General features: G+C 37.5%; 101 protein-coding genes and 5 tRNA genes (1 of these 106 running past the window's edge). 60 read left to right on the top strand and 46 right to left on the bottom strand.

Annotated elements, in window-relative coordinates:
- Together L1275_RS07770 and pdxH are read left to right on the top strand one after the other, a co-directional pair.
- Positions 1–490: the 3' portion of a ribonuclease Z gene (locus tag L1275_RS07770; RefSeq protein WP_253471495.1), read on the top strand. Its footprint begins 416 nt before the window's first position; 490 of the gene's 906 nt are visible here — the last part of the coding sequence; its start codon lies beyond the left edge, outside the window; it ends in the stop codon at positions 488–490.
- A 10-nt stretch (positions 491–500) separates the two neighbouring features.
- Positions 501–1,145, top strand: a complete 645-nt coding sequence (pdxH, locus tag L1275_RS07765) for a pyridoxamine 5'-phosphate oxidase (RefSeq protein ID WP_253471494.1) — start codon at positions 501–503, stop codon at positions 1,143–1,145.
- A gap of 49 nt (positions 1,146–1,194) precedes the next feature.
- Here the strand turns inward: pdxH and L1275_RS07760 are convergent, their stop codons facing one another.
- Together L1275_RS07760 and L1275_RS07755 are read right to left on the bottom strand one after the other, a co-directional pair.
- A complete protein-coding gene (locus tag L1275_RS07760) occupies positions 1,195–1,533 on the bottom strand; it encodes a CCC motif membrane protein (protein WP_253471493.1) in 339 nt (112 codons plus the stop codon).
- 10 nt (positions 1,534–1,543) lie between these two features.
- Positions 1,544–1,825, bottom strand: a complete 282-nt coding sequence (locus L1275_RS07755) for a DUF2752 domain-containing protein (RefSeq protein WP_253471492.1) — start codon at positions 1,823–1,825, stop codon at positions 1,544–1,546.
- A gap of 190 nt (positions 1,826–2,015) precedes the next feature.
- On the opposite strand from L1275_RS07755, the gene L1275_RS07750 reads away from it, so the two are divergent.
- Both L1275_RS07750 and L1275_RS07745 read left to right on the top strand, forming a co-directional pair.
- The gene (locus tag L1275_RS07750; protein ID WP_253471491.1) at positions 2,016–2,216 is read left to right on the top strand and encodes a hypothetical protein; all 201 of its coding nucleotides are present in this window, start codon (positions 2,016–2,018) and stop codon (positions 2,214–2,216) included.
- Positions 2,206–2,760, top strand: a complete 555-nt coding sequence (locus L1275_RS07745) for a Smr/MutS family protein (RefSeq protein ID WP_253471490.1) — start codon at positions 2,206–2,208, stop codon at positions 2,758–2,760. The genes L1275_RS07750 and L1275_RS07745 overlap by 11 nt, the downstream gene beginning before the upstream one ends.
- Before the next feature lie 16 nt (positions 2,761–2,776).
- Here the strand turns inward: L1275_RS07745 and L1275_RS07740 are convergent, their stop codons facing one another.
- A complete protein-coding gene (locus L1275_RS07740; protein WP_253471489.1) occupies positions 2,777–3,751 on the bottom strand; it encodes a hypothetical protein in 975 nt (324 codons plus the stop codon).
- A gap of 204 nt (positions 3,752–3,955) precedes the next feature.
- Here L1275_RS07740 and L1275_RS07735 point away from each other — a divergent pair, with 204 nt between their 5' ends.
- The 5 genes from L1275_RS07735 (at position 3,956) to L1275_RS07715 (ending at position 10,467) form a co-directional block, all read left to right on the top strand.
- On the top strand, positions 3,956–5,731 hold the full coding sequence (locus L1275_RS07735) for an MFS transporter (protein ID WP_253471488.1): 1,776 nt from the start codon (positions 3,956–3,958) through the stop codon (positions 5,729–5,731).
- A gap of 267 nt (positions 5,732–5,998) precedes the next feature.
- Positions 5,999–7,123, top strand: coding sequence for a cysteine desulfurase family protein (locus L1275_RS07730; protein WP_253471487.1), 1,125 nt, complete (start codon positions 5,999–6,001; stop codon positions 7,121–7,123).
- A 146-nt stretch (positions 7,124–7,269) separates the two neighbouring features.
- The gene (locus L1275_RS07725; protein ID WP_253471486.1) at positions 7,270–8,451 is read left to right on the top strand and encodes an AIR synthase related protein; all 1,182 of its coding nucleotides are present in this window, start codon (positions 7,270–7,272) and stop codon (positions 8,449–8,451) included.
- A 1-nt stretch (position 8,452) separates the two neighbouring features.
- Positions 8,453–8,863 (top strand): Holliday junction resolvase RuvX, encoded by a 411-nt coding sequence (gene ruvX / locus L1275_RS07720; protein WP_253471484.1) that lies wholly within the window; start codon positions 8,453–8,455, stop codon positions 8,861–8,863.
- 95 nt (positions 8,864–8,958) lie between these two features.
- Complete coding sequence (locus L1275_RS07715) at positions 8,959–10,467, top strand: malate:quinone oxidoreductase (protein ID WP_253471482.1); 1,509 nt, start codon at positions 8,959–8,961, stop codon at positions 10,465–10,467.
- Between the two features lie 21 nt (positions 10,468–10,488).
- Here the strand turns inward: L1275_RS07715 and L1275_RS07710 are convergent, their stop codons facing one another.
- Positions 10,489–11,343, bottom strand: a complete 855-nt coding sequence (locus L1275_RS07710; RefSeq protein ID WP_253471480.1) for a UDP-2,3-diacylglucosamine diphosphatase — start codon at positions 11,341–11,343, stop codon at positions 10,489–10,491.
- A gap of 137 nt (positions 11,344–11,480) precedes the next feature.
- On the opposite strand from L1275_RS07710, the gene aroC reads away from it, so the two are divergent.
- Both aroC and L1275_RS07700 read left to right on the top strand, forming a co-directional pair.
- Positions 11,481–12,524, top strand: coding sequence for a chorismate synthase (aroC, locus tag L1275_RS07705; RefSeq protein WP_253471478.1), 1,044 nt, complete (start codon positions 11,481–11,483; stop codon positions 12,522–12,524).
- 361 nt (positions 12,525–12,885) lie between these two features.
- Positions 12,886–13,794, top strand: coding sequence for a T9SS-dependent choice-of-anchor J family protein (locus tag L1275_RS07700; protein WP_253471476.1), 909 nt, complete (start codon positions 12,886–12,888; stop codon positions 13,792–13,794).
- A 114-nt stretch (positions 13,795–13,908) separates the two neighbouring features.
- Here L1275_RS07700 and L1275_RS07695 read toward each other — a convergent pair whose 3' ends face one another.
- Positions 13,909–14,571, bottom strand: a complete 663-nt coding sequence (locus L1275_RS07695) for a thiamine diphosphokinase (RefSeq protein ID WP_253471474.1) — start codon at positions 14,569–14,571, stop codon at positions 13,909–13,911.
- A 148-nt stretch (positions 14,572–14,719) separates the two neighbouring features.
- Here L1275_RS07695 and L1275_RS07690 point away from each other — a divergent pair, with 148 nt between their 5' ends.
- Complete coding sequence (locus L1275_RS07690; RefSeq protein ID WP_253471472.1) at positions 14,720–15,031, top strand: rhodanese-like domain-containing protein; 312 nt, start codon at positions 14,720–14,722, stop codon at positions 15,029–15,031.
- A 179-nt stretch (positions 15,032–15,210) separates the two neighbouring features.
- On the opposite strand, the gene L1275_RS07685 is transcribed toward L1275_RS07690, so the two are convergent.
- A complete protein-coding gene (locus L1275_RS07685) occupies positions 15,211–17,295 on the bottom strand; it encodes an LTA synthase family protein (RefSeq protein WP_253471470.1) in 2,085 nt (694 codons plus the stop codon).
- Between the two features lie 115 nt (positions 17,296–17,410).
- On the opposite strand from L1275_RS07685, the gene L1275_RS07680 reads away from it, so the two are divergent.
- Together L1275_RS07680 and L1275_RS07675 are read left to right on the top strand one after the other, a co-directional pair.
- On the top strand, positions 17,411–18,289 hold the full coding sequence (locus tag L1275_RS07680; protein WP_253471468.1) for a diacylglycerol kinase family protein: 879 nt from the start codon (positions 17,411–17,413) through the stop codon (positions 18,287–18,289).
- A 12-nt stretch (positions 18,290–18,301) separates the two neighbouring features.
- Positions 18,302–18,964 (top strand): response regulator transcription factor, encoded by a 663-nt coding sequence (locus tag L1275_RS07675; RefSeq protein WP_253471466.1) that lies wholly within the window; start codon positions 18,302–18,304, stop codon positions 18,962–18,964.
- Positions 18,965–19,032: 68 nt separating this feature from the next.
- Here L1275_RS07675 and L1275_RS07670 read toward each other — a convergent pair whose 3' ends face one another.
- Positions 19,033–19,548 carry a hypothetical protein gene (locus tag L1275_RS07670; RefSeq protein WP_253471464.1) on the bottom strand — a complete coding sequence of 172 codons (516 nt, stop codon included), beginning with the start codon at positions 19,546–19,548 and terminating at the stop codon, positions 19,033–19,035.
- A gap of 452 nt (positions 19,549–20,000) precedes the next feature.
- On the opposite strand from L1275_RS07670, the gene L1275_RS07665 reads away from it, so the two are divergent.
- Entirely contained in the window at positions 20,001–20,240 is a 240-nt protein-coding gene (locus L1275_RS07665; protein WP_253471462.1) for a hypothetical protein, read from the top strand.
- 2 nt (positions 20,241–20,242) lie between these two features.
- Here L1275_RS07665 and meaB read toward each other — a convergent pair whose 3' ends face one another.
- The gene (meaB, locus tag L1275_RS07660) at positions 20,243–21,331 is read right to left on the bottom strand and encodes a methylmalonyl Co-A mutase-associated GTPase MeaB (protein WP_253471460.1); all 1,089 of its coding nucleotides are present in this window, start codon (positions 21,329–21,331) and stop codon (positions 20,243–20,245) included.
- 230 nt (positions 21,332–21,561) lie between these two features.
- On the opposite strand from meaB, the gene L1275_RS07655 reads away from it, so the two are divergent.
- Both L1275_RS07655 and L1275_RS07650 read left to right on the top strand, forming a co-directional pair.
- On the top strand, positions 21,562–22,827 hold the full coding sequence (locus L1275_RS07655) for an MFS transporter (protein ID WP_253471458.1): 1,266 nt from the start codon (positions 21,562–21,564) through the stop codon (positions 22,825–22,827).
- A complete protein-coding gene (locus tag L1275_RS07650) occupies positions 22,808–24,226 on the top strand; it encodes an FAD-binding oxidoreductase (RefSeq protein ID WP_253471456.1) in 1,419 nt (472 codons plus the stop codon). Before L1275_RS07655 ends, L1275_RS07650 begins: the two co-directional genes overlap by 20 nt.
- 87 nt (positions 24,227–24,313) lie before the next feature.
- Here the strand turns inward: L1275_RS07650 and mgtE are convergent, their stop codons facing one another.
- Positions 24,314–25,630, bottom strand: coding sequence for a magnesium transporter (gene mgtE, locus L1275_RS07645; protein ID WP_253471455.1), 1,317 nt, complete (start codon positions 25,628–25,630; stop codon positions 24,314–24,316).
- Positions 25,631–25,777: 147 nt separating this feature from the next.
- Positions 25,778–27,145 (bottom strand): DNA recombination protein RmuC, encoded by a 1,368-nt coding sequence (gene rmuC / locus L1275_RS07640; protein WP_253471453.1) that lies wholly within the window; start codon positions 27,143–27,145, stop codon positions 25,778–25,780.
- Between the two features lie 135 nt (positions 27,146–27,280).
- On the opposite strand from rmuC, the gene L1275_RS07635 reads away from it, so the two are divergent.
- Both L1275_RS07635 and L1275_RS07630 read left to right on the top strand, forming a co-directional pair.
- Positions 27,281–27,883 (top strand): pseudouridine synthase, encoded by a 603-nt coding sequence (locus L1275_RS07635; protein ID WP_253471451.1) that lies wholly within the window; start codon positions 27,281–27,283, stop codon positions 27,881–27,883.
- Between the two features lie 5 nt (positions 27,884–27,888).
- Entirely contained in the window at positions 27,889–28,905 is a 1,017-nt protein-coding gene (locus tag L1275_RS07630) for a cation diffusion facilitator family transporter (protein ID WP_371923457.1), read from the top strand.
- On the opposite strand, the gene L1275_RS07625 is transcribed toward L1275_RS07630, so the two are convergent.
- Together L1275_RS07625 and L1275_RS07620 are read right to left on the bottom strand one after the other, a co-directional pair.
- On the bottom strand, positions 28,886–29,668 hold the full coding sequence (locus L1275_RS07625; RefSeq protein ID WP_253471447.1) for an ABC transporter ATP-binding protein: 783 nt from the start codon (positions 29,666–29,668) through the stop codon (positions 28,886–28,888). The two genes, L1275_RS07630 and L1275_RS07625, sit on opposite strands and share 20 nt — an antisense overlap.
- Positions 29,669–30,218: 550 nt before the next feature.
- A complete protein-coding gene (locus L1275_RS07620) occupies positions 30,219–31,421 on the bottom strand; it encodes an MFS transporter (protein ID WP_253471445.1) in 1,203 nt (400 codons plus the stop codon).
- 258 nt (positions 31,422–31,679) lie between these two features.
- On the opposite strand from L1275_RS07620, the gene L1275_RS07615 reads away from it, so the two are divergent.
- Positions 31,680–32,528, top strand: coding sequence for a transketolase (locus tag L1275_RS07615; protein WP_253471443.1), 849 nt, complete (start codon positions 31,680–31,682; stop codon positions 32,526–32,528).
- Positions 32,529–32,553: 25 nt separating this feature from the next.
- Positions 32,554–33,507, top strand: a complete 954-nt coding sequence (locus L1275_RS07610; RefSeq protein WP_253471441.1) for a transketolase family protein — start codon at positions 32,554–32,556, stop codon at positions 33,505–33,507.
- A 91-nt stretch (positions 33,508–33,598) separates the two neighbouring features.
- Here L1275_RS07610 and L1275_RS07605 read toward each other — a convergent pair whose 3' ends face one another.
- Both L1275_RS07605 and L1275_RS07600 read right to left on the bottom strand, forming a co-directional pair.
- The gene (locus L1275_RS07605; protein WP_253471440.1) at positions 33,599–40,165 is read right to left on the bottom strand and encodes a choice-of-anchor J domain-containing protein; all 6,567 of its coding nucleotides are present in this window, start codon (positions 40,163–40,165) and stop codon (positions 33,599–33,601) included.
- A gap of 388 nt (positions 40,166–40,553) precedes the next feature.
- A complete protein-coding gene (locus L1275_RS07600; protein WP_253471439.1) occupies positions 40,554–41,546 on the bottom strand; it encodes an FKBP-type peptidyl-prolyl cis-trans isomerase in 993 nt (330 codons plus the stop codon).
- Between the two features lie 76 nt (positions 41,547–41,622).
- Here L1275_RS07600 and L1275_RS07595 point away from each other — a divergent pair, with 76 nt between their 5' ends.
- The 3 genes from L1275_RS07595 to L1275_RS07585 are packed head-to-tail and all read left to right on the top strand — an operon-like array spanning position 41,623 to position 43,076.
- The gene (locus tag L1275_RS07595) at positions 41,623–42,015 is read left to right on the top strand and encodes an RNA-binding S4 domain-containing protein (RefSeq protein WP_253471438.1); all 393 of its coding nucleotides are present in this window, start codon (positions 41,623–41,625) and stop codon (positions 42,013–42,015) included.
- A complete protein-coding gene (locus L1275_RS07590) occupies positions 41,990–42,586 on the top strand; it encodes a methyltransferase domain-containing protein (RefSeq protein ID WP_371923455.1) in 597 nt (198 codons plus the stop codon). The genes L1275_RS07595 and L1275_RS07590 overlap by 26 nt, the downstream gene beginning before the upstream one ends.
- Positions 42,579–43,076: a phosphoribosyltransferase family protein gene (locus L1275_RS07585; RefSeq protein WP_253471437.1), complete on the top strand. Its 498-nt coding sequence runs from the start codon at positions 42,579–42,581 to the stop codon at positions 43,074–43,076. The genes L1275_RS07590 and L1275_RS07585 overlap by 8 nt, the downstream gene beginning before the upstream one ends.
- On the opposite strand, the gene L1275_RS07580 is transcribed toward L1275_RS07585, so the two are convergent.
- A complete protein-coding gene (locus L1275_RS07580; RefSeq protein WP_253471436.1) occupies positions 43,068–43,586 on the bottom strand; it encodes a shikimate kinase in 519 nt (172 codons plus the stop codon). The two genes, L1275_RS07585 and L1275_RS07580, sit on opposite strands and share 9 nt — an antisense overlap.
- A 130-nt stretch (positions 43,587–43,716) precedes the next feature.
- Between L1275_RS07580 and L1275_RS07575 the strand changes: the two genes are divergently transcribed.
- From L1275_RS07575 to L1275_RS07550, 6 genes are all read left to right on the top strand, one after another.
- Positions 43,717–43,789, top strand: a tRNA-Lys gene (locus L1275_RS07575).
- Between the two features lie 29 nt (positions 43,790–43,818).
- Positions 43,819–43,891, top strand: a tRNA-Lys gene (locus L1275_RS07570).
- 32 nt (positions 43,892–43,923) lie between these two features.
- Positions 43,924–44,005: transfer RNA gene (locus tag L1275_RS07565), tRNA-Leu, on the top strand.
- 92 nt (positions 44,006–44,097) lie between these two features.
- Positions 44,098–44,170, top strand: a tRNA-Lys gene (locus L1275_RS07560).
- 80 nt (positions 44,171–44,250) lie between these two features.
- Positions 44,251–44,323 (top strand) — tRNA-Lys (locus L1275_RS07555).
- A gap of 312 nt (positions 44,324–44,635) precedes the next feature.
- The gene (locus L1275_RS07550) at positions 44,636–45,268 is read left to right on the top strand and encodes a SatD family protein (protein ID WP_253471435.1); all 633 of its coding nucleotides are present in this window, start codon (positions 44,636–44,638) and stop codon (positions 45,266–45,268) included.
- Between the two features lie 715 nt (positions 45,269–45,983).
- Here the strand turns inward: L1275_RS07550 and L1275_RS07545 are convergent.
- Both L1275_RS07545 and L1275_RS07540 read right to left on the bottom strand, forming a co-directional pair.
- The gene (locus L1275_RS07545; RefSeq protein ID WP_108157071.1) at positions 45,984–46,208 is read right to left on the bottom strand and encodes a CDGSH iron-sulfur domain-containing protein; all 225 of its coding nucleotides are present in this window, start codon (positions 46,206–46,208) and stop codon (positions 45,984–45,986) included.
- 203 nt (positions 46,209–46,411) lie between these two features.
- Positions 46,412–47,113, bottom strand: a complete 702-nt coding sequence (locus L1275_RS07540) for a sterol desaturase family protein (protein ID WP_253471434.1) — start codon at positions 47,111–47,113, stop codon at positions 46,412–46,414.
- A 263-nt stretch (positions 47,114–47,376) separates the two neighbouring features.
- On the opposite strand from L1275_RS07540, the gene L1275_RS07535 reads away from it, so the two are divergent.
- A complete protein-coding gene (locus L1275_RS07535) occupies positions 47,377–48,426 on the top strand; it encodes a linear amide C-N hydrolase (protein WP_253471433.1) in 1,050 nt (349 codons plus the stop codon).
- A gap of 107 nt (positions 48,427–48,533) precedes the next feature.
- Here the strand turns inward: L1275_RS07535 and L1275_RS07530 are convergent, their stop codons facing one another.
- Entirely contained in the window at positions 48,534–48,950 is a 417-nt protein-coding gene (locus L1275_RS07530) for a DUF3995 domain-containing protein (protein ID WP_253471431.1), read from the bottom strand.
- Between the two features lie 136 nt (positions 48,951–49,086).
- Positions 49,087–49,617 (bottom strand): NAD(P)H-dependent oxidoreductase, encoded by a 531-nt coding sequence (locus tag L1275_RS07525; protein ID WP_253471429.1) that lies wholly within the window; start codon positions 49,615–49,617, stop codon positions 49,087–49,089.
- A 106-nt stretch (positions 49,618–49,723) separates the two neighbouring features.
- Here L1275_RS07525 and L1275_RS07520 point away from each other — a divergent pair, with 106 nt between their 5' ends.
- A complete protein-coding gene (locus L1275_RS07520; RefSeq protein WP_253471427.1) occupies positions 49,724–50,143 on the top strand; it encodes a helix-turn-helix domain-containing protein in 420 nt (139 codons plus the stop codon).
- Positions 50,144–50,339: 196 nt separating this feature from the next.
- On the top strand, positions 50,340–50,822 hold the full coding sequence (locus tag L1275_RS07515) for a lipocalin family protein (RefSeq protein ID WP_253471425.1): 483 nt from the start codon (positions 50,340–50,342) through the stop codon (positions 50,820–50,822).
- Positions 50,823–50,976: 154 nt separating this feature from the next.
- On the opposite strand, the gene L1275_RS07510 is transcribed toward L1275_RS07515, so the two are convergent.
- The 3 genes from L1275_RS07510 to L1275_RS07500 all read right to left on the bottom strand — a co-directional run bounded on the left by L1275_RS07510 (position 50,977) and on the right by L1275_RS07500 (position 52,907).
- Complete coding sequence (locus L1275_RS07510) at positions 50,977–51,510, bottom strand: DUF4252 domain-containing protein (protein ID WP_253471423.1); 534 nt, start codon at positions 51,508–51,510, stop codon at positions 50,977–50,979.
- Positions 51,500–51,754 (bottom strand): hypothetical protein, encoded by a 255-nt coding sequence (locus L1275_RS07505; RefSeq protein WP_253471421.1) that lies wholly within the window; start codon positions 51,752–51,754, stop codon positions 51,500–51,502. Before L1275_RS07505 ends, L1275_RS07510 begins: the two co-directional genes overlap by 11 nt.
- Positions 51,755–51,887: 133 nt before the next feature.
- Positions 51,888–52,907 carry a YncE family protein gene (locus tag L1275_RS07500; RefSeq protein ID WP_253471419.1) on the bottom strand — a complete coding sequence of 340 codons (1,020 nt, stop codon included), beginning with the start codon at positions 52,905–52,907 and terminating at the stop codon, positions 51,888–51,890.
- Positions 52,908–53,205: 298 nt separating this feature from the next.
- On the opposite strand from L1275_RS07500, the gene L1275_RS07495 reads away from it, so the two are divergent.
- The 7 genes from L1275_RS07495 to dnaB all read left to right on the top strand — a co-directional run bounded on the left by L1275_RS07495 (position 53,206) and on the right by dnaB (position 61,451).
- On the top strand, positions 53,206–54,339 hold the full coding sequence (locus L1275_RS07495; protein WP_253471417.1) for an ABC transporter substrate-binding protein: 1,134 nt from the start codon (positions 53,206–53,208) through the stop codon (positions 54,337–54,339).
- Between the two features lie 3 nt (positions 54,340–54,342).
- On the top strand, positions 54,343–55,368 hold the full coding sequence (locus L1275_RS07490; RefSeq protein ID WP_253471415.1) for an iron ABC transporter permease: 1,026 nt from the start codon (positions 54,343–54,345) through the stop codon (positions 55,366–55,368).
- Positions 55,369–55,555: 187 nt separating this feature from the next.
- Entirely contained in the window at positions 55,556–56,686 is a 1,131-nt protein-coding gene (gene tgt / locus L1275_RS07485; protein WP_253471413.1) for a tRNA guanosine(34) transglycosylase Tgt, read from the top strand.
- A 119-nt stretch (positions 56,687–56,805) separates the two neighbouring features.
- Positions 56,806–57,882, top strand: coding sequence for an LptF/LptG family permease (locus L1275_RS07480; RefSeq protein ID WP_253471411.1), 1,077 nt, complete (start codon positions 56,806–56,808; stop codon positions 57,880–57,882).
- Entirely contained in the window at positions 57,869–58,762 is an 894-nt protein-coding gene (locus L1275_RS07475) for a DMT family transporter (protein WP_253471409.1), read from the top strand. Before L1275_RS07480 ends, L1275_RS07475 begins: the two co-directional genes overlap by 14 nt.
- Positions 58,763–58,828: 66 nt before the next feature.
- Complete coding sequence (locus L1275_RS07470) at positions 58,829–59,782, top strand: acetyl-CoA carboxylase carboxyltransferase subunit alpha (protein WP_253471407.1); 954 nt, start codon at positions 58,829–58,831, stop codon at positions 59,780–59,782.
- A 136-nt stretch (positions 59,783–59,918) separates the two neighbouring features.
- The gene (gene dnaB / locus L1275_RS07465; RefSeq protein WP_253471405.1) at positions 59,919–61,451 is read left to right on the top strand and encodes a replicative DNA helicase; all 1,533 of its coding nucleotides are present in this window, start codon (positions 59,919–59,921) and stop codon (positions 61,449–61,451) included.
- 124 nt (positions 61,452–61,575) lie between these two features.
- Here the strand turns inward: dnaB and L1275_RS07460 are convergent, their stop codons facing one another.
- From L1275_RS07460 to rsfS, 9 genes are all read right to left on the bottom strand, one after another.
- Positions 61,576–62,382: a hypothetical protein gene (locus L1275_RS07460; RefSeq protein WP_253471403.1), complete on the bottom strand. Its 807-nt coding sequence runs from the start codon at positions 62,380–62,382 to the stop codon at positions 61,576–61,578.
- 123 nt (positions 62,383–62,505) lie between these two features.
- Positions 62,506–64,233 (bottom strand): patatin-like phospholipase family protein, encoded by a 1,728-nt coding sequence (locus L1275_RS07455; RefSeq protein ID WP_253471401.1) that lies wholly within the window; start codon positions 64,231–64,233, stop codon positions 62,506–62,508.
- 874 nt (positions 64,234–65,107) lie between these two features.
- Positions 65,108–65,989 carry a superoxide dismutase gene (locus L1275_RS07450; RefSeq protein ID WP_253471399.1) on the bottom strand — a complete coding sequence of 294 codons (882 nt, stop codon included), beginning with the start codon at positions 65,987–65,989 and terminating at the stop codon, positions 65,108–65,110.
- Complete coding sequence (locus tag L1275_RS07445; protein WP_253471397.1) at positions 65,986–66,249, bottom strand: acyl-CoA-binding protein; 264 nt, start codon at positions 66,247–66,249, stop codon at positions 65,986–65,988. The genes L1275_RS07450 and L1275_RS07445 overlap by 4 nt, the downstream gene beginning before the upstream one ends.
- A gap of 13 nt (positions 66,250–66,262) precedes the next feature.
- A complete protein-coding gene (locus L1275_RS07440) occupies positions 66,263–66,913 on the bottom strand; it encodes a phosphatidylserine decarboxylase family protein (protein WP_253471394.1) in 651 nt (216 codons plus the stop codon).
- 1 nt (position 66,914) lies between these two features.
- Entirely contained in the window at positions 66,915–67,709 is a 795-nt protein-coding gene (locus tag L1275_RS07435; RefSeq protein WP_253471392.1) for a phosphatidate cytidylyltransferase, read from the bottom strand.
- A 1-nt stretch (position 67,710) separates the two neighbouring features.
- A complete protein-coding gene (locus tag L1275_RS07430; protein ID WP_253471390.1) occupies positions 67,711–68,313 on the bottom strand; it encodes a lactate utilization protein B/C in 603 nt (200 codons plus the stop codon).
- Between the two features lie 108 nt (positions 68,314–68,421).
- Positions 68,422–70,356: an ATP-dependent zinc metalloprotease FtsH gene (gene ftsH, locus L1275_RS07425; protein ID WP_253471388.1), complete on the bottom strand. Its 1,935-nt coding sequence runs from the start codon at positions 70,354–70,356 to the stop codon at positions 68,422–68,424.
- A gap of 43 nt (positions 70,357–70,399) precedes the next feature.
- Positions 70,400–70,759 (bottom strand): ribosome silencing factor, encoded by a 360-nt coding sequence (rsfS, locus tag L1275_RS07420; RefSeq protein ID WP_253471386.1) that lies wholly within the window; start codon positions 70,757–70,759, stop codon positions 70,400–70,402.
- 96 nt (positions 70,760–70,855) lie between these two features.
- Here rsfS and L1275_RS07415 point away from each other — a divergent pair, with 96 nt between their 5' ends.
- Positions 70,856–71,587 carry a biotin--[acetyl-CoA-carboxylase] ligase gene (locus tag L1275_RS07415; RefSeq protein ID WP_253471384.1) on the top strand — a complete coding sequence of 244 codons (732 nt, stop codon included), beginning with the start codon at positions 70,856–70,858 and terminating at the stop codon, positions 71,585–71,587.
- Here L1275_RS07415 and msrB read toward each other — a convergent pair whose 3' ends face one another.
- Together msrB and L1275_RS07405 are read right to left on the bottom strand one after the other, a co-directional pair.
- Entirely contained in the window at positions 71,588–72,076 is a 489-nt protein-coding gene (gene msrB / locus L1275_RS07410) for a peptide-methionine (R)-S-oxide reductase MsrB (protein ID WP_253471382.1), read from the bottom strand.
- Positions 72,077–72,079: 3 nt separating this feature from the next.
- Positions 72,080–72,949, bottom strand: coding sequence for an alpha/beta fold hydrolase (locus tag L1275_RS07405; RefSeq protein ID WP_253471380.1), 870 nt, complete (start codon positions 72,947–72,949; stop codon positions 72,080–72,082).
- 130 nt (positions 72,950–73,079) lie between these two features.
- Here L1275_RS07405 and L1275_RS07400 point away from each other — a divergent pair, with 130 nt between their 5' ends.
- From L1275_RS07400 to L1275_RS07370, 7 genes are all read left to right on the top strand, one after another.
- Positions 73,080–73,886: a M48 family metallopeptidase gene (locus L1275_RS07400; RefSeq protein WP_253471378.1), complete on the top strand. Its 807-nt coding sequence runs from the start codon at positions 73,080–73,082 to the stop codon at positions 73,884–73,886.
- A gap of 50 nt (positions 73,887–73,936) precedes the next feature.
- Positions 73,937–75,241, top strand: a complete 1,305-nt coding sequence (locus L1275_RS07395) for an MFS transporter (RefSeq protein WP_253471376.1) — start codon at positions 73,937–73,939, stop codon at positions 75,239–75,241.
- Positions 75,242–75,380: 139 nt separating this feature from the next.
- Positions 75,381–76,280, top strand: coding sequence for a hypothetical protein (locus tag L1275_RS07390; protein ID WP_253471374.1), 900 nt, complete (start codon positions 75,381–75,383; stop codon positions 76,278–76,280).
- 204 nt (positions 76,281–76,484) lie between these two features.
- Entirely contained in the window at positions 76,485–78,947 is a 2,463-nt protein-coding gene (gene lon, locus L1275_RS07385) for an endopeptidase La (protein ID WP_253471372.1), read from the top strand.
- A 123-nt stretch (positions 78,948–79,070) separates the two neighbouring features.
- Entirely contained in the window at positions 79,071–80,087 is a 1,017-nt protein-coding gene (porQ, locus tag L1275_RS07380; RefSeq protein ID WP_253471370.1) for a type IX secretion system protein PorQ, read from the top strand.
- A 14-nt stretch (positions 80,088–80,101) separates the two neighbouring features.
- Entirely contained in the window at positions 80,102–80,794 is a 693-nt protein-coding gene (gene cmk, locus L1275_RS07375) for a (d)CMP kinase (RefSeq protein WP_253471368.1), read from the top strand.
- Between the two features lie 133 nt (positions 80,795–80,927).
- Positions 80,928–82,307: a nucleoside permease gene (locus L1275_RS07370; protein ID WP_253471733.1), complete on the top strand. Its 1,380-nt coding sequence runs from the start codon at positions 80,928–80,930 to the stop codon at positions 82,305–82,307.
- A gap of 68 nt (positions 82,308–82,375) precedes the next feature.
- On the opposite strand, the gene L1275_RS07365 is transcribed toward L1275_RS07370, so the two are convergent.
- The 5 genes from L1275_RS07365 to L1275_RS07345 all read right to left on the bottom strand — a co-directional run bounded on the left by L1275_RS07365 (position 82,376) and on the right by L1275_RS07345 (position 90,714).
- Positions 82,376–83,002 carry a hypothetical protein gene (locus tag L1275_RS07365; RefSeq protein WP_253471366.1) on the bottom strand — a complete coding sequence of 209 codons (627 nt, stop codon included), beginning with the start codon at positions 83,000–83,002 and terminating at the stop codon, positions 82,376–82,378.
- Between the two features lie 284 nt (positions 83,003–83,286).
- Positions 83,287–84,525 (bottom strand): DUF445 domain-containing protein, encoded by a 1,239-nt coding sequence (locus L1275_RS07360; protein ID WP_253471364.1) that lies wholly within the window; start codon positions 84,523–84,525, stop codon positions 83,287–83,289.
- Between the two features lie 160 nt (positions 84,526–84,685).
- Entirely contained in the window at positions 84,686–88,354 is a 3,669-nt protein-coding gene (gene purL, locus L1275_RS07355; protein ID WP_253471362.1) for a phosphoribosylformylglycinamidine synthase, read from the bottom strand.
- A 65-nt stretch (positions 88,355–88,419) separates the two neighbouring features.
- Positions 88,420–89,937 carry a hypothetical protein gene (locus tag L1275_RS07350; protein ID WP_253471360.1) on the bottom strand — a complete coding sequence of 506 codons (1,518 nt, stop codon included), beginning with the start codon at positions 89,935–89,937 and terminating at the stop codon, positions 88,420–88,422.
- Positions 89,938–89,985: 48 nt separating this feature from the next.
- Entirely contained in the window at positions 89,986–90,714 is a 729-nt protein-coding gene (locus L1275_RS07345; RefSeq protein WP_253471359.1) for a hypothetical protein, read from the bottom strand.
- Between the two features lie 79 nt (positions 90,715–90,793).
- On the opposite strand from L1275_RS07345, the gene L1275_RS07340 reads away from it, so the two are divergent.
- Entirely contained in the window at positions 90,794–91,498 is a 705-nt protein-coding gene (locus tag L1275_RS07340) for a polysaccharide deacetylase family protein (RefSeq protein ID WP_253471357.1), read from the top strand.
- Here the strand turns inward: L1275_RS07340 and L1275_RS07335 are convergent.
- Both L1275_RS07335 and L1275_RS07330 read right to left on the bottom strand, forming a co-directional pair.
- Entirely contained in the window at positions 91,490–92,230 is a 741-nt protein-coding gene (locus L1275_RS07335) for a glycosyltransferase family 2 protein (RefSeq protein WP_253471355.1), read from the bottom strand. The two genes, L1275_RS07340 and L1275_RS07335, sit on opposite strands and share 9 nt — an antisense overlap.
- Before the next feature lie 346 nt (positions 92,231–92,576).
- A complete protein-coding gene (locus L1275_RS07330; protein ID WP_253471353.1) occupies positions 92,577–93,314 on the bottom strand; it encodes a glycosyltransferase family 2 protein in 738 nt (245 codons plus the stop codon).
- Between the two features lie 57 nt (positions 93,315–93,371).
- On the opposite strand from L1275_RS07330, the gene L1275_RS07325 reads away from it, so the two are divergent.
- Positions 93,372–94,046 carry a hypothetical protein gene (locus tag L1275_RS07325; protein ID WP_253471351.1) on the top strand — a complete coding sequence of 225 codons (675 nt, stop codon included), beginning with the start codon at positions 93,372–93,374 and terminating at the stop codon, positions 94,044–94,046.
- A gap of 95 nt (positions 94,047–94,141) precedes the next feature.
- On the opposite strand, the gene L1275_RS07320 is transcribed toward L1275_RS07325, so the two are convergent.
- Both L1275_RS07320 and L1275_RS07315 read right to left on the bottom strand, forming a co-directional pair.
- Positions 94,142–96,007, bottom strand: coding sequence for an LTA synthase family protein (locus tag L1275_RS07320; RefSeq protein WP_253471349.1), 1,866 nt, complete (start codon positions 96,005–96,007; stop codon positions 94,142–94,144).
- A gap of 65 nt (positions 96,008–96,072) precedes the next feature.
- Positions 96,073–96,888 carry a 2,3,4,5-tetrahydropyridine-2,6-dicarboxylate N-succinyltransferase gene (locus tag L1275_RS07315; protein ID WP_253471347.1) on the bottom strand — a complete coding sequence of 272 codons (816 nt, stop codon included), beginning with the start codon at positions 96,886–96,888 and terminating at the stop codon, positions 96,073–96,075.
- Between the two features lie 173 nt (positions 96,889–97,061).
- On the opposite strand from L1275_RS07315, the gene L1275_RS07310 reads away from it, so the two are divergent.
- From L1275_RS07310 to L1275_RS07295, 4 genes are all read left to right on the top strand, one after another.
- Positions 97,062–97,655 carry a TetR/AcrR family transcriptional regulator gene (locus L1275_RS07310; protein ID WP_253471345.1) on the top strand — a complete coding sequence of 198 codons (594 nt, stop codon included), beginning with the start codon at positions 97,062–97,064 and terminating at the stop codon, positions 97,653–97,655.
- Positions 97,656–97,704: 49 nt separating this feature from the next.
- On the top strand, positions 97,705–98,883 hold the full coding sequence (locus L1275_RS07305; protein WP_253471343.1) for an acetyl-CoA C-acyltransferase: 1,179 nt from the start codon (positions 97,705–97,707) through the stop codon (positions 98,881–98,883).
- Positions 98,884–99,091: 208 nt separating this feature from the next.
- Positions 99,092–99,577 (top strand): hypothetical protein, encoded by a 486-nt coding sequence (locus L1275_RS07300; protein ID WP_253471341.1) that lies wholly within the window; start codon positions 99,092–99,094, stop codon positions 99,575–99,577.
- Between the two features lie 68 nt (positions 99,578–99,645).
- The gene (locus tag L1275_RS07295; RefSeq protein WP_253471340.1) at positions 99,646–100,113 is read left to right on the top strand and encodes a hypothetical protein; all 468 of its coding nucleotides are present in this window, start codon (positions 99,646–99,648) and stop codon (positions 100,111–100,113) included.
- Between the two features lie 126 nt (positions 100,114–100,239).
- On the opposite strand, the gene L1275_RS07290 is transcribed toward L1275_RS07295, so the two are convergent.
- A complete protein-coding gene (locus L1275_RS07290; RefSeq protein ID WP_371923453.1) occupies positions 100,240–101,046 on the bottom strand; it encodes a helix-turn-helix transcriptional regulator in 807 nt (268 codons plus the stop codon).
- A 65-nt stretch (positions 101,047–101,111) separates the two neighbouring features.
- On the opposite strand from L1275_RS07290, the gene L1275_RS07285 reads away from it, so the two are divergent.
- The 3 genes from L1275_RS07285 to L1275_RS07275 all read left to right on the top strand — a co-directional run bounded on the left by L1275_RS07285 (position 101,112) and on the right by L1275_RS07275 (position 104,264).
- Entirely contained in the window at positions 101,112–102,245 is a 1,134-nt protein-coding gene (locus L1275_RS07285) for a multidrug effflux MFS transporter (RefSeq protein WP_253471338.1), read from the top strand.
- A 429-nt stretch (positions 102,246–102,674) separates the two neighbouring features.
- On the top strand, positions 102,675–103,343 hold the full coding sequence (locus L1275_RS07280; RefSeq protein WP_253471336.1) for a DUF4328 domain-containing protein: 669 nt from the start codon (positions 102,675–102,677) through the stop codon (positions 103,341–103,343).
- A gap of 231 nt (positions 103,344–103,574) precedes the next feature.
- Positions 103,575–104,264 (top strand): phosphoribosylaminoimidazolesuccinocarboxamide synthase, encoded by a 690-nt coding sequence (locus L1275_RS07275; RefSeq protein ID WP_253471334.1) that lies wholly within the window; start codon positions 103,575–103,577, stop codon positions 104,262–104,264.
- A gap of 110 nt (positions 104,265–104,374) precedes the next feature.
- Here L1275_RS07275 and L1275_RS07270 read toward each other — a convergent pair whose 3' ends face one another.
- The 3 genes from L1275_RS07270 to L1275_RS07260 are packed head-to-tail and all read right to left on the bottom strand — an operon-like array spanning position 104,375 to position 110,100.
- Entirely contained in the window at positions 104,375–105,775 is a 1,401-nt protein-coding gene (locus tag L1275_RS07270; protein WP_253471332.1) for an efflux transporter outer membrane subunit, read from the bottom strand.
- Between the two features lie 41 nt (positions 105,776–105,816).
- Positions 105,817–108,963 (bottom strand): efflux RND transporter permease subunit, encoded by a 3,147-nt coding sequence (locus L1275_RS07265; protein WP_253471330.1) that lies wholly within the window; start codon positions 108,961–108,963, stop codon positions 105,817–105,819.
- A 12-nt stretch (positions 108,964–108,975) separates the two neighbouring features.
- Positions 108,976–110,100 (bottom strand): efflux RND transporter periplasmic adaptor subunit, encoded by a 1,125-nt coding sequence (locus L1275_RS07260; RefSeq protein ID WP_253471328.1) that lies wholly within the window; start codon positions 110,098–110,100, stop codon positions 108,976–108,978.
- Positions 110,101–110,557: 457 nt separating this feature from the next.
- On the opposite strand from L1275_RS07260, the gene L1275_RS07255 reads away from it, so the two are divergent.
- The 3 genes from L1275_RS07255 to L1275_RS07245 all read left to right on the top strand — a co-directional run.
- The gene (locus L1275_RS07255; protein ID WP_253471327.1) at positions 110,558–111,151 is read left to right on the top strand and encodes a metalloregulator ArsR/SmtB family transcription factor; all 594 of its coding nucleotides are present in this window, start codon (positions 110,558–110,560) and stop codon (positions 111,149–111,151) included.
- Positions 111,152–111,268: 117 nt separating this feature from the next.
- Positions 111,269–111,724, top strand: coding sequence for an SRPBCC family protein (locus L1275_RS07250; protein ID WP_253471326.1), 456 nt, complete (start codon positions 111,269–111,271; stop codon positions 111,722–111,724).
- 986 nt (positions 111,725–112,710) lie between these two features.
- Positions 112,711–115,343, top strand: a 2,633-nt coding sequence (locus L1275_RS07245; RefSeq protein ID WP_253471325.1) for a hypothetical protein, incomplete at its 3' end; no start/stop codon positions are given.

Raw genomic sequence — 115,343 nt, 5'->3', positions numbered from 1 at the left:
TCACCGAGTTTATACCAACGGTTATTTATTTCAAGAGAAATTAGGTGAGCGCAAATTAAAAATTGGCGCTATTGAGGATTTGGGTATTGAATCGTGTTATTATCAAAAGATAAAAAACGGTGGAGATATTACCTTAGACGATGGAACTTTGGTACATAATATTGATATTACCTATGAGCCGGTTGCTGCTAAGAGTTATGCTTTTTGTTCCGATACCGTCTATAACGAAGCGGTTATTCCCATTATAAAGGGGGTTGATGTACTGTATCACGAAAGTACTTTTTTGGAATCAGAATCACATTACACGGATAGAACCAAACACAGTACTGCGAAAGAAGCCGCTACCATAGCGTTAAAGGCGGAAGTCAAACAGTTAATCTTGGGACATTACTCAACGAGATATGCGGATATCAATTTGTTTAGAGAGGAAGCTTTGACTATTTTTCCAGAGGTCATTTGTGCCGATGATGGTAAAGAGTTTGAATTTTAATTAGAAGTATATGAGTGATCTAAGTAATTATAGAAAATCGTATGAAAAAAGTGCACTAATCGAGTCTGAAGTAGATTCAAATCCGTTGATGCAGTTTAGGAAATGGTTTTATGAAGTTGAAGAGTTTTCGGGTATAGAAGAAGTTAATGCGATGATGGTTTCTACTTTGGGATTAGATGGTTTTCCAAAATCACGTATTGTATTGTTAAAGAAATATGATGAAAATGGTTTTGTTTTTTATACGAATTACAATTCTGAAAAGGGCAGATCTATCTTGGCACATCCTCAGGTGGGATTGTCTTTTTTTTGGCCCTCGATGGAGCGTCAAGTGATTATTAAGGGCTTGGCAGAAAAGCTTAGTGCGGAAGCATCAGCTAATTATTTTGACAGTCGTCCAGAGGGAAGTAAGTTGGGGGCTATAGTATCTCCTCAGAGTGAAGTAATTCCTTCTTATGACTATTTGCAAGACCAATTAAAAGATTTAGAAAATCAAGCTCAGGTTACAGCGCTAGTAAAACCGATTCATTGGGGTGGTTTTTTAGTACGACCACAATCGATAGAGTTCTGGCAGGGAAGACCCAATCGATTACACGATCGAATTCGGTATTCATTACAAGCGGATATGGATTGGAAGATAGAGCGACTAGCTCCTTAAATATAAACAATAAAAAAAAAGCAGCCATCGGCTGCTTTTTTTGTAACTCTTAATTTTGTTGTTGTTGCATTTGAGTTTGAAACTCTTGTAGCATTTCTTGGAAGTTATCCATACCGTAAATCACCGAGATGTATAGATTCAATAAAAGATTGATGACACCTAAAACAAGACCAATAATACAAAGAATTTTACCGGTATTTAGATTTTGATATCCCGTATACCCGCTTGGGTTAGCTTGATATAATTTACTGTCTTTATTAGCTAAAACTAGCCCAATAATAGCGGGAATCAAACCAACTCCCCAGCAACAACACATCACTAGGGAAACGATTCCCAAGATAAGTACGGTATTGGAATTCGGTAATTTTTGTGCGAATTGAGTATCCATTTTTTATGTATTAAGTTAGAAAAAACATTTTTAGAATGTAGGAAGCCACCATGATAAACGCATTGGTGATGGCTAATCCGATCATAATCTTGTGATAATTTCGCGAGAGATCAATAAAATTTAAAATTACTGCTCCGAAAAATAAAAGTAAAGTGTAAATTGCGGGAAACATATAAAAGGCTTTTACAAATTCGCCCTGCCCAATTAAAACGATAGCTCTCTGAGTACCACAGCCTAAGCAATCGATACCGAAAATCGATTTGTTAAGACAGGGTAGCATAAGGTCTTCCATTGTTGATGAATAATTAGTACAGCAATTTTACAAAAAAAAAATGTAATTAAATAATTAGTACAATTTTTTAAACTTGTTTATTTTTGAGGTGCTACTTTTATATAAATTGTAGAGAAAAAGTCCTTTATATGCCAATATCTAAAATAGGTGATTGTCATTGCGGGAATATAAAAACAATACAGATTTACAGATGAAATATATATATATAATAGTAACCTTAGTGTTTATAGCTTGGGCTTTTGTCGAACAAACCAATGAACATCCGAATATTTGGATCCAAATCGTCGGAGTGGTCTTGTTTTTTTATGGCATGATGCGTTTAATGTCTAAAGTACCGAGTAATAAAACCGCAGATACACCCACTAACAGTCCCGATAAAGATGATAAATAAAGGAGATCAAGTTTCTGTTTTAGATGAAGATCAAAATGGAATCGTAGTCAACATAAACCAGAACGAAGTAACTATAGAAACCGAAGACGGTTTTTTGTTGAAATACCAGCTGAATGAACTGATTAAAATAGGTGATACGTCAGAGTTAAAACAAGCCGCTACTATTTCTTCTATATCCGCGGCTTTACTCGATAAACAAAGCTCGATCAAGCGATCCTTTGTCAAAGAGAAAAAGTCTAAGAAAGATGATTTTGTACTGGAGGTAGATTTACATATCGAAAAATTGGTTCCCAACTTTAGAGGTATGAGTAATCACGATATTTTAACCTTACAAGTAGATACCGCACGCGGGCAAGTAGAATTTGCGATCCGCAATAAAATTCCCAGAGTGGTGTTTATTCACGGCATCGGGGAGGGGGTATTAAAATTGGAATTGGATTATTTATTTGCGCGCTATCAGGAAGTTGTCTTTGAAGATGCGAACTATCAGAAATACGGACTGGGTGCTACTCAAGTTTATATAAAACAAAATCCCAACCGTTAGTTGGGATTTTTTATTTTTAAAGTTTACTGTTATAAATTCCAAATGGGACAATATCCTTGGTAAAGGTTCTGCCTTCTTTAGTGAACTTGACTTTTTCAAGTGAAATTTTATGCGAATATTCCGTTTTTGCTTCTGGATCATTTTCAGCTTGAATAACCTTATTGGTTACAATTTTAACGATTCCTTCCACAGCTTTCCAGTTTTCTAACTGTTTGGTGTTTCCGAAGATGGTTTCATTGCTACAAGCCATTTCACTAGTCACGACACCGCCTCTAATTTGATAGGACTTATATAATAGGAAATGTGTTTCATCGATATTGAAGGTTTGAGTACCTTCAGTAAGTTCAATTGAATTTTGTGGTAAGCTTAAAATCATAGCGTCGGTGTCACTATGTACTACCAATCTCAGATCGTCCCCTGTTGTACATGGAATAGGATTAAAATTCTCTTTAAACTTAAAGGTCAATTGGTTTTGAGTATACTGATATTCACCAAAAGCTATTTTCGAATTATTGATATCGTTGTCTCCGTCTTTAAAGCTTATGTTTCTAAATTCAAAATTATAAAAATAAACTATAGTGATTGGATCCGTTTCTGTCGATGGAGCAAGAGTTCGCAAATCTCTTGTGATGACAGCGGTACCACCAGGGCTGGCTTTCATTTCAGAGGTGACAACGGGTTTAGCTGGAGGTAGGCTTTCACAGATCGATGCAGAAATTGCTAGATCGTCATAAACCCTATAGATAAGTTCAACATTAGTGCCGATTTCAAAAGTTTTAGGTTGAGCTAATGGCAGGTTGTTCGCACTCAATTGTAAGGTGTCTATCTTGAAAATAAGCATATCCTTTCCGTTCTTTTTAAGGAACAGATTTTTTGTGCTGCATTTTTCAACTGGATTATTGTCGAAATTAAGTTCTTGATAAACAATATCTCCGTCATCGCAACTATTTAAAAAGAAGGCGAGAAGGCCTAAACTTAACAATCTTTTCATATCTGAATGGTCTTTTGTTATTCAATGGGTCGCTAATCGGTTTATTTTCAAGTTCCCTAGTAGGGGAATTAAAAACGACTCAAGCGATTTCCTTTTCTAAAATATTATTGCAACAAAAATAAGTTATTTATAAATAGAAATACTAACTATAAAGGCTTAGATTTTTTTAGAAAAGGCTATATTTGAAATCTAAAAATTATGTTAATGAAAGAGCGTACTGAATCAACAGCTGTTATTAAAACCAATTACCCTGCTTTATATACTTTAGTGACGGTGTTTTTTTTCTGGGGATTTTTTTCCGCTGGTAATAGTATTTTTATTCCCTTCTGTAAAAATTATTTTTCATTAGATCAATTTCAATCGCAGTTGATCGATTTTGCATTTTATACCGCATATTACTTTGGTTCGCTATTTTTGTTTGTATTTAGCGCTGTTAAAGGCAAAGATTTGGTGTCCAAATGGGGCTATAAACGCAGTATCGTGTACGGTTTATTATTTTCAACCGCCGGAGCTGCTGTGATGATCTGGGCCGTTCAAACTAATTTTTATGCAGGACTACTTATTGGATTATTTGTCGTTGCACTTGGATTTTCTCTACAGCAAATTGCGGCAAATCCGTTTGCTATTTTGTTGGGTAATCCCAAAACAGGTGCTAGCCGGGTTAATTTAGGTGGAGGCATCAATTCATTGGGAACGACTATAGGACCATTAATCGTTGCTTTTGCATTATTTGGAAGTACTTCTTCTATTACTGATGATCAGATAAAACATTTGACTTTAGATACTACCAGTCTTTTATATGCAGCAGTGGGCATCTTGTTCTTGATTGCTGCGGCGATGTTTTACTTTTCGAAAAAAGTACCTTCTGGTATATTGGGAGAACCGATGGAAAAAGCCAACAAAGCATTAAAGGTTTTGTTGATGATGACTTTATTGTTGATCTTGGTTTTTATTCCTGTTTTTCAGACTTACAAAAGCGACGCCAATGCAACAGTTTTAGAAATGGAAGCTGTTTTAGAATCCAAACAACAAGAATTGACCACTTTAGAACTGGTTCCAGAAGAATTAGTCAAGCGCCAGTCGGATATTAATCAATTACAAGTTGATATAAAAGAAATCAAGCAACCGATTGAACACCAGAGAATGATCTGGTTGTCTTTGGGTTTAGTTATTATATTAGGTTCTTTGTTTTATGCATATAAGGGCAGTCAGAAACGCAGTGAAGGTTGGGGAGCTATGCAGTATCCTCAATTGGTCTTAGGTATGATTGCGTTGTTTGCGTATGTTGGAGCGGAAGTGGGAATCGGTAGTAATCTCGGAGAATTACTGAAACTACAGGAATTTGGAGGATTGCATTCATCAGAGATTGCTCCATATATATCGATGTATTGGGGGAGTTTGATGATTGGGCGATGGGCAGGAGCTGTAAGTGTATTTGCTTTGACTGGATATAAAAAAACCATAGCATTAATAGTGGTTCCGCTATTGGCATTTTTCGTTATTTTGGGAGTCAATATTTTGGCTGGAAATGATGTTGAACCCTTGTATTATTATATTATTTGTGTGATCATACAGATTGTTTTTTCATTTCTGAGTAAAGATCGATCTGCCCGAACATTATTGTTGTTTAGTATATTGGGAATATCAGCGATAGGAGTAGGATTGATGACCGAGGGTATGATTGCTATTTATGCCTTTTTAGCAGGAGGCTTGGCATGTAGTATTATGTGGCCAGCTATTTTTAATCTCGCGATCATTGGATTGGGTAAATATACAGCTCAAGGTTCTTCTTTTTTAATCATGATGATATTGGGAGGTGGAATTATACCTCCGATTCAAGGTAAATTAGCGGACATTATTGGGATTCATAACTCGTATCTAGTACCTTTTTTCTGTTTTATCTATTTGTTGATCTTTGCGATAGTGGTTAAAAAAGTATTGCTAAAACAACGTATCGATATTGATGCTATTGATAATTAAATATAGAATCCCGTTTTTAATAGCTTAAGCTAGGATACGATTAAAGTTTAAGTAATTGCATTATTTTTGCACAAACTGAGAAAAGAACAAAAAAGCGGTTTTTTGATGATAAACAAATGCGGAATATCTTTTAAAATCTTCCGAAGTTTATTAATTTTGTAGTCTTTCCTACTAATCAGCAGAAGGACATTAAAGAGTAACTAAAAAGGTTCGGTAAACAAAGGCATTTTTTTGCTAGAAACAGGATGAGCCATTATATAAAAAACAATGAAACAAGTATATCTTGACAATGCAGCAACAACATCTCTTAGACCAGAGGTGATTGCTGAAATGATCAAAGTGCTTTCGGAAGAATACGGCAATCCATCTTCTACTTACGCAGTTGGAAGAAGTGCTAGATCACTGATCGAGGCTTCAAGAAAGAGTATTGCTAAACAGCTTAATGCTTCTTCCTCAGAAATAATCTTTATTTCTTGTGGTACGGAAGCCAACAACTGGATTATTCGCTCTGCGGTTAGAGATCTTCAAATTAAGCGAATTATTACCTCAAAGATGGAGCATCATGCCGTGTTGTATGCTGCAAAACAGATGCAAAAGGAATATGATGTGGAATTGGAGTTTGTAAATATACTACCCAACAGCGAAATAGACTATGGACATCTTGAGCAATTGCTAGGTGACGAGGTACCGACTTTGGTGAGTTTGATGCATGTAAACAATGAAGTGGGAACGGAATTGGATTTAAAAAGAGTTGCGGATTTATGCCAAAAACATCAGGCTTTATTTCACTGTGATACCGTACAATCAGTTGGTAAAACAGAAATTGATTTAAAGGAAATACCCGTTGATTTTATCGTGGCAAGTGCTCATAAATTTCATGGACCTAAAGGCATTGGATTTGCGTTTATTCGTAAGAACAATGTGTTGAAACCAATGATTTTTGGTGGTGAACAAGAAAAGGGGATGCGCGCCGGAACGGAAGCGGTTCATCAAGTTGTTGGGATGGCTAAGGCATTTGAGATTTCCTATGATAAATTAGATGAGGAACGCGAACACATTCAGGAAATAAAAAAATACTGTCAAAGCAAACTTCAAGAGGTTTATCCAGACGTGAAATTTAATGGAAACCAAACGGGTTTCTATAATATAGTAAACGTATTATTACCGATGTCTGAAGAGAAGGCATCGATGATGTTATTCCAATTAGATATGAAAGGGATAGCGGTATCTCGTGGTAGTGCTTGCCAATCAGGCAGTCAAAAACCATCTCATGTATTGTCGGAATTTTTAAACGAAACCGATTTGAAGAAACCGAGTTTAAGAGTGTCTTTTAGTCATGAAACGACTCGTGAAGATATCGATATCTTAATAGACGTTTTACAAAGCGTATAGCAAAAAGAATCTACTGTTGAGACAGTAGATTTTTTGTTTTTTATCAGCGTAAAAAAGTTCAAAATAACTGGGGCTAAAATCTTCTATTCAAATTGATTGTTTTACTTCTACATTAGCATTAAATTTGCACAAACAACACACTTTTTATGAGTTCAAATACAAACAATAGATATGCGCTTCGCGGAGTTTCTGCTGACAAGGAAGACGTTCATAATGCGATTAAAAATATTGACAAAGGGCTTTTTCCAAAAGCGTTTTGCAAAATTGTTCCCGATCACTTAACTGGTGATGCTGATTATTGTTTAATTATGCATGCAGATGGTGCTGGAACCAAATCGTCATTAGCTTATACTTATTGGAAGGAAACCGGAGATTTATCTGTTTGGAAGGGAATTGCTCAAGACGCATTAATCATGAATATCGATGATTTATTGTGTGTTGGTGCTACCGATCATATCTTGTTATCTTCGACTATTGGGCGCAATAAAAACTTAGTACCAGGCGAGGTGATTTCGGCTATTATAAATGGAACAGAGGTTTTGATTGAAGACCTAAAGCGTTTCGGAGTAACCATACACTCTACTGGGGGGGAAACTGCCGACGTGGGTGATTTGGTTCGAACAATAATTGTTGATTCCACCGTAACGGCTCGTATGAAACGCAGCGATGTTATTGACAACGCCAATATCAAACCCGGTGATGTTATAGTGGGCTTGGAGTCTTTTGGACAAGCGAGTTATGAAAGTGAATATAATGGTGGTATGGGAAGTAACGGACTAACTTCGGCCCGTCACGACGTATTTGACAACTATCTAGCTAAGAAATACCCAGAGAGTTTTGATCCATCTGTACCGGAAAATCTCGTGTATTCCGGAAAGATGAAACTTCAAGATGCGGTTGAAAATTCGCCGATCGACGCCGGTAAACTGGTTTTGTCACCAACCCGTACTTATGCGCCAATTATCAAACGTATTCTTTCTCAATTTAATGCAGAGCAGATACACGGAATGGTACACTGTAGTGGAGGTGCTCAAACTAAAATCTTACATTTTATTGATGCCTTACACATTGTTAAAGACAATTTATTCCCAGTGCCGCCTTTGTTTAAATTGATACAAGAACAATCCCAAACCGATTGGCAAGAAATGTATCGCGTTTTCAATTGTGGTCACCGTATGGAACTGTATGTAACTCCAGAAGTAGCTGAAGAAATCATTGAAATTTCCAAGTCATTTAATGTCAATGCACAGATCGTTGGTAGAGTAGAATCATCTGATTCAAAGAAATTGACCATTTCTTCGGAGTACGGAACCTTTATTTACGAATAGGGTGTCTAGAGTATTAGCCATCGATTTTGGTAAAAAGAGAACGGGTATCGCTGTGACCGATGATTTTCGTATGATTGCTTCGGGTTTAACTACGGTTGCGACTCCAGAACTGTTGCCCTTTTTAAAAGATTATTTTTCTAAGGAAAACGTCGAGATCGTGATTTTTGGCGAACCCAAAAGAATGAATAATGAACCGTCGGAAATTACGCCATTAATTGAAAAGTTTATTGAAAAATTTACCGCTGCATTTCCAACTATGAAAGTCGAGCGAATGGATGAGCGATTTACATCAAAGATGGCTTTTCAAACGATGATCGATAGTGGGTTAAAGAAAAAACAACGTCAGAACAAAGCGTTAGTAGATGAAATAGCTGCAACGATTATACTTCAAGATTATCTAGGGAAAAAATAAAAACAATTTATTTATCTCGCTCGACTAATAAAAGCCAATTAGTTGCGAGAGGTGAATTGAAAAACGATTAACTTTGCAAAAATAATAAAATTACGATGTCAAGTATACAAAAATCAGAAGCAGACGTTGTCTTAATAGGAGCCGGAATTATGAGTGCTACACTCGGTATACTATTAAAAGAACTAGAGCCCAATCTTACAATTGATATTATTGAAAGGCTCGATGTCGCTGCTGCGGAGAGTTCTGATGCCTGGAATAATGCAGGAACAGGACATGCTGCGTTTTGTGAATTAAATTATACACCGGAACGAGAAGACGGTACTATCGATGCTAGTAAAGCCATCGATATCGTGGAGTCTTTCGAACTTTCGAGGCAATTTTGGACTTATTTGACTCATAAGGGAGTATTGAAAAAGCCGGAAGAATTTATACATTCAGTGCCACATATGAGTTTTGTATGGGGGGATGATAATGTAGATTTCTTAAAGAAGCGGTTTGAAGAATTACAAAAATTCCCACTTTTTAAAGATATGGAGTTTACCGATAAGGTAGCGCAAATCAAAGAATGGGCACCTTTGTTGATGAACGGTCGCGATATGAATACTTCGTATGCTGCTACAGCGATGAAATATGGTACTGACGTTAATTTTGGTGTTTTGACCAGACAATTATTTGCCTATCTCCAAACTTTGGAAGGGGTGAATATGCATTTCAATACCGAGGTTCAAAAATTAAAGAAACAAGAAGATGGACGTTGGAGAGTGTCGGCTAAAAAATTAGAAACTAAAGAGAAATCTCGTATCAAAGCCAAATTTGTTTTTATTGGTGCTGGTGGAGGATCTATCTTGTTGTTGGAAAAAGCTGATATTCCCGAAGGAAAAGGATTTGGAGGTTTTCCAGTCGGCGGACAATGGTTAAAATGTACCAATCAAGAAATTATTGATCAACATTTTGCCAAAGTATATGGTAAAGCATCTGTAGGTGCTCCACCGATGTCGGTTCCTCATATTGATACGCGTTTTATTGACGGTAAAAGAGCCTTGTTATTTGGTCCTTATGCCGGTTTTTCGACCAAATTTTTAAAAAACGGATCCTATTTGGATTTGTTTGAATCGATTAAATTAAACAACATCAAGCCGATGTTGGGGGCTGGATTGAAAAACATTCCATTGACGAAATACTTAATTAGTCAGGTGATGCAATCCGATGATAATCGATTAGAAGCACTTAAGGAATACATGCCTGATGCACGCCATGAAGATTGGACTTTGGAAGTTGCTGGTCAACGTGTACAAGTAATCAAGAAGGATGCGGACGGTAAAGGAGTTTTGCAATTTGGAACAGAGGTAGTAAGTGCTGCCGATGGATCAATAGCAGCGCTTTTGGGGGCATCTCCAGGTGCGTCAACGGCTACTTCAATCATGTTTACCTTACTTAAGAAATGTTTTCCAGAGCGATTTGAATCCGAAGCATGGCAGGCGAAAATGAAGGAAATTACACCTTCCTTTGGATTGCTTTTAAATGATCATCCCGAATTGGCTAAGGAATTACGATTAAAGTCAGCAGAGGCGTTGAATTTATATCCTTATAACCCTAAAATATAATTATAGCATCAAAAAAAACCGTTATTCATTGGATAACGGTTTTTTTATGTTTTTTTCTTTGTCTAAATGAGTTGCCAAAGCATCGGACAGCGCATTCTCTCTAAAAAAGTACTCATCATCTTCGGAAATCTCTGGTTCGGAGATGTGTTGATAAATCTTCCACCTTTTTTTATTGTATTCCAATGCGGTTAGGTTTTCTATCCAATCGCCAGAATTCAAATAAGTAATCGAACCTTTTGCATTGCGGACTGTTTTGATTTTAGGTTCGTGTATATGACCACATATCACGTAATCATACTGATTATCGATACCCAAATCGGTGGCAGTCTTTTCGAAATCCCCTATGAATTTAACCGCTTTTTTGACACTGGCTTTAATACGTTTGGACAGCGAATAGGGTTCTTTTTTTAGTTTTAGGAGTATCCAATTGATCAGTCGATTCAAAAGAATTAAATAGTCGTAACCCTTACTGCCTAACTTGGCGATCCATTTGGCATGCTGAACCGAGGAGTCAAAAACATCTCCGTGAAAAATCCAAGCTTTTTTTCCATCGATATCGAGTACCAACTTATCGAGTAGTGCGATATTGCCCAATTGAAAATCGCTAAATTTGCGAAGCATTTCATCGTGATTTCCCGTAATATAATATACTTTTGTTCCTTTAGAGGCCAAGTCTATGATTTTTTTGATGACCTTTAGATGGGATTTGGGAAAATAAGATTTTCTAAATTGCCAAATATCGATTAAATCTCCATTTAATATCAGTGTTTTGGGTTTAATGGATTGAAGATAATGAAGTAATTCTTTGGCGTGACAGCCGTATGTTCCTAAGTGAACATCGGAAATAATGACAATTTCTAGGAGTCTTTTTTTCAAGATTTCGGTTTTTGTTATAACAAATTAAGCCTACTTAATTGAAATTAGCGTTAAGTCAAAGTTATCGTATGATTAGAATTTCAGCGATTAGGTTAAGGTATTGTATCGAGTTTTAATGTTGTTAAAGTAATTGAGTTATGGCGGGAAATTCATATGGAAATCGATTTAGAGTGACCACTTTTGGGGAGTCTCACGGTGAGGCTATTGGAGGCATCATAGACGGTTGTCCGGCTAATGTATTGTTGGATATGGAGCAGATTCAGTCGGAATTGGATCGGCGCAAACCCGGTCAGTCTAAAATCGTAACTCAGCGTAAGGAGAGTGATACGGTTCAATTTTTATCGGGTATTTTTGAAGGTAAAACCACGGGTACACCCATTGGTTTTTTGATAAAAAACGAGAACCCTAAATCCAATGATTACGAGCACATCAAAGATGTTTTTCGTCCGAGTCATGCAGATTACGTATATCAGCAGAAATACGGTATTCGCGATTACCGCGGTGGAGGGCGCAGTTCTGCTCGCGAGACCGCTTGTAGGGTAGTAGCGGGTGCTGTAGCCAAACAGCTTTTAAAAGACGTTAAAATCACAGCTTACGTATCTGCAGTCGGTGATTTGGAGTTGCGGAAAGACTATGTTGATCTTGATTTTTCTACAATTGAACGCAATGCCGTTCGTTGTCCCGATGCTGAAATGGCAGTGCAAATGGAAAATCTGATCAAAGCGGTTAAAAAAGACGGTGATTCGATTGGAGGAGTCATCACTTGTGTGATTCAAAATGTGCCAATTGGACTCGGAGAGCCCGTTTTTGATCGTCTTGATGCGGAGCTAGCCAAGGCGATGATGTCGATTAATGCAGTAAAAGGTGTTGAAATTGGTAGTGGTTTTGCCGGAACGAAATTAAGAGGAAGCCAACATAACGATCCGATACTTGCTTGTGGAAAAACGCTTACGAATCATTCTGGAGGAATAGTAGGGGGTATTAGCAACGGTATGGATATTTATCTTCGAGTAGCTTTTAAACCCGTTGCAACGATCATGAAAGATCAGGAATCCATAAATATACATAATGAGCCAGTGGTTGTCGTAGGAAAAGGACGCCATGATGCTTGTGTCGTACCGAGAGCTGTACCCATAGTCGAAGCGATGGCTGCATTGGTTTTGCTGGAGTTTGTTTTGTAAATTATATATTTTAGTATTATGCTTAAAAACGACTGATAAGTGAGGGAATAAAGCAATGGTGTTTCTAAAGTGTTTATGACATTTTGGAAACATTTTTTTTGTAATTCATTGATAGTGAGTGGTTTTAGTGTTAAGGCATTGAGATTTATTTGTTTTTTTTAAAATTATTATAAAAAATGCATTTATTTTTTTAAAAAAAACCACATTCTAAAACATCGTTTAGTTAACTTTTTGATCAGCATAATGATTATACTTTTAATTTCCATCGAATTAATTGATTTTATCTTTACTTAAATGTTAAAATTGTTTTTTTTATTTATTTTTGTTTTTATGTTTGATTACAACCTTAAAAATATATATTATGAAATTAAAATTACTTTTAATAACGGTGGTTTTTGGCTGTTTTTTAGAAACGAGCGCTCAAGACCAACCGAAAATCATATTTGAAGATGATTTTGAAACGTATAATGATTTTGCCATTGAGAACATAGGGGAATGGACATTAAGAGATCTGGACAGTTTAAATACTTATGGTTTTCAAGGGGTGGTTTTTCCAAATATGGGAGCGCCCTTTGCCTTTATTGTATTCAATTCGGATGAGACCGTTCCAGCTATGAGTGGCAGTATATGGTCAGCCTATAGCGGAGAAAAATGTATGGCAGCATTTGCTGTGGAGCCTACAGATGGTATTATAAATAATGATTGGTTGATTTCTCCGAAAATAAAATTGTTAGAGTCGAATAATAAAGTCAGTTTCTATGCAAAGTCTTCAACCCTTGAGTACGGTGCAGATCGATTCAAAGTGGGGATTTCGACGACTGATACTGAAGTAGGTAGTTTTACGATAATCTCTCCAGGAAGTTACGTTGAGACCACGGATGATTGGACAGAATATACTTACGATTTAGATCAATATTCAGATCGCGATGTTTATATAGCAATAAATTGTGTCTCAGAGGATGCTTTTGGTTTTTTGGTTGATGACTTTAAAGTTGTTGGAGGGCGTAATGCTAGTATTAGTAAAGAACTGGAGTCGAAATTTACGGTTTTTCCAACCGTGACTAGTGATGTGGTACACTTCACTAATTCTGGAAATATACTAGTTCTCGCTGTCGAAGTCAGAGACTTAAATGGGCGAAAAGTACAATCCTTTAATTTTAGCACTGTAGCTTCTTCGCAGTTCAATATTTCTCAATTGCAAGCTGGGGTTTATTTCTTAAATATAACTACGGAAGAGGGTTCCTTTACTAAAAAGATCATTAAAAAATAGATCTTGATTTTTTTAAGAACAAAAAAATTAAATCCAAAGAGGTCGTTTTTTTAAACGATCTCTTTGGGTTTATAAATCTGTATCCTGGGATATTAAGTTTAATAAAAAGGGTGTTCAATCGGTGCATTCCATCATTAATAAATGACCTGTGCGATAACTTATTTTAACTAAGCCGTCTTGATGAACGCTGTTGCTGCTGCCGCTCCGATATCCCAACTCCAAACTTTCGTCATTTAGAGGGTAATCGAGATTTACTGTTGAGATTCCCTCAACAGTGCCCACGGGGATTAAAGATATAGGTGTTTTCGCGGGATACCATTTTTCAAAGTGATTGGGAAGTCGGTATACCTTAGAATAATCGTCGAGGATAACGATCTTTAATTGAGAGCTGTATTTAACGATATTGGTTAGGTTAGCTATAGTGTGATCCATTCTTTTTCCAGTTGCCCAAAGTACATTCGCGCTGGGAATATTTCGTTGAATCAGATATTGAAACGCCTTTTCTAGGTCCGTGGAATTTTGATCCTCTATACGAACTATTTCTAGGGGATATTGATATTCCAAGTAAGACTCCGGTTCAAACCCACGATCAAAATCGCCTAACAATACATCGACTTTAATGCCCAGCTTACTGACGCGCTCCATGGCGGAGTCCAACACGATAATCAACGGCGACCATTCTAATAATTGCCCCATCAATTCACTACTACATGATTCTCCATTAGCAATGATTAATGCGGGTTCTTGATCGTCTCTGACAATGTGGTGTGATGACATGATTTGAGGGTATAAATTCGTTTTACAAATCTAAAATTTAAAATCTAGATAATTTCCACTCCTTCAAGATTACTTTGGTCTAAAACAATAATTAATTCATGGGATTGAATTATATTTGGCAAGTATTAAAAATCCAAAACAAAAAGTTATGAATCTATCACAAGAACAATGGTGGGAAAATTTTCAACAAGATGAAAACGCAATTATTTTAGATGTGAGAACTGAAGAAGAAGTTGAAGAAAAAGCGATTCCAAATTCTCTACATATAGATATTTACAAAGGTCAAGGATTCCTAGATGAAATCAATAAGCTAGACAAAGAGAAAAGTTATTATGTATATTGTAAAGCTGGTGGACGTAGTAATCAGGCCTGTATGTTGATGAGTCAACTCGGCTTTGAAAACACCTTTAACCTTTTAGGAGGAATTACAGAGTGGACCGGTCCAGTAGTTTCAGAATAAATCAATAGTTACAGCAAATAAAAAAAGGGTTATCTCACGAGATAACCCTTTTTTGTTAGTGTATTTGAATGGGAACTTGCATTTTTTTTGGTTTCCCATTAATTAAGGTAAAAGCCTTTTGCTAATGCATGAAATCGGCACAATCTTACTTCGAATCTCGAATCTCGATTTTCGAATCCCTATTTCAATTGCTGATATTCTTTTTTCTGCAATTGTTCTGCGGTCGACTGGTAGTAAGAAATCGCTTGGTCAACATAAGCTTGTTTAACTTTTGAAACCGGAAATAACGGCGATTTGACTTCATTTGGCGCTGTTGGTGCAAAGGAAAACTGTTGTACTTTTTTTGTCGGTGACAAGATCGTCAAGGTATTGTCTTTGATAAAACCCATATCTTGATACGTTGCTATAAATGCCCGTGGTGAATAGCTCGGTTTTAACACGTCTTGACCATAAAATTTGGAAGTATAATTAAAGTTTAGTAAACCTAAAACGGTCGGCATAACATCTATTTGAGATATTAAGGTATTGTTTTGCGCGGGCGAGATAAAGTTTGGTGCATAAATCATCGCTGGAATTCTATATTTGTCTAGTGGAAGTTCTGTTTTTCCTGCACTAGACGCACAGTGATCAGAAATAATAACAAAAACCGTATTGGCATACCAAGCTTGTTTTTGTGCCATTTTAAAGAATTGTTTCAGTGCATAATCCGTGTATTTTACCCCACCTTCTCTGGATTTTGATTTGGGGTCAATATCGATTTTACCGTCGGGATAAGTATACGGTCTGTGATTACTAACCGTCATGATGTGATTAAAAAACGGCACGCCTGATTGGTGTTCTTGATTCATGACTTGGATGGCTTTGACATACATATCTTCATCACAAACTCCCCAAATATTTTTAAAGCTAATCTCTTCATCTGTAAAACTGGACTTGTCCACAATATCATATTGATTATTGGAGAAGAAATCCCTCATATTATCAAAATAAGCATCTCCTCCATAGAGGTATTTGACCTGGTAGCCTTTTTCCTTAAATACGCTGGCCGTTGAAAATTTATTTTTGTTGTCTTTTCGTTTGACAATACTTTCGCCAGGTGATGGTGGAATAGAAAGTGAAACCGCTTCTAATCCGCGAACCGTTCTATTGCCAGTAGCATAAGTATTGGTAAAAAACAAACTGTGTGTTGCTATAGAGTCTAGAAATGGTGTCAGTTGTTTTTTATTGCCATAATAGGCCATAAAATCAGCACTTAGACTCTCTATCGTTATTAGTACTACGTTTTTCTTTAACGCTGTCGAATCACTTGATATGGTGCGTATAAGTGATTTTCCGTTATAGTTTGGATAATCTTTTCGTAAAATAGAAATGACCTGTTCTTGTGGTAAGGTTGGAAAAAATTTAAAGTAATCCAACTCACTATGACTAAAAGCTTGATAGAATTTATAGGTGCCGTTCGCTTGAATTTCATTAGTAAATACATTGGGGGAATTTTCAAAACTGCTCAGCTTTGGCAGGGCAAAAATAGCGGCGATCATCAATATAAAATAACTGATTAGACACACTATTTTACTCGGAAAATTCATCAATTTATAGAGGTCTTTAAAAGTCTTTTTATAAATATAGATGGTCATCAATAAGGTCAACAGACCAACGCCGATAAATAGCGGTATAACGGGATAGGATTCCAATATATTGCCAATTACCGTATTGGTATATACCAAATAATCTACTGCAATAAAGTTGTATCTCAATCCGAATTCGTTCCAAAAGAAAAATTCGCTAATACTATTTTGTACTAATACTAAGGAGAATAGAAACAAGGTAAAAAAGTAAATGACTTTTCTAATACTGTTGCGATTTCGAGGAAAGAATAGGCAGCTACCAAAACAAAATACCTTAATGGCTAAGAATATTTGAACAATCTCGGGAATAGAACCGCCATATTCGTTTAAAATCGTATTAAAGAAACAGATATAAATCAATATTGCTGATAAAATTCCGAAGATAAGGTAACCCCAAGGTTTGGAATATTTGGCATTGGAAAGGAAAATATAGTATAGGCCAAATAGGGAATAACCAAGGACAAAGACAAAAAAATCATTTAATGCTCCGATTGAAAAGGACTTAAGGAGCTCTAAGACAGTAAATGAGGAAGTGGTGATGGGGTGAAAGACAAAAATACAACGTAAGGCAATATTAATTATCAAATAACAAATTAGCAAGTATTTGAATGGGCGATAAAGCGAAAAATTTAACATCATAGGTGTGAGTAATAAAATGCAATAATACAATTGTTCTAGAAATGAACGTTTCAAAAGGGAATATATTATCTTTACAAACTCAAATTTATTTTGAGTTAAAACATTTTTGGTTTTTATGAAGCAGATTCATTTTATTGTAAACCCTATTTCAGGTAAAGGAAAACATAATATTTGTGAAGAATTGTTACTTAAGTTTTTTAGTCCCGAAGATTTTAAAGTGGTTATTCATTTTTCTAAATACAAAAAACACGCCATTGAATTAACACAGCACGCCATCAAGCAGTCTCCTGACGTTATTGTGGCCTGTGGGGGCGATGGTACCATACATGAAGTAGCAACTCAATTGGTGAATACGGATATAGCCTTGGGGATTATTCCTGTTGGTTCAGGTAATGGATTAGCTTCTAATTTAGAAATTTCTAAAAATGTGGATCAAGCCATTGAAAACATCAAAAGTGGTGTGGTTAAACGCATTGATGTTGGGAAAATCAATCATAAGTATTTCTTTAGCAATATGGGTTTTGGGATTGATGCGACGATTATCGAAAATTACGAGAAATCGGGTTCGAGAAAATTATTGTCCTATTTAAAAGCAGCCCTCCAATCTGCAAAGAAATTTGAGTTTAAAAATATTGAAGTAACTATCGACGGTAAGCAAAAAAAGATTAAACCACTACTGTTGTTTATTTCCAATTCGAATGAAATGGGATATTCGATGACACTGACTCCCAAAGCGAGTTTACAAGATGGTTTACTCGATGTTTTGATGGTTCCTAAAATCAATACCCTTCAAAAGTTTTATTTTGGATTGCTGGTTTTACTTAAGAAAACCGATCGATTCACGAAAGCAGAATGGAAGCAAGTGCAGTCTTTAGAAGTGGCTATTGCGGATTATGAAACTAATGTAATTCAACTCGACGGGGAATATTATTTGTTTAAAGAAAACACGTTTAAGATTGAAGTTTTATCAAGTGCTTTAAAGGTGTTGTGTTAAAGTGAATTAGATATGAAAATTCTTATTGTTGAAGACGAACAAGGAATCACTAATTTCTTAAAACAGGGATTGGAAGAAGAGGGGTATGTCGTAAGTATTGCAGCGGATGGATTTGTAGGTAAGCAGCTTTTCGATCAACATTCTTTTGATTTATGTTTGCTGGATTGGATGCTGCCCAAGATGACTGGATTGGAATTGTGTCGGTATATTCGAGACAAAGATCCATTGATTCCGATTTTATTCTTGACCGCTAAAGATACCATCAAGGAAACCATCGCGGGTTTGCGAGCTGGAGCTAATGATTATATCAAAAAACCCTTTAGTTTTGAAGAGCTTTTAGAACGTATCAAGGTTCATTTTCGAACCCATGACGTACCGGAATTACTCAAATGGAGCGATGTGGTCCTGAACTTAAACCAATATCAGGTTTTTAGAAAGGACAAAGAGGTTGCGTTCACACCCAGAGAATTTGAATTCCTTAAATTTTTAGTTGAAAACAAAGGTAAAATCTGTACTCGAAATCAAATTATTGATGCGGTTTGGCAGACTAATTTTGAATACGATACTGGTGTGATTGATGTTTTTATGAATGCGATTCGCAAAAAGTTAAAACTAAAAAAAGAGGACACCCGATTAAAAACTATTCGGGGGGTTGGCTTTTTACTCAACGATTAATTCTACCAAAAAAAAATAGCAATTTCAATACATTGAAATTGCCATTTTAATGATTAACTAAAGGGGAATTATTTTTTCTTATTTAATTTTTTAAGACTAAAACCGTAGGCAATTCTGATTCCAAATTGATCGGTTTGATAATCGTTATAACGTTCGTAGTGAATGTTTACATCGATGTATTTATTGGCATACCCTACCGCAGGAGACCAAATAAGCGTATTTCCCATTTCGCTATGCGTACCGAATCCGGCACCCAATTCACCTTGTAGATAGATATTCTTGTTTAAAAAGGACTTAAAACCCAATTTGGCGGGTACCAAACCGAGATCTCCGTCGGAATCAAACAAGTGGGTATAACCCGTGGTTGCTGTAATCGATGTTTTTTGTGTTAGGTCGTATTGTAGACGCGCATCCAGACCCAATGCTGCATCGTAAGTGGCATTGGTTGGTAAACCAGTGTTTATACCAAATCCCACTCGAAATCCTTTGGGATACGGATTATTCGTTTGAGCAGAAAGAGAAGGAGTAATTAATAAACCTAATGCCATTAAGCAAAAAAATAGTTTTTTTGACGTTCTTTTCATTTGGGGGATTTTTAATTAGTTTATAGGATTCTCTACGCAAATAATAAGCCAGTTAAATACGTGATAAACAAGGATAAGTACTTTGAAAGTTACAGTATTCAGATTTTCAAATACTTAAATCCCTATAAAAAAGTTGCAAATTGAATTAGATTTCATTGAAGTCAGTATCTTTGTATGCGAGTAGAAGCTGCTCAAAGTAGGTAGCTAATTCTTTTTTGAAGTATAAAGCTTTTATTGCGAGTTGATTAAAGTTTTTAAATTCTCAAAAGATTGAAATTGCCTAAAACCCTTAGGGTCGGGTTTATTTTCCCCGATCTGGGGATTGTCGCGCCAACCCTTGTGAAACATAAATAGATGTTTTGTTTTATATTTAGGGTTTCCTATGCATAGTTGATTTGTAGATTTTTTTAAAGTATAACCTTAAACCCTGGTGTTTTTAAAACCGTATAAACATGGAATTACCAAAATTTGTCTTAGCTGACAACACCGATTATGCCGATGATATTTTTATTGTGCATTTAGATTTTCCTCGTTTCATCATCAATCTAAATACGGATGATGTTGAATTTCTTGAATCTATTGAAGAATCAGAAGAATCAGAAATTGAATCAGAGATGGAAATGTTAATCGAAGAAGCAGGTGCTTTTTACGATAGAGAAATGCTTCGTTATGCGGAAGCAGAAGGAGAATAACTTTACGATTTAAAGTATAAATCCAAAATAGATTGAGCAGCTGCAAAAGGTGATATTTCATTGTTTTGCACTGCTTTTTTGTTGTGTGCAATTAAATCGGCTACCGCTGTATGATTGTAAAAATGTAACAGTACATTTTCATTAATGGTCTCCATCATCCAATACTGGCTTTGCTCCCGGCGCTGGTTTTCAAAATAATGATTGGTGTGTGTTAGCTCTAGATAGTTTTGGATCATCTGCCATATATCTTGGATACCGGAGTGTTCAATAGCACTGCAAGTCATGACTTTCGGAGTCCAGTCTGAGGTTTTTTTAGGGAATAAATGCAAGGCTCGATTGTATTCGACTTTGGCCATTTGTGCTCGGCGAATATTCTCCCCATCGGCTTTATTGATAACCACAGCATCAGCCATTTCCATAATACCTCTTTTAATTCCTTGCAATTCATCACCGGCACCAGCAAGATTGAGCAGCAAAAAGAAATCAACCATACTATGCACCGCTGTTTCGCTTTGTCCAACTCCCACCGTTTCGACCAATATGGTATCAAAACCACAGGCCTCACATAAGATTATTGTTTCACGTGTCTTACGGGCTACGCCACCCAAACTCTCACCCGATGCAGAGGGGCGGATGTAGGCATTCTCATCTTTAACCAACTCTTCCATACGGGTTTTATCACCCAAAATACTCCCTCTTGTTAAGGTACTACTGGGGTCGATGGCTAAAACGGCTACTTTTTTACCCATTCCTGTCAACAGTTTGCCAAACGATTCTATAAAGGTGCTTTTTCCGACTCCAGGGACACCCGTTATTCCGATGCGAATCGAATTATTAGCATGTGGTAAACAGCCCTGAATTACGGTATTCGCCTTTTCGTGATGTGCCGGATTAATGCTTTCAACCATAGTAATGGCACGACTCAAAGCAACTTTATCCCCTGTGATAATCTTTTTTATCAGGGTTTCAGGGGAGTCCTGTTCCGATCTCCTTTTTTGAAAAGCAGCAATCTTTGACAGATTGATGGTGTCAGGAGGTTGAATTCCAGCGTTTTCCTTTAAAGCAGAATTATGGGGTAAATCTTTACTCACGAGAATGACAGTTTAAACGTAAAAGTACTAAAATCTTTAGACAAGTCAATAGCTCCAAGCGAAAGTCTTAAGCTATTTGTGCTAGATCTGGTTCAGATTTACTGCTTCAAACAGGTTTATATAAAACGTTTTTTATCGATGGATAAATCTATAAATCTGCGAATAAACGCATAAACAAATTTGCGACTAAACAAACTTTCCTATCTTTGTGATTGCAAAAAAGCACTTCTATGTTTCTATTTTCTACAAAATCAAAAGTAACTTCATTAGATACCGCTAAAGCAGCAGAAAACACATCAAAAACCGTATTTCCGATACTTTTTGCCATTAGCTTAGCTCATCTACTCAACGATTTATTACAAGCGGTAATTCCAGCAGTATATCCGTTGTTAAAAACCAATTACAATTTAAACTTTGCGCAAATCGGTATCATTACCTTTTGTTTTCAAGTTTCTTCGTCTTTATTGCAACCTTTAGTAGGTGCGTATACAGACAAACATCCCAAACCTTTCTCTCAGATTTCAGGAATGCTTTTTACCTTTTTCGGAATCATTACTCTAGCCTATGCATCCAGCTACTATATGGTATTGTTGGCTGTCGTATTAGTAGGGATAGGGTCGTCGATTTTTCATCCGGAATCGTCTCGGGTTTCTTATATGGCATCTGGAGGAAAACGCAGCTTAGCCCAATCTATTTTTCAAATTGGAGGAAATATGGGCAGTGCCTTGGCACCTTTATTAGTTGCGTGGATTGTTATTCCGAACGGACAAAAACACATACTGTGGTTTGTGGTTTTTGCCATCGTGGCAAAAGTTGTTTTGTTCTATATCGGAAGCTGGTATAAAAACATCCTACAAGTATCAAAGAATATTAAGAAAAAGCAAGTGCTTTTACCCGATTTATCGCAAACACGTATCGTGTTTTCGGTTGGGATCTTACTCTTATTGATTTTTTCTAAATTCTTTTATGTAGCGAGTATCACGAGTTATTTTCAGTTTTATACCATGGATAAATTTGGAATAAGTGAAGTACAAGCTCAAGTATATTTATTCTATTTCTTGATTTCTGTAGCTCTGGGTACTCTAATAGGTGGATTCTTTGGTGATCGTTTAGGGAGAAAATACATCATCTGGTTTTCGGTCTTGGGAGTAACTCCTTTTACGTTGGCCCTACCGTATGTGTCTTTGGAATGGACCGGTTTTTTAGTGGTGATTATTGGATTTATCTTATCATCAGCATTTCCTTCTATCTTGGTATATGCGCAAGAATTGTTGCCTAAAAAGATCGGTATGGTTTCGGGATTGTTTTATGGTTTTGCCTTTGGTATGGGGGGATTGGGGTCTGCTGTTCTCGGATGGTGGGCAGATCAAACCTCCATTGAACACATCTATACCATTTGTTCGTATTTGCCGTTAATTGGTATTATAGCTTGTTTTTTACCGAATATGAAAAACGTGAAATTTAAAATGGATGCTGATGACCAGAAAGCCGTTTAATCCAGTAGATGATGTCATAATTAAGAATTTACAAGCCTATTTTGGAAAGGAACGGGTTTTTGTAGATCAGGCTATATTAGAAGACTACGGTAAAGATCACACGGAGGATTTGGTATTTGCACCAGCGGTGGTATTAAAACCCTTGGATACTGCTGAGGTATCTTGGATTATGAAATTTGCCTTAGAAGCTCATATACCGGTAGTACCTGTTGGGGCCAGAACGGGATTGAGTGGGGGAATTTTAAACATTCATCGCGGTATTGCTTTGTCTTTGGAGAAGTTGAATAAGGTTATTCATATTGACGAGCAAAACTTACAAGTCGTTGTGGAGCCCGGAGTGATTACTCAGGTTTTACAAGAGCAAGTGGCGGCGAAAGGCTTGTTTTATCCCGTCGATCCATCGAGCAGAGGAAGCTGTTTTATAGGAGGAAATGTTGCGGAAAATGCTGGGGGTGCGCGTGCTGTTAAATACGGCGTAACCAAAGATTATGTTTTAAATTTAGAGGTGGTTTTGGCCAATGGTGATATAATATGGACCGGTGCAAATACCTTAAAAAATGCCACGGGTTATAATTTAACCCAATTGATGGTTGGTAGCGAGGGAACTCTTGGGGTGGTGACAAAAATTGTGTTGCGGTTGTTGCCTTCAAATTCCCATCAAGTATTGATGTTGGTACCTTTTTATAAAATGGAACAAGCAGCAGAGGCGGTATCGGCGATTTTTAGAGCTGGTGTTATACCCAGTGCCTTGGAATTTATGGAGCGCGATGCAATCGATTGGTCTTTGCGTTTTGTAGCGGACCAATCATTAGTCATCAAAGAGGGGATTGAAGCTCAGTTGTTGATCGAAGTAGATGGCAATTATCCCGATGTTTTATTTTCGGAAGCGGAGAAGATTGCCGCAGTTTTAGAGCAATTTGAAATCGATGAGATCCTGTTTGCCGATACCGAAGATCAAAAAAATGCTCTTTGGAAATTACGAAGAAGTGTCGCAGAGGCAGTAAAGGCTCACGCAGTTTATAAAGAAGAAGATACCGTAGTACCGCGATTTGAATTGCCTAAATTATTAAAGGGAATTAAGCAAATAGGTGATAAATATGGTTTTAAGAGTATTTGTTATGGACATGCGGGTGACGGAAATTTACACGTCAATATCATAAAGGGAAATAAAAGTGAAGAACATTGGAACTCTGAAATCCCAAAGGGAATCCGTGAAATTTTTGAATTGACAGTTGGTTTAAAAGGAACGATATCAGGGGAGCACGGAATCGGATACGTTCAGAAAAATTATATGGATATTCCTTTTAGTGCGATTGAATTGGAATTGATGAAGGGAATAAAAAAAGTTTTTGATCCAACGGGTATCTTAAATCCGGCTAAGATTTTCCCTGATAACTAATTAGTGATCACTAGTAATCGGACTAGAAAATAATGTACGTCCTTGCTGTCGATAGATCGGTAGTAAGGACGTACAGTGGATTGGCTGTTACAGCAATTTTCCTGAGAGGAAAAACGCGGCAATAGTAAAATAGATAATTAAACCGGATACATCTACCAAAGTTGCGACAAATGGGGCCGAAGCTGTTGCGGGGTCCATTTTAAATTTCCGCAATACAAAAGGAATAATAGACCCAGATATCGTACCCCAAAGTACGATCAGTAACAACGAACAAGACACACTAAGTGCTACGTAGAGCCAAAACTCACCGTAATCATAAATGCCTGCCTTCTGCCATATTAAGATACGAATAAATCCGATAACTCCCAAAATTCCTCCCAACATTAAACCAGAGGCAATTTCTTTTTTCATCACATACCACCAATCCATAAGTCTTAGATCTCCTAATGCCATGGCGCGGATGATTAACGATGCCGCTTGTGATCCCGAATTCCCACCACTGGAAATGATCAGCGGTACAAATAAAGCCAGTACTACTGCTTTTTCAATCTCACCGTCATAATGACTCATGGCTGAGGCGGTTAACATCTCACCTAGGAATAAAACAACCAGCCAACCGGCTCGTTTTTTAACCAATTCCAACAAAGGCGTTTTGGTGTAGGACATGTTTAACTCTTCCAATCCCCCAAATTTCTGGATGTCTTCCGTGTCTCTATCCTTAATTCTATCCAAGATATCATCAAAGGTTACGATACCTACCAATACGCCATTTTCAGTAATAATTGGTAGGGCAGAGCGATCGTATTTTTCAAAGATATCAAAGGCCTCTTCCATAGGCGTAGTGGTTACTATCGCCTTAAAACTGCGGTCAATCAATTCTGATATCTTGGTTTCTGGCTCCGCCATCAACAGTTCGCCTATTTTTAAATCGTCAATCAATACATTGTTGTCATTGATGACATAAATATAATTGAGGGTCTCGGCTTTTTTGCCGTATTTTTTGATGTGTTGTAAAACTTCTGCGACGGTTTTATTCTCCTTGGTCTGTATGTACAAAGGGGTCATCAAACGAGCAATACTGTCTTCTTTATACCCAATAAGGTCTAAGGCAATCTGTTTCTCCGTGTCGTTTAGTAAATTAATCGAATATTTAATTAATTCATCGGGGAAATTTTCAAACAACTCCGTACGGTCATCGGGTTCCAGATTATTTAATACCTCGGCATAATCTTCTTGTGCTAAACTCCGGACTATTTCCGATTGTATATCGAAATCCAGTAAAGAGAAAACACTGGCCTTCTGTTCGCTATTGAGTTTTAAAAAAGCTAAATCCCGATCTTTCTTTTTTAGTTTAGAAAGCTCTTCAGCAATATCCGCTGGATGTACGTCGATGTAGTAGTTCATTGAAGCCGTTTTAGAAGATGAATAATAAAGTAAAAACCGCTCGAAAGCCCCGCTCTAATAATAGTATGCTGATAACTATGTTAGTTATAAATAGAAATATACACTATAATTTCAATTGCAAAGATATAAAATGCATTTTAAGCAATCCTATTCCTCATGATCAATCGTTTGATCAATTTGTTGCAAGAAATTTTCAGGCAATGACTTTTTGGTTTTAGCTCCCATTTTTTTTAGTTTTTCTACAGAAGAAATTAGGTTACCTCGGCCGTCAACTAGTTTATTCATCGCGAGTTGGTAGTCGCTTTTGGTATCTTCCATCTTTTTACCTATGCGATTTAGATCTTGGAGTAATCCTTCAAATTTATCGTATAACAATCCGGCTTGTCGGGCAATTTCGTAAGCGTTTTCCTGTTGTTTTTGATGTTTCCACATGCTGTCTATGGTTCGTAATGTTGCGAGCAGCGTTGATGGGGTTACGATGACGATATTTTTGTCGAAGGCCATGGTGTACAAATGCGGTTCAAAATTCAAAGCTTGGGAAAAAGCCGTTTCAATCGGAATAAACATTAAAACAAAGTCGGGACTTTCCAAATGATACAGATCGGAATAGTTCTTGGCGCTTAATTGTTCGATGTGTTTTTTGATCGAGAGTATATGCTCATTCAAATAACGTTTTTGTTCCAAATCATTATCTTCATTGATGTAACGTTCATAAGCAGTTAACGAAACTTTAGAGTCGATAATCATTTTTTTATTGTCTGGTAGATGAATAATCACGTCGGGATACAACAAGTTGCCATCGCTGTTATAATGACTCTTCTGAACCTCGTATTCTCGGCCTTTTTCTAAACCTGATTTTTCCAATACACGCTCCAAGATCATCTCACCCCAATTGCCTTGCATTTTACTGTCTCCTTTTAAGGCTTTAGTCAAATTGAGCGTTTCTTGACTCATCTGTATGTGGAGTTGTTGTAAGCCGACAATTTGTTGGCGAAGACTTGCGTGATGATCGATACTCTCTTTGTGGGTAGTTTCTACTTTTTTCTCGAAATTCTGTATGCGCTCTTGTAGCGGATTTAAAATATTCTGTAGGTTTTCCTTGTTTTGGTTGGTGAATTTCTGGCTTTTTTCCTCCAATATTTTGGTCGCTAGATGTTCAAATTCCAATGTAAATTGCTGGCGCAATTGCTCGGTTTCGATTTTGTGATTTTCCAATCGTTCCAAGGCATTTAGATATTCAGTATCGCGAATGGATACTCGGGCAATCAGTTCTTGGTTGTCGTGGACCAATAATTGTTTTTGCTCTTCTAATACAGCTTTTTCTTGTGCAGATTCTTGTTTTTGAGTCTGTAACTGCTGCGTGGATTGTTCGTATTGTTGAATCAGAAAAAGGTTTTTTTCCTCCTGACGAATTTCACGGTTTTTGGATTGTTGAAGTGTGATATAACGACTGATGATAAAGGCGATTATCGGTAAAACAAGTAGCAATATGTAGAGAAAAGCAGTTGAATTCATACGATATATTTAAGAAGTAGTTTGTGGCGGATACTTGCAAAAGTACTAATAATTCCATTGATAAATATGGCTTTCAAATTCAATCGCCCTATAAAAAACCGTATATTTGAAAACTAAATTTTAAAGAAATAGTGCATGAGTACCGCTCCTCTTCTAGGTCGTGAAGAGTTGGAAAAGACCCACCGTCATTTCTTGCTTTACAAACCTCATGGATACCTGAGTCAATTTATCTACGAAAAAAAACGATCGAAGAAAAAGCTCGGAGAATTGTTTGATTTTCCGGAGGGCACTATGGCTATCGGGCGATTAGATGAAGATTCTGAGGGCTTGCTGATGTTGACAACAAATGGTGTTGTTAGTGAGCAGGTGCGTAGTGCGCATTTCGAAAAAGAATATTTTGTTCAGGTCGATGGATTGATTACACCGGAGGCTATTTTGCAATTGCAAAGCGGTGTTGAAATAGGATTTAAAGGCATACGATATCAAACCAAACCCTGTGTGGCTTTTTCCATACCTGTTTTGCCAAATTGGATAGGAGTAGGTCGACGGGTTCGTGATGAAAGACATGGACCAACGAGCTGGGTCGGGCTGGTGTTGACAGAAGGCAAATTTAGACAAGTGCGAAAAATGACTGCTGCAGTAGGATATCCTACTTTGCGATTGGTTCGAGTGCGCATAGGAGAAACTTCACTAGAAGGTCTTCAAGTTGGAGAAGTAAAAGAAATAGAATTGCTGTAATTATGATGACTAATACGACTGCCAGAGAGAATTATCAATTCCAAAAAATCATTGCTGTTGTTGGAGTAGCACTATTTATCATTAAAGTAGGGGCTTGGTATTTGACCAATTCGGTGGCTATCTTGACCGATGCTTTGGAGAGTGTGATTAATGTTATCAGCGGCTTTGTTGGTTTGTATAGTCTATATCTTTCTGCCTTGCCTCGTGATGAAAACCATCCCTATGGGCACGGTAAGGTCGAATTTCTGTCGGCTTCGATAGAAGGAGCTCTAATTATGTTAGCGGGTTTTATAATCATATATGAGGCGATTCGCAATTTAAAATCACCCGAACCTATTTCTCAATTGGATTATGGTATTTTGTTGGTAGCTATCACAGCGGTTGTCAACTATGTTTTAGGGTGGTATGCAGTTAAGAAGGGTAAGCTCAATAAGTCCTTGGCATTAGTTGCTAGTGGACGACATTTACAATCGGACACTTATTCTACAATTGGTATTATTATCGGTTTAGTATTGATGTATTTTACCAATTATTTGTGGCTGGATAGTGTAGTTGCTTTTGTTTTTGCTCTAATTATTATCGTGACTGGTTATAAGATTGTTCGTGGAGCCATTTCGGGTATTATGGATGAAACTGACGAAGAATTATTAACTTCTGTCGTAGAGAATCTGGAGGAAATACGCCGCGAGAATTGGATTGATCTACACAATATGCGAATCATTAAATACGGTAGTGTATTGCATTTTGATTGTCACATGACGATCCCTTGGTATTTTAATATCGTTGAAGGACATCACGAAGTGGAAATACTACAAAAGGAGGTCTGTAAATCTTTTGGCAATGAAGTGGAATTGTTTGTGCACATGGATGATTGCAAACCTTTTTCATGTAAGATATGTACTAAAAAAGATTGTGCGGTACGTCAGCATCCTTTTGAAAAACAAATCGTGTGGACTAGGGAAAATATTTCTTCAAACAAACGACATACAAGTGATACCGATCTTAAAGCGGATCTAAAATAAAACGTTTTTGTTCTTTGTTAAAGCGAATGGATGGATCGTCAAACAAACGGTCCAATACATCGCTCTCGATAATAGCATCAGTAGCTCCGTGTAGTAAACCTTGCGGGCGCATCAGTAGTAATTCGTCACTCATTTGTAGGGCTAGGTCCATATCATGTGTGGAAAATAAAATGCATTTATTATGAGTTTGACACAGTCTTTTTAAGAGTTTAAACAACATGATTTTGTTGTATAAATCGAGATGTGTGGAGGGCTCGTCTAAAATAATTATCGGGGTATCTTGGGCGATGGCACGGGCTATCAGTACTTTTTGAAGCTGACCGTCGCTGATTTGAGTAATCGTTTTATGTTGAATTTGTAGTGTCTCTGTAGCCGTTAATGCCATTTGAATCATGGCTAGATCGGTATCTTTTAAATTGCCAATCCAATCGGTATAGGGGATTCTTCCCAGGGCAACCAATTCATACACCGTTAATTGATTTTTTGGTATCTTCTCGGTCAATACCACGCTGATTAGTGTGGCTAAATCGGCTTGAGTGTAGTTGTTTAATGCCTTATTGTCGATATAAATATCTCCATCAAGCAACGGCTGCACGCCAGATAAGGTTCTGAGTAGGGTCGATTTTCCAATGCCGTTTAATCCCAATAGCGAAATTAATTTATTGGGATACAATTGAAAATCAATCGCTGAAGCTATGATTTGTTTCTGTGATTTTGAAGTATAACCGACTGTTAGATTTTTTGCTTCTAGTATGGGTAGCATATCAACGTTGATAGAGGATTCTCTGCAAATATAAACACAAAATATTTAATGTTTATATTTCTATATGCCTATGTGTCCATTCGTCCATACGCGAATTCGCCCTAACACGTAGAAACGGATCAGCCTTTACTTTTAAGCATATTTGCCTATTCGCACATGCGCCTATCAGCGTATCAGCATCAAAAAGCCTATATGCCTATTCGCACATACGCGAATTCGCTTTATCACGTAAAAACAGAAAAGCCTTTCAATCTATCTTTTTTTAAGCCTATATGTCTATGTGCACATACGCGAATTCGCCCTAACACGTAGAAACGGATCAGCCTTTACTTCTAAGCATATTTGCCTATTCATATATCCCCTATCAGCGTATTAGCATCAAAAAACCTATATGCCTATTCGTCCATACGCGAATTCGCTTTATCACGTAAAAACAGAAAAGCCTTTCAATCTATCTTTTTCTAAGCCTATATGCCTATATGCCTATGTGCACATACGCCTATCAGCCTATCAGCGTATGGGCGTATGAACGTATCAGCCTCAATAAAGTTTACATTTTCTTCATCACCCAGTAAAACCCAGCAGTGGCAATTAAGATCAAGCCACCTGTAGCGATCCAAAGCGTATCAAAACCGTACTTTTCGGCTATCGTGGTTCCGAATAAAGGGGAGAAAACGTGGGCGGCGGAGAATGCTAGTGCGTTCATAGCCATATAAGATCCGCGGTTGGCAGAAGTAGAGCGGTTGACTCCTACAGTAGATGAAAAAGGTAATACCATGATCTCGGATACACACAACAAGAACATCGCAAAATACAATATAGGTAATCCTCCTGGTAATAATAATGCTAAGAAGGAGAATCCGCAAATAGAAGTTCCAATTAGGATGTTTTGACGTAGAGAGAATTTCTTTTCTGCAACGTGTACGATAATCATCTCAAAACCAAAAACGATAATTCCACTAAAAGCGATCAAAAAACCGATATTGGTTTCATTGAGTAGGTGACCGACCTTATAAAATAAGGGTAGGGAGCTAAATAATTGATAGAAGCACGTAGCGTATATCGTTAGAAAGATGGTAAAAAGTACGTATTTCTTATCGAAATAAGCAGACTTTACTTTGGTTAAAGCCGAGGTTTGTTCTTTTTGTTGTAAGGCTAAATCATTCCCTTTTCGACCTCTAAAAAAGAAAAAGAACACGACTCCTGCACAGAATACCATCACGGCATTGGTGTAAAATAAGATATTATAGGAATAAGCAGCAAGGAAACCTCCCATTGCTGGCCCTATTGAAAAACCAAGATTTAAAGCCATTCTGTTAAGAGAAAAGGCACGAGTTAAATTTTCTGGTTTAGCGTAGTAAGAAACCGATGCACTATTGGCTGGTCTAAAAACTTCGGTAATAAAACTTAGTCCGATTACTGCTAAGCACAAAGATTCAAAATCGCGAAAATAAGGCAATAAAATAAAAACAGGTACAGAAAGGAAAAGACTGATGTTTTGAGTGGCATAATGCCCTAATTTATCTGTCATCCACCCTCCGACAAGTGAACCCAATATGGCACCAATACCAAAACAACTTAAAGCAAGTCCAACTTGTCTCAGGTCAAAACCCAATTCGGTACTCATGTAGACTCCTAAGAAAGGAATGACCATTGCGCCACTTCGGTTGATCAACATCACTAAGGCTAAGATCCAAGTAGATTGAGATAAGCCTCTATAAGAGTCCAAATACGATTGCCAAATACGATTCATAAGCGCGATTTTTTAAGGGTTTGTGCCTTGTTTTTTGAGCCTGCAAAATTACTTTAATAAATGCGGATAATGAGCTGCTTTTGTTTAATGTTTTCTTAAAGTCGTATTAAAATTATAAAGCACTGTTTATAAGCTAAAGTTTTAAACGATTCATCTCGATTTCAATTAAAAAGTTCGAACTAAAATTGGCGTTTTGATGATAATAGCTACGATAATCTGATTATCTTTGCTTACTGAATCATTCTATAAAAAATATAAATGAAACCAAACACACAACAATTAATTGATTTAACTACACAAGTTAGAAGAGATATTCTTCGAATGGTACATGCCGTGAATTCCGGACACCCTGGAGGATCTTTGGGCTGTGCAGAGTTTTTTGTAGCTCTTTACCAAGAGGTTATGGAACGCAAAGAAACCTTTGAAATGAATGGAAAAGATGAGGATATCTTCTTTCTATCCAACGGACATATTTCGCCGGTTTTTTATAGTGTTTTGGCTCGCAGTGGCTATTTTCCAGTAAGTGAATTAGCTTCTTTTAGAAAAATCAATACCCGTTTACAGGGGCATCCTACCACTCACGACCACCTACCGGGCATTCGTATGGCATCCGGTTCTTTGGGACAGGGCTTATCGGTGGCATTAGGTGCTGCGCAAGCAAAAAAACTAAACCAAGATGCACATCTAGTATATGTGCTTTTAGGTGATGGAGAATTGCAAGAAGGGCAAAATTGGGAGGCTTTGATGTATGCTGCTGCTAAAAAAGTAGACAACATTATTGCAACAGTAGATTTGAATGGAAAACAGATTGATGGTTCTACCGATGAGGTTTTAAATATGGGATCTATCCGTGCTAAATTTGAAGCATTTGGATGGGATGTTTTGGAAATCGAGAAGGGAAATGATATGGAACAAGTCCTTGAAGGGATGAAACAAGCTAAACTGCGTACCGGTAAAGGTAAACCCGTAGGGATTTTGTTACATACTGAAATGGGGAATGGCGTGGATTTTATGATGAATACACATGCATGGCATGGTAAAGCACCAAATGATGCACAACTGGAACAAGCTTTGGTTCAGAATCCAGAAACCTTAGGAGATTATTAATCCCATTTAAAATCGAAACAAACAAATGAAAAAATATACCAATACAGGAAGTAAAGATACCCGTTCAGGTTTTGGAGCTGGTCTGACAGAACTGGGACAAAAAAATGAAAATGTAGTAGCGCTTTGTGCGGATTTGATCGGTTCGCTTAAAATGGATGATTTCAAAAAGAATCACCCAGAACGTTTCTTTCAAATCGGAATTGCCGAAGCTAATATGATCGGAATTGCTGCGGGATTGACTATAGGTGGAAAAATTCCATTTACGGGAACTTTCGCTAACTTTTCGACGGGTCGTGTTTACGATCAAATAAGACAGTCGGTTGCATATTCTGAAAAAAACGTAAAAATTTGTGCTTCTCACGCGGGCTTGACTTTAGGAGAAGATGGAGCTACTCACCAAATTTTAGAGGATATCGGATTGATGAAAATGTTACCGGGAATGACGGTAATCAATACTTGTGACTACAATCAAACCAAAGCGGCTACCTTGGCTATTGCTGAGTATGAAGGGCCGGTTTATTTGAGATTTGGACGTCCAGTAGTACCTAACTTCACGGCAGAAGATCAAAAATTTGAAATTGGAAAAGCGGTACTGTTGACCGAAGGAACCGATGTTACTATAGTAGCTACTGGACACTTGGTTTGGGAGGCTTTAGAAGCGGCTAATATTTTAGAACAAAAGGGAATCTCTGCGGAAGTCATTAACATCCATACGATCAAACCTTTGGACGAGGAGGCGATTTTAAATTCGGTTCGTAAGACCGGTTGTATTGTCACTGCTGAAGAGCATAACTTCTTAGGAGGTCTAGGAGAAAGTGTTGCTCGTGTATTGAGTTTAAATTATCCTGCAGCTCAGGAATTTGTAGCGGTAAGTGATACTTTTGGAGAATCGGGTACCCCAGAGCAATTGATGGATAAATACGGTTTGAATTCCAGTGTTATCGTTGAAAAAGCTGAAAAAGTAATCAAGAGAAAATAATTTATTTATTTTGATAAATATAAAAAAGCGCGACTTTGAGTAAAGTCGCGCTTTTTTTTTGATGTTTAAAGCCTAGTTGCTACTTGCTAAATCACCTATTGATGTAGACCCAACCGGTTCTGGTTTTGTTGTTTGAAATCAATACGTAATAATACGTGCCATCTGGTAGGGATTTACCTCCTTGACTTTGACCGTGCCATTGATCGGTATAGTCGCCTTGGAAGTGGTAAACTTCGGTACCATAACGGTTGTAAATACGGATACTGGTTACTGCGTGTTGAGAAAGATTAAAGCGATCGTTATACCCGTCACCATTAGGTGAAATTCCTTTTGGAATCGGACAATCTTTAAAACGTATAGTAAAACTGCTTTGATCGCTACACAGACCGTCTTCAGTAATCGCATATACATAAACGGTTTGAGCAGTTGTAATAATCGATCCTGAGAAAAGTTCATTGCCTTGACCGTTCTGTTCGGTAAAATACCTATTATGAGCAGGGAGTTCTTGTAGTTCATAGTATTCACATTCCAATTCTTCGTCTTTAAATACTTTTGCTTTTATAGTTGCTGTAATGAGTATTTTGTAAGTGATCTCCTCATAACAGCCGGATCCATTATCTTGAAATAGATACACCGTATGTGATCCGGGTTGATCGATAAGATCTCCTGAATTATATTGTTCTCCTTGTGCACCAGCCTCACTATAGTATTTTTGGTTGTTTTCCAAGGCGGGCAGGATATAACGATCGCATATCACAACATCTGCACGCGGTTCGGGTAGCGGGCCAGCAGTGGATTTAAAATGCCACTCAAAAACTTCCAAACAATCGGTTCTTAAGTCCTTAACCAATATATAGCGGTATAGGTCAATACCTTTGATCTCCAAATACGAGTTTTGGGGATCTATCGGGTTTATTTCGGCTGTAGCATCTTGATGGCTGTTGTAGTAGGAGAACTGGTAGTTCTCTGCGGAAGTATTGGCTAACATAGCTGGCTCAACCTGAGTAAAATCAATTACTACAGGGTTTAATGAAGTTCGACAGATAGTTACGGGTTCTGGTGGTAGCACCACTGAAGAGATTGGTGGATAAATTTCAACGGTTACAGATCCTGTTGTTTCGCAATCCAATTCAGGATAGCGTACTACAATTTTGTAGGTTCCGCTCTCAAACACCTCGAGGTAATTATCCGTAGCTTGGGGGATTAAATCACCATCTTTGAACCATTCTATGGTGTTACCGCTATAATTTGCTAAGGCGGCTGTTAAGATTTGCGACTGTCCGTTACAAACCGCATTGTTGGTTGCGATCAATAAATCGTCACCCAAATCAATGTTCCCCAAATGAAAGCTACCCTCTTTTATAAATACGGCTGAATTGTGCAATACATCCTGATAGTCTGCTATAGCTAGTTTAATATGATATTTTTTACCGGGCTTGACTGCGGAAGTGGCAGTAAGCGGTATCGTCAACCCTTTGTAATTGATTGGGTTGTCTTGATGTGAAAACCCCTTAATGCCGTAAAAGGAATCAAAATAGGTTTCATTAACGCTAGAACAATGTCCTTGAGTACGGTATTTTTCATCGCGGATGGTTGTAGGTGAAATCGGAATTTGGGTTCCGGGGACTACTGCTAAATTGGTAACTTCTTTGGTTTCTAGATCCGTTAGGAAAAAGGCAAAGACATCAGAAAATTCGCATTGATGGTCGCCGTATTCATCTGAGGCAAATATAAAATCAAATTTGATGGTATCGGTTATTGGGATAAAATCAAATTCGATAACACTAGCATTATGTGTAGGGCCTGGTTGACCATTAATGGTGAGCAGGCGCTCCAGGTCTTGATCGCCTTTCCAGTTTTCATTACCGTCACTGTGTGGTTCATTGCTAGGTCCCATACTGGTTTCTACGCCATTGGTTGCGAGTATTATGCCGCTGCCGAATCCAAATGAAGATGAATTGGATTCAAAGTAGCCGATACCATTGGGGTTGTTGTACGAAGACCCGGTTTTATATCTAATATTGGAAACTAATTGACAATCGGACTGGATTAATTTGTCTTGTACAAGTTGCTCTATGCTATAAATTTCCCCCGCAGGACTAACCGTTATAAAGGAAGGGGTGTTTAAGCACAGTGAAAAATAAACATCAGCATCCGCTGCGCTTGTAGTAAGGCGAATATAATATTTCTGACCAACGATTAAAGGTTTCAATAACTGATATCTTTTATCGGAATTTATCTCAAAACAACTCCAGGCATTTTGTGAAATGTGACTGCAGTCTTGGTTGTAAATGGCAGCATGTAATTTTTGAAAGGGCGAATGAGAGGGGCTGTTGAAATCGGATAAACTCAATAGGTGCTCTGTTGCTAAAGCGGTGAATTCAAACCACAGCTCAGGCCTATTTTGATTGGCAACACAGTTCGGTGCTACTGTCGATGAAGGGGAAGCGCCTAAAAAAGTAGTCCATATCTTAACGTCGCATGCTTTCGTTGTGTTTACTGGGATATTTAAAGCCTTGTCGCAATTACTGTGTAAATCAGCGGTTGTACCAACTGTTGCTGCTGTTGACCAATCACTGTAAGTGTTGTTGTTTGAGCAGAGGGCTCGTATATAGACCTTATAGGTGGTTGCGCTGTCGAGACCACTAATGATTGTTTGAGGATTGGTGTTTACCGATAGGGTTTGTATAGCTACGCCATTTTCATTGTCCTGGCTATTCACTACCTTCACTTCCCATTGATGAATTGCTGCATTTTGTTGCCAACTGATGGCTACCGTAGAGGCTGTTGCGCTGTTCTGGGTTATATAATAAGGTTCTGGGCAGTTCGTGACTTTTTTTAGAATAACATCGTCGAATCGAACTACCGAATTACCCGGATTGTTGACGTGCCATGCCAAGTGGATGCTATCAGTTGTTCCGTCGAAAAAAACTACTTCTTCGCGCCATTTTGTATTGTTATAATTTTTAGGAGCAACAAGTGTATCCGTGAATTGTTCCACAGCGGTTCCCTGTTTAGAAGCAAGTACTTCAAATCGACTTTGACTAGCGGTGTAATGGTATTTTAAAACATAAGCACTTTGTTCCAGTATTATTTTTGGGGAAATCAACCATTGGCTGTTTGCTGTGCTATCATCGGGGTGTTGGATGTTTAATCGAATAGATTGGTCTCCTTCATAAACGAATTTCGAATCCATCGACCATCTAGCGTTGCTTTGCGTTTCTGGGGTGTTGGCATTTTTAAGTGTCCAGCAACGCAATTGTTTAGAGTCGCTATTGAAATTTTCCCAAAAAGGAGTGTCCAATATACCGCAGCGCGTTGTTATCGATTGGGGGCCTGTCCAAATACTATATAAGCCATTTTCACAAATGGTTCGCACATAAATGTCGTAGTCGGTATTGGGCAGGAGTTGGTGGCCCAGTTGATCGGTGTTTATCGTGTTTTGAATTTGGTTGGTAACCGTTCCATTTGAAGTAGGAGGGCTTTGTCCTTTGGGCTGAATAAAATATTCCCAACTGCTCGCATTGGACACGTCGGTCCAAGAAAGGCTCAGTTGCTGAGCTGTGATATTGTCAGCAGTCAAGTGTAGCGGTTCTGGGCATCCGATGACTTCTTCAATATAAATATTGTCTATAAATACGGTTTTGGATCCGGTACCTTTTATGTGCCACGCTAAGTGAATATCGCCGGCTAAATCATTTATAAATACAATTTTTTGTTGATAGGTATCATTTGTATAGGTTTCACTTGCTACGATTTGCTTGTTGAAATTTATCGGAGCTGTTCCTGTGTTGGATGCGAGAACCTCAAATTCATTTTTGTCGGTATAGAGACTGGTGGTATAGTGGTATTTTAGTCTATATGTTTTATGCGACTCAAATCGGATGGTTGGGCTTATCAGCCAATCATCACTTTCAATGCTGTTAGTATAGTCTGTTGTATTAAAGTACGCGGATAAAACGCCCTCAAAAGGATGGTGATTTTTTATTGACCAAGTTTGACTGGCTGTCAAGGCTGTGCTATTGCCGCTTTTATCGATTACCGTCCAGCAATACACCGCTTGAGAATGCGGTTCAAATCCTTCCCAAATTGGAGTGACGAAGTTGCTGCATAGGGTTCTAAATGCAATTGGTCCCATCCAGATGCTATAGTCGGAAGTACTGCATGTGCTACGCACATAAAATTCATATTCTGTATTGGGTTTTAAATCTGTTCCAAAGCGATCTTTTGTGATGATATTACTTCTTTTATCGGTTTGTGAACCTGCTGTCAGCGGAATGGAACCGTCGGACTCCTGAACAATATATTCCCAATTACTACCGAATCGATCATCCCATTGTATGGTGGCACTGGTAGTGGATACCGTTTCGCTTTGGAGGTTTGTGGGTTCTGGGCATCCGGTAACTTCTTCTAGAATAATGTTGTCGAGATCCAAACCGGAATAGCTGTTTGCCGTGGTGATATGCCAAGCGATGTGAATGGTACCTGTTAACTGTCCTAGTATGAGTGTTTCTTGTGTCCAATTTGAAACACTATGCATTTTCCTAGATGTTAGTTTTTGTGTAAAACTAGAAGGATTTGTTCCGTTATTGGATACCCATACTTCAAAGTCCGTACTGTATGGGTTTCTGGTTTTATAATGATATTTTAAGCGATAGAATTTGTGGCTCTCCATTCGGAATGGCGGAGATATCAGCCATTCTTCCCGCTCATCGGAGTTGTTGATACCGTAATAAGACATCATCTGATTGCCTTCAAATGCGCTATACGGATTGATTTTCCAATGTGCTAGGTGAGGGGAGTGGTCTGAATCCTTTGGCTTGCTAATAATGGTCCAGCAGCTGTTGGTATTGGAATCGGTATTAAAGCCTTCCCAAAAGGGAATGGCAGCGTTGTCACAGGGTGTTTTAAAGCGTAACGGACCGATCCAATAACTGTATTGCCCGGGCCCGCAACTCGACCTGAGAAAGAATTCATATTCCGTATCCGCTTGTAAATTGACGCCCTGGTTACCGCTGGTTTTGGTCAGTGTTAAAGTCTGGTTGTTGGCTAATAAACCGCTGCCGATAGGAGCGATTCCCGAGCCCTTTTCTTGTAAATAATACTCCCAACTGCTGTTTTTGGTATCGTTCCAATTTAAAATGACTTGGTCTGTTTCCAAATTGGTAAGGGTTATATTCTCATCGGGAGGAAGACAGGGAACCTCTTCTATGGTCACTTGATCTATAAATAGATATGCCGTACCTGTGGCAACGACATGCCAAGCGATGTTGATGTCGGCCGTGATGTTTTGGATATAGAGTACTTTTTTAATATAATCGGCATTACTCCTGGATTGCACGGGTTCTAACACCGTGCTAAAATCAGCAGGATCTGTGCCGTTTGTAGATAGCAGGACCTCAAATTCATTTCTAAAGGCATTATAACTATCTGTTTTATAATAGTAGGTAATGGCATAGATACCTCCATTTAAGCTAAATGTTGGGGATATCAACCAATCGTCGTGAACGGTAGTTCGGCCAGTTCCAAAAAAATACATGCAGCGATCCCCTTCGTATGATCCGATATGGTGTTGTTTCCATCCATTATTGCCCGAGGGAACTTGATCCCTATTGTTGTCGAGTAGTTTCCAGCAGTTGTAAGTAGGGGAACTGCTGTTAAAACCCTCGGTGTAGGGAGTGCTTATGGGTGAGCAAGCTGTCCAAAAGGTAAAGGGGCCAATCCAGGCTCCTAAACTCCCATTTTGACAGCTGGCTCTGACGTAATAGTGATAGGCAGTGGCGGGTTCTAAATTTGAATTGTTGTGGTCTGAATTGATCACCACCTCTTGGGTAGGTGTTGTTGTACCCGAAGTTAACGGGCCATTTCCGTTTGCTTTTTCGACAAAGTATTCCCAAGAATCGTTGATAGGGTCGTTCCAATACAGGGTAGCTTGATTGGATTTAAGGCTTGTAACTGTGAGGTCTTGAGGTTCATAACAGGCGACCTCTTCAAAATATACATTGTCAATATAGATGGTTGCGGGTTCCTCGGTATGAACGCGCCAAGCGAGGTGAACGGGGCCTGCTAAATCGCTGATAAAAGCAACCTCCTCGATCCACGAATTGTTGTTGTAAATGCTTTTAGGAACGATTATATGAGTGAAATTTACAGGATTATTACCTCGATTGGAGGCTAGTACTTCCAATTCGTTTTTTTGCCAAGAATTGGCCCTATAATGGTAACGGAGTTTATAGGTTTTAGTAGAGTCTAACTGAAAGATTGGCGAAATTAGCCATCCATCATTGGTTTGTGCACCCGTAAAGCTCATGCTTTGATTTCCTTCGTGTACCGTATAAAGATGAGGTTTCCAGATGTTGTTACCCGACGGTGGTTGGTTGATGTTTTTACCATCTATAATCTGCCAGCAAGAAAGTGTTGGAGAACTGCTGTTAAAACCTTCCCAGAATGGTAGAGGATGGACGTTGCAGTCGTTGGTAAGGGGATTTGATAAGGTAAAATTAAAATTAGGTAGTAAGTAAAGTTTGGGATTATATGCTTTAGACACCCAAAAGCTGGGGACGACCTGGTTTCTCGTGTTGGCTGAGACTGTTGGACTGTTTAATAAAACTGAAAATACCACGCCTAACAAACAAGAGAAGAGTATGTTTTTCTTCATAATATTATGTTATTTGATTATTTAACTATTTAATGTTTTAAATATATTGTTTTTACCAACTTTTTTTTGGCAAAAACTGTTAAATATATCAATTAACTATTGGTTGGTTAATTTAAAAAAAATGATGTTAAATTTTTTTTAAATTGAAAATCAGCCTATTAATAATTAAGGTATTTCGAGGCGTATTTGTGTGGATTATGCGATAAAAAAAAGTGCTATTAACAAAAAAGTATAGCAAATTAGAAGTATAAGCGATTGATACCGATTGTTTAAAGCTTTTTTTTGAAGATGAGAAGGGTAAGTTTTACGTTTTTGTTTTTCTTGTATATAAAAAAAGGCCAATCCATTTTTTAATTGGGATTGGCCTTTTTGAAGTATGCTTATAATGCTAGTGACATGTATTGTCTAAGTGTTTTTTTACGGACCCACCTGGGCAACTTGGAATAGCGCTAAATTCGTATAATTTCTTTACAGTAACGCCATTTTCTATTACTTCGTAAGTAATTTCATCACGGGTTAGGTGTCCGTCTGCATCGTCATCGACGTCCATAAAGTTCGGAACTCCGTCGCCATCGGTATCGTCGTCAAAATAGTCGCCATTGCCGTTGAGGTCTTCATGTATAGATGGGATGCCGTCTCTGTCGTGATCCCTACTTTGTTTACTTACTAATGTAATATCAAAAATAGCACAGGAGTAAGCTTCTCCTATATTAGTACCACTAAAATAAGCTAAGCCCGATGGTATAAAAGCAATTATTCTACCAGCATTTTCGTAGGTAAATGTTCCGTCGGGGTTTTGGATTATATTAGTAGCGGTTTTCATTAAGGTAGTAGCTTGACGGAAACCCGATATAAAAGTAGGAGCTACCGCCGGCATTAGTCCCTGTGGAACTGCGGGGAAAGTACTCCAGATACCGCTGTGATTGACATCAAACACCTTGTTTTTTAATGTATAACCTTTGTAAGAAGTATAAGTAGAATCTATAGTAATTGGCGACTCTCCACCTCCTTCATTAAGTACTAAATAATATAAGGTGTATTCGACGTCATCTATTAATTTAGCATACTTAAATGTGGTGTTGTTTACTAAAATAGGACTCCAGTTTTCATTTTTTATTTTGACAGACTTCAGTTCAAATTGTTTTTGATCCCAAATGGAAACTTGAGTATTTTTATCAGTAATAGAATCCAAAGTAATATCATCGCCCACTACCTTGATGTAGTTGTTCTTCAGATATTCTTCGATCTTAACTTTATCTTCGCTATAAACTTCTGCACGATCTCTAATCGGTACAATTGCAACGTCGTCATCACTTTTTTTGCAGTTTGCAGCGGATACAGCTAAGGCTATAATTGCAAAAAGCTTGAAAAATCTATTCATTTGAAATAATTTAGTGCCGCAAGATACAATTTTCCTTTATTTTTGTAAGGTTAATAAATGAATTTTATTTGAGAAGATGAGAATTGATAAATTTTTATGGAGTGTTCGCTATTACAAAACCAGAAGCATTGCAACAGAGGCTTGTAAGAAAGGACATATAACGGTTAATGGACAGGCAGCGAAGGCTTCGAGGGAGGTTTTTCCCGGTGATCAAATAACTTTGAGAAAAGACCAAATCGTTTATAAAATGAGTGTTTTAGATATCCCATTAAATCGATTAGGTGCTAAATTGGTGGATATGTATCGCAAAGATACCACACCTGCCGAAGCTTTTGAGCATCTGGAGCTGTTGAAATTATCTAAGGAGCACTACCGAGCACATGGCACAGGTAGGCCGACTAAAAAAGATCGTAGGGATATAGATGGATATGTAACATCAGATAATGAAGAGGATGAAACCGTTGAATGAGGAATTTTGGGCTGCGCAGTATCAGGCGAATAACACGTATTGGAATGCCGGTGCGATAACAACGCCATTACGGGAGTATTTTGATCAGTTAGAGGATAAAAGTATTAAAATACTTATACCAGGGGTTGGACACGGTCATGAACTGCTGTATCTTTATCGCAACGGATTTACCAATGTTACTGCGGTAGATATTACCCGTGAAGCCTTACAGAAAATCCGTGAAGTGGAACCGGATTTTCCTAGTGATTCACTGGTTCATGCGGATTTTTTTGAGCATAGTGAGACCTATGATTTGATAGTGGAACAGACTTTTTTTTGTTCCCTACAGCCTGAATTAAGAGCTGCATATGTCACTAAAATCAATCAGTTGCTAAAGCCTAAAGGGAAATTAATGGGGCTTTTGTTTGATTTTTGCTTTACAGAAGCAGGGCCTCCTTTCGGGGGTTCTTATTTAGAATATCAAGAATTGTTTTCAAAAGCACTATCGATTCGGACTATGGAAAAGGCATACAATTCAATCAAACCAAGACAAGGACGAGAATTATTTATTATAATAGAAAAAAATGACTAAAAATATTATTTTAACCAAGGAGGAAATACAACATAAATCAAAGCGAATCGCTTACCAGATTTATGAAACTTTTGTAGAGGAAGACGAAATTGTATTAGCGGGTATTGCTAATAACGGTTTTATTTTTGCGCAGAAAATTGCCGAACAACTGGCTGAGATCGCTGATTTTAAAGTGGTGTTGTGCGAAGTGAAAATTGACAAGCAAAATCCCCTAGTACCGATAAGTACTTCAATTCCAGCATCGCAATATCAAAATAAAAGTGTGGTCTTAATCGATGATGTACTCAATTCGGGTACCACTTTGATTTATGGGGTAAAACACTTCTTGGAAGTGCCGTTAAAAAAGTTTAAAACCGCTGTTTTAGTCGATAGAAATCACAAAAAATATCCAGTTAAGGCCGATTTTAAAGGACTGTCGTTGTCGACGTCCTTGTTAGAGCATATACAGGTTGTTTTTGAGGACGGAGCGGAGTATGCGTATTTATGCTAATAATGCGGTGATTTCCTCAGTTACGGTTTCTAGATCTTTTTGGTCTACTGAGATAATATGTTGCGCTTGATAATAAAAATAACTGCGTTCGAAGAGCTGTTTGGCAATAAAGGATTCCAACGGCTCTTCGGCATTTTGTAGAAGCACAGGACGATTTTCGCTGTTGTCTTTTAATCGACTTACTAAAGTATCTATAGATGCCTTTAAATAGACGGAAACAACGTCTTCTTGAGACAGTAGAAGATGGTTGTTGGCATAACAAGGAGTTCCACCACCAAGACTCAATACAAAGGATTCGGGGGATTGAAGTAGTTCTTTAAAAATCTGATGTTCTTTTTTTCTGAAAAAAATCTCTCCACGTTCTAAAAACAATTTAGAAATCGAGGATTGGCATTCGGCTTCGATTATTTGATCCAAATCATAAACGGGCAGCGATATGGCTTTTCCGAGTGTTTTGGCGGTTGCAGACTTTCCGGAACCCATATAGCCTAAAAGAATAATTTTTTTCATAAAAATAAATAGTTGTTAGATAAGACGTTAGGAAAAAAGACTTGTGAAAAAGCAAATTTAAGATAAATATCCCTTGGATTTTAAAATAATCATTCTATATTTGCACCCGCATTCAGGGAATGAATTTGCAGACTCGATAGCTCAGTTGGTAGAGCACAACACTTTTAATGTTGGGGTCCTGGGTTCGAGCCCCAGTCGGGTCACTAAGACCGATTATTCATTCCTTGTTTACGACTCGATAGCTCAGTTGGTAGAGCACAACACTTTTAATGTTGGGGTCCTGGGTTCGAGCCCCAGTCGGGTCACAAAGCCAATAAAGAATGCGTTTCTTTATTTCGGCCACGTGGAGAAATTGGTAGACTCGCCATCTTGAGGGGGTGGTGTCGCAAGACGTGTCAGTTCGAATCTGATCGTGGTCACTTTTAAATTTAAAAGTGCTTTGAAATCAGAAATATTGCGGGTTAGCCCAATATTTTTCGGATCAATTGAAATGTTAAGAATACAAAATAATGACTCGATAGCTCAGTTGGTAGAGCACAACACTTTTAATGTTGGGGTCCTGGGTTCGAGCCCCAGTCGGGTCACAAACGCAGATTCAGTGCTGTGTTTTTTTTTAATCCTCGGATTACTAAAAATAAAAAAAGCTGAAAATTTAATGGATAATGACTCGATAGCTCAGTTGGTAGAGCACAACACTTTTAATGTTGGGGTCCTGGGTTCGAGCCCCAGTCGGGTCACAAAAAAAAGCAACTTCAAAAGAGTTGCTTTTTTTTTTGTTTCGCTGTATTGAACAAAAGGCTAAGGATGGGGTTAATCCTAAAAATAGTGTTTGTGCAAAAAATAGTAGCTAATCTATACTATAAAAATTTTTATATTCGTTTAATCATACCTGAAAAATTAATGTTGTAGTTGAAGATTGTAATATATTCGACTTCTATAATAGGTTTTTTGTTGCGTATGTAGCGCAATAAATGTATTTTTGCACTATACATGCAATAATAAGGTTTGTGCATGTATAGTGCAATGAAAATACTTAGTTATATAAAATTATGAAATACCCAATACTAATGGCTGATATTGTCGACAGCAGGAAGGCAGATCAGATTTTACTGATTAACGAGTTTAAAAGGGCAGTGCATTATATCAATAATAGATGGGAAATGTCGATTATGTCTCCATTAACTATAACCTTAGGTGATGAATTTCAAGGTGTAATAAAGGATATGGAGTCCTGCTACAAATTGGTGTTCGATATGGAGGAGTTTATCATAGAGCACTCTTTAAGTATTAAATTAAGATATGTGATGAACTATGGCATCATCGAGACTCCAATTAATAGAGATATTGCCTATGAAATGTTAGGTGATGGACTAACTCAAGCACGAGAGCAACTCAATAAATTGAAATCAAGTTCTAATAGATTTATGATTCTTTCCGATAAAAATGAAATGAATTCTGCTGTAATAAGCGATTTGTTTTTGTTGTATGGAAGTTACATCGATTCTTGGAAGCTGAACGAATATCGAATGGTATCTGAATTCTTAAAAAATAAAGACTACAAGGTGGTAGCTAATAATTTAGGGATGAATAAATCGAGTACTTGGAGACGATATAAAAGTCTACATATAGAAGAATACAATACAACTAAAGATCTTATTTTAACGTTAAACAGAATCTTATGATATGTAAATATGTGGTATTTATGTTAATCTTTTTAATAGGTGAGATATTGATTAATATAACCTGGTTCAAGTATCTAAAAGAGAAGTTTACTGAAGAGAATCTAAAGGAGAAGATTTCTGATACGGAAACAAAAGATTATAGTAAAACTCTATTAAGGCTGAACATTTCGACTTTCAAGGGGGTTATGGAAAGACTTATTATTGCAATATGTCTAGCAATCGGGGTAGCTCCTATCCTTATTGTATTTGGAGCGCTGAAAATCGGAACAAGATTAAAGTCTCCAGATGATAAGATTCAGAACGACTATTTTTTGATAGGTAATCTAAGTTCCATATTTATATCGGTGATGTATGTGTATATTTTTCAAAAAACAATGCACCTTTTCTGAAAACACTCTAAAAAACCTTTAAAATAAAAATTGTAAATTGTAGATATTGATGTCAAGCATAATCTAGTGTTTTTTAAATGCTCATAATTGAAAGTGATCCGTACAATAGCAGCGGAATCGAAAGACGTTATGTATAAAAGGGTCAATCCTAAAAGTAGTGTTTGTGCAAAAAATAGTGGCTACTCTATGCTAGAAAAATTAGTTGCCTCTCAAACTCTAAATTGAGTTATAATAAGTGTAATATTTTCAAAAAAAAGTACTAAAGAACTATTTTGGAAAAACCAATGAAGTTCTTTAGCACTAATCTGTATATTTAAAAAATACACTTATACTTTTTTCGGAGGAAGATCAAACGCAATCGCTTCATGCTCAAAATGACCGTTGTGAGCCCCGTCGCAAAAGGGTTTGTTTTTAGAAAGTCCACATCGACAAATTGAAAGTACAGTTCTGCCCTGTAATCCATAAGTATCTCCATTTCTATCTACGATTTCAAAATCGCCTTCGATTTTTACCGAACCGTTGTTGTTTATGGTAAGTTTTGTTTTTGACATGTTGTTTGAGTTTACTTTGTTTGCGACAAAAATAGAATAATAATGTCAGTACCACTCCATCGCTTTTCAATTTAGAAACGTTCCTTTTAACGATATCAAAAAGACAATCGATTGATCAATTAATCGAAGAGATCCTTATTAATAAGCTTTTAGAGTACACGCACTTTTCTAATGTTGCCATATGGGCTACTATACATGTAAAATCAGTTTTTGTAGGTTCCGAAAAGTCGATCCCATATCGAGCTGTAAAATCCAAAATTGCGCTGTTCGTGCAAATGATGTTGGTTGTGAAATTTTGTAGTTCCCAAAAAACAGTAGTCGGCCCACTTGGGAAAAAATTCGCGATTCAAATGACCTAAGGTTCCCCAGATCAGATTTATCGTGATATATAGTGATAGTGCATATACAGAGAAGTTATAACTGGCAAACACCATAATCATCATCAGTCCAAAACCGACCGTTTCAAACGGATGCAGTACAAAAAGACTTAGATAATTAGTGCTGTTGTGTTCGTGGTGTTTTTGATGCAGTAATTTATAGATAAAAGGCGTATGCGCCACATAGTGGAAAACGTACATCAGAAAATCCATGATAAATATTATCGCCAACGTTTCTAGGGTAATTGTAACTAAAGAATCGTCGGTTTTCCAGCTTAGAAAACCTTGTTTCCACAGATAAACAGCCAACAACATCAGCAGACTATTGAGAAGTACGGTTAGTATGCTCAGGTAGATGTCGGGACGGCTAATGGGGTGATCATTCTGTTGCAACTTATCTTTACGACAGCTTTTGTCGATAAAAAGATACAAGCAGATAGATAATGAAAAAAGGGCTATATTGGAAATCAGACTAAAAATAATCCAGGTCTTAGGCGAGAAGTTTTCGATGATAGCAATCAAAGTCATCCTATTGTTCGTTAAGTATTAACGGATAAAAGTACGAAATTCACAGCCATTTGCATGACGGTTCTTATTTGTTGATTTTTAAATTATCCTAACTGCCTTAGTAATGGTTTGATTTTTAACAGCTAGCATCTTTTAAAATTTATTTGTTTTTTATAGAACTACTTAATTTAGTTTAATAAAAATTAACTAAAAGGGTGTTTTTTACTTGTGTTTCAACGTTAATTATCAGTATATTTACTATAACAATAACAAATACTACACAAATGAGAAAAGCTACACCTTTTTTACTGTTTTTAATTTTTACGATTGTCGGATTTTGGAACAGTTCATACGCTTGTACACGAGTGGTCTATAAGGGGCCTAATGGAACGGTAATCACGGCGCGATCTATGGATTGGAAAGACGATATCCAAGCTAATCTATGGGTGTTTCCACGCGGCATGCAACGCAGTGGAGAAGTAGGTCCTAATTCTGTAAAATGGCAGTCTAAGTATGGTAGTGTTATTAGTACAGCTTGGGATATTGCTACAGCCGATGGTATGAATGAAAAGGGATTAGTAGCGAATATTTTATGGTTAGTAGAATCAAAATATCCTAAATTCGACGGCAAAGGAAGCGAGAAGGGAATTTCAATTGCGACCTGGGCGCAGTATGTGTTGGATAATTTTGCTACAGTAGGCGAGGCTGTTAAACATTTAGAAAAGGAACCTTTTGTGGTTGTTAGTGATTACATACCGGGTACTCAAAAGTTTACAACTTTGCACTTGTCAATTTCCGATGCTCAAGGTGATAATGCTATTTTTGAATACATCAACGGTAAATTGATGATTCATCATGATGCGTCTTATACGGTAATGACCAATTCTCCAGTATTTGAGGAACAATTGGCTCTGAATAGTTATTGGAAAGGAATTCCTGGAACCATTATGTTGCCGGGGACCAATAGAGCTGCTGATCGTTTTGTGCGGGCATCTTATTATATCAATGCGATACCTCAAACGGATAATGTTCGCCATGCTATTGCCAGCGTATTTAGTGTCATCCGCAATTGTTCGGTACCCTTCGGAATTTCGTCGGAACAAGAACCCAATATTTCTTCAACCCGTTGGCGCTCGGTTTCCGATCAAAAGAATTTAGTTTACTATTTTGAAACGGTATTAACGCCAAATACGTTTTGGGTAGATCTTAAAGATTTTGATTTGAGTACAAAAGGAAAAGTGATGAAATTGAGTTTAGATGATTACAAAACCTATAATGGAAAAACCAATAAAGAATTTAAAGTGGCAGAACCATTTAAGTTTTTAGGAATTTAATAAGTCTTTATTATCTTTAGATAAGTCTTAAATATATAAAAAAAGGATTCCTAAAACAGGAATCCTTTTTTTATATTGTTTTTAGGTGTTTAATCACGAAAAACGTCTTAAAATAAATACAGTGCAAGATGTGATAGAGCCAGTAATAAACATAAAGGACTAAAGTATTTGCTGTCCAACTGTGCAAAGAGCGATGATTTATAGCGTTTGCTAAATCCCACATAGCGGAAATCTCCGATACTGCGTAGACCAAAAATCAGAGCAATGATCAAAATACCGTATTTTAAATAAATCAGTTTAAGATCTAAGGTAATCCATTCCGTATACAGTAGATTAATACACCCAAATAGAAATAGTCCTAAAGCGACAATTAAAGTGCCCAATTTACTGGGTTTAAATAGTTCTTTCCCTTTCTCATCAGTAGGTACGGCGGCAATCATGCCCCACGTACCGCCTAACACCCAATAAATATGGAGTAGGCCCAAAAAAGCAAATACCAGTGCATTGAGTAGTGATAATACCATATAATTTTTTTTTACAGCAGTTATAGCCTAACAAATTTCGGTATTTTAATGGATTTTAAAGTCTTTTTTAGCATATTATTTTTTGCGCTTTTGAATCTATTTGCACAACGTATCAAAGGCTGAAATAAGTCTGCATTTAAGAAAGGGAAAGCGCATATTTAATGTAGGCTTGAGCGCTTTCTTCTACAACTTCTGGCGTCGGTTCGTGTTCTACATCATACCAACAAAAGATATCGACTAATTCGGCACCTATGTATTGTGCTGTCATTTGAAAGGGTAAGCAGAGCTGTTTTATGGTCCCTGCGTATAAGCCATCTATGCGATAATCAATTTCTTTAATGCCGGCTGTTATGGCTAGGGCTATTTTTTTGTTCTGCATCTTGTCACCAGTGGAACCGTATGCCCAACCGTGTAATAATACTTCATCAAGCCATTGTTTTAATAGCGGAGGGCAATTAAACCAGTACAAAGGATATTGGAAAATAATTATATCGTGTGCTTCGACTAGTTTTTGCTCGGATTCAACATTTATTTTTCCGTCGGGATATTTGTCGTATAAAGCATGTACAGTAAATTTATCGGGATATTTTTGCAATTCCATAATCCAACGACTGTTAACCAGTGATTTTTCAATTTGAGGATGGGTGACAATGACCAGTTTTTTCATAAGTATTTTATTTATATTACAAAATTACGGGACTCTATGTTGCTGTACAATAAGGGATAAAATTCTATCTAAGTGATAAATTCAGCACAATCAAAATCATTAGGTAATGGTAATTTTGTCCATAGACTTAGTCAATTATTTGTATTTTTACGCAAATGAAAGTGTTATGTATCAGCGAAAAATACCCTTAGATTTTGAGTGTGGAACGGGAATTGCCTTGGAGGTGATCCTTTCAAAATGGAAATTTTGCATACTACAGGAAATTAGTAAAGGAATTAGCAGACCAAAGGATTTGATGGAAGCTATACCGGATATAACCAAGCGAGTTTTACACGAGCAGTTAAAACAATTGGAATTTCACGGTATCGTGTCAAAACAGATATATCCCGAAGTACCACCAAAAGTAGAATATGCAATTACTTCGATAGGTAGGGAGGCATTGCCTATAGTGCAAGCTGTTAACCAATGGGGATTGGACTTTGCACCTCATTTAAAAACGCTTTTAGGTAAGGCGGGTAAAACTTAAAATAAGTGCGAATATATAACGAATCTCAAATTGGTTCTAGTTTATAAACTGCTATGTGATTTCGTGTATGGTAAAACATATACAAATTTAATTTTTTATGCATTCCTATTCTTAATGTTAAAAATAATGTAATTTTTTATTTGTTTTTGAAGAGATAAGCGCTAATTTTGCCATTTATTCAAAAAAACAATAAATTATGAGAAAAATTTTATTTCTTTTTTTAGGATTTGCATTTCTAACATCTTGCGGTAGTGATGATAGTGCTACTATACTGACCTATCAAGAGGCAATTGTTGGAAAATGGTTGTTGGTAGATTACAACGATGCTGAAAACAGCGATATATCTAAAATTTTAATAGAAGAACCATGTGCTGCTAAAACCTTTGTCGAATTTAAATCGGATTTAGTTTTTGTAGAATCTTCTTTTGGAGGCAAGGATTGTAGTGAAGTTGAAATCAGTACTGTAAATTATGAAATTGTTGATAATGTGATGACTACTATAAGTAAAGGAGATGGTGCAACTATAGGATCAGATTCTGTCATCAAATACTATATAAAAGAGTTGACAGCATCCAAACTTGTTATTCAGGGTTTTTATTACGATGATGGAGTAGAAGGAAGAATCCCGGAGTTGAAAGAGAAAGATTTTTACACACTTACTTATAAAAGAATACAATAAGTTTGACGCATAGATCATAATGCTCTGGAAAGCCAGTGTTCATTTTTAATTGAAATCATCAAATACGTTTTACCAGCAGCACTAAAAAAGCAAGTAAACGTATTAAAAAATAGATATAAGACATAAAAAACTCCCTATATGGGAGTTTTTATTTTTATTGATTGGAAGCTTTTTTTAAGGCTGATCCTCCTGGTAGGTTCATCTTATCGGTAATTGCCGAAATTTCATCCAAGCTAAAATTACCTGTCAGCATCAGTATCACGGTTTCAGTTTGTCCTGATCCATCTGAGAACATCAAAAGTTGTTTGATATTGCTAGCAGTTGCGCCTGGGTTAACATAGATTTTTACCTTGGCTCCTTTATCTGTAACAGTCATTAGATTGTCAAAAGTTTTGGCAGTGACAAAGTTTTCGGCCGCTGTTTTCATTTCACTGCTTAAGGCTGAATTCTTTGTTGAGTATACCTTAAGGGTTTCTAATTTTTTTATCAGGTTGAGATACGCTTGGTTTTCTTTGTTTGAAGTGTCAATTTTTACATTAGACATCATATCAAACATTTTCTTGTTCACACTGATGGTGCTAACGTTATCCAGATCTTCAAATTTATTGAACTCCGTTTGAGCTAAAGCAGAGTAGCTCATCAAGGAGAGTCCCAAAATTCCTAAAATATTTTTGTAATTATTTTTCATCATAGTTGTTTTTAATAGAATCTAATCCTTTGTTTATTTGTGTCGATAATAACTGCAATGCTTTTTCCGTTTCAACCGTAGTTTCCGGATCGGCTACAAGGATACTGTTTTCTTGTTGTATTTTTTGTTCTTTGCTTTTCTTCAAAGACACGTATGACAGACCAATAGGAATTAAGAAAAGCAAGGCAATACCGATAATCATCAGGTTTTTCTTCGAGGATTTTGTGTTTTTATGTGTTGTCAAAATACTTTTTTAGTTTTAATTGCTGTTTAAAAACCTGTTTAGATCTTACTTTACTTAAATATAATCAAATTCTTTGCCATAAAAAAATGCTTTCCATATTTGGAAAGCATTTTCTTATAGGAATCGAATGAAATTAGTTTTTATAAAAACTTGAAGTAGCAATTCCTCCTTCAAATTCTGTTATTTTTTCTCCTTTTAAATTATATACAGCAACTGCACTTTTTGATTTGAAATCCAATGCATCAGCTGTAAATATACGTCCGTCAATAACGTCAAACGCATAAAGAAAACCATATCCAGATCCTTTGATAGAAAACATAGGTTTGTAATCAACGGTCGTAGCTAGAGGTTCCCACGAGTAGATATCATTATTTGATACATAGTAAAGTTTGTTTTGATCAACTCTTAATTTTTGACCATTTACGACTTTAGTAGATGTGAATGTAGTCATAACCGTATCCACTTCGGCATTGATTTTATAATAATTCGTACGAGTAGGGATACTGCTGATAGCATATACAAATCCCGTATTAGAAACGATGTCTTGTAGTGCATCATTAACTTTAATGGTTTTGGAAATTTCGTCTGAGCTCGTATTGATGATCACAATTTCATTACCTACACTGTAAGCTGCTTTCTGAACATATATTTTGTTGTTTTCAGAGATAATACGCTCCACAGGACCATTTAATTTGATTTCTTTGATAAATTCATAAGTATCTGAACTGTATATTGTGATAGATTGACTAGCAGCATTGCTTACATAAGCTTTACCTGAAGCAAAAGCAACATAACGAGGTTGTGCAATTTTTTCAGTGATAGTACCTAATGATTCGAAAGTATAACGATTAACGACTTCAACTTTATTCGAATTATTGACAACGATAAAGGCTTTATCATTTAAAAAACCCATACTTTGAGCAACATCTCCTAATACGGATTCATCTTTGGTATAGGCATCGTGCTTTTGATTGGTAAGGGTATTGCTTACGATATATATACTGGAGTTTGATAAACCGAAATTACCTTCATTTAACATTAAGACGGTATTGCTGTAATTGTTTTTCTTGATTTCTCCTACAAATGGATCATCCGATTTGCTACATGAAATAAAAAAGGTAACAGAAAGTGCTAAAAGAATTATTTTTTTCATTTTATAAATTGGTTTTGTGTTGAATCAATATTGAGTCGTTGACGATATATTTCGCTTTAACAAAATATAAACATTATTTTGTTTTTTCAAAATTATACTGAATTATTAAAATAACAAGTTTTCTTCCCTTTTTTTTACTGATAATCATCAATTTTGTTTTTTTAATTTCAAAAGTGGCCCTTTTGGAAGTCTTTTAGAAAATTATAAACCCAAAATCCAAGTTTGCAAAGATACAAACTCTATGAATCAGGATTTATATTTTCGTAAAATAAACCTACATTTGTAAAAATCATCACCAATGAAAAAAATAGTTCCGGGATTGTTTATCATGTTTTTGTTTGTAGCAATTAGTTGCAAGCAAAAGGAAGTGGTTCAAAAAACCACGTCGGTTCAAAATTCGATAGAACATGCCGATGGATTTGAATTGTATGAATACGAAGATTTTTCGATTTTAAAAGTCACTAGACCTTGGCCAGGCGCCACGGAAGATTTGGTTTATGTATTAAAAAGAGCAGGCACCACTGTGCCGGATTCTTTGGTGAAATACCCGGCAATTTCAATACCGATTAAATCGGTCCTAGTGACTTCAACGACTCACTTACCGGCTTTGGAAATTTTAGGCGAGCTCGAAACACTTAAGGGGTTTCCCGGTTTAGATTATATCTCTTCTGAAATGATCCGAAAGCAAATAGATGCTGGAAAAATACGGGAGATCGGTCAAAATGAGTTGTTAAATACTGAAATAATATTGGATGTTCATCCCGATGCATTAGTCGCGTTTGGAATGGATGGTAATAATACGGTTTTAAAAAGTATAGAACAGGCTGGTGTATCTGTGATTTATAATGGCGATTGGGCCGAACAAACACCTCTTGGCAAGGCAGAATGGATTAAGTTTTTCGGAGCTCTATACGACAAAAGCGCTTTGGCAACGACTACGTTCAAATCTATTGAAACGAATTACAATCAAACTTTAAAGGAAATCAGCAGCATTAAAAAGCTTCCTACGGTATTGAGTGGTGCGATGTATCAAGATGTTTGGTATTTGCCACAAGGACAAAGTTGGGCAGCGGTGTTTTTTAAAGATGCACAAACCAACTATCTATGGAGTCAAAGTGAAGGCACAGGAAGTTTGTCCTTGTCGTTTGAGGCGGTTTATGAGAAAGCTCAAAATGCCGACTTCTGGATCAATCCCGCTCAATTTGAAACCAAAGAACAACTGAAAAAAGCAAACCCGCATTACGCCAATTTTGAAGCCTTTAAAAACGATAGGGTGTATTCGTTTTCAGCGAAAAAAGGAAAAACTGGTGGGGTCCTGTTCTATGAATTGGGACCAACACGTCCGGATTTGGTTTTAAAAGATTTGGTTTCTATAGTACATCCCGAGGTTTTTCCAAATTATCAAAGGACTTTTTACGAAAAGCTACAATAAAACATGTTTAAAAAAGAAAACAGATCACTCTCATTTTATATCTGGTGTTTACTACCGATTTTGCTGTTTTTTTTTATTGCAAACATCAGTATTGGCGCCATACAAATTCCTTTTAAGCAGGTGGTTTATTTGCTTGCAGGTCAGGATATCGAGAAAGAAAGCTGGCGGTATATCGTTTTGAATTATCGATTGCCCAAAGCGATCATTGCCATACTCGTCGGAATCGCCTTGTCGGTAAGTGGTTTGTTGATGCAAACTTTATTTCGAAATCCGATGGCAGGACCCTATGTTTTAGGATTGAGCTCTGGAGCGAGTTTGGGGGTTGCTTTTGTTATCTTAGGGGCGTCCTTTCTTCCTGTTTTTCTGCAGAATTTATTTATGTCATCCGCCGGTATTGTAGGTGCTTCTGTATTGGGGAGCTTTTCGATATTGTTGTTGGTTTTGTTGTTAGCACAAAAGGTACAAGACTCGATGACTTTGCTAATTGTCGGATTGATGTTTGGTAGTTTTGCCAGTGCTGTTGTAGGAGTTTTAACCTATTTTAGTACTGCTGACCAATTGAAGCGCTATACGTTTTGGTCGATGGGTAGTTTAGGGAATTTAGATTGGCAATCCGTATCTTTTTTCGCTGTGGCGGTATTAGTGGGCTTGGCTTTGAGTTTTAGATCGATTAAAGCCTTGGACGCTATGTTGTTGGGGGAACGTTATGCGGCTAGTTTGGGAATACCGGTTAAAAGCGCGCGATTAACCATTATTTTAGCAACCAGTGTTTTGGCAGGTGCTTCCACAGCCTTTGCTGGACCGATCGCTTTTGTAGGTTTGGCAGTTCCTCATATCGCTCGACTTTTATTTAAAACAACCAGTCACAAATACCTGACCTTAGCCTCGATGTTGCTAGGAGCCATTCTTATGTTGCTTTGTGATATGATTACCCAGTTTCCCGGTCAGGCGTTTGTTTTACCGATCAATGCGATTACTTCGATACTCGGCGCACCGATCGTGGTGTGGTTGATTTTACGGAAAAATTAAGGGCTAACTCAACACTTCAAGCAGCTTATCAGTACTCCTTTAAATAAAAGCAACTGGTATATTTAACCCGGTTTAAAACAAATCCGCAAATCTGCAAATCGACGAAACTCCCTACAGCTAATTCTGCGAAAAATAAATCGTAGTTTCACCAGATTTCAATTATCTTTGCCGATTGTAAAAAGGCTATATGAAATTCGATTTATTACATACCGATCCACAATCCAGAGCAAGAGCTGGAAAATTAACTACTGATCACGGAGTTATTGAAACTCCAATTTTTATGCCCGTTGGGACTGTCGCTACCGTAAAAGGAGTGCACCAGCGCGAGCTAAAGAACGATATCAATCCAGATATTATATTAGGAAATACCTATCATTTATATTTACGACCACAAACAGCTATTTTAGAAAAAGCTGGTGGTTTGCATAAATTCATGAACTGGGACCGTAATATCTTAACAGATAGTGGAGGTTTTCAGGTATATTCTCTTTCTGATAATAGAAAGATTAAAGAAGAAGGGGTGAAATTCAAATCACATATCGATGGATCTTACCATTTCTTTTCACCGGAAAACGTTATGGAAATTCAACGTACCATTGGAGCGGATATTATCATGGCTTTTGATGAATGTACACCTTACCCTTGCGATTACCGTTATGCGAAACGCTCGATGCACATGACTCACCGTTGGTTGGATCGTTGTATTTCACATTTGGAGAAAGTACCTGTTAAATACGGTTACGACCAAACCTTTTTTCCAATTGTTCAAGGGAGTACTTATAAAGATTTGAGAGCACAATCAGCCGAATACATCGCTAATGCAGGAGCAGCAGGGAATGCTATCGGTGGATTATCAGTTGGAGAACCGGCTGAGGAAATGTATGAAATGACTGAGATCGTTACAAATATTTTACCTAAAGACAAACCGCGTTATTTGATGGGTGTCGGAACTCCGATCAATATCTTGGAAAACATTGCTTTGGGAATTGATATGTTTGACTGTGTGATGCCGACGCGTAATGCGAGAAATGGAATGTTATTTACTTCCAAAGGGATCATCAATATTAAAAATAAAAAGTGGGCAGATGATTTTTCTGTTATTGATGAAATGGGACATACTTATGTGGATTTAGAGTACTCTAAGGCATATTTGCGCCATTTGTTTGCTGCCAATGAATATTTGGGTAAACAAATTGCAACCATTCACAATCTTGGATTTTATATGTGGTTGGTTCGCGAGGCACGTAGACAAATCTTAGCGGGCACATTTACTGCGTGGAAAGATAAAATGGTCAAACAATTAGGAGAAAGATTATAGCTGTAAGATCAGACAATTTTATATATTTAAACCTTGGTAATTGATTTGTTGCTGAGCGCGTTTGCTGTGTTGTCGGAATCCAGTGCCATAGAACCATTAAAAGAAAATAAAAACGACCTATGAAAATAATTGATTGGTATATTCTTAAGCGTTATTTGGGAACGTTTACCGTGATGTTGTTGCTATTTATTCCTATCGGAATTGTAGTGGATGTATCAGAAAAAATCAATCGAATATTAGAAAATAAAGTACCTCTTGCTAGTGTATTGGCTTATTATTTGGATTTCACCATTTATTTTGCCAACATGCTTTTTCCGATTTTGTTGTTTTTATCGGTGATTTGGTTCACCTCTAAATTGGCTAATAACACCGAAGTTATTGCTATCTTGAGTTCGGGTATATCCTTTAATCGGTTTTTAAGACCTTATATAGTAGGAGCAACTTTAATCTCTGTTTTTGCCTTGTTGATGGGACTTATTTTGGTTCCAAAAGCCAGTGTAGGATATAATGATTTTAAATACAAATACTTAAAAAGGAATTCTGAGGTTCGTGAAACGCAGAATGTATATAAGCAGATTAGTCCTAATGAGTTTATATATGTCAGCAATTTTAATTTTGAAACCAAAACAGGTTTTAATTTTACACTAGAGAAGTTTAAAGACAATAAACTGTTGTATAAAATTAAATCGAGTAGGATCACTTGGAATCCAGAGAAGAAAGACTATACCTTATCTTCTTACAACAAGCGAACTATAGGTGAGATGGGTGATGTTTTAGAAAAAGCAGAAACAAAAGACCTGAAACTCGATTTTGATATTGAAGATTTAACTCCAGCGGTTTATGCAGCGGAGACCATGACCTTGGGTGAGCTTAATAAGTTTATTGAACGCGAAACCATGCGAGGATCTGCAAATATCAACTCGTATTTGGTCGTGAAGTACAAAAAGTATAGTGTACCGGTGTCTACCTTTATTTTGACGATTATTGCCGTATCGGTTTCTTCGATGAAGAGAAGAGGAGGGATGGGAGTCAATCTGGCAGTAGGAATCTCTTTGGCCTTTACCTATATATTCTTTGATAAAATATTCGGGACTTTGGCAGAAGCCTCTACCATACCCCCTTTATTTGCCGTTTGGTTTTCCAATATTTCCTTTGGAATATTAGCTATAATTTTATTGAGAAATGCTAGGAGATAATTTAAAAAGCTACCTAAATTTACATTTTATTGTTTTTATTTGGGGCTTTACAGCCGTTTTAGGCCAACTGATTTCCTTAGAGGCCTTGCCATTAGTTTGGTATCGTATAGCCATTGCCGTGAGTTGCTTGTTTGTATATTTTATGATTACAAGACGGCAAATGACCAGTTCTACAAAGAGTATTGGACTTTTTTTATTAGCAGGTATTGTCATTGCAGTGCATTGGTTAACTTTTTTTGGAGCTATTAAAGCCTCCAATGTGTCGGTTACCTTAGCTTGTATTTCTACAGGAGCCTTTTTTGCCTCGATCTTGGAACCTATTTTTTACAAACGCAAGGTCGTTTGGTATGAAGTGGTCTTTGGATTGATCGTAATCTTGGGACTAAGTATTATTTTTAGTGTAGAAACCCAATATTTGACCGGTATTGTTTTGGGGTTGATTTCCGCTTTTTTATCGGCTGTTTTTTCGATCATCAACGGTAAGTTTGCACAAAAACACGACCCTGGAATTATAACCTTTTATGAACTCCTCGGTGGTTTGTTAGTACTGACTATATTCCTTGCATTATCTGGAGGTTTTACCAAAGAATTTTTCACCGTACAATCTTCTGATTGGTTGTGGTTGATCTTGTTAGGGTCTTTTTGTACGGCCTATGCTTTTTTGGCTTCGGTTAAAGTGATGAAGTTTTTATCGCCTTATACAGTGATGCTGACCATCAACTTGGAGCCGGTTTATGGTATCTTATTAGCGGTGTTGATTTTTAAGGATAGTGAAAAAATGACTCCTGCATTTTATATCGGTGCTTTGCTGATATTATCAACAGTAATTCTCAACGGAATTGTCAAGAACGCAAAAAAAACCAAAGTAATTAAAAATTAGTCTTTGCAATGAGGAGGAAAACTTTATCTTTGTCGCTTAAACTGAACTAAAAATTTTTCTCTAAGAATGGAATATTTAGATTTTGAACTGCCAATAAAAGAACTCGAAGAGCAATTGGATAAATGTAATTTAATTGGTGAAGAGTCTGACGTTGACGTATCAACTACTTGTAAGCAGATTGAGAAAAAACTGGAAGAAACCAAAAAGAATATCTATAAAAACTTAACGGCTTGGCAAAGAGTACAATTGTCAAGACACCCGAGTCGCCCTTATACACTGGATTATATCCGTGCCTTATGTGGTCCGACTTTTTTAGAGCTTTTCGGAGACAGAAATGTTAAAGATGATAAAGCGATGATTGGTGGTTTAGGTAAAATAGGTGATCAATCTTATATGTTTATCGGTCAACAAAAAGGTTTTAATACCAAAACCCGTCAGTTCCGTAATTTCGGAATGGCTAATCCAGAAGGATATCGTAAAGCTTTGCGTTTAATGCGTATGGCGGAGAAATTTGGAATTCCCGTAGTGACTCTTATCGATACACCTGGTGCATACCCAGGTTTGGAAGCAGAAGAACGCGGACAAGGTGAGGCTATCGCTAGAAATATATTTGAAATGTTTAGACTTCAAGTGCCGATCATCACAATTATTGTCGGTGAAGGTGCTTCAGGTGGAGCTTTGGGAATAGGTGTTGGAGACCGTGTATTTATGTTGGAAAACACTTGGTATTCGGTGATTTCACCAGAATCGTGTTCGTCGATTCTTTGGAGAAGTTGGGAGTTTAAAGAACAAGCTGCGGAAGCTTTGAAATTAACTTCTTTCGATATGAAGAAAAATAAAATGATCGATGATATTATTCCGGAACCTTTAGGCGGAGCGCATTACGATCGAGAAAAAACTTTCGAAACCGTTCAGAAATATATTGTAGAAACTTATGATGAGCTAAAAAAGTTATCAACAGAGAAATTAATTAATCAACGTATGGATAAATACGCTAATATGGGCGAGTTTAAAGAGTAATTGATTAAAACTCATATTTTAAATCCGAAGCTTGCTTCGGATTTTTTTGTTATGAACAATTGCACTAGAGTTTTTAACGGCCATTTGTGCATAAATTCAAATGAATTAATAATGAAAAAAGCCTTACTTTCGTAATATGGAACAAGTCAAAAATTTTACACAGTCTAAACCTGTCAATAAAAATGTTATTTCCTTGGAAAAGGGAAAAATACCTCCCCAAGCCGTCGAGTTAGAAGAAGCGGTTTTAGGAGCCATGATGATTGATAAAAAGGGTATCGATGAAGTAATTGACATTCTTCAGCCGGAAGCTTTTTATAAAGAAGCGCATCGTTATATTTTTGAAGCGATCGATCAATTGTTTGTCGGTAATCAGCCGATCGATTTATTGACCGTGTCGACCCAATTAAGAAAAAATGCTCGACTCGAATTAGTCGGAGGCGATTATTATTTAATTGGATTGACTCAGAAAATTACCTCTTCCGCGCATATTGAATTTCACTCCCGTATTATTTTACAGAAGTTTATTCAACGCAGTTTGATTAAGATTTCCAATGAAATCATTGAGGATTCCTACGATGAAACTACCGATGTTTTTGATCTTTTAGACAAGGCAGAATCGCGTTTGTATGAGGTGACTCAAGGGAATATCAAGAAGAGTTCTGAAACCGCACAATCTTTAGTAGCTCAGGCTAAGAAAAGGATTGAAGAGATTGGAAATAAAGAGGGACTCAGTGGTATTGCCACCGGTTTTCACAAGTTGGATGAACTGACCTCAGGATGGCAACCGAGTGATTTGATTATTATCGCTGCACGTCCGGGTATGGGTAAAACCGCCTTCGTATTATCGATGGCTCGAAATATCGCTATCCAGTCCAATCACGCTGTTGCTTTGTTCTCACTAGAGATGTCTTCAGTACAGTTGATTACGCGTTTGATATCGTCGGAGACCGGATTGTCTTCAGAGAAATTAAGAACCGGAAAGCTTGAAAAACACGAATGGGAGCAATTAAACGTCAAAGTAAAAGATTTAGAACGTGCACCTTTATTTATCGATGATTCACCGTCGTTATCCATTTTTGATTTACGTGCCAAAGCACGGCGTCTAACCTCCCAATACGGAATCAAATTGATTGTTATTGACTATTTGCAGTTGATGACTGCTGGAGGAAACGGAAAAGGTGGTGGAAACCGGGAACAGGAGATCTCAACGATCTCACGTAACTTAAAAGCCTTGGCAAAAGAGTTGAGTGTACCGGTGATTGCACTTTCACAGTTATCGCGTGCGGTGGAAACCCGTGGAACCTCTAAAAGACCGTTACTATCGGATTTAAGGGAGTCTGGAGCGATTGAGCAGGATGCGGATATCGTATCGTTTATCTATCGACCAGAGTACTATAAAATCGAAGAATGGGATGATGAAGAACGCAGTCCTACAGACGGGCAAGCGGAATTTATCATCGCCAAACACAGAAATGGTGGATTGGAAAATATCCGATTAAAATTTATCGGAAAGTTGGGTAAGTTTGACAACTTGGAAGATAACTTTATGTCGTTTGACGAATTACCATCGAGAATGAATGCAGAAGACAGCAACAGTTTTACTCAAGGATTACCTTCGAGTCAAGACGTTTTTGGTTCTGCACCAGATGACGATGATGTGCCGTTTTAATCGTAAGTCGTGATTCGTAAGTCGTGATTCGCGTATGATATTATAAATAAGAGGCTATCTTTTAAGGTAGCCTCTGCTGGTTTTATGAAGTGTTTTTTTATTTAATGAACAGCTGCATTTTGCCTTATTTAGAACAGTTGGCATTATAATCTGTAAAGATTTCTACGGCCATATTTTGAATTTTAGCACTGTCTAATTCAGCTTCATCTTTGATGAGACTACCTAATTTACTGCGTTTTTTTTCTTCTTTTTCTACACGGTAACTAGCATATTCATTTTGTAACATTTTTGCTCGTACATGCTCACAATCCTCGGTCAGTTTTTTAAAGTTTTTACTGCTTAGTGGCTCTACTTTTCCACTGTTTTTAGCAACTAAAATACTGGGATTCATTTTAATGTTTCTAATGTCCTTTTCCATTTGCTGTATTTCATCGGAATTGGCAGCAATTGAAGTGGGTATTCCGTATAGTTTGTAGACAGTGATGGGGCCATTTACAATAGTTTCAGCCATAGAAGTAGAGGCTGTCAGGTTGTTTAAAACTTTTATTTTTCCACCGATACCGCCGCTTTCTCGACCTTTATTAGCTTCCCGAAAATTGGTGTATTTGATAAGTTCAAATTGGCGAAGTACATCATTATCATATGCGGCATAAGCCTGTAAGTCATTAACATCGAGTACTTGCAGTTTTTGGCGTTTTTTGTTCGGATCGATAGCAGACCTAGCAATGAATCTTACTTTCTGTTGATTGATCCAAGGCGTGTCGAAACTCCCCATCAACTTAACAATACCTTCGGTCTTGTGGCCTTGTTTATCGATGATCCAGCCTTCTTTTTCTTGGTGTCTGAGTTCGTATTCATTTTCGTTTTCCTGAGCTAAAGTAGCGATGGGTAGCATCGTTAAAGCTATGAGTAGGGTAAGGATTTCTTTCATTGGTGATGATATTTAGTTGTGTAAAAGTTTTCTTATTTGCTTGAGAAAATGCTGTTTGTACGGTCATTAGGAAGGGACAATCACTGTGGTTTGCATGATCGATGTTCGAGCTAAAAGCGATTTTTACTTAATCAATTGGGCTTCTTTTAGCTTATCCAGTAAAACGGTTTCTATTTTTTTGGATAATTTATTTTTAATAAACAGTTTGTTTGCAACGGAAAACCAAAAATTAGTTACTAAACGGTTTGTTAAGAGTTCAAGGCGTTTTCGAATGTTTTTTTGGTGTTTTTTATAAAAATAAGCTTCAGTAATACTTGGGTATTCTGGAAAATCCAAATGCGCATCGGAACCGAAATTGGCGTGGTCTGCTTCGTTGGTACTCGCTTTTAATACTCTCAAGTCTGGGATTATCGGAAAATGCTTACATTTTTTATCAACGAGATTCTCAAGGCATATTTCAAAGCGATTAAGGGCTTTTGCGGTCGGTAGGTTGTTTAATTTTTCTATTAGGGTTTCTTCGGGCAGGGTAAAGTGATATCTCAAAAATGTTTGGCAATTAAGCCGACCTAATTCAAAGTCGTGTTTTCTAAAAGACTTGTCGATAAAACCGGCAAAACCGCTTAGTGGAGCTGTGGCTAAATCGTTTTCTGCACGGGTCAACACTCCGTCTACTCGGTGCTTGCGTACCGGTTCGATTAAAAACTTGCTGTTGTTTTTTGTGTTTATGGCATCCAAGATACCCGAGCGGTTAAACATCACCTCATTGCGAAGCGATTTAAACATCCGCTTAACGACAGAGATGACATCTGTTGAAGCAACTTCTTTTGAACTGTTGTGATCCTTATTTGGAAAGGGGTCTACCATAATGATAGCGTATTGCTCTTTGACGAATTGGATGGGAGATTTCTCCCTAAAAATTTTTAAAGCCAAAGCAAAGGGTTCGTTATTGATTAATCCGCCGTCGATGGCGTGGTATTGATAATCTGAATCAGAAGGTAGTATGGGCTGAATACCAGTAGTGGTCCCAAAAATATATTTGGGATAACGCGCAATGTATTTTTGAGGTATTGAGACATCTCGCGGTTTTAAAGCAATGGGAAAAGAAGCAGTGCTCAAAGTGGCTTCCCGGAGGTGATTAAGGTGGTCGGGTTGATTCAAATCAAGCACATAGTACAGCTCTTCGCCATTTGGAATCCCTTTTTTAAATTGTTTATTCGCTAGTTTATAACGGAAAAAAGCCGCATGACTAGTAATTACAGAGCCGCTTTGGTCGTTGCCGTTAAAATTGATTTTAAAATTAATACCGTCCAAATTGGTGGTGGTCAATACCAAATCCAGACTGTGGGAAACGTAGGCGGGATAGTTCTTTAAGTTTTCTATACGAATGGCTCGATCGGCTATCAAATCTATGGGGGCTGTATTGAGTAGGGCTTGTGGTTTATCCCCTTTGACGAGCTCTTTTAGATCGCTGGTATCGAGCAACTTTTCAAAAGTGGTTGCGCGTTCATCGTCGCCCATTTCGACCCAGCTCTGGTAAAAGCGGTTGTTCTTACCTGATGGGTTGTCTTGGTTGACGGGTTGATATTCGGCATCGATAAGGTTTAATAAAGCGAGCGATGCAGTGATTCCACCAGCCGATGCACCGCTGATTACATCGAGTTCCACATCGTGCATCGGTACGGAAAAATCGTATTCAGGGTGCTTTTTTCCTAGCATTCTGTTTTTATTTTTAGCTTGTTCCCAAAGCTCTAGAGTTTCTAAGAGGTAATCCATTACTCCGGCTGTATAGGCTCCTGCGGATACAGCTCCAGCCAATGTCAGGCATATTTTAAATTTTTTGTTGTTTGTCATAGTATACGTATAAGTGAAATAATATTTTATAGAATCATGTAAATGTAATTTAGACGGTTTGTATAAAAATAATAGGAGCTAAAGCGATGTCATTCGCTTCTTTATCGGTGAATCAGTCAAATTTTAATTCGTTGTTCGTTCAAAAGTAGCACCCACTGATTGTCCTTTGCAACTACGTAAAACGCGTATTATACAAACGAGTTCTTCAATATGAGGATGTGTTTTATAGGTGAAAGAGCTTTATCAGCAGTCAACCGTAGTCTTATTAAGGCTTAATTCGGGTAAGGACTGTTTTTTAGTCTGATCAATTTGATATTCGTAATCCTTAAGATTAGTAACCGTCAAAGCCGATGCTGTGTTTTATTTTTTAAGCAACATCGTTTAAAAAAAAGTTTGCACATTCACCAGTTGGTGAAAGGAAAAGGAGGAGTTTTTTTGAGGTATTTGTAATACTCTGAATTTTTAAATATAATTAAAAAGCTAAATTTAATACGGACGATAGTGTTAAAGTTTGATTTTTATCTTTTTAATTAGCTTTTTTTGTTGATGTATGTTTGGGGTAAAATGTTTTTTTTTGATTAAAATGTTGTAAACTGTGTTTATTTTGTTTTAAAAGATTAAAAAACATATAATTAAATTTTTAATTCCCTGAATAGAAGTTGATTGAGTTAAAATTTTTATATGAGGTGGTGAATGGGGCTTTACGGATGGTTTTAGACTGTAGTGCTGTGAGTGCTCTGTTTGCGGAGAAACTGACGAGGATGGACTGATGTAGATTAATTGCTTAAGCCGGTTTCTATCCGCTGTAAGGAATGTTGGTCGTGATAGCGCTAAAAAAAAGCCCCTTATCAAATGATAAAGGGCTTCTGCTATATTAATTCGGACTCGTGGTCGTATCGGGTTTAGGGGTTGTTACCGGTTTTGGTCTTGCAACGGGCTTTTTAGGTGCTGCGGTTGCTGTTGTTTCTGTGGTGGGGACCACTTCAACAGGTGGAGCGACTAAACGGCTCATTTCATTCCAATTGATGTGTTCGACAAAACGGTCGATATATTCCTTTCTGTTGTTGTTATGAGTGGGGTAGTAGGCGTGTTCCCACAGGTCAATAGCCAAAATGGGTATACCAGGCACCTTATACATCGGCATTAGAGGATTGTCTTCGTTGGGTGTACTGATCAGTATCAGTTTATCTGTACTAAACATCAGCCAAACCCAACCGGATCCGATTTGCTGATTGGCCAATTGTTTGAATTTTTCTTTAAAACCGTCTAAGGATCCAAAATCACGGTTGATCATCGCGACTAAATCTGGGCTCGGTTTGCTGTCGGTTTCTTTACAGATGCTTTTCCAATAGAGGTTGTGGTTGTAATAACCGCCGCTATAACTCTTTAATAAAGGGTGTTCGACATCTGTACTGCCTAGAACAATTTCTATAGATCTTTTCTCTAAAGGAGTTCCGATCAGGGTTCTATTCAAATTGTTTGCATAAGCCAAATGATGTTTGGCATAATGTAAATAGATGTTCTCAGGTTCCAAAAAATCCTTAAAATCTTCGTACTGATATTTAAGTCCTTCCATTTGAAAAGGACCGCTATTGGTTTTGATCGTTTTTGGATTGGGGAAAGCCGATTTTTTTTCTTTTTTAAAAATGATGGCATCGGGAATCTGTACTTCCTGCAATTCTTTTTTCTCCTGACATGAAGATGACAAGACCATTAAGGAGGTTAATACGAAAAAGGGAATTGCATGTAGCTTCATTTGTTAAAAATTGAATTGGCAAGATCGATATAGGCTTGCTTGGCTTCTTCCTTCGATAAGTGACTTATTTGAGACCAAGCATTAAACTTAAAAGCGTTGATTAAATCATTTTGTAAAGATGGAAAGCGTTTGTGAATCTCTCCTTCTGTCGCTTGTTTGTAGTAGGCATAAATACTCAACATGGTATCGGGGGGCAGATGTGAAGCCTGTTCCGAAATCTTTTGATAAGCCAGTTGAAATTCAGTATCTAAACTATCCATACTACGGTTTTATTTATTTTACAGCAATCACTGTTTTTGCACCTACTGCTTTTTGATTTAAAACTACATTGATATCGGTTCCTAGTGGTAAATAAAGATCAACACGTGATCCGAATTTGATAAAACCAGCATCATCGCCTTGAATCGCCTGTGATCCTACTTTTGCGTAGTTAACAATACGTTTAGCTAAGGCACCGGCAATTTGACGGTACATGACTTCTCCAAAAATAGGGTTGTCAACTACCACGGTAGTACGTTCGTTTTCCAAGCTAGCTTTTGGGTGCCAAGCAACCAAATATTTACCAGGGTGATATTGACTGTATTTAACGATTCCACTTAATGCATATCGCGTTACGTGAACGTTAATAGGAGACATAAAGATGGAAACCATCAATCGTTTATCTTTAAAGTATTCGGGTTCATAAACTTCTTCTATAACCACCACTTTTCCGTCAACAGGCGCTAAGATACTGTGATCGGTCACGGCAACGGGACGCGATGGGTTTCTGAAAAATTGTAAAACAAGAAGTAGTAAAATTAAAATAACAACTTGTACAGCTGTTCTCAACCACGCTAAAGTGACTAAGTAGTCTGATAAAAAGATTAACGCTACTGAAATAACTAGCGCTACTAAAATTATTTTTGATCCTTCTTTGTGAAACATATTATTTTAAAATTTGAAAAATTAAATATAAAAACGGCGATACAAAGATAATACTATCTAAGCGATCGAGTATTCCTCCATGTCCTGGCATGATAGCACCGCTATCCTTAACTCCGGCTAGTCTTTTAAATTTGGATTCGACCAAATCTCCAATTGTGCCAAAAATGCTGACAAAAATAGCACTACTTATCCATATTATGGCATTAAATCCCGTGAAATATTTAGCCAGTATCAGTGAAGCTATTATAGTGAATATCAGTCCGCCTACTAATCCTTCAATGGTTTTCTTAGGAGAAATGCGTTCAAATAGTTTGGTACGACCCCATTTTTTACCGACGATATAGGCAAAGGTATCGTTAGTCCAGATCATAATAAAGATCCCTATGATCACTTGTGGTTCATAGGCTCCGTGATTATAAGGCAAGCTTAAAATCGCGCAGAAAGGTATAATCACATACCCGAGTAGTAAGAGGTATTTTTCAAAAATACTCTTTTCGGGTTTGCTTTTCTTGGAATACAAATCGATCAAAAGATAAGTCAAAACTCCAATACCGATAAAGTTAAGGTAGAAAAAGAAGGCGCTATCTTTTAAGAGATATACCGCCGCGGTAACTATGATGCCAAGGGCAAAGCTAAAAACGAGGGATAAACGCGTTAATTTAGTGAATTCGTAAATTCCAATAAATAAAAACAGCCCAAATAGGATTTGAAAACTAATTTCTGAATATAAAGTAGCTACCAGTAGTAGGATGATGTAAACGGAACCTGATATCGATCTAACGAAACTTTCAGACATATTATAAATCTTCTAATAAAAGTAAATATAAGTTTTTGGGAGTGCTGCCGTAGTTTAAAAAATGGTCTTCCTTAGTAGGTTCAAAACATTTGAATGTCGTGATATTTGTTGGAAAAACCGTTTGATATTTCTTCTTAATCTCGCGTAATCCATCACTTTTACTTCTAGTGATCTGGCTGGTAGTAGCAATGACTACTATATTGTTGGGCAATTCCAACGGTTTTAAGTGGCTGACTTGTTTGGAAGAAAAAAGGATAGATCCTTCATCAGCGATTAGGCTCTCACACGTAGTTAGAAGAAACAACGGATTTTTAGGTTGGTTGTAATGAATTCGATTGTCCCGCAACATCGGGATTAAATTCGATTCAAAAGTAATGGCTTCCGATTCAAACCAATCGTTTTCCATTAAAATGCTAACAAAAGTATCCTGTACTTCTGTTTCGGTTTCACAATAAAGAAATTTCCCTCCATTACTTTTAAAATTAAAAGTGAACTCTTCATCAATCGGTAATTCTTTTTCTGGAAGATATTGGCTTTCATTCGGACCTGATTGTTCCGATGTATTTGCAAATAAACTCCCTAATATCTTTTTAAAAAAACTCATATAGTCAATTCAACCCAGTTAATACGCTAGAAACATTCAAAGATAAAAAAAATCTTAACTTAAAATGGCTTTAAGTTAAGATTTTTCAAGTGTTAAGAGAAAAAACGCTTAGTTGGTTTCTTCTAGAATTATTTCTTCTTTGTCAAACGGTCTTTTTCCAAAGATGTCTTCTAAATCTTGTTTGAAAATTACTTCTTTTTCACACAGTAAATCAGCTAATTGAATCAATTTTGCTCGGTTCACTTCCAATAGTTCTATCGCACGTTGATACTGTTGTTCAATTAGATTTGAAATTTCCTTATCTATTGTCTTGGCAGTTTCTTCTGAATAGGGTTTAGAGAAGTTGTAATCGTTTTGTCCCGACGAATCGTAATAAGTCACGTTTCCGATTTTTTCGTTCAAACCGTAGATGGTAATCATCGCTTTGGCTTGTTTGGTTACTTTCTCTAAATCGCTTAGTGCTCCAGTTGAAATTTGGTCGAAGATGATGCGTTCTGCAGCACGTCCACCCATAGTAGCACACATTTCATCCAGCATTTGGTTGGTGCGAACAATCGAGCGTTCAGCAGGTAAATACCAAGCCGCTCCTAAACTTTGTCCTCTAGGAACAATAGTTACTTTGATTAGCGGAGAAGCGTGTTCCAACATCCAGCTTACTGTTGCGTGTCCTGCTTCGTGTATGGCAATAGCATATTTCTCTTCTGGTGTGATAATTTTGTTTTTCTTTTCCAATCCACCGATGATGCGATCAACAGCATCTAGGAAATCTTGCATATCAACTTGTTTCTTGTCTTTTCTCGCAGCGGTTAACGCTGCTTCGTTACAAACATTAGCAATATCAGCACCAGAGAAGCCCGGGGTTTGTTTTGCTAAGAAATCGATATCTAAATTATCTACCTTTTTAATTTTTCTCAGGTGAACTTCAAAAATAGCTTGACGTTCTCTAACATCTGGAAGATCTACATAAATCTGTCTGTCAAATCGTCCAGCTCTTAATAAGGCTTTGTCTAAAATTTCAGCACGGTTGGTTGCAGCGATAACAATGACATTGGTATTCGATCCAAAACCATCCATTTCAGTTAATAACTGGTTTAATGTATTTTCTCTCTCGTCGTTTGATCCAGACATATTGCTTTTTCCACGAGCTCTACCTACAGCATCGATCTCATCGATAAAGATGATAGCTGGAGATTTTTCTTTAGCTTGTTTGAATAGATCACGTACACGGGATGCCCCAACACCGACAAACATCTCTACGAAATCAGATCCGGATAGTGAAAAGAAAGGAACCTTAGCTTCGCCGGCAACAGCTTTTGCTAAAAGGGTCTTTCCTGTTCCTGGAGGACCTACTAATAAAGCGCCTTTCGGAATTTTACCTCCGATAGAAGTGTATTTTTCAGGGTTTTTAAGAAATTCAACGATCTCAACGATTTCATCTTTCGCGCCTTCTAATCCAGCAACATCCTTAAAGGTGATTTTTACATCGTTTTTCTCGTCAAATAACTTGGCTTTGGATTTTCCAATTGAGAAAATCTGTCCACCACCACCACCAGCACCGCCGCCAGTCATACGTCTCATCATAAAGAACCAAAATCCTATAATGATGATGATCGGTAAGAAATTAAAGAAAATGTCGCCCCAGTTGCTTTCCGGTTCTGACTTATAATCCTTTAACTTACCCTGACTTGCTGCCTCGCCAATTCTCTTTTGGAACAATTCTGAATTTCCGATGTCCGTAATAAATTGCGGCCCGGTATTCTCTTTTCCCAAAATGGTTTTTTTCTGTAAACTTTCAAATTCCTTACTTTCTAAAGCTTCTTTTGTAAGATACACTTTGGCAGAAGTTTTGTTGAATTCAACCTTTTCCACATAAGTTGAATCTAAATACTGATAGAATTTAGATAAACTCAATTGTTTGGAATCGCTAAAGCTACTTCCGTTAGAAAGGAAATTTATTAAAAGTATAATTACTAAAGCTCCTCCGTACAGAATCCACGGGTTAAATTTAGGTTTGTTTGAATTCGATTTAATATCTTTAGACATGAAATATGTTTAAAAAATTACTATTAAGTATTTGTAAATCAGATTAGATAGAGGTAATCTTGGCATCTCCCCAAAGACTCTCTATTCTATAATAATCTCTGATTTGTTTTTGAAATACGTGTACTACAATATTAACGTAATCCATCAATACCCATTCTCCGTTTTCTTGTCCTTCTACATGCCAAGGTTTGTCATGAAGTTCTCTCGATACAAAGCGTTGTACTGAGTTTGAAATAGCGTTTACTTGAGTGTTTGAATTTCCGTCGCAAATTATAAAATAATCACAGGCGGTATTGTCGAGGGCTCTTAGGTCCAAGATGTCAATGTTTTCTCCTTTTACTTCTTCAATTCCCTTAATGATGCTAGCCAATAGCTCATCATTGTTGATTTTTTTATCTGTCATTTATTTTTTTAAAATTTGTGCAAAGTTATAATTTTTGTAAGTAATTTTGACTTCAAATATAATGAAACACTTGCAACATTCCCATAATTATTTCCAATGAATATTATCAAACTCGATGCCACACCTTCTACAAACATCTATTTGAAGGAATTACTTGCGCAATTGCCGTTGGAAAATTACACGGTGGTCGTTGCTGAAAACCAAACTCAGGGTAGGGGGCAACGCGGTTCGAAATGGGTCGCCGAATCGGGTACTAATCTAACTTTTAGTGTTTTAATAAAAGATTTACTGCTCGGTGCGGAAGATATATTTAACTTAAATATCATGGTTTCGGTAAGTATTTTTAAGGCATTAGAGTCTTTTAAAATTAGTTCATTGGCTATTAAATGGCCTAACGACATTTTGTCAGGAAATAAAAAAATTGGCGGTGTTTTGATCGAAAATATCTTCAAATCCAATGGCGATGTCCTTTCTGTTGTCGGAATCGGACTTAATGTCAATCAGAAAAACTTTGTTGATTTTCCTCAAGCCAGTTCGATGGCACTCGTATCGGGTCGCGATTTCGATAAAGAGGCAGTACTTCGTGTGTTGATTGAGCAATTGATGTTTTACAGCAATAAATTGCGAAATAATGGAAGTGTCGAAATTTGGAACGAATACCACCGCTACTTATTTAAAAAAGATGTTCCGAGTATGTTTGAATTGCCCTCCAAAAAGAAATTCTTAGGAATGATTCATTCCGTGAGTCCTATTGGAGAGCTTCAAGTGATTAAAGAAGATCAAACGATGCATCAATACCAATTAAAAGAGATTAAAATGCTGTATTGATTACTTTTTGGCGTCTTCCTCTGGTATAAATTTCATCGATACCGAATTCATACAATAGCGGTTTCCCGTAGTGTCTTTGGGACCATCTTCAAAAACATGCCCCAGATGACCTTTGCAATTCGCGCAAATAACTTCTGTGCGAACCATGCCGTGAGTAACATCGCGCACGTATTCTACGGAACCCTTAATCGCTTGGTCGAAGGATGGCCAACCACAGTGTCCATCAAATTTATTGTCTGATTCAAAAATCTTGCTGTTGCAAGCGGCACAAACGTAGCTTCCCTTTTCGTAAAAATCGTTATACTTTCCAGAAAAAGGACGCTCGGTACCCTTTTGTCTTAATACGTAATATTCTTCAGGAGTTAGTTTTTCCTTCCATTGCTGATCGGTTGTTTTTTCAGAGTTCATAGGGCTTTTTGGTGTTTGTGTATACAGTTTCTGTTTACAGGATAAACAGAGTATTAAAAGTAAAAATACATAGGATTTCATAATCTAAGAATCGATAAAAGTTTTAATTTTTGAAAGAACTATTTTGTCACCGAGTATTTTTCGATGACCTAATTTTTTGGTGATAAACAGTTCTCCGTTTTTTAGGTGTTTAGCAATCTGATGCGCCGCACTTACAGGAACATCTAGATCGTGTTGATCGTGGATGACCAATACCGGTATGTCGATGTGCTGGGCAGCATCGTGTACGCAAAAACTATCCATAGAACGATCAAAGTGTTTCTCAAAACTATTTTTCATCAAATCGGCTATCTGTGGCTTGAGTTGTAATTGGCCAATAAAGTCCTTTATAATGTCTTGAACCACGTCACCGCTTCCAATGATAACGGCCTTTTTAACCTGTAATCCGTCTTTTATCGCGTTTATGGTAGCCATTCCTCCTAAGGAATGCCCGATGATTAAATCAAAGGGACCGTAGTGCTGCTGCAATACAAACGAGGCTTCGATAAACTCAAGCATATTGCTCTTGTTTTTCGGAGACTTACCGTGTCCGGTCGCGTCAAAACTGACCACATGATACCCTTCTTTTAGCAACATATTGGCAATGGTCACCAATTGTGTTCCGCGACCATTCCAGCCGTGAATCAAAAGCGCTTTTTTCTTTTGTGGCGCCCCATAGCGATAGGCGATAAAGTCTTTTTTGGCTTTAGGAAGTCGTTCTCTAGTTTTTTCGCTGTGTTTTTCCATCTCTAGTTCGCGTTTTGGCGCTTTGAACTTAAAAGGCGTGGTAAATAAATTCATAGCAAACCGCGCTCCCAATTTCAAGGATATAAACTGTAAGGTTTTGCCAATGAGTATGATGGGTTTGGGGATTTCTAAGTTTTGACGGTGTTTAGTTGTAGCATTCGGCGCCATAACGTTTTTTTTATAAAAATAAGCAATATTTCAATGCCTTGATTTTTTGCGGTCTTAAAAAATATATAAGAAAATATTTGAAGTATGTCTGAATTCGGTTTATTTTTGGTAGCAAAATAAAATGGGCAGTATGAAGAAAATAATTTTAACAGCCGGTGTGCTACTTGCGGTGTCTTGTGCGACCAATCCTTTTACGGGAGCGAAAACGATGGCCTTAGTAAACGATAGTTCGTTATTCCCAAGTTCATTTCAACAATACGATACTTTTTTAAAGGGGCATAAGGTAATTAAAGGAACCAAAGACGCTCAGCGCGTGGAGAATGTAGGTAAGAAAATCAGAGCTGCAGCTGAAAAATGGTTGGATGCTCACGGTTATAAAGGTTATTTAGCGCAATATCAGTGGGACTATAATCTAGTTGATGATAAGGAAGCCAATGCTTGGTGTATGCCAGGGGGTAAGATTGTCTTTTATACCGGTATATTGCCGATCTGTCAAGACGATGCGGGGATTGCAACGGTAATGGGACATGAGGTTGCTCATGCTTTAGCCAATCATGGACAGCAACGTATGAGTGCTGCAATGTTACAACAAGCAGGGGCCGAAGTGCTTACTGCTGCTACAACCAATAGCAAAGCTTCGACAAAAGATTTATTGCTTTCTGCCTATGGAGGGGGCTCTAACGTATTGGGAATGCTGCCTTTTAGCAGAAGCCATGAAACTGAAGCAGATAAAATAGGATTAACCTTAATGGCAATAGCGGGCTATAATCCCGATACAGCGGTGGCTTTTTGGTCGCGTATGGCTTCACAATCTTCTGGTGGTGAACCGGCTGAATTTATGAGTACACACCCGAGCAACCAAACGAGAATAGATAATTTGAAAAGATTAATACCTGAAGCCAAAGTAGAGGCTGCTAAATACGGGGTTAAGTTTTAAACTGTATTTGTGTTTTTTATTGAAATTAATCGTTCTCACTCCTCAAATATATGGCAAACTTTGTAAAAGGTAGTAAAAAAGTACTCAACGCTTGGGCGTTTTATGATTGGGCAAATTCGGTGTATGCCTTAGTGATCTCTTCTTCTATATTTCCTTTGTATTACGGAGCTTTGTTTCGATTAAAAGGCGTAGAAGCATATCCGATTTTTGGGCATGAAATCCGCAGCGAATCCATCATCAGTTATGTCACGGCTTTAGGTTTTTTTATCATTGCTATCATGTCGCCTTTCCTATCGGGTATTGCGGATTATTTGGGAAATAAAAAATTTTTCTTAAAACTATTCTGTTATATCGGATCTGTTTCGTGTATGTTGCTGTATTTCTTTTCGTTGGACTATCTGATTTTGAGTCTGGTATTTTATTTATTAGCCTTAATCGGTTTCTGGGGGAGTTTGGTTTTTTATAATTCATACTTACCCGATATTGCACATACAGAACAACAAGATAAAATCAGTGCTAAGGGCTATGGATTGGGATATATCGGTAGTGTAATCTTGTTGTTGATTAATTTGGCGATGTTGATGAACTATGAGGTTTTTGGTTTTGAGTCCGAGATGACCGCCATGCGTTTTTCATTTTTATTGGTCGGAATTTGGTGGATGGGCTTTAGTCAGTATACCTACAAGCACTTACCCGATTTTAAAAACGGGAAGCAATTTACCTCCTCTGTATTTTTCTCGGGATATAAAGAACTGAAAACGGTCTGGAAACAGTTGGGGGAATACGCTACTTTAAAACGTTATCTAAAAGCCTTCTTTGTTTACAGTATGGCGGTGCAAACCGTGATGATTATTGCGGCCTACTTTGGAGAAAAAGAAGTGGCATGGGGCGGTGACCAAGAGCGTACGATGGGCTTAATTGTCAGTATTTTATTAATTCAGATCATTGCGGTTGTCGGAGCTTTTTTAACCTCTAGATTATCGGCTTTGATGGGAAATATCAATACCTTGATACTGGTGAATGTCCTTTGGGTTTTCATCTGTGTCTATGCCTATTTTGTAGTTAGTCCGATGGAATTTTATATAGCGGCCTCTGCTGTGGGGTTGGTAATGGGAGGGATACAGTCCTTGTCGCGTTCTACCTATTCTAAATTACTTCCCGAAACTAAAGACACCACATCCTTTTTTAGCTTTTATGATGTGACCGAAAAAATTGGTATAGTAATCGGAATGTTTTTATACGGTTTGATTTCAGATCTTACCGGTAAAATGCAAAATGCCATTCTTTTTTTGATCGTTTTTTTTATTTTAGGTGTTTTCCTGTTGTTTAGAATACCGAAAGAAGGTAAAATTTAATTCTGTTGATTCATCAGCAGTTGTTTCCCGACCGCGATTCCATATCTGTTAAATAGTTTTTAATTTAAAAAATCAGTAATTTTTAGTGTTGATAAAATAAAAATTATATATTTGGAGCATTATGATAATTTAACCAAATATGAAAAAAACTTATTTATTTCACATTTTATTCCTGGCTATAATAGCTGTGACTGGATTCTCTTCTTGTAGTGAGGAGAACATTGAGTCTACGTTATTAGACCAAGAATTAGTTGGGGAATCAATCGTGCGCTTAAACTATCAAGACAGTTTAGTAATTAGAAAAAATGTTATAGCATCTGTAGATGAAAAAGGGAAATTTTCTTTTGCTATCGAGGGAAAGGATAAGGATGTTTTAAGTTTACAAGCATTACGATTTGAAACGGGAGTTTTTCCTGCGAATATAAATATTGCGGCTTATTATTTTTCTGCCTATGGAATGGTAGGTTTCTCAGTTGATGCGGATCGACCAGAATATAATACGGGTTGGGTACGACTGAATAACATTAATAATGTAGGAAAAGTGGTTGATGGGGAGTTTAAAATCAAAATTTATCCACCAGTGAGTCTTAAAGACTCGTTTCCAGACGCAATTGTTAAGCCCTTTGAAGTTCATGGAGAATTTAAAAATTTAAGATTCACACGACAACTCGCAGATTTTTTTAAAACCAATATTGATGGAAAGGATTGGGTTTACCATAGCCGTACTGTGACTACCGATCCATTAACAGCGATGACGGTAATTAAAACGGTAAATACCATTACAGATGAAACCATGGTGTTTTCATTTAGTAGTAAACTAGCTGCAGGAGCTACTTATACTTTAGACGATTTTAGTGCGGAGTATATTTCTGCTACAGGTACAACCTATCGCACAGACAAAGCGCTACAGGGAAGTGCATTGAAAATCATTACAAACAAGGATAAGAAGGTAAATGCTGAATTTCAATTGAAGATGAAGCAGGCTCTTGGCGATCAAGTTTTGGACTTTACAGAAGGTTCTTTTAACATAGCGTATTAATCACCAATCAATACTTACTTATGACTTTTTAAAAAATCCTGTATTTTACAGGATTTTTTTTATGGCATAATGATTGACTATAACTATAATGTAATTGATTAGTAATAATTATGTAACACTGATTTTCAAAAAGTTAGTAAGAATATACTCTTGGTTCTTTTTGAGAGTGGGTGTCTATTAATGACAAAATGACTTAAAAATAATATGGCAAACCAAAAAATAATAACAATAGACAATTTGTCACTTCACGATATGGATACGGATGCAGAATTTATTCCCCTTTTATCCTCGGAGGACGAAGAGGAAATGAATAATGAGCAACTGCCGTTGGAATTACCTATCCTGCCTTTGCGCAATATGGTTTTGTTTCCCGGCGTAGTTATTCCTATTACTGCGGGTCGAGACAAGTCTATTAAACTACTTGATGATGCGTATAATAATGATAAAACCATTGGTGTTGTATCTCAATTAGACGAAGAAGTTGAAGAACCGGGATTTGACGATATCTATACGGTGGGTACGGTGGCTAAAATTTTGCGCGTATTAAAATTGCCTGATGGTAATATCACGGTTATTCTACAAGGAAAAAAGCGTTTTGAGATCGAGGAACGTTTGACTGAGGAACCGTATTTAAAAGCAAGGGTACGTGAAGTATCTGAAACCAGACCAGAAAAAGAGGATACCGAATTCTTGGCAATTATCGAATCGATCAAAGAATCGGCTATAGAAATCATAAAGGAAAGCCCGAATATTCCTTCTGAAGCTACATTTGCTGTTAGGAATATTGAAAGCAATTCGTTTTTAGTCAATTTCGTATCATCGAATATGAATTTGACTGTTGAAGAAAAACAAAGTCTTTTAAAGATCAATGATCTTAAAGACCGTGCCTTGGAGACCTTAAAGATTATGAATATCGAACTTCAGAAATTGGAGTTGAAAAACAATATTCAGTCTAAAGTTCGCTTTGACTTAGATCAACAACAAAAAGAATATTTCCTTCAGCAACAAATGAAAACCATTCAAGAAGAACTGGGTGGTGTTTCCAATGAAGAGGAATTTGAAGAAATGCGTCTACGAGCGCAGTCTAAAAAGTGGACGAATAAAGTTAAGGAGCATTTTGACAAGGAAATGAATAAATTTCAACGAATGAATCCGCAGGTTGCGGAGTTTTCCATTCAGCGAAATTATATAGAATTTATGCTTGATTTACCTTGGAATGAATATTCTAAGGATGTTTTTGACTTAAAAGGTGCCCAAAAGATTTTGGATAAAGATCACTATGGGATTGAAGAGGTGAAAAAACGAGTCTTAGAGCACATGGCCGTTCTGAAATTACGAAATGATTTAAGATCGCCTATCTTGTGTTTATATGGACCTCCTGGTGTTGGTAAAACTTCAATAGGTAAATCTGTTGCACAGGCTTTGGGTAGAGAATATGTAAGGATTTCCTTAGGTGGATTGCGTGATGAGGCTGAAATTCGTGGACATAGAAAAACCTATATTGGTGCTATGCCGGGTAGAATCATGCAAAGCATTAAAAAGGCTAAGACATCGAATCCGGTCTTCTTATTGGATGAGATCGATAAATTATCGACCAGTTATAACGGTGATCCCTCTTCAGCGCTATTGGAAGTATTGGATCCGGAGCAAAACTCAGAGTTCTATGACAACTTTTTGGAGATGGGATATGACCTTTCGAAAGTGATGTTTATTGCGACTTCAAATAGTTTAAGTACGATTCAACCCGCACTTTTAGACCGTATGGAGATTATTGAAATGAACGGATATACCATTGAAGAGAAAGTGGAGATCGCCAAACAACATTTATTGCCAAAACAACTTAAGGAACACGGATTGACAACCAAAAATCTAAGCCTGGGTAAAAAGCAATTGGAATTTGTGGTTTCTAAATATACCAGAGAATCTGGTGTACGTGGTTTGGACAAAAAACTCGCAGATTTGTGTAGAGGTGTTGCCAAAGCGCTGGTTATGGAGGAGGAGTACAAAGTTAAAATGAATGAGGAAGATATCATTAAGATTTTAGGAACACCGCGTTTTGATTCTGACATGTATGAGAACAACGATACTGCTGGAGTAGTTACCGGTTTGGCTTGGACTCGTGTTGGTGGAGATATACTGTATATTGAATCCATTATTTCCAAGGGGAAAGGAAACTTAACCATGACTGGAAACTTGGGTACGGTAATGAAAGAATCTGCAACCATTGCGTTAGAATATATTCGTGCCAACGCAGAAATGTTGGGAATTGATCCTAAAGTATTGGAAACCTATAAAATTCACGTCCATGTACCGGAGGGGGCTACGCCGAAAGATGGCCCTAGCGCTGGAATTACGATGTTGACTTCGATGGTTTCGTCTTTTACTCAGAAGCGAGTAAAGAAAAACTTAGCGATGACAGGCGAAATTACCTTGCGTGGTAAGGTTTTACCGGTAGGTGGGATTAAAGAGAAAATTCTAGCTGCTAAACGAGCAAACATCAAAGAGATCATTCTTTGTAAAGATAATAAAAGAGATATCGATGAAATTAAGGCGGAATATTTAACGGGATTAACTTTTCATTTTGTTGACCGTATGAGTGAAGTTCTTGACATTGCAATCATGGATCAAAAAGTTAAAAATGCAAAGACTTTAATTGACGTCAATTAAATTAAAGTACTGTAAAAGAGAAGCGCAAAGATTATATCTTTGCGCTTCTCTTTTTTTAGAAGCTTTGATAAAAAAATAATATCTTAGCGTTTTGATTATCCATCTATACATCCCCTTTAAAAGATGAAAAAGCTTATTTTTCCATTTCTTTTTATTGCGTTTTCACCCCAGGTTTTTGGACAAGTGGGCGGGGAGTATACTTATCAATTTTTAAACATGACGCCCTCACCGAGGCAAGCCGCTTTAGGTGGTAAGGTGATTACGAACTGGGATGCTGATGTCAATCAGCCTTTTTTTAACCCTGCTTCTATCAATGCGGCGATGGATAATCAGTTATCGCTTAATTTTGGAAAATATTTCGGAGAAGTTACTTACGGTACTGCCGCGTATGCCAAAACCTTTGACAACCAAAAAAACGTTCATATTGGTGTTAATTATGTCAATTATGGCGATTTAGACGGTTATGATGAAAACGGTGTAGCAACTGGAAGTTTCAGTGGAAGTGAAGTGGCATTGTCGGTGGGCTATTCCTATCAAATAGTGTCCTCAGATTGGCACGTTGGGGCTAATGTAAAGATGATTTCGTCTAACTTAGAATCCTACAATTCGTTTGGAGCTGCTTTGGATTTGGGGGTGCTTTATGTTAATCCAGATAACCGATTAAACTTTGCCTTTACCGTTAGAAATCTTGGAGCACAGCTATCAACCTATGCCGATGAACGTGAGAAATTGCCTTTAGACGTGATGATTGGTGTCTCTAAGGAGTTGGAAAATGTGCCGATTCGTTGGCATATCACCTTAGATAATTTGCATAAATGGGATCTATCGTATTCCAATCCATCGCGGTCACAGACCTCGATCGAGGGCGAGGTAACCGAAGAGAAAGTCAGTTTTTTTAATAATGCTTTACGACACCTTATTATTGGCGCGGAACTTTTTCCAGGTAAAAACTTTAATTTGAGATTGGGGTATAACTTTAGGAAAGGAGAGGAGCTCCGAGTAGTTGATCAACGTCACTTTTCGGGAATCTCGGCGGGTTTTGGGTTCCGATTTAATCGATTTCGTTTAGACTATTCTTATTCAAGGCATACTATCGCAGCCAACACCAGTCTATTTGGACTTGCTGTAGATTTACAATAATTAATTCTATTTTTTTGAAAAAAATCACAATTGCAATTGATGGGTATTCATCAACAGGAAAAAGTACTTTAGCAAAACAATTAGCTAAAGAATTAGGTTATGTTTATATCGATACGGGAGCCATGTATCGAGCGGTAACTTTTTTTGCTATGCAAAAGGGACTGATAAAGGCAGATTATTTTGATCAAGAAGGACTCATTGAGGCCTTAGATCAAATTCAATTGGAATTTCAATATAATGCCGTACGCGGTTTTGCTGAAATCCATTTAAACCAAAAAAATGTAGAGGAGGCCATCAGAACTTTGGAAGTATCTAGTTTTGTTAGTCAGGTTGCTCAAATTTCGGAAGTGCGTAAAAAACTGGTTGAACAGCAACAGAGTTTTGGTCGTAGTAAAGGGGTTGTAATGGACGGACGCGATATTGGAACGGTGGTTTTTCCCGATGCGGAACTAAAAATATTCATGACTGCTTCTCCGGAAGTTCGGGCTAGAAGACGCTTTGATGAGCTTGTGGCTAAAAGTCAAAAAGTAACTTTTGAAGAAGTATACCAAAATGTAGTGGAACGCGATCGTATCGATACTTCTAGAGAAGACTCTCCGCTTGTTAAAGCTGTGGATGCGATTGAATTTGACAATACTACCGTAGACAAAGAAGCGCAATTTTTGCAAATCTTGGAGCTGGCTAAACAAGTTTTGGCAAAACAATAAACACAACTTAACAAGCATTTGTTTTGTGAGAAACCGATTAAATGGTATTTTTGCCGGATTGTTACAAATCAAACAACGGATCCTGTAGGCGTTTAAACAACGTTTACAGTAAATTTTATAGCTCTACTACATGATGTCTTCTAAGTTAAAACTAACGATCATGAACTTTATGCAATTCTTTGTATGGGGTGCGTGGTTGATAACGATTGCCAATTATTGGTTTGGAACAAAACACTGGGATGGAACTCAGTTTGGATTAATTTTCGGTACTATGGGTATCGCTTCTGTTTTTATGCCGACTCTTTCTGGGATCATTGCAGACCGTTGGGTAAACGCAGAAAAACTATATGGAATTTTGCATCTGCTCTATGCTGCTACACTTTTCTACTTACCACAAATAGATGATCCTGCCTTGTTTTTTGATGTGATGCTTTTGGCGATGTGTTTTTATATGCCGACCATTTCATTAAACAATTCGATTTCCTATTCGGTTTTAAAGTCGAGTAATCTCGATGTCGTTAAAGATTTTCCACCTATTCGCGTGTGGGGAACCATCGGTTTTATTGCTGCGATGTGGGTGACGAATTTAACAGGAAATAAAGCTACAGAATATCAATTTTATATTGCGGGTATAGGTGCTGTCCTTTTGGGATTATACGGATTTACCATGCCGAAATGCCCACCTAAAAAGGAAGTAGACACCAATGCTTCGTTTTTTAAACTGATGGGCTTAGATGCCTTTAAATTGTTTGCGAACTATAAAATCACGATTTTCTTTGTATTTTCGATGTTTCTTGGTGGTGCATTGCAATTGACGAATGCATACGGTGATGTATTTTTAAGTGAATTTGAGAAGTTTCCGAAATATGCAGATTCTTTTGTCGTCAAGCATTCTACGATCGTTATGTCGATCTCTCAGATTTCAGAAACCTTGTTTATATTGGCAATTCCGTTTTTCTTAAAGCGTTTTGGAATTAAAAAAGTCATGCTGATTTCGATGTTTGCTTGGGTGTTGAGATTTGCACTCTTTGCTTTTGGGGATCCTGTAAATGGACTTTGGATGATTATCATGTCGTGTGTGGTATACGGTATGGCATTTGATTTCTTTAATATTTCTGGATCGCTATTTGTCGAAACATCGACAGATTCTAAAATGCGTTCATCGGCTCAAGGTTTGTTTATGATGATGACCAATGGGTTTGGAGCCATATTGGGTAGTGTGACTTCCGGTTGGATGATTGATAAGTTTTTCACTATGCCGTTTAAAGATATAACTGCTTTGTCTTCTTATTTGGAAACAGATCCTGATAATTCTACTTTGATCTCCTTATTGGCTAACAATAATATTGTTGTATCCGCGCAAGGTGTTTTTAGTCAAGATTTGATGTTGCGTGACTGGCAGTCTATTTGGTTGTCTTTTGCGATCTATTCGCTGATTATAGCCGTCTTCTTTGCCATTATGTTTAAACACAAACACGTGGTCGGAGCGCCTGTAGGGGATATCAAGCATTAAAATAAAGTTATACTATAAAAAAAACGCCGTTTCACTCAGTGAAACGGCGTTTTTTTTTATAGGACTATTTAATTTTTTTGTTCGAAAGTACTAGTGATTCCTTGTATAGTAAGCGCTGCCTTTTCCTTTTCTTCTTCCCAGCTTATACTATCATTGCAGTATTTTATTTTGGGTGGATGGTGTTCACATTGAGCTAGTTTGACATTGGGTAAATCTTTTCGTTCCAATAAAACGTAATTTTTGTCGTTTTCGAAGGTCGCGGTAACCTTGATCTGTTCGGTTTCGTTGGCGTAATTTTTTACGATGGGGCTAATTTGATAAAGTATCTCTTCGGTGTCACCGGAATTGAATCTGATTTGATTGTCTTGTGCCTCCCATATCACCTTGTTTTTTTCATATATAGCTCCTTTTGCCCAAGTTTCCTTTTGTGGAAGTATAAAAATATGTTCGGGTGATTGTATAATGACTTTTTTATCGGCTTGGTCTATTAGATAATAGGCACGGTACATAGCACCGGTTTGCGATCGATATACATAAGCTTTAGGATCCTTTAATTTATCGATTAGAGCAATTTCAGCCTCTTTGGTCGGTTGTAAAGAGTGATATATGTCGACTGCATCGTACACTGTTTTTTTCTGGCAAGCTAAAAGGGATACCGTGATTGCAATTGCTGTGAAAAAGCCTTTATAAGTCATGATATGTTGGTTTTGAAGTCATTAAAATCAAAAACAACGCCAATGTTCACTTTTATAAAAATATTTTGTATCTTATTTGTACAGAAATCAAACAGAAAGTCTTTAGTCGTGATTGGTGATTCGTTAGTCGTGATTGGTGGAAGCCGTAATCAGTGTGACCGTGAATAGGCAATCGCTCGATTTTTTAAATTTATTTCTTCTGACTATACTGATTATTAGTATAAATGCGAACCCTCGACGAACAACGATTTACGAACAACGACTCACGAATAACGACTCACGAACTAAGAAACAATCCAATGCGTCACCACATAAATGATCAACCCCACTAATCCTCCTACGAGTGTTCCGTTGATTCGGATAAATTGCAGGTCTTTACCCACTTCGAGTTCTAACTTTTCGCTGAGTTCTTTTCCGTCCCAATTACCTACGGTATTGCGGATGAGATTGCCGACTTCTTGGGTGTTGTTCAAAATCATTTTATAAACACTGTGTTGTACCCACGTATTGATTTTAGATCGGGTGCTCTCGTCGCTTTTAAGCTGATTGGCCAGTTGTTTAATGTTGTTGTGTATATACTTTGACACGGGAGAATTGGAGTCGCTTAATTGATCTAAAAGCTCTTCTTTTAGCGTGTCGACTAACTCTGATAAATACGTATTGATTTTTTCGGGAGTGATAAATTGTTCGAGTATATCGTCAAACTTGTGCTTCCAAACTTCTGAGCTGTTGATTTCCTGAGTGAGATCGAGCAGGCGAGAGGTCAATTCGATTCGAATTTTGTGATCTTGATTATATAATATTTCGTCAAAGAACGAAACGATTCCGCTGATCAATTGATTGGTCACTGCTTTTCCGCCGATCAATCCCAGTATGGGTTTTTTTTCTGTTACCTTGTGGTAAATTTCGTCTCTATTGGCTTCGACATATTTTTTGGCTTCGGGTAAAATTAAATCGATTAGACGGTTGTGTTCATTGTTTTCAATGGCATAGATCAAGCCTTGTGAAACTAAATTTTGAACGGGTATGGCTTGTATTCCTTGCTGAGCTTTAACTGTTAAAAAATCGAGTACAGTAGCTTGATCGAGATTGATCAGTATGTTTTTTAGTATTTTATTGATTTCCTTTTCTAATAGGTCTTGATTTTTGGAATGATCTAACCAATTGGCAGCAAAGAGTGCCAGGTCGATTTTTTCAACATAAGGTCTGATGTTCTCTGAGGTTAGAAAATTGTCTGTAACAAAACTACCGAGGTTATCACCGATACTATTTTTACTGTTTTCGATCAGATTGGTATGCGGGATTTTGAGTCCCATGGGATACCGAAACAGGGCAGTAACGGCAAACCAGTCTGCTAGAGCTCCCACCATAGCCGCTTCTGAAAATGCTTGAACGTAGTTCATCCACGTTTGCGGTTGGTGCTTCAGTAAAAAAACCATCAAAAAGTAAATCAGCATCATGGCGATAAACAGACCTGTTGCAATGCGTTTGTGTTTTCTGAGTTGTTTTTTCTTATCAGTCATAAAGCTCCTTGTTTGTTATAAAGATAGCTTTTTTTTGCTTATAGGCCTATAGGCTGATGCGCCTATATGTTCATACGTCCATACGCCCATGTGCGTATCAGCGTATCTACGTATTCGCATAAAAAAAAAGCACCTCCGAAAAGGTGCTTTTTTAAAAAAATTATTTAGTTTGGAGGTCAATCCAGTTCTTAGCATTTGTAAACGCTTCCATCCAAGGTGAAACTTCATCTTGACGTCCATCGGGATAATTTGCCCAATGCCATTGGAATAGAGAGCGCTCGATATGTGGCATCATCACTAAATGGCGACCGCTTGTATCACACATCATAGCTGTGTTATAGTCTGATCCGTTTGGATTTGCAGGATAGCTGTCGTAAGCGTATTTAGCAACGATATCATATTGATTTTCGGATTCTGGTAAATTGAATTTACCTTCACCATGAGATACCCAAACTCCTAGAGTACTTCCGGCTAGTGAAGACAACATGATGGATTTGTTTTCTTGTACTTTAACTGAAGTAAAAATACTCTCGTGTTTTTGCGATTGGTTGTGCAGCATTTTTCCGTGAACGGCATGTTCGGGATTGATCAACTCCAATTCCATAAACAACTGGCAACCGTTGCATATTCCGACAGATAAAGTATCTTCTCGTTTAAAGAAGTTTTTAAGAGCGGTATTGGCTTTTTCGTTGTATAAAAAGGCGCCGGCCCATCCTTTGGCTGAACCCAAAACATCGGAATTAGAAAAACCTCCTACTGCTCCGATAAATTGGATATCTTCTAGGGTTTCTCTACCGGATATTAAATCAGTCATGTGGACGTCTTTAACATCAAATCCTGCTAAATACATGGCATTGGCCATTTCTCGTTCAGAATTACTTCCCTTTTCGCGAATGATGGCTGCTTTAGGTCTTGGTTTATTACTGTCAATACTTGGTTTTTTACCAGTGAATTGTACTGGGAAATCGAATTGTAAAGGCAGGTTTTTATAGTTGTCGAAACGAGCCTGAGCCATTCCGTTTTTAGACTGTTTTTGGTCTAAAAGGAATGAGGTTTTAAACCAAGTATCTCTGAGTTCGCTGACGTTAAATTGCCAATTGTCGTTATTGTTTTTAAAGGTAACGGTGGCAGTTTCTTTTACTGTACCGATTTTAAAGGCTTCTATACCATGTCCTTTTAGTGCTTGTTCAAATGCGGTGTCTTCTTTAGCTTGAATTACTAGAGCGATATTTTCGTTGAAAAGCGCTTTGATAGCATCGGGTTCGCCAAGTGCTGTTAGGTCGTAATCTGCACCTAGGTTCACGTCGGCAAAACACATTTCTAAAAGACTTGTGATTAATCCACCGCTACCGATATCATGACCTGCGGCAATGTGTCCGTTTTGAACCAAATCTTGAACGGCGTTAAAGGCTTTCTTAAAGTAGGCACTATCTTGGATGGTTGGAGCTTCTGTTCCAATCTTGTTTAAGATTTGTGCAAAAGATGAACCTCCTAATTTGAATTGATCCTGAGATAGGTTGATATAATAAATTGATCCCGCATTTTTCTTCAATACCGGTTCAACAATTTTTGTGATATTATTACAGTTTCCTGCTGCTGAAATGATAACAGTACCTGGAGCAATAACTTGATCATTAGGGTACTTTTGTTTCATCGACAGGGAATCTTTCCCAGTAGGAATATTGATTCCAAGATCAATAGCAAACTCGGAACAGGCTTCAACGGCACTATATAGTCGAGCGTCTTCACCGGGATTATTACAAGCCCACATCCAGTTGGCGGATAGGGATACACTAGCTAAACCATCTTTTAATGGAGCCCATACCAAGTTGGATAAAGCTTCACCAATAGCATTTCGGCTTCCCGCTTTCGGATCGATTAAGGCAACGATAGGAGCATGGCCAACCGTAGTAGCGATTCCTTCCTTTCCTTTGTAATCCAGAGCCATAGCGCCTAAATTGTTTAAAGGCAATTGTAGTGGTCCCGTACATTGCTGTTTGGCAACACGACCACCAACACAACGGTCAACTTTATTGGTCAACCAGTCTTTACAGGCAACAGCTTCTAATTGTAAAAGATCGTTTAAATACTGTGGAACTAAAGCTGTCGAATAGTCTAGCTCTTGATAAACTCTATTGATGGTTTGATCGGCCATGATGGTTTTCGGAGAACTTCCAAACATGTCTTCCAAAGCAAAATCCATCGGCTTAGCACCGGTTTTTTTAGATTCAAAAGTAAATCGGTGATCGTTGGTTACTTCACCGACTTGATACATAGGAGCGCGTTCGCGTTCTGCAACGCGTTCTAGTATAGCGATGTCCTTTGGAGCAATAACCAGTCCCATTCGCTCTTGCGATTCATTACCGATAATTTCTTTAGCGGATAAAGTAGGATCTCCAACCGGTAGTTTATCTAAGTCGATTAATCCTCCAGTATCCTCTACCAGTTCAGAAAGACAGTTTAAATGCCCACCTGCACCGTGATCGTGTATGGAAACAATTGGATTGATATCGCTTTCTACCATAGCTCTAACGGCATTGGCTGCACGTTTTTGCATTTCTGGGTTGGAACGCTGTATGGCGTTTAATTCAATTCCTGAACCAAAGGCTCCGGTATCTGCAGAAGAAACTGCAGCACCACCCATTCCGATTCTATAATTTTCCCCACCGAGAATAACGATTTTATCGCCTTCTTTGGGTTGGTGTTTTTGTGCTTGTTCTAATTTTCCGTAACCGATTCCTCCTGCTTGCATGATTACTTTGTCGTAACCGAGTTTGCGCGATTCCTCTTCGTGTTCGAAAGTCAAAATCGAACCGGTGATGAGCGGTTGTCCAAATTTATTTCCGAAATCGGAAGCTCCATTGGATGCTTTAATTAGAATATCAATTGGAGTCTGGTAAAGCCAAGGACGTTCCGTCATGCCTTCTTCCCATTGGCGATCTGCAGTCAATCGGGAGTAAGCGGTCATATAAACCGCTGTTCCAGCTAATGGAAGAGAACCTTGTCCACCTGCTAAACGGTCGCGTATCTCTCCACCTGAACCGGTAGCTGCGCCATTAAACGGTTCTACAGTGGTTGGGAAATTATGGGTTTCTGCCTTTAATGAAATAACAGAATCAAAGTCTTTTTCTTCGTAAAAATCAGGTTTATCAGCCGATTTTGGAGCAAATTGTGTTACTCTAGGACCTTTTACAAAAGCCACATTATCTTTATAAGCTGAAACAATCTCGTTGGGATGAGTTTCAGAGGTCTTGCGTATTAACTTAAATAATGATGTCGGTTTTTCTTCACCATCTATAACAAAAGTTCCGTTGAATATCTTGTGGCGGCAATGCTCTGAATTTGCCTGAGAAAATCCAAAAACCTCAGAGTCCGTTAACTTACGACCCAGTTTTATAGCTAGGTTCTCTAAGTATATAACTTCTTCATCGTTTAATGCCAAACCTTCTTGTTTGTTATAGGCGCCTATATCTTCAATATCTAAAATGGCTTCCGGTTGTAAATCGATCGAAAATATATTCTGATTTAATTCCGCAAACGATTGAGACAGCATCGGATCAAATTCTTGCAAATCTTCGGCTTTGTAAAACTCTTCTATCCTTAGAATTCCTTGAATACCCATGTTTTGAGTGATTTCAACGGCATTGGTGCTCCAAGGTGTAATCATAGTGGCACGAGGGCCAACAAACTCTGCTTTAAGTGTAGTTTCTTTTAAAACTTGAGCTTGACCAAAAAGCCAATTGAGCTTAGTAATATCCTCGGATGTCAATTCGTTTTGTACCTGAACGGCAAAGAATTTTTTCGAAGGGTTCTCGAAGAAATGAATCATTTTATTGTAGGTGTTAGTTGTTGTTGTAAGTTGCAAAAATAATTTAAAAAAAGACAATTAAAAAATTAATCTTTAGGCGATGTGATATTCTGATATGCACCCAAATCAGGATTCGAAATACGCGATTTTCCATTGAGATCCAACGGCACTTTTTGCGCGGTTTCCAAATTTCCTTTTCCCAATAAATCAACCGACTTGTCGGTAATCATCAAATGATTTTTATCGATGTTAGAGAAGTAGGGGCGAAAGAGATCCACCGCGGTGCTTAAATAGATTTCACTATATCTATTTGGATTTTTAAAATCATAGGGAAAACGGTATTCGGAACCACTTCCAAATTGAAAATATTTTATCAGGGTGTTCTTAAATAATACCGGGAAATTCTCTGCTGTACTATTGGTTTTTAAAACCAAACTCTCTGCGGCATTGCTGTATAAAATACAATTTTCGAAAACTGCCTTTTTAATCTGAAATTCGGGTGTACCGTCGTAATCGTCGATTAAAACTGCTGTGTGGTTGGGTTTGTTCCAATAATTGGCAAAAGTAGCGTGTAGGAATTCGTATTCTCCTCCAAAGCTACAGGCTAATGATGCAATTCCGGCATTGCCTACCACGACATTGGTTCCGTAGATCTTTGCAGCTCGACCCAATATACCGTACTGCGAAGCATGGTATATCTGTACGTTGTGTAATTGTACGGTTTCTGTGTTCTTATTGATTAAAAGACCTACAGTAGGGTTTTTAATTATGGTGTTTTTCAAGCTGCCTGTACTGCCAACTGTAAACCAGATCGCACCCCATTGACCGGGAATATTGCTAAAGTCGGGTTCTAAACGATCACCTTGAATAACAATCGGTTTCTCCAACGAACCCAAAGCGTTAACTTGAGCCTTATTCGAGACTAATAAACCGGAATTATCGTGAAAATAGATCTGAGCACCTTCATCAATCTGTAAGGTTTTGTTCGTAGGCACGGCGGCATAACCATAAATAACATAGGGTTTGTCGTTTTTCCAATGCAAGGTGTTCTGTTGATTATGATCTCGCTCTGAAAGATAAAAGCCATAAATTTCTTCACCATCAAAGGGTAGTGTTTCCGCTACGCCTGCTGCATTGCGTTGTGGGTAGAGGAAATGTGCATCTTGCACCAAGGTTACTAAAGCTACTTTTTGAGTAGAAATACCTGCTCCAAATTCGATCTGATCGGTGTATAGATAGGTGGTGGATTCATTTTTATACTTGCTGTAGTCGATAGTGGTTTCAATAAAGATATACAAGCTATCTTTAGCGAGTAGTTCGACATTCTGGAACACCTTGCCCGACTGTCCATCAACCAACAAGCGGTATTGTGAATTTTCACCTTGGCTGAGTTTAATGGTAGGTATTTTAATGTTGTTATTCGAACGGTTGTATACCTTAAGCGTATAAGTACTCGAACCAATATTGGTAAATACGGTATCGAGATAGATGGTGTCTTTGGAAAAAGCCAGTTTGCCTTCATGGGGGGTGAAATCAAAATCTTTTCTACACGAAATCAATAAAATCAATACCAGTGACAGAAAGGATAGAGAATAAATGCGCATATACTTCTTTTTTGTAAAAATAAGCAAAAAAATGCAATTAAAGCAGCTTTAAAAATCGATTTTGCGGTATTTCATCCATAGGAAAAGATATTTTTTATAATTGGCAAAGGCTTGTAAATAAGCGAGTATAAAACCTTCTTTACCATCTATAAAACCCATTTGTACAAAATAGCGGTAGATGAATTCGTTTAAGGGACGAACGGTAAAATGAAAAAAATTGGGGCGTATATTTCTACTGTGCATGGCCTCGGCTAGGCGTAGACTGTGTTGATCCAACTTTTTATTGTAATTATCAAAAGTAGTGTAGCTATAATCTAAGGTTAGGTTTTTTAAAAAGGCAATACCGTCGTTGGGTTGGTGATACAGTGGATGCCGTTGTAAGAGTAGGCTTTTTCGCGCATTATAACCGCCAAAACGGGCGATTTTCCCCATAAAAAACATCCCTTTTTTACGAGTATAGAATTCACTGAATCCATGGGAATCTATTAATATAGATTTAATCTCTTGTTGAAGTTCTGAGGTGACGACTTCATTAAAATTCAAAAACAAGATCCATTCATTAGAGGCTTGTTGCGCAGCCTTTTTCTTGGTGGCTTCCTCCTGATCTGGCGTACAAGTTAAAATCCAATCCGATGGCGGTAAAGGGGTGTCGTTGCATGCATTCTGGTCACAAGTATCCACAATAATCACTTCATCAGCTATAGAAATACTGCTTAGAAACAGATCCGACTGCTTGTCTGTGGCGTGTCGGGTAATAATGACAGTTATCTTAGACATTAAAAATAAAGGTATAGCTTGTTTTGGAATCCATTACAAATGTAATAATTTTGTTGGAATTAATTAAAGAAATTATTAGATGAAAAAGTTACCGATATTGATGTACCACAATATTAGTGCAGTAGATACCGTTTCCCGAGATTTGACGATTTCAACGCGAAGGTTAGAAGAACAATTGAGTTATCTCAAGCAACAGGGGTATCACACTTATCATTTTAGGGAACTCGAAGGTCAGGTTGAAATTCAGCCTAAAAGTATTGTTTTAACCTTTGATGATGTTACTGTTAATCAATTGGTTTATGCGGTACCCTTATTAGAAAAATATCAGATGAAGGCTACATTTTTTATCCCCTTTAAATATATTGGACAAGTCGATCAGTGGAATAATGGTGTAGAGCCTTTGATGGATATGGAGCAGCTCAAGAGTTTGCCGGAATGTATTGAATTGGGGTATCATTCTTTTGAACACCGTCCTTATGCCGATATGACGGATCAACAAATTGCCGACGATTTTAAAGCCTGTAATCAGATCATTGATGCAGAGGAGCTAAAAATATATCCAGCTGTAGCTTACCCGTATGGAAATTTCCCTAAAAAAGATCCCAAACGTCAAGAGTTTTTTAAGCTAATGCGTCAAAATGGAATGAAATTCGGATTGAGAATTGGCAATAAAGTCAATCGTTTCCCTTTTGAAAATCCTTATGAAATCAAGAGATTGGATGTTAAAGGTCAAAATTCTTTAAGTGCCTTTAAGTTCAGATTGCGTTTTGGTAAGTTATTTTAAATCGCGCTCGATCAACATCGCTTTGGCATAGCGGGCAAAAACACCGTAGGCATCAATAGTAGCGCCAGCAAAACCGGCTGTCCCATCTAAAAAACCACGCTTGAGAATATAGGTCGAAAAAAACCGATAGAACGGCTTAAATGCCAAATGGTAATAGGTTACTTTCTTTTTCTTTTTATGAAATTCGCCAGCTTGAAACCAAGCATACGATTCCTTTTTACTTAAAAAGTGAAAAATACCTTTATAAGTGTAATGCAATACAAAGTGGTCGAGAACGGCTGTTTTTCCTTTTTTTATGCGAAGTTTTTCATGGACATCTCCTGTGAATCGAATGTTTTCATTTCGCACTAATCGCATTACTTTATCAGCTTTGTGAAAGAGAAATCGATTTAAGAAAAAATGCGGAAAACGCAATTTATAACCACTATATGAGCTCGAATGTGATATTTTGGCGAGTATCTCTGTCTGCAATAAAGTACTGATGCGTTCATCCCCATCCATAAATAAAATCCATTCACCCTTGGCGTACGGAATGGCATGATTTTTCTGACAAGAAAAATTGTCGAATTTGCGCTGTATTACTTTACATCCCAGTGAAGCAGCTAATATTTCGGTTCCATCGGTGCTATACGAGTCAATCACGATAATCTCATCGGCAAAAGATACCGAATGCACCGCATCTTGCAAATAGGAATACTCATTGTATGTCGGAATAATAACGCTTAATTTCATCGAATTATAAAAACCCAAATTTAGCAAAAATTAAGTTATCAAATTCAAAAGCATAATTATTTTTGTGATGTAATCTACAATGTTTTACAAGTGTTTAGCTTAAATTTGGGAATATATTATTTGTATATCAAGTAAATCGGTGTTAAATATGTTGCATTTTGCAGCTAGGTGTAAGGTGTTTTGCTAGGTGAATTTTGCGTGAGTTTTAGTGTATTCTTTGTAATTTATCAAAAAGAAGAAGATGGTTAACAGTGAAGGTTAACTAGTTTAAAAGAAGTATAATGACTATATGATACAAACCTATAACTAAAGATTAGAAGGAAGGAAATAGAAATAGGTAAAAAAACTACTTGAGATCGCGTTCTAATAACATCAATTTAGCATATCGCGCAAAAACGCCATAGGCGTCAACGGCTGATCCGGCAAAGCCAGGAGCGCCATCTAAAAACCCACGCTTGAGTACATAGGTCGAGAAAAAGCGATAAAACGGTTTAAAAGCGAGATGAAAGTAGGATATTTTTTTTCTTTTTTTCAATAACTCACCGGCTTGAAACCAGGCGTACGACTCTTTTTTATTGAGAAAATGAAAAATTCCTTTATAAGTATAGTGAATGATATAATTGTCGAGTATACCGACAGTTCCTGTTGGAACTTGTAATTTTTCATGCACATCTCCGGTAAAGTAAATTTGATTGTTCTTGGCAAGACGGATCACGCGATCGGCTTTGTGATAGAGAAAGTGATTTAGAAAAAAATGGGGGTTACGCAGTTTATAGGCTTGATCTGTACCCTTGTTTATTTTAGATACAATCTCGGCTTGCAATCGGATAGAAATGCGTTCGTCAGCATCGAGAAAAAGTACCCATTCGCCTTTTGCGAAGGGGATAGCGTGATTTCGTTGGTTCGAAAAATTATCAAACTTTCGTTGAAGGACCGTACAATGCAGTGAATTTGCTAACTCCACGGTTCCATCAGTGCTGTACGAATCCATTACAATGATTTCGTCTGCAAAGGCTACAGAATGTACAGCATCTTCCAAATGCGCACGCTCGTTGTAAGTTAAAATAACAACACTTAATTTCATGGGGGACTGAAAATATTCAAGACAAATCTACTGAAAATACATTATATTTGCTCTAATATGCAAAGAAATGTTTCCGTAATTATCAGTCACTATCACTCCCTTGAATGCCTTCAAAAAGTATTGTGGGGATATTGTACGCAAACCTATCGCAATTTTGAATTGATTATTGTGGTGCCTCGTCAATCAGAAATTGGTGTGGTAACCCTAATAGATGAAGTTAAAAATCTAGTGTTTTATCCTATTCACTTAATAGTTTCTGAATTGGAGTTACCGATGAAGGAAGTAAATGCCGTTGTAAACACGGACTACTTAGTTTTTACAAACGCTCAGGCAATCCCGCGACAAGATTTTGTTGCCAAACATTTACAGTATCGCGAACAGGGGTATTGGTTGCAGGGAAGTGCAGATTCGATCCCGAGAAACGTCTTTAACGAGATACAGAAAGAATCCATTTTTACAGGTGTTGCTTTTGAAAACCGATGGTTAAAGAAAAGAGGTGGACGACTGTCCTCGATAAACGATCCCTTGTATAATTGGGGGTGGAAGGCCGCTTTATGGGCTGCATTTACTTTTTCTAAACCGGTATTTAAAATTAATAACGCTTCTTTCTGGAAATCGGATTTGCGGTATTTGGAATCAGAAAGCTCAAACGAACTACAGCAGCATTTAGGCCGTGTAAAAAAGCTCAAAAGTAGAAACTTATCCTACAGAACTACGGTATTAACTTTTTGATAATCTCAGTGTTTATAATACAAAAACCCCATAATTTATTTGAAAATTATGGGGTTTTTTGATGTGTAAAAACAGTGATCTCCAGTCGATTGAATTTATTTTTCTACCGTTAGTTTGTTTTCTCTAACTCTTTTGTTGAAGGACTGTATATAAGCTTTTATGAAAGTTTCCATCTCTTTAAGTTGCTCTGGGTGCGATTCCATCAGGTTGGTTTTTAAAAGCGGGTCTGTCTTCCAATTAAAAAGTCCCAAACTTTTTTTACCATCAAAGGCTAAATAATAATCCCCCTTTTCATAATTGTAGACGTTGTCGAGATAATTAACCACAAAGTCTTTGTTGGATCGGTAGGATTTCCCATAACTAATGATTTTTGTATTCAACTGAAGGTAATCCATCAAACTAGGAAGTATGTCAATCTGTTGAAAGTTTTTCTCGACCACACCAACGAGCTCAGGATCTCCAGGCGCAAAAAATAAAATAGGAATTTTAAATTTTCCAATATTGTTTTTGTATTGTGGTTCCTCACCGAATGAAGAGGTATGATCGGAAGTGATGATAAAAATAGTTTCCTTATACCACGGCATAGTAGATGCGGTTTTAAAAAACTGTTTTAAAGCATAATCCGTATATGCAACCGACTCGTGTATGGGCGTAGTACCTTTGGGAAATTTGTTTTTGTACTTTTCGGGTATCGTAAAAGGTGCGTGCGATGATATCGTAAAGAGTGTAGCAAAAAAAGGCGCTTTAAATTGCTGGAGCTCTTTGGCGAAAAATTGTAAAAAATCTTCATCAAAAACACCCCATTTCCCATCAAATGATTCGGGACCTTTGTATTCATCTTTGCCATAATATTGATCAAAACCCGCTACATCGGCATATTGATCAAAATTTTGACTTCCATTAAAAGCACCGTGAAAGAAAGCAGTTTGATAACCGTGATCCTTTAAAATTTCTGGTAAGGCATATACTTTATTGACCGAATAACTCGATGAAATATAGCTGTTGTTCATCAAACTCGGTATACTTGAAATGGTAGACGGTACAGCGTCGATAGATAGTTTTCCGTTGGCAAAACCATTTTCAAAGAAATAACTTTTTTGAATTAAGGAATCTAGAAAAGGAGTTAATCCGCGTTGAATATTTTCACGCCCATAACTCTCTAAAATCAATAAAACTACATTTTTTTTATTTGGGGTTTCATGATGAAACTCCTGAATCGGATTAAAAATAGCATTACTTTCTTCATCGGAGAAAAAATGAACATCCTCTAACGTTTCTTTTTTACCGATGGTTTTAAGTACGGTAAAGGGCGTGTTCAGCACGAGGGCTGTAGTACCAATTTGACTGTAAGTCGACGCATCTACGATGCGTAAGGGTTTCTTTTGAAATCCACCACGACCGCATACAAACAAAACGGCAACGCTTAACAAGCAAATCCCTAAAGCACCCCACGTAAAGCGACTATTTACACTGCGGTAATTAATAGCCTTTAAAGAGAAACCGATAAGGATAGCAAATACCAACATCAAAACCGGTATTTGCCAGTAGTCGACAACAAACGATTGCAATAAACCCCAGATCTCGTTCTCCATACCACTTGCGGTAATCATCCCATAAGAACTGCGTCGACCTATAAACTTAAAATATTCAAAATCGATAAAGTTCAACGAGATGACAAAAGTATTGACGCAGTAAAAGCTGTATAGCAAAAACTTTTGATAAAACTTGTTCGTTTGAAAGGATCCTGGTACCAAATGCAATAAGGCAAACAGTAAATTGACATAGCCAATCACGGATAAGTCAAATCGCATACCGCCTAACCATACTTTCCAATCGAGCGAATCGACAAAAAAAGAATAATTATAAATGTAAAAGGCGATTCGACAGAGTTGATAAAAAAACAAAATCACCAACAGTCGTTTGGCAAAAAGTTTTAAACTAGATAGGGTTGTTGCATTCATTGCAAAAGTATTTATAAAAAAGAACAGCACGGATTTAAAGTGCTGTTCTTTGTAATTGTATAATATTAAACGGCTACGTTGTATTCTCGTAGTGCGTCGTTTAACGAAGTTTTTAAGTCAGTAGATGCTTTGCGTTGTCCGATGATTAAAGCACAAGGAACTTGAAATTCTCCAGCAGGAAATTTTTTGGTATACGAACCCGGTATTACCACCGCGCGTTCTGGAACATAACCCTTAGTTTCGATCGGCTCGTCACCGGTAACGTCGATGATTTTTGTCGATGCTGTCAAGACCACATTAGCGCCTAAAACGGCTTCTTTACCAACGCGAACGCCTTCAACTACAATACATCTTGAACCGAGAAAAGCGCCTTCTTCGATGATTACTGGAGCAGCTTGTAAGGGCTCTAATACTCCTCCGATGCCAACCCCACCACTAAGGTGAACATTTTTACCAATTTGAGCACAACTTCCTACTGTTGCCCAGGTGTCAACCATAGTACCTGCATCTACATAAGCGCCGATATTGACATACGAAGGCATTAAAATTACGCCTGAAGCTATAAATGCACCGTGTCTAGCAACGGCATTGGGAACAACGCGAATGCCTTTTGCAGCATAATCTCTCTTTAAGGGCATTTTGTCGTGATATTCAAAAATACCAATCTCCCATGTTTCCATTTTTTGAATCGGAAAATAGAGAACCACGGCCTTTTTTACCCATTCATTGATTTGCCAATCCTTACCTACAGGTTCTGCTACACGCAAACTACCTGAATCTACTAAATCAATAACTTGTCTGATGGCATCCTGAGTAGCGGTGTCTTGAAGTAGTTGTCTATCGTTCCAAGCGTTCTCTATGATAATCCTTAAATTTTCCATTTTTTATGTTTTTGCAAATATAAGAATTATAGGCGCATACAAAACCTTTTTTTAAAGCATATCAGGACAAGTATATTCCAAAAACTTCAAAAAAAAACAATCAGGAAATCTAAATTTTATTTTCAATATACCGATTGGTATTTTTATTATATTTGAACGACAAACAAAAACAGATGGATAAGGCTACGAGAACCAAAAACTTTATTGTAGAAAAAACGGCAAAGTTGTTTAATGTACAGGGATATGCCGGTACTTCAATTTCTGATATCACGTCGGCTACCGGCTTGACTAAGGGGAGTGTTTACGGAAATTTCACCAACAAGGAAGAAGTAGCTTTGGCAGCTTTCGATTATAACGTAAATCGCGTGTTTCAAGGCCTGAGGAAAACACAGTTGGCCGATAATTCCGCCCTAGAGAATCTAACGGCGCTGTTTAATTTCCATGTCGACCATTGGGGTGATATTGCGTTAAATGGTGGCTGCCCCTTGCTGAATGCAGCTGTGGAAGCCGACGACAACTTGCCTTTTTTGAGGGGAGTGGTGCAACATAGTTTTATACTTTGGGCCAATCGAATTGCTTTTATTATCGAAGACGGAGTTAAAAAAGGCGAATTTCAAGAGTCGATTAACTCGCAGCATTATGCCTATACCTTTATCATGTTGATACAAGGTGGCGTATTGCTTAACAAAATAACCAACGACCCTCAGCATATCGCCAAAGCTGTCGAGCGGATACAGCAGATTATTAAAGAAGAATTAGCAGTTTAAAATTTTTTTATATTTAAAAATACCGATCGGTATATTAATAATTATCATTATGAAAGAAGTATTTATAGTAGCGGCAAAAAGAACCCCAATCGGAGGATTGCTTGGTAATTTGTCAACATGTAGTGCACCGGAATTGGGAGCTATCGCGATTCGGGGAAGTTTGGCGGCTTTGGAAGTCGATCCTGAAGAGGTGTCAAGCGTTTACTTGGGAAATGGCTTAAGTGCTGGAATAGGGCAATCTCCAGCGCGACAAGCAGCTGTTTTAGCGGGTATTCCGTATGATAAAGATGCTACAACAATTAATAAAGTCTGTGCGTCGGGTTTAAAAGCGGCTGTGATTGGAGCACAACAAATTCAATTGGGTTTAGATCAATTGGTCGTTACTGGTGGTATGGAAAGCATGAGTAATGTGCCGCATTATACCCAGATCAGAAAGGGAAATAAATTAGGCCATTTATCACTGACTGATGGGATGATAAAAGATGGATTATGGGATGCTTATCACGATTTTCACATGGGAAATGCTGCCGAAATCGGTGTCAGACACTTTGGTTTTTCAAGAGAACAACTCGATGATTATGCGTTAAAATCCTATCAAAAAGCACAAAAGGCCACTTTAGAACACCGCTTCGATGACGAATTGATTTCAGTACCGGTCTACAAGGGCAAGGAACGAATTGACATTAGGGTAGATGAAGATATCTATAAAATTATTCCCGAAAAAATGCCCTTATTAAAACCGGCTTTTGAAGCAGATGGATTACTGACTGCGGCCAATTCAAGTAACATCAATGATGGCGCAGCCGTTTTGATACTAGCGAGTGCTGAAGTAGTAGCGGCACAACAATGGAGTCCCTTAGCGAAGATTATTGCGTATGCCGATGGGGCACAAGCACCAGAATGGTTTACCACAGCTCCAGCTATCTCTATAAAAAAAGCGTTATATCAAGCAAATTTAACCCTAAAAGATATTGATTTCTTTGAGATCAATGAAGCATATGCCTCGGTGATTTTGTCGCTTCAAAACCTTTTAAATTTGGATTTAGACCGCGTTAATATTCACGGTGGTGCTGTAGCATTAGGACATCCCATAGGAGCATCGGGAGCACGAATACTCGTTACCTTGACCCAAGTTTTAAAGCAGCAAAAGGCACGTTATGGATTGGCCTCTATCTGTAATGGCGGTGGGGGTTCTACAACGGTCATTATCGAAAACCTGCAACGCTAATGCGACAATTGGTGTAGTAAGGTCTTTATCTCACAGATCCACTGCTGAAAATCATTATCGAGATTATCGCTTCGTATTTAGTAATCGTCATGGCATTTTGTCGAGTTTTAAAATAAAAACTTCCGAATAGAAAATAATTTAAAAAAAGTTGGGTTTTTAGTAAAAAAGGTTTGATTATTGTAACTATTAAATTCAAAATATAAATAAAATGAATTATAAAATAATTGGAGCACTTACTGTAGTAGTTGCGTTGAGTTCTTGCAAACAAGAGGTAAAAGACACAGCTGCACTTTCTACCTCCCCAGCTGCAACGGAGTTATCAGAAGGAAAAACAACGGAATCCCACAAATTATTATATCAGCATATAAAAAACAACAATGAGTTAGTTTTGGATGTGGTCAGAGAAGGAGATTCGGTTCATGGAACTTTTATATACCATATCAGTGAGAAAGATAAAAATACAGGTACTATCAAAGGGGTTTTTGAAGGAGATCTTCTAATTGCGGAATATTTATTTATGTCGGAAGGAGTGACCTCCACTCGTCAGGTTGTTTTTAAAGTTGAAGACAATGCTTTATTAGAAGGGTATGGAGATATTGAAGAAAAAGAGGGAAAAGTCGTTTTTAAGGATGTTAACCAATTGAAATACAATCCACAGTTTAAACTGGAATTGGTTCCTCAAAGCGGTAGATAGGGGAAAGAAAATCATTTTATAATGAATTTAATACCAGCGTTGTAATCCTTTAAAAATACATTCAGATCATGCAAAAATATTTACGAACAGGGGCTTTATTAGGGCTATTGGTAACAACGATCTCGTTGCAGTCATGTGCTGCTCTTTGCAAAAAGAAAACACCGGCTACGGAGACTGAAATAGCCACTCAAAAGCATACCAAAATGAAAATCAATCAACCGCTTACGATTATGGATTTACGGATTTTAGATTCAGAAATGCTAACCGTAATTCCCAATGATTTTGAATCAATTATTCAATTGATGGAAAAAGCTAAATACGATAAAAAATGGAATGAAACGGCGATTATGGTTAAGATGAAAACGCCCGATTATAGTTTGGATTTAAAATCAGAAACCCAAGGCTCTCAAATGATTTCTTTTTGGGTCGACGGTGGTCGAATTAAAGTTGATGAAACCTGGTTTTTGATGAAACCTACGGATTCGAAAAACTTAGCCGATTTTTTGTCAAAATATAAAAACGCATTCAATAAATAACTGGAGTGTTTTAAACATGATCAATTCCTGCCGCTGTGAAATATTTCATGGCGGCATTTTTGTTTAAATTTTTTAAAATCTAAAAATCCCAAAGAGGCATTAAAGATGGAACTGTTGCGAAAAGGGCTATTTATTAAAATATTTATGGGGTGTTTGTCGCTGGTATTTTTTAAAAAATTCTATAAATGCACTATCACTTGAAAATTCCAAATCAAAAGCGGTTTCGCTAACATTCTTGCCTTCTGCTAACCATTCAATAGATTTTTGAAGCCGCCATTGCTGCCGCCAATCTTGATAAGTCATACCGGTTTCTTTTAAAAAGATTCGGCTAATAGTCTTTTCACTTGCGCCGACTTCTTTCGCAAATTCTTTTAGAAAGGACGGCAAGGATTTTCCCTGATTCCAAAGTTCTACATGCTGTTTTATTCGTGCATCTTGTGGCACCAACAGCGTTAAGTTTTGTTTTGGGGCACTATTGAATTCTTCCCAAAAAAGAGATAAGGTGTTTTTCTGTAATTCGATAGGCATATCCCAAGGCCAATATGAGATCCGTTCTATCAATTCCTTTAATAATCCATTGACATGTAATATAGCGAATGCTGAGGCATAGTCTGGAAGTACAGCTTTGTCAAAATAGATAGAACGATAGGCTACGACATTTCTCATCGTGATCCTGTGCGGAAATTGTGGAGGAATCCAAGCTGCCATGGTCGGAGGTAGTATGCTCTGTTGGTTATCGCTGGCAATAGTCATGCATCCGATAGGAGCAAACAAAAGTTGCGCTCTTTGGTGTTGATGCAACCCAGAATCATGACTTGTGAAATCGGAAGCAATTCCAATTACTGCTGCGTCAATCTGATCAGGATTAAAAATACTCTCTTGAGATAGAAATGCCATCTGTCTGTATTTCGATGTTTTATGTCTTAACATCATTACTAAGGTGGTAAATGTAAGTTTTACTTTTGTCAAAAAAAAATTAAAACAGAAATAAAAACGCCATGAAAACCCAACCCAAGTTGCTGTTACTAATTGTTCTAATCATGTTTCCTCAGTTTGTAGAAACTATATATAGCCCAGCCTTAACAAGTATTGCTACGGAATTTACAGTAACCGATGAAGAAGCATCGCAAACCATCTCAGTGTATTTTTTCGCTTTTGCAATTGGCGTGATTTTTTGGGGCATTGCCGCAGATCGAATTGGTAGAAGAAAGGCTATGATATACGGTTTAATAACGTATGGCATCGGATCTAGTCTTGCTTTAGGAGCTTCGCATTTTAGCGTAATCATGCTGGCTCGAATGATAGCTGCTTTTGGAATAGCGGTGGGTTCTGTGGTTACTCAAACTGTATTTAGAGATTTGTATGATAAAAAAGAACTTGGAAAAAAGTTCTCAGTTATAGGTATTGCACTTTCTATAAGTCCGGTAATTGGGCTACTAGTAGGAGGTATCATGGTAAAGGAATATGGCGTATCGGGTGTTTTTTCAACCCTGATTTTTTTGTCGATAGTGCTAGTAAGTGCTACCGTTAAATGGCTGCCAGAAACAAAAAAAGACTTAGGTACTACACCCGATTTAAAAGAGGTAATTGTTGCATTGCTCGGCGATAAATTAATTTGGTTAAGTGCTTTTTTGGTGGCAGTTTTTAATATTATGCTATTTAGTTACTATTCGATAGCGCCGTTTATTTTCAGTAAACTCGGTTATAGTTCCACAGAATTTGGATATAGTGGTGTCTTATTAGCCACGAGCTCATTGATGGGTGGGCTGATCAATAAAAAAATGGTTGACCAGAATATTTCGGCAACTGTCTTGATTGTTTTTGCTGCTGCTATTACGGCTGTCGGGGGTGTACTGACCTGGTTATTGCAAGACAGTTTATTTTTTTTATTGCCGATGATTTTTGTCGTTGTTGGATTTAGCCTTGCAATTCCTAATATTTTAAGCCAAGCTTTGGTTAAGTATACAGCGGTTGCGGGCACGGCGGGAGCTTTATTTGGTCTGATGTACTATTGTATGATAGCAGTGGGGCTCGCCGTGTCCGGATTTACTCAGAATCTCGGTCTCATACTTACCTTTTTGTCTGCTTTTGCTTTGATTCTAGCCCTAACATATAAAAAAGTAAACCGATAGCTCTATTGATATTCACTACGCAGTTAAGGGGGTTAAAGACGATTCTGATTTGCGCTATTTTGATGCTGAAACTCTGAGGGCTTCTTCAAATAGTTTCAGCATTTACGCTTGTCGTTACAACGGATTTTGACACTTTTATTCAGATTTAACACAGCGTTTTAGCGCTGTGTTTTTTTTGAATTATTCATAAAAAAACTGAAGGGCTTCCTCCACTTATTTACTAAGTTTGTACTATGGATAGATCAGCTAATAAAACGGCGGAGTTACTGTACTAATCATAACGTAATCTTTATCGATGGAGTCGACCATTTTTGTAAAAAGATGGTTGGTTAGAGGCTTGTTTGATAGCGATCTTGTTCTTGATAAAAAAGAGACATGGGTATAGGTGTCCAGGGAAGAAAATAGAAGCGTACAGTAAATATGAATACGATGAAACCGAACGGAGAACGGGCTCGCGCCGCAGTAATGATGATTTATGCTGTACTGATACTAGAGCTAATTACGGTAGTTTCTACTTATTTACAATATAACTTATTGGATAATTACGCACATGGCGTGGCATATACGGATGCACAATTGGAAAATAATGACTTGCGCGTACAATTGGTTATGCTTGTTTATTGGGTGTTTTTTGTTATGTCGGGTATCGTCTTTATCATGTGGTTTAGACGAGCGTATCACAATTTGCATCAGTTGGGGCGTCAGCTGCAATTTTCAGATACTTGGGCGGTCTGGTCGTGGTTTGTACCGATTTTAAGCTTTTTTCGCCCATTTGTGATCATGAAGGAACTCTTTAATACGAGCGAACTCGTATTGTACAAATCCGGAGTGAAAACAATTAAAAATTACCCTATGATCTATTTATCGCTATGGTGGGGATTGTGGTTGGTTGATAATTTTATGGTACAATTGCTAAAAAACATGGCTCCACTGGGGGATGAATTTGAACAATTGTATAATGAAAGTATGTTTTATATCGCTCAAAGTATCGTATCGATTTTTGCGGGTCTATTGCTTATCAAAATTATCAGAGCTTATGATAAGAGAGAACAGCTTTTGTATTCCCAAGTAGGGGGTAGACAGGTAGATGAATTATAGCGCATACACTTTAAAAGTTAAACGAATCGACGATTTAAAAATTCCTTTAAGGCTTGGAATCAACTGTTTTAAAAATCAAGCGAATGACGGTTTTGATTTTATGGGCTAGCATTTTAAAAGTGATCGGAACTTTTTGAGCGAAATATTTTTTATTTTTCGGATTAAAGTCCTTATTAATAGTCAGATTTGCAGTATTTTTGGTCCTTATATTGACCTATATTCTTATTTTTTATGAACTTAATTTACAAAGGCAAAACCAAAGATGTTTATAGCCTAGATCATCATCAAGTATTATTGAAATTTAAAGACGACGTTACTGGAGAAGATGGCGTATTTGATCCGGGTGCAAATACAATCGGATTGACGATTGATGGAGCAGGGAAATCAGGTTTGAAAATGACCCAATTTTTCTTCGAACGTTTGTCAGAATTGGGAATTGCTACCCACTATGTAAGTGCCGATTTGGATGAGGTTAGTATGGTCGTTAAAGAGGCTACCCCGTTTGGAAAAGGCTTAGAGGTTATTTGTAGATACCGTGCGGTTGGAAGTTTCTTAAGAAGATACGGAGCTTACTGTCAAGAAGGCGATCAGTTGGATTCTTTGGTTGAGGTTACCATTAAAGACGACGAAAGAGGGGATCCTACGATTTCTGAAGATACCCTTGAAATGTTAGGCATCTTATCGAAATCGGAATACCAAGAATTAAAAAAATTAACCAAACAAATCTGTGATATCATTAAAGCAGAATTGGCCAAAAAAGATTTGGAATTGTATGATATCAAATTGGAGTTTGGCCGCGATAAAGCCACTGGAGATTTGTTGTTAATCGATGAGATTTCAGGAGGTAATATGCGCGTATATAAAAACGGAATCTATATTGCTCCGATGGAGTTAGAAAAAGACTTTTTGGGAGCAAAATAGGCGTTGTCCTGATATTTTCTAAACCGGCTTATAAAATTAAAAAACCGCAGTTTTGATTAATCAAAACTGCGGTTTTTTTGTCGAAATGGTTTCATCATGAAAGGCGTCAGTTACTTCCATCCGCCGCCCAAAGCTCGGTATAGCTTAACCGTGGCTTGTAATTTTTGACCTTGATCATCAAGGTTTTTCAAAGCCGCTTGAAGCAGGTTTTGTTCCGCAGTTAATACATCGGTATAATTGGTGTTTTGGTGATGTAAAAACAATTCTTTATTAAACGCCACTGCTTGCGTTAATGCGGCCAATTGTTTCTTTCGAGTTTGCTCTTTTTGCATAGCGGTATCCAGTTCAAATAAAGCATTGGAAACCTCTCGACTTGCAATTAATAAAGTTTTCTCAAATTGATACAATGCTTGCTTTTGTCTAGACTTTGCGGTGGTTAAACGCGCCTTATTTACGCCTTTGTTAAATAGGGGTTGTGACAGTCCTCCGATAACAGATCCAAATAAACCCGCGCTGCCAAACCAGGGATCCAAAGTTAAACTCGAGAACCCTCCTGAAGCCGTGATGTTTAACGCCGGATAAAAATGAGTCCGCGCCATATTGGTTTCTTCAAATGCAATTCTAAAATGGAGCTCGGATACTTGTATATCGGGTCGGTTAGCTAAGAGCTGACTAGGAATTCCCGGTTTTAAATCATAAATTATCTGTTGACGCTCTAAGGTGTTTCTAATGATGCCCGATGGAGTACGTCCTAATAAGAGACACAGACTGTGTTCGGTCTCCTTTATTTTTTGTTCGATATCCGGTAGATCCAAGGCTACTTCATAATAACTCGCTTGACTTTGCACCACAGCTACGCCATTGAGGAGGGCATTTTGAAACAATAACGCTATACTTTCAGCATCCTCAGATCGATTTTTTGCGGTACGCTGCGTAATTACTAATTGTTCGTCCAACAGCAGTAATTGATAATAATGTGTTGCAATATCAGCAACGAGTTGGGTCTGCACGGCTCTTTTTGCCGCATCGCTAGCCAGCAGTTGAGCCATCGCAGCTCGTTTACTACTGCTTAATTTTCCCCAAATATCGATTTCCCAATTCGTATCCAATCCCCAATCGTATTGAGTGTTATTGCGCGGATTCCCAAAGCTTTGATAGGCGGGTAATTGATGCGGTTTAATACTCAAATTACTCGTTAATGACGGGTAGAAAGCTGATTTTTTTAATCGCAGATCCGCACGGGCTTCTATAATGCGCTCTAAGGCGATTTTAAGGTCTAGGTTGTTTGCTAGACCTTCTTTTATGAAATCTTGAAGTAAGGGGTCTGTAAACATCTCAGTCCAATTCATTGCAGCTGTGTTCACAGTGTCAGTTGGAATTCCCTGCGGTGATCGGAAACTTGCGGTTAAATCGCTTTTAGGACCGGTATATGGTCGGGTAATCTGACAAGAGCTCCAACTTCCCAATCCCACAAGCAGCAATAAGGTCGTTCTATAATATATGGTTTTCATAAATTTCGTTTTTTTGCGGTTTTGAAATATTTAACGGTGAATTATTTCAATATCCGAGGTGGATGAGTCGGTGATTTTACACCTGATATTTTTTCGTGTAATCCTTGAAATACAATGAATAAGATCGGAATCACAAAGATGCCAAATACAGTTCCGATCAACATACCACCAACAGCGGCAGTACCGATTGATCGGTTGCTTAAAGCACCCGCACCGGTGGCTAACATCAGGGGTATCAATCCAAAGATAAAAGCAAAAGAGGTCATCAAAATAGGCCTAAGTCGCGATTTTGCGCCGTAAATAGCAGACTGGGTTAACGTCCTTCCTTGTAGTCGGTGTACTAAGGCAAATTCAACGATTAAAATCGCGTTTTTTGCCAACAAGCCAATCAACATGATCAAGCTGATTTGTAGGAATATATTGTTGTCAACACCAAATAATTGAGCAAAAATAAAAGCACCTGCTAAACCAATCGGTAGTGACAGCAATACGGAAAAAGGCAGTATATAACTTTTGTATTGTGCACTCAAAAGGAAATAAATAAAAATCAGACAAAGTGAAAAAATCAAAATAGCTTGACTGGAACTCGATAGTTCCTCGCGAGTTAATCCAGAAAATTCATACGTATAACCCCGATCCAAGGTTTGTTCGGCAACTTCTTCAATGGCTTTTATAGCATCACCAGAACTATATCCTTCGTTGGGGATACCGGTGATCGTACTTGAAGTAAACAAATTAAAACGCTTGATGAATTCAGGTCCATTAGTTTTCTTTAAGGTGACCAATTCTGAAATGGGAACCATGTCGCCTTTTATCGTGCGAACGAAAATTTTATTGATGTCGTCTATTTTGGCTCTATGTTCAGCCTGGGATTGAATCATTACGCGATATTGTTTACCAAATCTGTTGATATCGGAGGCATAAACACCACCAAAATAACCTTGCATAGTGTTTAAAACGGTATTTACGCGAACGCCTACCGCTTTGCATTGCGCAACATTGACATGGATCTCTAATTCGGGAAAACCGATATTAAACGAACTGGTCGCGTAATTGATTTCTGGACGTTTGCTTAAAGCCGTAATAAATTGATCGATATTTTCGTTGAACGCGCCGTATGTGCCGCCGGTTTTATCTTGTAACTGTACTTCAAAACCGTTGCTGTTTCCAAATCCTTGTAAGGTCGGTGCAGCAAAGAAAATGATGTTTGCTCCTTGAATATGGGCTGTTTTTTGAAACAATTTTTGTACTACAGCTTCGGCATTCTGATCTTTGCCTGTGCGCTCCTTCCACGGTTTTAAACGAATAAATAAAGCGCCATAAGAACCGCCATAACCGTTGAGTAAATCCATTCCTGAAAGGGTGGATACCAGCTCGATCTCGGGAATGCTTTGTGCGATACTATCGATTTGATGTGCGATCTTTTCGGTTCGCTCTAATGTGGATGCCGGTGGTAGAACGACATTGCCTAAGATAGCGCCACTGTCTTCGTTGGGAACAAAGGCTGTTGGTGTTGTTTTTATTAAAACCCAAAACAACACTGCAAAGGCCGCAATACTCGTAAAAGCGATCCATTTTCTACGGATCAAAAAGCGAACGACACCGATATAACGATAGCTAACCACTTCGAAGGCCACATTAAATCCGGTAAAAAAACGCGGTAAAAATCCCGACGGTTTCTGAACTGTTGAATCATGCGGTTTGAGCAACAATGCGCACAATGCAGGGCTTAAAGTCAAGGCGTTTACAGCCGAAATCAATATCGCAACAGCTAGGGTTAATCCAAATTGTTTGTAAAAAACACCTGCTGATCCACTGATAAAGGTTACCGGTATAAAAACCGCCGACATAATTAACGTTATCGACACGATGGCACTACTGATTTCGCTCATAGCATGTAGGGTTGCTTTCTTGGCAGATCGCGCGCCCTGATCGAGTTTGGCATGTACCGCTTCAACCACAACTATAGCATCATCGACCACGATACCGATGGCCAGTACCAATGCGAACAAGGTCAATAAATTGATGGTAAAACCAAAGATTTTTAAAAAAAAGAAAGTACCTATAATGGCAACCGGTACGGCAATTGCCGGTATTAAAGTAGAGCGTAAATCCTGTAAAAAGATAAAAACAACGATAAAAACCAGGATAAAAGCTTCCATGATGGTGTAAACGACCTTTTCTATCGAAGCATCTAAAAAATCATTAGCATTTAGGAATGTGTGATAGGTGACACCAGGAGGGAAGTCCTTAGATGCCTCCTCTAGGATTTTTTCACAAGCAATGATTAATTCGCGCGCATTGGAACCAGAAATTTGACTAACCGCACCACCAGAAGAATGATGCCCTTGAGCAATCAAAGTGGTGGTGTAGTCCAAAGCTCCAAATTCGATATCTGCCACTTCTTTTAATCGTAAATAGTCACCTGCATAGCCCGTTTTTATTATGATGTCTTCAAACTGCACAGCATCTTCTAGTCGTCCCGTATACTTTAAAGCATATTGCAAAGAATTACGGCTGTTTTCACCGATTTTTCCGGGAGCAGCTTCGATGTTTTGTTCGTCTAAAGCCGTGATAATATCCTCTGGTATTAAACCATGTGTAGCCATCACATCGGGCTTGAGCCATATTCGCATCGAATACTCGTGATTGCCGTAAATTTGAGTTCCTCCAACGCCTTCAATACGCTTGATCTGAGGCATGATATTGATCCGCAAATAATTGTCTAAAAACTTTTGGTCGTATTGGCCATCTGTGCTGTACAGTAGAAAACTGAATGCCGTGCTGCTCAATTGCTTACTGGTAGTGATTCCAGCCTTAATAACTTCAGCAGGTAGTAAACTCGTTGCTTTGGTTACTTGATTTTGCACATTAACCGCTGCCATATCGGAATTGGTTCCCTGTTTAAAAAATATTGTTATGGTGGCGCTACCGTCATTACCGGCTGTTGAGGTCATATAGGTCATGTTCTCAACCCCGTTAATTTGTTCTTCCAAGGGCGCTATCACGCTTTTCATAACCACTTCAGCATTGGCCCCTTGGTAATTCGCTGTTACAACCACAGTAGGCGGGGCTATTTCAGGATATTGTGAAATGGGAAGTGAAAACAAACCCAATATACCGAGTAAAACGATTATAATGGATATCACTGTGGATAAGACCGGATTCTCTATAAATTTTCTTAACATATCGTTCGGTTTTTATTGTTCGGAATGAGTAGTAGGGCGAATCGTCATACCAGTTCTAAGTGTTCCTAGACCATCAGTGACAACGATATCACCAACTTTCAACCCCTTTTGGACAATGTATTCTTGTTCAGTTGAAGTAGGTAAAACCTCAATTTCAATTGGAGTGACTTGGTTATTGGGGGCCATTTGATAGACAAAATAATTGCCTTGAATCTCAAAAACCGCTTTCTTAGGAAGTAATAAGGCCGCTTCTAACTGCGTTGGAATTTTTAATACGGCACTTGCGCCACTCCATAAAAATCCTTGAGGATTTGGAAAAAGGGCTCGAAAATTAGCCGACCCGGTTTGTGCATTTAAAACACCGCTCAAACTCTGTATTTTCCCCGTTAACTCATAGTCCGCACCATCAGAAGTAACTAAAGTCACTGCAGGCATGCTTTTTAATTTCTCTGAAAGCGTTGTACCGGGATATGGGGCTAAAAAGCGATTCAGTTGTTGCTGATTGACAGCAAAATGCGCGTAAACTTGCTTGGTGTTGGCTATGGTAGTCAACGCCAGGTCAGAACTACTTTGCACCAAAGCACCTTTCTTAAAAGGTAAGCGACCAACTACACCATCAATGGGGCTGACGATTTGAGTGAATGCCAATTGAGACTGAGCATCTGAAAGTGCGGATTTGGCTTGTATTAATTCGGCTTTTTTAACCCGTTCCAGATTTTTAGCTGTAGTGAGTTCAAAGGAATTGACTATGTTTTTTTCGACCAAAACTTGTGTCCTTTGAACTTGTAAATGAGCGGTTTCCAAGGCCGCTTCAATAGCGGAAATAGCCGCCTTACGTTGGTTGACGTCTTGAATAAATTGATTGGCATCAATCCTAAATAACTTTTGTCCCATCCGGACTTGCTGACCCTCATCTACAAAGACCTGCTCGATATATCCATCAATTTTAGAACGGACCTCTACGGTTTCTAAACCTTCTAAAGTAGTCGGGAATTCGACATACAGCACCGTTTTCTGTGCCGTTAATTGAAGCGTCGGATAAGACGCTGCTACAGGCTCTGTTGACGTTTTGGATTGATCACAAGACAGCCAAGCTAGGGCGACAATTAATAATAAATAAAAGGAGTTTTTTTTCATGGTGTACAGTATTAAAAATATAGGTAAAAGGCTATGAGTGTATTAAACAAAACCCTAAACAATCCGTCATTTTAGTAGTGACTAATAGACATAGGTGTCCTGCTCCCCGCTCAAACCTGTTTTTGGGGTTGGGGATGCTTGCAACAACTGCAGTTGTGAAAATTAAATTTTCAGGATATTAAGAAGATGATCAGCGCTTGAGTATATTCCAATACGGAACAACCACAGTGAAAACAATACTGCTAATGAGATTAGGACTATTGGAATACGCTAATTGAGGGGCTTTTAAAAACATAAAAATAAATCTTAGCATTTTTATATAGTTGGATCAAGTTGAATAATCGGAAGTGCCGACTCCAAATTATAGATTTTGATATCTGAGACAAAAGTAGTACTTTTACATAATAAAACAATCAAATACTTGTTTTATTATTTTATGGCTACAAATCGAATTTTAATGTTACTAAAAATGCGAGGTCCATTAACGGCTCTCGATATCGCCTCTGAATTAAAGATAACCAAAGAAGGAGTTCGTTTACAGTTGGTTAAGTTTTTAGAGGAAGGCTTAATTGAGGTAGAGAAGGAATCAAAAGGTGTGGGGCGGCCGCAGAAGTTTTATACGATTTCAGATTATGGAAACACCAAATTTCCAGATACCCATGCAGAACTAACCGTTAAATTGCTGTCGATTATTAAGGAATCGATGGGGGATGAGGCCATGCAAATGGTGATCAATATCAACGAAGCTAGTGGAAAGAAACGATATCACGAAGAAATCGATCCCTTACCCGATCTGGAGTCCAAAATTCAGAGTTTGGTTAATATACGTTCGAAAGAGGGGTATATGGCGGAATATGCCAAGAATGATGAAGGTTATATGTTGATAGAGAATCACTGTCCAATTTGTGCCGCAGCTACGGTTTGTCAAGGATTCTGCGCTTCGGAACTACAAATTTTCAGGTCGGTTTTAGGGGAGTCTGTATCGATTTACAGAACGGACCACATCATATCTGGGGCTCGACGTTGTGCTTATCAAATCACAGTGGTTTAATACCGTTTTTTGGTCTGTTTACATGGAATTCTGAGATTTTCCGTAATAATGTTTGCGATTTTGGTAAAAACACTACCGTTGTTGGTAAAAAGAGATTACCTTTAAAAAAATATAAAGATGGTATATACTTATAAAACCTCGCAACAATTAAATTGTACACTTGCAGAGGCTTGGAATTTTTTCTCTTCCGCAAATAACCTCTCTGAAATTACTCCACCAGATATGAACTTTACGGTACTGTCTGAATTTGAAAATGATGAGATCTTTAAAGGAATGAAAATTGATTATACCGTCTCGCCTTTATTTCATATTCCTCTTAAATGGCAAACAGAAATTATTCAAGTTGATTTTCAAAAGAGCTTCACGGACTTTCAGAATAAGGGACCTTATAAGTTATGGTCTCATCATCATGTTTTTGAATCCAATGCAGACGGGGTTCTAATGACCGATCATATTGATTATGAGTTGCCCTTGGGTATTTTAGGAACTTGGGCACATTCAATCTTGGTCAAGAAAAAAATCGAACGTATTTTTGAATACCGTCGCATCAAACTCAAACAATTGTTTTCATAATTAAAAAGCAACACACAGCACTGCTCGTTCATTATTGCTTGTTAGATACTTAATTTTTCTTTCTTTCTGATGTGGCAATGGGAGTTGCTGGCATGGGTCTTTTTGATTCCTTTTCTTTGATCTCTATAATGAGATTTCTTTCCTTTTTAAATTTATCCGCTATGAAAGAACCTAACGACTTATTCGTTAAGGTTGTTTTTGTATATATTAACTTTTTGCCTAAAAATTAAGGTAAATAAGTTAATATGTTGTGATTTAGTCAAATCTAACAACATTTTTTTTTTAAAGTACAAAGAGTACTATTTTTTTAGATTTCGCTGCTTTTCCCCTCATCTTATCCATACTAAACCGCGAGACTTTTTATTCGAGATTTATCTTGCTATATAAAGTGATTTCAATGTTTTTTAACTCCTACAGCCTTTTTTCATGGAGATACTTGTCATGGGTACAGCTTGTTAGCATATTTTATATTGTACCATTTTACGAAATGAAAAAGTGTCTTATCGTTTTGTTTTTATACTTTTTTGAAATATAGGGGCACAATATGACGCCGTATATTTGCAAAAGAAATATTTATATAATATAAATGTAGGTTCTTTGATTAATGCGAATTAATAACATTTTATTGTTAAAACACATGGTTAACAGGTGGTTTATGCCTGATGATGTGAGATAACTTTATTTTTTATTGATTTATTGGGTTTAGGTATTTTTTTATTAAAATATTGATAAATCTTTTTTATGTGTTAAATGAGTGTTTTTATTTATTAAAGATCGTTAAAATCTAAATAGCACATAAATAATGGTAACGCGAGTTTATTTTGGCTTAGTGGTCTTAATAAAATTGTTTGATGATGCGGCAAGTTTCGTATTTGCGAATAAATGTTAAACAAAGTGAAAAGTGGTCCTGATGACTGCAAATAAGATCTTGTAAAACATTTATCTAGTTTGAAAATAGATTAAGAATAAATTAAAATCATTTAAAGATGAAAAGAAAATTACTTCCATTAGCGGCTCTTTTTATTAGTGGTGTCACCTACTCTCAAGTTGGTGTTGGTACTTTAACACCAAATAAGTCTGCGCAGATCGAAATCGTGTCCTCCAATCGAGGAATGTTAATTCCACGTGTAGCCTTGCAGAGCCCTGCAGATGTTACAACAATTTCCGCGGGCAATGTTGAAAGTTTATTGGTATACAATACTACTGCTAACACTTTAATTACTCCTGGTTACTATTATTGGTTTGACAAAAAATGGGTGCGTTTAGTTAGTAACGCTGATGCTTCGAACTTAAACAATACAACCAACGTCATGTTGAGTGTGGTAGGTAAAGATCTAGTCCTACGTGATAGCGATGGTAATATAGTTTCTGTGCCTTTAGCAGATATTAATGCTTCTGATATTGTAACTACCTTAATTAATAACGGTGGTGCAACCTATACCTATACATCTGAAGATGGAACTAAAACAGTAATTGATGTACCAGCAGATGTAATCAATAATTTTGAAGAAATTATCCAAGACAATACCGTTTTAGAACAGTTAATCAAATATTTAACCAATACCTATATAGGAGGTAACGTATATTACGACGGAAATAAATTCAGTTATGTGGATATCCACGGGGTTAAACACGATATCACTTTTGCTGACATCGTTCAAATGAACGAAACCCTAACGATTTTGGCTTTCAATCAAGCTACTGGTATCTTAACGTACCAAGATGAGAAGAAAAACATCACGAGTATTGATATTAAAAGTGCGATAGACAGCTTTGAAACGATCACGACTTTGACAGCGGATTACAATGCAGGTACGATCACCTATCTAAACGAAGCGAATAATCCAGTAACGGTTGACATCAAAGCGATGGTTGCAGCTGGAGCGGAAACGATCACTACTTTGATCAACAACGGTAAAGGTAAATATACCTATACTTCTGAAGATGGAACTAAAACAGTAATCGATGTACCAGCAGATGTAATCAACAATTTCGAAGAAATCATCCAAAATACTACGGTCTTAGAACAATTGATTACGTATTTGACCAATACTTATGTAGGAGGTAACGTGTATTACGACGGAACTCAATTTACCTATGTAGACAAACAAGGAAATGTGCATGTAATCAACTTCGCGGATATCGTACAAATGAACGAAACCCTAACGATTTTGGCTTTCAATCAAGCTACTGGTATCTTAACGTACCAAGATGAGAAGAAAAACATCACTGCTTTAGATATTAAAACTGCGATTGTAAATTTCGAAACCATCACTACCTTAACCCCAGATTATAACGCAGGTACGATCACCTATCTAAACGAGGCGGGTAATTCAGTAACGGTTGACATCAAAGCGATGGTTGCAGCCGGAGCGGAAACCATCACTACTTTAATCAACAACGGAGACGGTACTTATACCTATACTTCAGAAAACGGAACGATTACCAAAATTGATATCCCAGCAGATGTGATCAACAATTTTGAAGAAATCATCCAAAATACTACGGTCTTAGAACAATTGATTACGTATTTGACCAATACTTATGTAGGAGGTAACGTGTATTACGACGGAACTCAATTTACCTATGTAGACAAACAAGGAAATGTGCATGTAATCAACTTCGCGGATATCGTACAAATGAACGAAACCCTAACGATTTTGGCTTTCAATCAAGCTACTGGTATCTTAACGTACCAAGATGAGAAGAAAAACATCACTGCTTTAGATATTAAAACTGCGATTGTAAATTTCGAAACCATCACTACCTTAACCCCAGATTATAACGCAGGTACGATCACCTATCTAAACGAGGCGGGTAATTCAGTAACGGTTGACATCAAAGCGATGGTTGCAGCCGGAGCGGAAACGATCACTACTTTAATCAACAACGGAGACGGTACTTATACCTATACTTCAGAAAACGGAACGATTACCAAAATTGATATCCCAGCAGATGTGATCAACAATTTTGAAGAAATCATCCAAAATACTACGGTCTTAGAACAATTGATTACGTATTTGACCAATACCTATGTAGGAGGTAACGTATATTACGACGGAACTCAATTTACTTATGTAGACAAACAAGGAAATACTCATATCATCAATTTCGCAGACATTGTTCAAGCGAATGAAACCTTGACGATTTTAGCTTACAACCAAGCTACGGGTATCTTAACCTATAGCGATGAGAAGAAAAACATCACGGCTTTAGATATTAAAGGTGCGATCAGCAATTTCGAAACCATCACTACCTTAACCCCAGATTATAACGCAGGTACGATCACCTATCTTAACGAAGCGGGTACTTCAGTAACGGTAAACATCAAAGCGATGGTTGCAGCCGGAGCGGAAACCATCACTACTTTAATCAACAACGGAGACGGTACTTATACCTATACTTCAGAAAACGGAACGATTACCAAAATTGATATCCCAGCAGATGTAATCAACAATTTCGAAGAGATCATTCAAAATACTACGGTATTAGAACAATTGATTACGTATTTGACCAATACCTATGTAGGAGGTAACGTATATTACGACGGAACTCAATTTACTTATGTAGACAAACAAGGAAATACTCATATCATCAATTTCGCCGACATCGTTCAAGC

Origin of the sequence: Flavobacterium sp. HSC-61S13 (assembly GCF_024171535.1) — a bacterium.
Taxonomy (GTDB): domain Bacteria; phylum Bacteroidota; class Bacteroidia; order Flavobacteriales; family Flavobacteriaceae; genus Flavobacterium.
This window is presented reverse-complemented; position numbering and strand designations above follow the sequence as displayed.

Excerpts from the sequence above, each read along its gene's own strand:
- pdxH (WP_253471494.1), top strand. The coding sequence starts at position 501 with ATGAGTGATCTAAGTAATTATAGAAAATCGTATGAAAAAAGTGCACTA.
- L1275_RS07760 (WP_253471493.1), bottom strand. The coding sequence starts at position 1,533 with ATGGATACTCAATTCGCACAAAAATTACCGAATTCCAATACCGTACTT.
- L1275_RS07755 (WP_253471492.1), bottom strand. The coding sequence starts at position 1,825 with ATGGAAGACCTTATGCTACCCTGTCTTAACAAATCGATTTTCGGTATC.
- L1275_RS07750 (WP_253471491.1), top strand. The coding sequence starts at position 2,016 with ATGAAATATATATATATAATAGTAACCTTAGTGTTTATAGCTTGGGCT.
- L1275_RS07745 (WP_253471490.1), top strand. The coding sequence starts at position 2,206 with ATGATAAATAAAGGAGATCAAGTTTCTGTTTTAGATGAAGATCAAAAT.
- L1275_RS07740 (WP_253471489.1), bottom strand. The coding sequence starts at position 3,751 with ATGAAAAGATTGTTAAGTTTAGGCCTTCTCGCCTTCTTTTTAAATAGT.
- L1275_RS07735 (WP_253471488.1), top strand. The coding sequence starts at position 3,956 with ATGAAAGAGCGTACTGAATCAACAGCTGTTATTAAAACCAATTACCCT.
- L1275_RS07730 (WP_253471487.1), top strand. The coding sequence starts at position 5,999 with ATGAAACAAGTATATCTTGACAATGCAGCAACAACATCTCTTAGACCA.
- L1275_RS07725 (WP_253471486.1), top strand. The coding sequence starts at position 7,270 with ATGAGTTCAAATACAAACAATAGATATGCGCTTCGCGGAGTTTCTGCT.
- L1275_RS07715 (WP_253471482.1), top strand. The coding sequence starts at position 8,959 with ATGTCAAGTATACAAAAATCAGAAGCAGACGTTGTCTTAATAGGAGCC.
- aroC (WP_253471478.1), top strand. The coding sequence starts at position 11,481 with ATGGCGGGAAATTCATATGGAAATCGATTTAGAGTGACCACTTTTGGG.
- L1275_RS07700 (WP_253471476.1), top strand. The coding sequence starts at position 12,886 with ATGAAATTAAAATTACTTTTAATAACGGTGGTTTTTGGCTGTTTTTTA.
- L1275_RS07695 (WP_253471474.1), bottom strand. The coding sequence starts at position 14,571 with ATGTCATCACACCACATTGTCAGAGACGATCAAGAACCCGCATTAATC.
- L1275_RS07690 (WP_253471472.1), top strand. The coding sequence starts at position 14,720 with ATGAATCTATCACAAGAACAATGGTGGGAAAATTTTCAACAAGATGAA.
- L1275_RS07685 (WP_253471470.1), bottom strand. The coding sequence starts at position 17,295 with ATGATGTTAAATTTTTCGCTTTATCGCCCATTCAAATACTTGCTAATT.
- L1275_RS07680 (WP_253471468.1), top strand. The coding sequence starts at position 17,411 with ATGAAGCAGATTCATTTTATTGTAAACCCTATTTCAGGTAAAGGAAAA.
- L1275_RS07675 (WP_253471466.1), top strand. The coding sequence starts at position 18,302 with ATGAAAATTCTTATTGTTGAAGACGAACAAGGAATCACTAATTTCTTA.
- L1275_RS07670 (WP_253471464.1), bottom strand. The coding sequence starts at position 19,548 with ATGAAAAGAACGTCAAAAAAACTATTTTTTTGCTTAATGGCATTAGGT.
- L1275_RS07665 (WP_253471462.1), top strand. The coding sequence starts at position 20,001 with ATGGAATTACCAAAATTTGTCTTAGCTGACAACACCGATTATGCCGAT.
- L1275_RS07655 (WP_253471458.1), top strand. The coding sequence starts at position 21,562 with ATGTTTCTATTTTCTACAAAATCAAAAGTAACTTCATTAGATACCGCT.
- L1275_RS07650 (WP_253471456.1), top strand. The coding sequence starts at position 22,808 with ATGACCAGAAAGCCGTTTAATCCAGTAGATGATGTCATAATTAAGAAT.
- mgtE (WP_253471455.1), bottom strand. The coding sequence starts at position 25,630 with ATGAACTACTACATCGACGTACATCCAGCGGATATTGCTGAAGAGCTT.
- rmuC (WP_253471453.1), bottom strand. The coding sequence starts at position 27,145 with ATGAATTCAACTGCTTTTCTCTACATATTGCTACTTGTTTTACCGATA.
- L1275_RS07635 (WP_253471451.1), top strand. The coding sequence starts at position 27,281 with ATGAGTACCGCTCCTCTTCTAGGTCGTGAAGAGTTGGAAAAGACCCAC.
- L1275_RS07630 (WP_371923457.1), top strand. The coding sequence starts at position 27,889 with ATGACTAATACGACTGCCAGAGAGAATTATCAATTCCAAAAAATCATT.
- L1275_RS07625 (WP_253471447.1), bottom strand. The coding sequence starts at position 29,668 with ATGCTACCCATACTAGAAGCAAAAAATCTAACAGTCGGTTATACTTCA.
- L1275_RS07620 (WP_253471445.1), bottom strand. The coding sequence starts at position 31,421 with ATGAATCGTATTTGGCAATCGTATTTGGACTCTTATAGAGGCTTATCT.
- L1275_RS07615 (WP_253471443.1), top strand. The coding sequence starts at position 31,680 with ATGAAACCAAACACACAACAATTAATTGATTTAACTACACAAGTTAGA.
- L1275_RS07610 (WP_253471441.1), top strand. The coding sequence starts at position 32,554 with ATGAAAAAATATACCAATACAGGAAGTAAAGATACCCGTTCAGGTTTT.
- L1275_RS07605 (WP_253471440.1), bottom strand. The coding sequence starts at position 40,165 with ATGAAGAAAAACATACTCTTCTCTTGTTTGTTAGGCGTGGTATTTTCA.
- L1275_RS07600 (WP_253471439.1), bottom strand. The coding sequence starts at position 41,546 with ATGAATAGATTTTTCAAGCTTTTTGCAATTATAGCCTTAGCTGTATCC.
- L1275_RS07595 (WP_253471438.1), top strand. The coding sequence starts at position 41,623 with ATGAGAATTGATAAATTTTTATGGAGTGTTCGCTATTACAAAACCAGA.
- L1275_RS07590 (WP_371923455.1), top strand. The coding sequence starts at position 41,990 with ATGAAGAGGATGAAACCGTTGAATGAGGAATTTTGGGCTGCGCAGTAT.
- L1275_RS07585 (WP_253471437.1), top strand. The coding sequence starts at position 42,579 with ATGACTAAAAATATTATTTTAACCAAGGAGGAAATACAACATAAATCA.
- L1275_RS07580 (WP_253471436.1), bottom strand. The coding sequence starts at position 43,586 with ATGAAAAAAATTATTCTTTTAGGCTATATGGGTTCCGGAAAGTCTGCA.
- L1275_RS07550 (WP_253471435.1), top strand. The coding sequence starts at position 44,636 with ATGAAATACCCAATACTAATGGCTGATATTGTCGACAGCAGGAAGGCA.
- L1275_RS07545 (WP_108157071.1), bottom strand. The coding sequence starts at position 46,208 with ATGTCAAAAACAAAACTTACCATAAACAACAACGGTTCGGTAAAAATC.
- L1275_RS07540 (WP_253471434.1), bottom strand. The coding sequence starts at position 47,113 with ATGACTTTGATTGCTATCATCGAAAACTTCTCGCCTAAGACCTGGATT.
- L1275_RS07535 (WP_253471433.1), top strand. The coding sequence starts at position 47,377 with ATGAGAAAAGCTACACCTTTTTTACTGTTTTTAATTTTTACGATTGTC.
- L1275_RS07530 (WP_253471431.1), bottom strand. The coding sequence starts at position 48,950 with ATGGTATTATCACTACTCAATGCACTGGTATTTGCTTTTTTGGGCCTA.
- L1275_RS07525 (WP_253471429.1), bottom strand. The coding sequence starts at position 49,617 with ATGAAAAAACTGGTCATTGTCACCCATCCTCAAATTGAAAAATCACTG.
- L1275_RS07520 (WP_253471427.1), top strand. The coding sequence starts at position 49,724 with ATGGTAATTTTGTCCATAGACTTAGTCAATTATTTGTATTTTTACGCA.
- L1275_RS07515 (WP_253471425.1), top strand. The coding sequence starts at position 50,340 with ATGAGAAAAATTTTATTTCTTTTTTTAGGATTTGCATTTCTAACATCT.
- L1275_RS07510 (WP_253471423.1), bottom strand. The coding sequence starts at position 51,510 with ATGAAAAATAATTACAAAAATATTTTAGGAATTTTGGGACTCTCCTTG.
- L1275_RS07500 (WP_253471419.1), bottom strand. The coding sequence starts at position 52,907 with ATGAAAAAAATAATTCTTTTAGCACTTTCTGTTACCTTTTTTATTTCA.
- L1275_RS07495 (WP_253471417.1), top strand. The coding sequence starts at position 53,206 with ATGAAAAAAATAGTTCCGGGATTGTTTATCATGTTTTTGTTTGTAGCA.
- L1275_RS07490 (WP_253471415.1), top strand. The coding sequence starts at position 54,343 with ATGTTTAAAAAAGAAAACAGATCACTCTCATTTTATATCTGGTGTTTA.
- tgt (WP_253471413.1), top strand. The coding sequence starts at position 55,556 with ATGAAATTCGATTTATTACATACCGATCCACAATCCAGAGCAAGAGCT.
- L1275_RS07480 (WP_253471411.1), top strand. The coding sequence starts at position 56,806 with ATGAAAATAATTGATTGGTATATTCTTAAGCGTTATTTGGGAACGTTT.
- L1275_RS07475 (WP_253471409.1), top strand. The coding sequence starts at position 57,869 with ATGCTAGGAGATAATTTAAAAAGCTACCTAAATTTACATTTTATTGTT.
- L1275_RS07470 (WP_253471407.1), top strand. The coding sequence starts at position 58,829 with ATGGAATATTTAGATTTTGAACTGCCAATAAAAGAACTCGAAGAGCAA.
- dnaB (WP_253471405.1), top strand. The coding sequence starts at position 59,919 with ATGGAACAAGTCAAAAATTTTACACAGTCTAAACCTGTCAATAAAAAT.
- L1275_RS07460 (WP_253471403.1), bottom strand. The coding sequence starts at position 62,382 with ATGAAAGAAATCCTTACCCTACTCATAGCTTTAACGATGCTACCCATC.
- L1275_RS07455 (WP_253471401.1), bottom strand. The coding sequence starts at position 64,233 with ATGACAAACAACAAAAAATTTAAAATATGCCTGACATTGGCTGGAGCT.
- L1275_RS07450 (WP_253471399.1), bottom strand. The coding sequence starts at position 65,989 with ATGAAGCTACATGCAATTCCCTTTTTCGTATTAACCTCCTTAATGGTC.
- L1275_RS07445 (WP_253471397.1), bottom strand. The coding sequence starts at position 66,249 with ATGGATAGTTTAGATACTGAATTTCAACTGGCTTATCAAAAGATTTCG.
- L1275_RS07440 (WP_253471394.1), bottom strand. The coding sequence starts at position 66,913 with ATGTTTCACAAAGAAGGATCAAAAATAATTTTAGTAGCGCTAGTTATT.
- L1275_RS07435 (WP_253471392.1), bottom strand. The coding sequence starts at position 67,709 with ATGTCTGAAAGTTTCGTTAGATCGATATCAGGTTCCGTTTACATCATC.
- L1275_RS07430 (WP_253471390.1), bottom strand. The coding sequence starts at position 68,313 with ATGAGTTTTTTTAAAAAGATATTAGGGAGTTTATTTGCAAATACATCG.
- ftsH (WP_253471388.1), bottom strand. The coding sequence starts at position 70,356 with ATGTCTAAAGATATTAAATCGAATTCAAACAAACCTAAATTTAACCCG.
- rsfS (WP_253471386.1), bottom strand. The coding sequence starts at position 70,759 with ATGACAGATAAAAAAATCAACAATGATGAGCTATTGGCTAGCATCATT.
- L1275_RS07415 (WP_253471384.1), top strand. The coding sequence starts at position 70,856 with ATGAATATTATCAAACTCGATGCCACACCTTCTACAAACATCTATTTG.
- msrB (WP_253471382.1), bottom strand. The coding sequence starts at position 72,076 with ATGAAATCCTATGTATTTTTACTTTTAATACTCTGTTTATCCTGTAAA.
- L1275_RS07405 (WP_253471380.1), bottom strand. The coding sequence starts at position 72,949 with ATGGCGCCGAATGCTACAACTAAACACCGTCAAAACTTAGAAATCCCC.
- L1275_RS07400 (WP_253471378.1), top strand. The coding sequence starts at position 73,080 with ATGAAGAAAATAATTTTAACAGCCGGTGTGCTACTTGCGGTGTCTTGT.
- L1275_RS07395 (WP_253471376.1), top strand. The coding sequence starts at position 73,937 with ATGGCAAACTTTGTAAAAGGTAGTAAAAAAGTACTCAACGCTTGGGCG.
- L1275_RS07390 (WP_253471374.1), top strand. The coding sequence starts at position 75,381 with ATGAAAAAAACTTATTTATTTCACATTTTATTCCTGGCTATAATAGCT.
- lon (WP_253471372.1), top strand. The coding sequence starts at position 76,485 with ATGGCAAACCAAAAAATAATAACAATAGACAATTTGTCACTTCACGAT.
- porQ (WP_253471370.1), top strand. The coding sequence starts at position 79,071 with ATGAAAAAGCTTATTTTTCCATTTCTTTTTATTGCGTTTTCACCCCAG.
- L1275_RS07370 (WP_253471733.1), top strand. The coding sequence starts at position 80,928 with ATGTCTTCTAAGTTAAAACTAACGATCATGAACTTTATGCAATTCTTT.
- L1275_RS07365 (WP_253471366.1), bottom strand. The coding sequence starts at position 83,002 with ATGACTTATAAAGGCTTTTTCACAGCAATTGCAATCACGGTATCCCTT.
- L1275_RS07360 (WP_253471364.1), bottom strand. The coding sequence starts at position 84,525 with ATGACTGATAAGAAAAAACAACTCAGAAAACACAAACGCATTGCAACA.
- purL (WP_253471362.1), bottom strand. The coding sequence starts at position 88,354 with ATGATTCATTTCTTCGAGAACCCTTCGAAAAAATTCTTTGCCGTTCAG.
- L1275_RS07350 (WP_253471360.1), bottom strand. The coding sequence starts at position 89,937 with ATGCGCATTTATTCTCTATCCTTTCTGTCACTGGTATTGATTTTATTG.
- L1275_RS07345 (WP_253471359.1), bottom strand. The coding sequence starts at position 90,714 with ATGTCTAAGATAACTGTCATTATTACCCGACACGCCACAGACAAGCAG.
- L1275_RS07340 (WP_253471357.1), top strand. The coding sequence starts at position 90,794 with ATGAAAAAGTTACCGATATTGATGTACCACAATATTAGTGCAGTAGAT.
- L1275_RS07335 (WP_253471355.1), bottom strand. The coding sequence starts at position 92,230 with ATGAAATTAAGCGTTATTATTCCGACATACAATGAGTATTCCTATTTG.
- L1275_RS07330 (WP_253471353.1), bottom strand. The coding sequence starts at position 93,314 with ATGAAATTAAGTGTTGTTATTTTAACTTACAACGAGCGTGCGCATTTG.
- L1275_RS07325 (WP_253471351.1), top strand. The coding sequence starts at position 93,372 with ATGCAAAGAAATGTTTCCGTAATTATCAGTCACTATCACTCCCTTGAA.
- L1275_RS07320 (WP_253471349.1), bottom strand. The coding sequence starts at position 96,007 with ATGAATGCAACAACCCTATCTAGTTTAAAACTTTTTGCCAAACGACTG.
- L1275_RS07315 (WP_253471347.1), bottom strand. The coding sequence starts at position 96,888 with ATGGAAAATTTAAGGATTATCATAGAGAACGCTTGGAACGATAGACAA.
- L1275_RS07310 (WP_253471345.1), top strand. The coding sequence starts at position 97,062 with ATGGATAAGGCTACGAGAACCAAAAACTTTATTGTAGAAAAAACGGCA.
- L1275_RS07305 (WP_253471343.1), top strand. The coding sequence starts at position 97,705 with ATGAAAGAAGTATTTATAGTAGCGGCAAAAAGAACCCCAATCGGAGGA.
- L1275_RS07300 (WP_253471341.1), top strand. The coding sequence starts at position 99,092 with ATGAATTATAAAATAATTGGAGCACTTACTGTAGTAGTTGCGTTGAGT.
- L1275_RS07295 (WP_253471340.1), top strand. The coding sequence starts at position 99,646 with ATGCAAAAATATTTACGAACAGGGGCTTTATTAGGGCTATTGGTAACA.
- L1275_RS07290 (WP_371923453.1), bottom strand. The coding sequence starts at position 101,046 with ATGATGTTAAGACATAAAACATCGAAATACAGACAGATGGCATTTCTA.
- L1275_RS07285 (WP_253471338.1), top strand. The coding sequence starts at position 101,112 with ATGAAAACCCAACCCAAGTTGCTGTTACTAATTGTTCTAATCATGTTT.
- L1275_RS07280 (WP_253471336.1), top strand. The coding sequence starts at position 102,675 with ATGAAACCGAACGGAGAACGGGCTCGCGCCGCAGTAATGATGATTTAT.
- L1275_RS07275 (WP_253471334.1), top strand. The coding sequence starts at position 103,575 with ATGAACTTAATTTACAAAGGCAAAACCAAAGATGTTTATAGCCTAGAT.
- L1275_RS07270 (WP_253471332.1), bottom strand. The coding sequence starts at position 105,775 with ATGAAAACCATATATTATAGAACGACCTTATTGCTGCTTGTGGGATTG.
- L1275_RS07265 (WP_253471330.1), bottom strand. The coding sequence starts at position 108,963 with ATGTTAAGAAAATTTATAGAGAATCCGGTCTTATCCACAGTGATATCC.
- L1275_RS07260 (WP_253471328.1), bottom strand. The coding sequence starts at position 110,100 with ATGAAAAAAAACTCCTTTTATTTATTATTAATTGTCGCCCTAGCTTGG.
- L1275_RS07255 (WP_253471327.1), top strand. The coding sequence starts at position 110,558 with ATGTTACTAAAAATGCGAGGTCCATTAACGGCTCTCGATATCGCCTCT.
- L1275_RS07250 (WP_253471326.1), top strand. The coding sequence starts at position 111,269 with ATGGTATATACTTATAAAACCTCGCAACAATTAAATTGTACACTTGCA.